General features: G+C 48.0%; 88 protein-coding genes (2 of these 88 cut by a window edge). 48 read left to right on the top strand and 40 right to left on the bottom strand.

From position 1 onward, the window contains the following. Positions 1 to 152, top strand: the final stretch of a protein-coding gene (locus L0660_RS07705; RefSeq protein WP_235158961.1) for an SRPBCC family protein. Its footprint begins 271 nt before the window's first position; the window shows 152 of its 423 coding nt (coding positions 272-423); the start codon falls outside the window, past its left edge; its stop codon occupies positions 150 to 152. Between the two features lie 84 nt (positions 153 to 236). After that, positions 237 to 698, top strand: a complete 462-nt coding sequence (locus L0660_RS07710) for a hypothetical protein (RefSeq protein WP_233798622.1) — start codon at positions 237 to 239, stop codon at positions 696 to 698. A 281-nt stretch (positions 699 to 979) separates the two neighbouring features. Here the strand turns inward: L0660_RS07710 and L0660_RS07715 are convergent, their stop codons facing one another. Further along, a complete protein-coding gene (locus L0660_RS07715) occupies positions 980 to 1,741 on the bottom strand; it encodes an AraC family transcriptional regulator (protein WP_235158962.1) in 762 nt (253 codons plus the stop codon). A gap of 168 nt (positions 1,742 to 1,909) precedes the next feature. Between L0660_RS07715 and L0660_RS07720 the strand changes: the two genes are divergently transcribed. Genes L0660_RS07720 through L0660_RS07735 form a run of 4 tightly spaced genes read left to right on the top strand, consistent with a single transcriptional unit; the run spans position 1,910 to position 6,939 of the window. Next, positions 1,910 to 4,249 carry a TonB-dependent receptor gene (locus L0660_RS07720; protein ID WP_235158963.1) on the top strand — a complete coding sequence of 780 codons (2,340 nt, stop codon included), beginning with the start codon at positions 1,910 to 1,912 and terminating at the stop codon, positions 4,247 to 4,249. Positions 4,250 to 4,277: 28 nt separating this feature from the next. Then, positions 4,278 to 5,516, top strand: coding sequence for a hypothetical protein (locus L0660_RS07725; RefSeq protein ID WP_235158964.1), 1,239 nt, complete (start codon positions 4,278 to 4,280; stop codon positions 5,514 to 5,516). 28 nt (positions 5,517 to 5,544) lie between these two features. After that, positions 5,545 to 6,720, top strand: a complete 1,176-nt coding sequence (locus L0660_RS07730; RefSeq protein ID WP_233798625.1) for a PepSY domain-containing protein — start codon at positions 5,545 to 5,547, stop codon at positions 6,718 to 6,720. A gap of 18 nt (positions 6,721 to 6,738) precedes the next feature. Beyond that, entirely contained in the window at positions 6,739 to 6,939 is a 201-nt protein-coding gene (locus L0660_RS07735) for a hypothetical protein (protein WP_233798626.1), read from the top strand. 72 nt (positions 6,940 to 7,011) lie between these two features. On the opposite strand, the gene L0660_RS07740 is transcribed toward L0660_RS07735, so the two are convergent. Next, positions 7,012 to 7,881: a DUF1080 domain-containing protein gene (locus L0660_RS07740; protein WP_233798627.1), complete on the bottom strand. Its 870-nt coding sequence runs from the start codon at positions 7,879 to 7,881 to the stop codon at positions 7,012 to 7,014. A 119-nt stretch (positions 7,882 to 8,000) separates the two neighbouring features. Here L0660_RS07740 and L0660_RS07745 point away from each other — a divergent pair, with 119 nt between their 5' ends. Further along, positions 8,001 to 8,837, top strand: a complete 837-nt coding sequence (locus L0660_RS07745) for an AraC family transcriptional regulator (RefSeq protein WP_233798628.1) — start codon at positions 8,001 to 8,003, stop codon at positions 8,835 to 8,837. A 14-nt stretch (positions 8,838 to 8,851) separates the two neighbouring features. Here the strand turns inward: L0660_RS07745 and L0660_RS07750 are convergent, their stop codons facing one another. Beyond that, a complete protein-coding gene (locus tag L0660_RS07750) occupies positions 8,852 to 10,234 on the bottom strand; it encodes a bifunctional class I SAM-dependent methyltransferase/glycosyltransferase family 2 protein (protein WP_235158965.1) in 1,383 nt (460 codons plus the stop codon). Further along, positions 10,231 to 11,739, bottom strand: coding sequence for a hypothetical protein (locus tag L0660_RS07755; RefSeq protein WP_235158966.1), 1,509 nt, complete (start codon positions 11,737 to 11,739; stop codon positions 10,231 to 10,233). Before L0660_RS07755 ends, L0660_RS07750 begins: the two co-directional genes overlap by 4 nt. A gap of 150 nt (positions 11,740 to 11,889) precedes the next feature. Here L0660_RS07755 and L0660_RS07760 point away from each other — a divergent pair, with 150 nt between their 5' ends. After that, positions 11,890 to 12,678, top strand: a complete 789-nt coding sequence (locus L0660_RS07760) for a hypothetical protein (protein WP_235158967.1) — start codon at positions 11,890 to 11,892, stop codon at positions 12,676 to 12,678. A 73-nt stretch (positions 12,679 to 12,751) separates the two neighbouring features. Here L0660_RS07760 and L0660_RS07765 read toward each other — a convergent pair whose 3' ends face one another. Beyond that, positions 12,752 to 13,276 carry a DUF4142 domain-containing protein gene (locus L0660_RS07765; protein ID WP_235158968.1) on the bottom strand — a complete coding sequence of 175 codons (525 nt, stop codon included), beginning with the start codon at positions 13,274 to 13,276 and terminating at the stop codon, positions 12,752 to 12,754. Positions 13,277 to 13,404: 128 nt separating this feature from the next. Here L0660_RS07765 and L0660_RS07770 point away from each other — a divergent pair, with 128 nt between their 5' ends. Then, the gene (locus L0660_RS07770; RefSeq protein ID WP_233798633.1) at positions 13,405 to 13,716 is read left to right on the top strand and encodes a hypothetical protein; all 312 of its coding nucleotides are present in this window, start codon (positions 13,405 to 13,407) and stop codon (positions 13,714 to 13,716) included. Positions 13,717 to 13,891: 175 nt separating this feature from the next. Here the strand turns inward: L0660_RS07770 and L0660_RS07775 are convergent, their stop codons facing one another. From L0660_RS07775 to L0660_RS07805, 7 genes are all read right to left on the bottom strand, one after another. After that, positions 13,892 to 14,446 carry a YceI family protein gene (locus L0660_RS07775; RefSeq protein ID WP_235158969.1) on the bottom strand — a complete coding sequence of 185 codons (555 nt, stop codon included), beginning with the start codon at positions 14,444 to 14,446 and terminating at the stop codon, positions 13,892 to 13,894. A 143-nt stretch (positions 14,447 to 14,589) separates the two neighbouring features. Beyond that, positions 14,590 to 15,267: a TrkA family potassium uptake protein gene (locus L0660_RS07780; protein WP_233798635.1), complete on the bottom strand. Its 678-nt coding sequence runs from the start codon at positions 15,265 to 15,267 to the stop codon at positions 14,590 to 14,592. A gap of 11 nt (positions 15,268 to 15,278) precedes the next feature. Next, positions 15,279 to 17,048 carry a TrkH family potassium uptake protein gene (locus L0660_RS07785; RefSeq protein ID WP_235158970.1) on the bottom strand — a complete coding sequence of 590 codons (1,770 nt, stop codon included), beginning with the start codon at positions 17,046 to 17,048 and terminating at the stop codon, positions 15,279 to 15,281. Positions 17,049 to 17,103: 55 nt separating this feature from the next. Next, the gene (locus L0660_RS07790; protein ID WP_235158971.1) at positions 17,104 to 18,759 is read right to left on the bottom strand and encodes a hypothetical protein; all 1,656 of its coding nucleotides are present in this window, start codon (positions 18,757 to 18,759) and stop codon (positions 17,104 to 17,106) included. Positions 18,760 to 18,769: 10 nt separating this feature from the next. Next, positions 18,770 to 20,233, bottom strand: a complete 1,464-nt coding sequence (locus L0660_RS07795) for an MBOAT family protein (RefSeq protein WP_233798638.1) — start codon at positions 20,231 to 20,233, stop codon at positions 18,770 to 18,772. Between the two features lie 27 nt (positions 20,234 to 20,260). After that, positions 20,261 to 21,211: a hypothetical protein gene (locus L0660_RS07800; RefSeq protein ID WP_235158972.1), complete on the bottom strand. Its 951-nt coding sequence runs from the start codon at positions 21,209 to 21,211 to the stop codon at positions 20,261 to 20,263. Continuing rightward, positions 21,211 to 22,233 carry a hypothetical protein gene (locus L0660_RS07805; RefSeq protein WP_235158973.1) on the bottom strand — a complete coding sequence of 341 codons (1,023 nt, stop codon included), beginning with the start codon at positions 22,231 to 22,233 and terminating at the stop codon, positions 21,211 to 21,213. Before L0660_RS07805 ends, L0660_RS07800 begins: the two co-directional genes overlap by 1 nt. Before the next feature lie 285 nt (positions 22,234 to 22,518). On the opposite strand from L0660_RS07805, the gene L0660_RS07810 reads away from it, so the two are divergent. The 6 genes from L0660_RS07810 (at position 22,519) to L0660_RS07835 (ending at position 32,316) form a co-directional block, all read left to right on the top strand. Further along, on the top strand, positions 22,519 to 23,088 hold the full coding sequence (locus tag L0660_RS07810; protein ID WP_235158974.1) for an RNA polymerase sigma factor: 570 nt from the start codon (positions 22,519 to 22,521) through the stop codon (positions 23,086 to 23,088). Positions 23,089 to 23,166: 78 nt separating this feature from the next. After that, a complete protein-coding gene (locus L0660_RS07815; protein WP_235158975.1) occupies positions 23,167 to 24,351 on the top strand; it encodes a FecR family protein in 1,185 nt (394 codons plus the stop codon). A 198-nt stretch (positions 24,352 to 24,549) separates the two neighbouring features. Beyond that, the gene (locus L0660_RS07820; RefSeq protein WP_235158976.1) at positions 24,550 to 28,086 is read left to right on the top strand and encodes a TonB-dependent receptor; all 3,537 of its coding nucleotides are present in this window, start codon (positions 24,550 to 24,552) and stop codon (positions 28,084 to 28,086) included. A 26-nt stretch (positions 28,087 to 28,112) separates the two neighbouring features. Next, positions 28,113 to 29,555 carry a RagB/SusD family nutrient uptake outer membrane protein gene (locus L0660_RS07825; protein WP_235158977.1) on the top strand — a complete coding sequence of 481 codons (1,443 nt, stop codon included), beginning with the start codon at positions 28,113 to 28,115 and terminating at the stop codon, positions 29,553 to 29,555. Positions 29,556 to 29,567: 12 nt separating this feature from the next. Further along, entirely contained in the window at positions 29,568 to 30,803 is a 1,236-nt protein-coding gene (locus L0660_RS07830; RefSeq protein WP_235158978.1) for a M14-type cytosolic carboxypeptidase, read from the top strand. 4 nt (positions 30,804 to 30,807) lie between these two features. Beyond that, positions 30,808 to 32,316 carry a PQQ-dependent sugar dehydrogenase gene (locus tag L0660_RS07835; RefSeq protein WP_235158979.1) on the top strand — a complete coding sequence of 503 codons (1,509 nt, stop codon included), beginning with the start codon at positions 30,808 to 30,810 and terminating at the stop codon, positions 32,314 to 32,316. A gap of 81 nt (positions 32,317 to 32,397) precedes the next feature. Here the strand turns inward: L0660_RS07835 and L0660_RS07840 are convergent, their stop codons facing one another. The 3 genes from L0660_RS07840 to L0660_RS07850 all read right to left on the bottom strand — a co-directional run bounded on the left by L0660_RS07840 (position 32,398) and on the right by L0660_RS07850 (position 35,333). Beyond that, complete coding sequence (locus L0660_RS07840; protein ID WP_235158980.1) at positions 32,398 to 33,615, bottom strand: ATP-binding protein; 1,218 nt, start codon at positions 33,613 to 33,615, stop codon at positions 32,398 to 32,400. A gap of 10 nt (positions 33,616 to 33,625) precedes the next feature. Then, a complete protein-coding gene (locus L0660_RS07845) occupies positions 33,626 to 34,420 on the bottom strand; it encodes an alpha/beta fold hydrolase (protein WP_235158981.1) in 795 nt (264 codons plus the stop codon). Positions 34,421 to 34,520: 100 nt separating this feature from the next. After that, complete coding sequence (locus L0660_RS07850; RefSeq protein ID WP_235158982.1) at positions 34,521 to 35,333, bottom strand: class I SAM-dependent methyltransferase; 813 nt, start codon at positions 35,331 to 35,333, stop codon at positions 34,521 to 34,523. A 217-nt stretch (positions 35,334 to 35,550) separates the two neighbouring features. On the opposite strand from L0660_RS07850, the gene L0660_RS07855 reads away from it, so the two are divergent. After that, the gene (locus L0660_RS07855) at positions 35,551 to 36,240 is read left to right on the top strand and encodes a hypothetical protein (RefSeq protein WP_235158983.1); all 690 of its coding nucleotides are present in this window, start codon (positions 35,551 to 35,553) and stop codon (positions 36,238 to 36,240) included. A gap of 82 nt (positions 36,241 to 36,322) precedes the next feature. Here L0660_RS07855 and L0660_RS07860 read toward each other — a convergent pair whose 3' ends face one another. The 3 genes from L0660_RS07860 to L0660_RS07870 form a co-directional block, all read right to left on the bottom strand. Further along, complete coding sequence (locus L0660_RS07860) at positions 36,323 to 38,191, bottom strand: serine hydrolase (protein WP_235158984.1); 1,869 nt, start codon at positions 38,189 to 38,191, stop codon at positions 36,323 to 36,325. A 120-nt stretch (positions 38,192 to 38,311) separates the two neighbouring features. Further along, on the bottom strand, positions 38,312 to 39,430 hold the full coding sequence (locus tag L0660_RS07865; RefSeq protein WP_235158985.1) for a helix-turn-helix domain-containing protein: 1,119 nt from the start codon (positions 39,428 to 39,430) through the stop codon (positions 38,312 to 38,314). Next, the gene (locus tag L0660_RS07870; RefSeq protein WP_235158986.1) at positions 39,427 to 40,434 is read right to left on the bottom strand and encodes a GlxA family transcriptional regulator; all 1,008 of its coding nucleotides are present in this window, start codon (positions 40,432 to 40,434) and stop codon (positions 39,427 to 39,429) included. Before L0660_RS07870 ends, L0660_RS07865 begins: the two co-directional genes overlap by 4 nt. Before the next feature lie 150 nt (positions 40,435 to 40,584). On the opposite strand from L0660_RS07870, the gene L0660_RS07875 reads away from it, so the two are divergent. Then, on the top strand, positions 40,585 to 41,031 hold the full coding sequence (locus L0660_RS07875) for an SRPBCC domain-containing protein (protein ID WP_235158987.1): 447 nt from the start codon (positions 40,585 to 40,587) through the stop codon (positions 41,029 to 41,031). Between the two features lie 81 nt (positions 41,032 to 41,112). On the opposite strand, the gene gdhA is transcribed toward L0660_RS07875, so the two are convergent. Continuing rightward, on the bottom strand, positions 41,113 to 42,450 hold the full coding sequence (gene gdhA, locus L0660_RS07880) for an NADP-specific glutamate dehydrogenase (protein WP_409013387.1): 1,338 nt from the start codon (positions 42,448 to 42,450) through the stop codon (positions 41,113 to 41,115). A gap of 267 nt (positions 42,451 to 42,717) precedes the next feature. Here gdhA and nhaA point away from each other — a divergent pair, with 267 nt between their 5' ends. Then, positions 42,718 to 43,923 carry a Na+/H+ antiporter NhaA gene (nhaA, locus tag L0660_RS07885; RefSeq protein WP_235158988.1) on the top strand — a complete coding sequence of 402 codons (1,206 nt, stop codon included), beginning with the start codon at positions 42,718 to 42,720 and terminating at the stop codon, positions 43,921 to 43,923. A 27-nt stretch (positions 43,924 to 43,950) separates the two neighbouring features. Next, positions 43,951 to 44,391: a response regulator gene (locus tag L0660_RS07890; protein ID WP_235158989.1), complete on the top strand. Its 441-nt coding sequence runs from the start codon at positions 43,951 to 43,953 to the stop codon at positions 44,389 to 44,391. A 56-nt stretch (positions 44,392 to 44,447) separates the two neighbouring features. Here L0660_RS07890 and L0660_RS07895 read toward each other — a convergent pair whose 3' ends face one another. Next, entirely contained in the window at positions 44,448 to 44,843 is a 396-nt protein-coding gene (locus tag L0660_RS07895; RefSeq protein ID WP_235158990.1) for a response regulator, read from the bottom strand. 126 nt (positions 44,844 to 44,969) lie between these two features. On the opposite strand from L0660_RS07895, the gene L0660_RS07900 reads away from it, so the two are divergent. Next, positions 44,970 to 46,439, top strand: a complete 1,470-nt coding sequence (locus L0660_RS07900) for a serine hydrolase (protein ID WP_235158991.1) — start codon at positions 44,970 to 44,972, stop codon at positions 46,437 to 46,439. Between the two features lie 50 nt (positions 46,440 to 46,489). Here the strand turns inward: L0660_RS07900 and soxC are convergent, their stop codons facing one another. Genes soxC through L0660_RS07930 form a run of 6 tightly spaced genes read right to left on the bottom strand, consistent with a single transcriptional unit; the run spans position 46,490 to position 55,751 of the window. Beyond that, complete coding sequence (soxC, locus tag L0660_RS07905) at positions 46,490 to 47,734, bottom strand: sulfite dehydrogenase (RefSeq protein ID WP_235158992.1); 1,245 nt, start codon at positions 47,732 to 47,734, stop codon at positions 46,490 to 46,492. Between the two features lie 2 nt (positions 47,735 to 47,736). Further along, complete coding sequence (locus tag L0660_RS07910; RefSeq protein WP_235158993.1) at positions 47,737 to 48,375, bottom strand: c-type cytochrome; 639 nt, start codon at positions 48,373 to 48,375, stop codon at positions 47,737 to 47,739. Then, complete coding sequence (locus L0660_RS07915) at positions 48,356 to 50,008, bottom strand: hypothetical protein (protein ID WP_235158994.1); 1,653 nt, start codon at positions 50,006 to 50,008, stop codon at positions 48,356 to 48,358. The genes L0660_RS07910 and L0660_RS07915 overlap by 20 nt, the downstream gene beginning before the upstream one ends. Before the next feature lie 24 nt (positions 50,009 to 50,032). Continuing rightward, positions 50,033 to 51,409: a DoxX family protein gene (locus L0660_RS07920; RefSeq protein ID WP_235158995.1), complete on the bottom strand. Its 1,377-nt coding sequence runs from the start codon at positions 51,407 to 51,409 to the stop codon at positions 50,033 to 50,035. 17 nt (positions 51,410 to 51,426) lie between these two features. After that, positions 51,427 to 52,761, bottom strand: coding sequence for a RagB/SusD family nutrient uptake outer membrane protein (locus tag L0660_RS07925; protein ID WP_235158996.1), 1,335 nt, complete (start codon positions 52,759 to 52,761; stop codon positions 51,427 to 51,429). Between the two features lie 11 nt (positions 52,762 to 52,772). Continuing rightward, entirely contained in the window at positions 52,773 to 55,751 is a 2,979-nt protein-coding gene (locus L0660_RS07930) for a SusC/RagA family TonB-linked outer membrane protein (RefSeq protein ID WP_409013388.1), read from the bottom strand. Positions 55,752 to 56,248: 497 nt separating this feature from the next. Here L0660_RS07930 and L0660_RS07935 point away from each other — a divergent pair, with 497 nt between their 5' ends. The 3 genes from L0660_RS07935 to L0660_RS07945 are packed head-to-tail and all read left to right on the top strand — an operon-like array spanning position 56,249 to position 59,487. Then, positions 56,249 to 57,553, top strand: a complete 1,305-nt coding sequence (locus L0660_RS07935) for a hypothetical protein (protein WP_235158998.1) — start codon at positions 56,249 to 56,251, stop codon at positions 57,551 to 57,553. Between the two features lie 60 nt (positions 57,554 to 57,613). Next, positions 57,614 to 58,855 carry a dipeptidase gene (locus L0660_RS07940; protein WP_235158999.1) on the top strand — a complete coding sequence of 414 codons (1,242 nt, stop codon included), beginning with the start codon at positions 57,614 to 57,616 and terminating at the stop codon, positions 58,853 to 58,855. A gap of 41 nt (positions 58,856 to 58,896) precedes the next feature. Beyond that, complete coding sequence (locus L0660_RS07945) at positions 58,897 to 59,487, top strand: HD family hydrolase (protein WP_235159000.1); 591 nt, start codon at positions 58,897 to 58,899, stop codon at positions 59,485 to 59,487. Between the two features lie 28 nt (positions 59,488 to 59,515). Here L0660_RS07945 and L0660_RS07950 read toward each other — a convergent pair whose 3' ends face one another. Beyond that, positions 59,516 to 63,487, bottom strand: coding sequence for a two-component regulator propeller domain-containing protein (locus L0660_RS07950; protein WP_235159001.1), 3,972 nt, complete (start codon positions 63,485 to 63,487; stop codon positions 59,516 to 59,518). Positions 63,488 to 63,738: 251 nt separating this feature from the next. Here L0660_RS07950 and L0660_RS07955 point away from each other — a divergent pair, with 251 nt between their 5' ends. From L0660_RS07955 to L0660_RS07965, 3 genes are read left to right on the top strand one after another with little or no spacing between them, the layout of a single operon-like run. After that, the gene (locus L0660_RS07955; protein ID WP_233798667.1) at positions 63,739 to 66,753 is read left to right on the top strand and encodes a SusC/RagA family TonB-linked outer membrane protein; all 3,015 of its coding nucleotides are present in this window, start codon (positions 63,739 to 63,741) and stop codon (positions 66,751 to 66,753) included. Positions 66,754 to 66,774: 21 nt separating this feature from the next. After that, complete coding sequence (locus L0660_RS07960; RefSeq protein ID WP_235159002.1) at positions 66,775 to 68,502, top strand: RagB/SusD family nutrient uptake outer membrane protein; 1,728 nt, start codon at positions 66,775 to 66,777, stop codon at positions 68,500 to 68,502. A gap of 11 nt (positions 68,503 to 68,513) precedes the next feature. Next, positions 68,514 to 71,546 (top strand): PA14 domain-containing protein, encoded by a 3,033-nt coding sequence (locus tag L0660_RS07965; RefSeq protein ID WP_235159003.1) that lies wholly within the window; start codon positions 68,514 to 68,516, stop codon positions 71,544 to 71,546. A gap of 88 nt (positions 71,547 to 71,634) precedes the next feature. Here L0660_RS07965 and L0660_RS07970 read toward each other — a convergent pair whose 3' ends face one another. After that, positions 71,635 to 75,369, bottom strand: a complete 3,735-nt coding sequence (locus tag L0660_RS07970) for a DUF4347 domain-containing protein (RefSeq protein ID WP_235159004.1) — start codon at positions 75,367 to 75,369, stop codon at positions 71,635 to 71,637. Positions 75,370 to 75,479: 110 nt separating this feature from the next. Further along, complete coding sequence (locus L0660_RS07975; protein WP_235159005.1) at positions 75,480 to 76,412, bottom strand: D-2-hydroxyacid dehydrogenase; 933 nt, start codon at positions 76,410 to 76,412, stop codon at positions 75,480 to 75,482. Between the two features lie 265 nt (positions 76,413 to 76,677). On the opposite strand from L0660_RS07975, the gene L0660_RS07980 reads away from it, so the two are divergent. From L0660_RS07980 to L0660_RS07990, 3 genes are all read left to right on the top strand, one after another. Then, positions 76,678 to 77,922 (top strand): phthiocerol/phthiodiolone dimycocerosyl transferase family protein, encoded by a 1,245-nt coding sequence (locus L0660_RS07980; RefSeq protein WP_235159006.1) that lies wholly within the window; start codon positions 76,678 to 76,680, stop codon positions 77,920 to 77,922. Between the two features lie 194 nt (positions 77,923 to 78,116). Then, complete coding sequence (locus L0660_RS07985) at positions 78,117 to 79,022, top strand: alpha/beta fold hydrolase (RefSeq protein WP_235159007.1); 906 nt, start codon at positions 78,117 to 78,119, stop codon at positions 79,020 to 79,022. 96 nt (positions 79,023 to 79,118) lie between these two features. After that, on the top strand, positions 79,119 to 79,967 hold the full coding sequence (locus L0660_RS07990) for a helix-turn-helix domain-containing protein (protein WP_233798673.1): 849 nt from the start codon (positions 79,119 to 79,121) through the stop codon (positions 79,965 to 79,967). A gap of 47 nt (positions 79,968 to 80,014) precedes the next feature. Here L0660_RS07990 and L0660_RS07995 read toward each other — a convergent pair whose 3' ends face one another. The 3 genes from L0660_RS07995 to L0660_RS08005 all read right to left on the bottom strand — a co-directional run bounded on the left by L0660_RS07995 (position 80,015) and on the right by L0660_RS08005 (position 81,398). Next, positions 80,015 to 80,482 (bottom strand): RES family NAD+ phosphorylase, encoded by a 468-nt coding sequence (locus tag L0660_RS07995; RefSeq protein ID WP_235159008.1) that lies wholly within the window; start codon positions 80,480 to 80,482, stop codon positions 80,015 to 80,017. 2 nt (positions 80,483 to 80,484) lie between these two features. Further along, entirely contained in the window at positions 80,485 to 80,919 is a 435-nt protein-coding gene (locus tag L0660_RS08000; protein WP_035360399.1) for an antitoxin Xre-like helix-turn-helix domain-containing protein, read from the bottom strand. Between the two features lie 119 nt (positions 80,920 to 81,038). Then, on the bottom strand, positions 81,039 to 81,398 hold the full coding sequence (locus L0660_RS08005) for a DUF4174 domain-containing protein (protein WP_235159009.1): 360 nt from the start codon (positions 81,396 to 81,398) through the stop codon (positions 81,039 to 81,041). 184 nt (positions 81,399 to 81,582) lie between these two features. On the opposite strand from L0660_RS08005, the gene L0660_RS08010 reads away from it, so the two are divergent. Continuing rightward, positions 81,583 to 82,812 carry an exo-beta-N-acetylmuramidase NamZ domain-containing protein gene (locus L0660_RS08010; RefSeq protein WP_235159010.1) on the top strand — a complete coding sequence of 410 codons (1,230 nt, stop codon included), beginning with the start codon at positions 81,583 to 81,585 and terminating at the stop codon, positions 82,810 to 82,812. Positions 82,813 to 82,843: 31 nt separating this feature from the next. Here the strand turns inward: L0660_RS08010 and L0660_RS08015 are convergent, their stop codons facing one another. Then, positions 82,844 to 85,348, bottom strand: a complete 2,505-nt coding sequence (locus L0660_RS08015) for a phosphocholine-specific phospholipase C (RefSeq protein ID WP_235159011.1) — start codon at positions 85,346 to 85,348, stop codon at positions 82,844 to 82,846. Between the two features lie 272 nt (positions 85,349 to 85,620). Between L0660_RS08015 and L0660_RS08020 the strand changes: the two genes are divergently transcribed. The 10 genes from L0660_RS08020 to L0660_RS08065 all read left to right on the top strand — a co-directional run bounded on the left by L0660_RS08020 (position 85,621) and on the right by L0660_RS08065 (position 96,549). Further along, complete coding sequence (locus L0660_RS08020; RefSeq protein WP_233798679.1) at positions 85,621 to 86,316, top strand: siderophore-interacting protein; 696 nt, start codon at positions 85,621 to 85,623, stop codon at positions 86,314 to 86,316. Positions 86,317 to 86,327: 11 nt separating this feature from the next. Then, positions 86,328 to 87,230 carry an AraC family transcriptional regulator gene (locus tag L0660_RS08025; RefSeq protein WP_235159012.1) on the top strand — a complete coding sequence of 301 codons (903 nt, stop codon included), beginning with the start codon at positions 86,328 to 86,330 and terminating at the stop codon, positions 87,228 to 87,230. A 123-nt stretch (positions 87,231 to 87,353) separates the two neighbouring features. Further along, entirely contained in the window at positions 87,354 to 88,220 is an 867-nt protein-coding gene (locus tag L0660_RS08030) for a class I SAM-dependent methyltransferase (protein WP_235159013.1), read from the top strand. Positions 88,221 to 88,433: 213 nt separating this feature from the next. Further along, positions 88,434 to 88,949, top strand: coding sequence for a phage tail protein (locus tag L0660_RS08035; RefSeq protein WP_235159014.1), 516 nt, complete (start codon positions 88,434 to 88,436; stop codon positions 88,947 to 88,949). A gap of 42 nt (positions 88,950 to 88,991) precedes the next feature. After that, the gene (locus L0660_RS08040; protein WP_235159015.1) at positions 88,992 to 89,498 is read left to right on the top strand and encodes a phage tail protein; all 507 of its coding nucleotides are present in this window, start codon (positions 88,992 to 88,994) and stop codon (positions 89,496 to 89,498) included. 43 nt (positions 89,499 to 89,541) lie between these two features. After that, positions 89,542 to 90,060 (top strand): phage tail protein, encoded by a 519-nt coding sequence (locus L0660_RS08045; protein WP_233798684.1) that lies wholly within the window; start codon positions 89,542 to 89,544, stop codon positions 90,058 to 90,060. A gap of 48 nt (positions 90,061 to 90,108) precedes the next feature. Next, positions 90,109 to 90,612: a GNAT family N-acetyltransferase gene (locus L0660_RS08050; RefSeq protein WP_235159016.1), complete on the top strand. Its 504-nt coding sequence runs from the start codon at positions 90,109 to 90,111 to the stop codon at positions 90,610 to 90,612. Next, positions 90,594 to 90,902 carry a DUF6916 family protein gene (locus tag L0660_RS08055; protein ID WP_235159017.1) on the top strand — a complete coding sequence of 103 codons (309 nt, stop codon included), beginning with the start codon at positions 90,594 to 90,596 and terminating at the stop codon, positions 90,900 to 90,902. Before L0660_RS08050 ends, L0660_RS08055 begins: the two co-directional genes overlap by 19 nt. Before the next feature lie 58 nt (positions 90,903 to 90,960). Next, entirely contained in the window at positions 90,961 to 95,913 is a 4,953-nt protein-coding gene (locus tag L0660_RS08060) for an Ig-like domain-containing protein (protein WP_235159018.1), read from the top strand. A gap of 279 nt (positions 95,914 to 96,192) precedes the next feature. After that, positions 96,193 to 96,549, top strand: coding sequence for a hypothetical protein (locus tag L0660_RS08065; RefSeq protein ID WP_235159019.1), 357 nt, complete (start codon positions 96,193 to 96,195; stop codon positions 96,547 to 96,549). An 87-nt stretch (positions 96,550 to 96,636) separates the two neighbouring features. Here L0660_RS08065 and L0660_RS08070 read toward each other — a convergent pair whose 3' ends face one another. The 5 genes from L0660_RS08070 to L0660_RS08090 form a co-directional block, all read right to left on the bottom strand. After that, the gene (locus L0660_RS08070; protein ID WP_235159020.1) at positions 96,637 to 97,386 is read right to left on the bottom strand and encodes an OBAP family protein; all 750 of its coding nucleotides are present in this window, start codon (positions 97,384 to 97,386) and stop codon (positions 96,637 to 96,639) included. Between the two features lie 34 nt (positions 97,387 to 97,420). Continuing rightward, positions 97,421 to 97,828 (bottom strand): DUF4345 domain-containing protein, encoded by a 408-nt coding sequence (locus L0660_RS08075; RefSeq protein ID WP_235159021.1) that lies wholly within the window; start codon positions 97,826 to 97,828, stop codon positions 97,421 to 97,423. An 18-nt stretch (positions 97,829 to 97,846) separates the two neighbouring features. Then, complete coding sequence (locus L0660_RS08080) at positions 97,847 to 98,224, bottom strand: SPW repeat protein (RefSeq protein WP_233798691.1); 378 nt, start codon at positions 98,222 to 98,224, stop codon at positions 97,847 to 97,849. A gap of 130 nt (positions 98,225 to 98,354) precedes the next feature. Then, a complete protein-coding gene (locus L0660_RS08085; protein WP_235159022.1) occupies positions 98,355 to 98,939 on the bottom strand; it encodes a DUF4142 domain-containing protein in 585 nt (194 codons plus the stop codon). A 170-nt stretch (positions 98,940 to 99,109) separates the two neighbouring features. After that, complete coding sequence (locus tag L0660_RS08090) at positions 99,110 to 99,688, bottom strand: hypothetical protein (protein ID WP_235159023.1); 579 nt, start codon at positions 99,686 to 99,688, stop codon at positions 99,110 to 99,112. A 207-nt stretch (positions 99,689 to 99,895) separates the two neighbouring features. On the opposite strand from L0660_RS08090, the gene L0660_RS08095 reads away from it, so the two are divergent. The 8 genes from L0660_RS08095 to L0660_RS08130 all read left to right on the top strand — a co-directional run bounded on the left by L0660_RS08095 (position 99,896) and on the right by L0660_RS08130 (position 108,898). After that, positions 99,896 to 101,386: a choice-of-anchor I family protein gene (locus tag L0660_RS08095; RefSeq protein ID WP_235159024.1), complete on the top strand. Its 1,491-nt coding sequence runs from the start codon at positions 99,896 to 99,898 to the stop codon at positions 101,384 to 101,386. Positions 101,387 to 101,543: 157 nt separating this feature from the next. Continuing rightward, positions 101,544 to 102,515, top strand: a complete 972-nt coding sequence (locus tag L0660_RS08100) for an aldo/keto reductase (protein ID WP_235159025.1) — start codon at positions 101,544 to 101,546, stop codon at positions 102,513 to 102,515. Beyond that, the gene (locus L0660_RS08105) at positions 102,516 to 103,403 is read left to right on the top strand and encodes an AraC family transcriptional regulator (protein ID WP_235159026.1); all 888 of its coding nucleotides are present in this window, start codon (positions 102,516 to 102,518) and stop codon (positions 103,401 to 103,403) included. It begins immediately after the preceding gene. Between the two features lie 33 nt (positions 103,404 to 103,436). Then, on the top strand, positions 103,437 to 104,006 hold the full coding sequence (locus tag L0660_RS08110) for a Crp/Fnr family transcriptional regulator (protein WP_235159027.1): 570 nt from the start codon (positions 103,437 to 103,439) through the stop codon (positions 104,004 to 104,006). A gap of 93 nt (positions 104,007 to 104,099) precedes the next feature. Continuing rightward, positions 104,100 to 104,489: a RidA family protein gene (locus L0660_RS08115; protein WP_235159028.1), complete on the top strand. Its 390-nt coding sequence runs from the start codon at positions 104,100 to 104,102 to the stop codon at positions 104,487 to 104,489. A 447-nt stretch (positions 104,490 to 104,936) separates the two neighbouring features. Further along, complete coding sequence (locus L0660_RS08120) at positions 104,937 to 105,368, top strand: hypothetical protein (protein WP_233798702.1); 432 nt, start codon at positions 104,937 to 104,939, stop codon at positions 105,366 to 105,368. 12 nt (positions 105,369 to 105,380) lie between these two features. After that, a complete protein-coding gene (locus tag L0660_RS08125; protein ID WP_235159029.1) occupies positions 105,381 to 106,538 on the top strand; it encodes a hypothetical protein in 1,158 nt (385 codons plus the stop codon). Positions 106,539 to 106,549: 11 nt separating this feature from the next. After that, positions 106,550 to 108,898, top strand: a complete 2,349-nt coding sequence (locus L0660_RS08130; RefSeq protein ID WP_235159030.1) for a protein kinase domain-containing protein — start codon at positions 106,550 to 106,552, stop codon at positions 108,896 to 108,898. A gap of 49 nt (positions 108,899 to 108,947) precedes the next feature. On the opposite strand, the gene L0660_RS08135 is transcribed toward L0660_RS08130, so the two are convergent. Both L0660_RS08135 and L0660_RS08140 read right to left on the bottom strand, forming a co-directional pair. Next, complete coding sequence (locus L0660_RS08135) at positions 108,948 to 112,493, bottom strand: carboxypeptidase-like regulatory domain-containing protein (protein ID WP_235159031.1); 3,546 nt, start codon at positions 112,491 to 112,493, stop codon at positions 108,948 to 108,950. Between the two features lie 77 nt (positions 112,494 to 112,570). Further along, positions 112,571 to 115,343, bottom strand: partial view of an efflux RND transporter permease subunit gene (locus tag L0660_RS08140; RefSeq protein ID WP_235159032.1) — the 3' portion only. It continues 320 nt past the right edge of the window; 2,773 of the gene's 3,093 nt are visible here — the last part of the coding sequence; its start codon lies off the right edge, out of view; the stop codon is at positions 112,571 to 112,573.

Here is a 115,343-nt window from a genome sequence, read left to right on the forward strand (position 1 = left end):
GTAGAACAGTGCAGGTAACATTCACAGAAAATGGCGACAGCACCACAGTAACGGAAATTTTTGATGCTGAACAGACCAACCCGGCAGATATGCAGCGGGATGGCTGGCAGGCGATCCTCAATAATTTCAAGAAACACGTGGAAGCGAATTGAATTTATTCTGCCAGCACAATAATGTATTCAGAATCAAATATTTTGGAACAATTATTGTAGACTTCTGCAAAACATTCATTCATTATGGAAAACGTGAAAGCGATTGTTAAGCAGGTGATCAAAATCTGGCGTCTTTACAAAACGCAGCAGAAAATGTTGACCGTGACCATGGGGCAGGAAATTCCGTTTTCGCTAAGAAAGTTGCTAAGCCAGGATTATATGGTTTGTTCCTTGTTCAAAAAGGAAATGGCCAACTTCTACGATGCGCTCAAATGCCACATGCGGGATGCCTGTATCCTGGATTCAGACAGCAAACCGATCACGATCGACAATCGGCACGGTAACTTTGATCTGGCACTGGCCGAGATCATTGCCGTGCATCATAAAATCATAGCCGAGTACGATGTTCTGCTGGAACTGGCAGAAAATTCAGACCTTAATACGTCACCATTGAAGCAGCACCGGAAGCAGATGGCTTTTATGATCGATGAAATAGAAGCCCAGTCGAATGGTGCGCCGGCAGGAGAAGAGACCATGTTGCTTTAAAGCAGCATGGTCTTTTTCCATTTATACACCTTCCTATTTTGTAACGATCTCAACCTCTCCCCCGTTTTTGAACAGGTCGTGGGGAATCAAATAACCTTTATTTTCCTTTCCGTTAACGTTAATAGCCGTGATCGCCCGACCGCTGCCCGGCTTTTTAATGGTAATGGTCTTCCCATTGCTTGTCCGCCATTTTACTTCGATTACAATATGGATTTAAGCTAATTTCTTTGAATAGCTGGCTTATAAAGGTAAGTCTGAATTCGTTTTCCGCATCCGGCCGGCTATCCTTTTAAGTCTTTTGGCAAAAATCCGAATTTACGCTTGAATGCGGCTGTGAAATGCTGCGGATTTTTATATCCTGCCAATGCGGCTATTTCAGCAATCGAAGCTGCATCGCTTCTGTCCTGGATTCTTTGCCGGGCTTCTTCGAGACGGATATCTGTGATAAACCCAAAAATGGTCGTTCCAAATAATTCTTTAAAACCTTCCTGCAATTTGGTGCGGTTAATGCCAGCGGTTTTGGAAAGCTCTTCAATGGAATGAGGATTGTGAATATTTGCAAGCAAAAGCGCCCTTACCTCGTTCAATTTATCAATGTCCATTTTCTTTAAGACCTTCTTTCCCGCCGGCAACGCGTTGATCTGACTGATCTGCAAGGTGAGCAGCTCAACGACTTTTGCTTCAATAAACAGTCTTCGCAATGTGCCTGCGAGGCTGCATTCCTCGATTTGTGCCAGGATTTGCTTCATAGGACGTGTAATCGGAAAGCTCCGGTTACCCATGATCGCAGGCAGATTTATTTCAATGTTTTTGCCAAAATCGCGTAGGATTTCAAGATCATTATGAAGAACGCGTTTCAGGAAATCGAGCGAAAGCTCAATCTCAATACTGTCCGGACCAGACTGTTTCAGAAGATTCGCCTTGCTGTGTGATCCGGGATAAAATAGCAGAGAATGTGAGCCGCAGCTTTCGAAATGCATTCGCAGATAAGGGAAATCGCTTTCCGATGTGTGTGTAAGATCATTTTCTAAAAAAATTTTCATCCGAAACTCCTGCTTTTAGCGTCATTAAAAGTGCATATGGCGTTAACCGCCCGAGTCAACCCACCCGTAGCTTTGCACTTATTTTTAAACAGTCTTAATTAACAAATTTATACACAGTTGACAAAATCTCTCCCAGTCCTTCCACTTTTATTTATAATGCTGCTTTTTATGCGGTTGCCAGCGGCTGGTCAGGAAACAACTATTATTTCCGGAATTGTGCAGGACGGCCAGGGAAAACCTTTACCCGGCGCCTCTGTAACTGTGATGAACACAGTGAAGGGAACGCTAACCGACAGCCTTGGCGCATTCCGGATTACAGTGCCTGCTATGGAGTCGTACAAAATTGACATACAACACATTGGCTTTAAAAAACTAACGCGCACTATTGCCCGTAAAGACATCAGAAAAGGTGGTATTACTTTCACATTGCTCGACGACCAAACCCAGCTTTCGGAGGTGCAGGTGATGGGGCAATCCGAAACCCAGCAAGCAAAACTGCAACCGATCAAGGCCGAGGTGATCAATACCAAAGCAGTTCAGCAGCAACCTTCATCATTGGTTGAACTCATGAACCGCTCGGCGGGGATCCGCATTCGGCAGACGGGCGGACTAGGTTCCAATTCCGGACTCATGATGAATGGTTTTCAGGACCGCGCCATTAAAAATTTCCGTGACGGCATTCCGCTCGATTATCTGGGCGCTGGATACAACATTTCGCTCGTGCCGGTGAATATGCTCGAACGCGTGGAAGTGTATAAAGGTGTACTACCGACTGCGTTAGGCGCAGACGCGTTGGGCGGGGCGGTGAATATGGTTACCAAAAAGTCGCTTTACCGTTATGCGGAAGCATCTTATGAAATTGCCTCCTTTAACACCCACCGGGCATCATTAAACGCATTATACAGCGACACGACCCGCCACTTTTTCGTGGGCGCAGACGCATTCCTAAACCGCTCCGATAACAATTATAAAGTGGATGTCACTGTTACAGACCAGGAAACAGCTGCACGTACGCCGGCCACAGTGCGTTTGTTCCACAATCAGTTTACCAACTATTATACAGAAGGTTACGCAGGATTGACCAATTTGCGCTGGGTCGATGAGCTTCGTGTGGGAGTGACGTGGTTTCACATCAACAGGCAGAATCAATATGGCGCAAGCATGTCGCAGCCATTTGGCGCGTCGGTTAGCAGGCAGCATTCGGTGATTCCCACGCTTCGCTATCGCAAGAAGTTTGGCCGGCTCGGGATTGATCAGTTCCTCACCGCCAGCAACATTCATACTGCGCAAGTCGACACAGCAAGAGGCACTTACGACTGGTATGGCAGGTTTATCCCCAGTCCTTCCCGCCTGGGCGAAATTTCCATGCAGGGAAGTTTGTCCGACATAAAATTCTCCTATTTCACTTCACGGACCCATTTGAGCTATCAGGCTGCGGAAAATCATCTTGTGGAATTTAATGTGGTTTCAACGAACATTGGTCGCACCGGAACCGACCCGATGGGGTTGACATTGCCTGGGACCGGCCAGGATATTTTATCACTTCCTGCCAAATACTACAAAATTATCGGCGCTGCGGGCGTTCAATCCGTTTTCCTGAACGGGAAACTTACCAACAACCTCATTGCGAAGTTCTTTCATTACAATACGTCAACCATCAATGTTGACATGTACGGAACTGCGCTTGGCGAACACAGGGCCACTTCCGAAAATAGCTTCGGCATTGCGGAAGCAGTGAAGTTTGCATTGACAGGCAATACTTTTTTGCGGTTTTCGGCGGAGGCTGCTACACGCTTGCCTGAGCAGGATGAAATGTTTGGGGACGGGAATTTCCATCGCTCCAATTTCCTGCTCACACCCGAAAAAAGCACCAATATCAATCTGGGCTTCCGGACAGAAAAAAGAAATGCTTACAGCCTGGAAGTCAACACTTTTTACCGCATTACCAAAGATCTGATCCTGAAAGTCCCGATTGATTTTTTGTTTACCCAAAACCAAAATGTTGAAAATGTAAAAGGACTTGGCCTTGAAGCTGACTTAACCGTGTCCCTGAATCGCTGGCTGCGGGCAAATGGTAATTTCACTTACCAGGACTTCCGCCTGTTTGACACGCAAAACCGGCAGACTGAAAAGGCCAGGCTGCGCAATACGCCCTATTTCTTTGCAAACCTGGGTTTGAACAGCACGCTTAACCACATTGGGAACAACGGGAAAATCCACCTGTATTACTTCTTCACATTTGTGCGGGAATATTACCTGAATTACGTGCCCAAAAACCTCGAACCCGACGGTTTCCTGGGGTTATGGGGCAAAGCGAAGTTCGATGCGCCCAACATTATCCCGAACCAGGGCCTGCATTCGGCAGGGTTCACTTATCATCCCGGCGGAGAGCGCTTTTCTATTGGTTTTCAGGCCAAAAATTTCCTGAATGCCCGCATCTATGACAACTTCCGCATTCAGAATGCGGGCCGCAGCTTACACTTGAAACTTAATTATACCCTCAAATAAATTTTCGTTTTTTATTAAATCCAATGTTATGAAAACCCCTTTATTCAAGTATCTGTTCTACTTTTTCGCTGCCTCCACATTCATCGGATGCTCGTCCGATGACGACATTGACGGGCCGGCGCCGGAGGAAAAAGACAAGTTCATATTAATGACCACCACATCGCGTTTCGATGCAGGTTTCATCACGCCGCTTAGCGGATTTCCGTCGGGAAGTATTCAAAACAACAACCCTAAAACATTGCAGGTTGTAAATGCCTTTGGCTTCCGCACTTTCAAAAACTGGCTTTTCAACCGGTCTAATGCCGCCGGCGATGAGGGTTTGCAAAAATATACGGTTAACCCAGACGGCAGCCTGAAAGATGAAGGCTTTATCGCACGTTCCTCCCAATATCTGGTTGTAAACGAGACTTCCGGCTATTATCTGGACGTGACGCGCGGAACGTTGAAATTACAGAAGTTCAATCCCACCACGATGTTGCGGACGGGTGAAGTGGATCTGTCTGTTGTGAAGAAAGATGGCGTTGAATATCAGGCAGTAGGCCAGCATACTATCGCTGCGAAAGAAGGGAAATTATTCGTTGGGATCACGTACGGCACCAAAAAGGATGGCGGTTATGGCGATGACGTTTTCAATGCAGTCGAATTTGCAGTGGTCGATCTGGCGACAGATAAATATGAGAAAACGATCAAATATGATGGTTTGAAGAGCATTGGCTGGGGATCATCAGGAAACAAAATGTGGTCAATCGGAGATGATGGTGCTTTATATCTTTACAGCACAGGACTGGGAAATTCAGCATTTTCGAATCCGTCCATCATCCGTATCAAAAAGGGCGAAACCGATTTCGACAAGACCTGGGTATTTTCTACAAAAGCGCTGAAAGCGGGAAACTCCATTGCAACAGCATTGGTAAAAGGTGGAAAATTATATTTTGAAATGGCTACGGTGCCGCTTAAAACAGACTATTCCAATCTTACCGCAAGTATTTTTGAATACTATACTTACGATATGACTTCAAAACAGATTACCAAAATTGAAGGAATGCCGCTGCATGATTATGCATATGCCAATGAACAGGCCATCACTGAAATTGATGGCAAAGTTTACCTGTGGGTCCGGAACGGCACGGTAACAACCAGCGGCACCACCACCGTAACCACCGTGAATGAGGATGGATATTATGTTGTAGACGGCAACAAAGCAACCTCTGTGTTCAAAGTTGCTCATGACGGATCCATTCAAGGATTTGCAAAACTGAGTGAATAATTAATCAACCAAAACAGCATTCAACAATATGAGCTCTGTCAAAAAAATCCAGACCTGGTTCCAGATCCACAAATGGACGAGCCTGATATGCACGGCATTTTTGCTTATGCTTTGCCTTACCGGTCTTCCGCTGATCTTCCATGAAGAAATCGAAGAGCTGGAAGGCAAGCCGCACATGGCGAAACAAGTGCCCGCAGGAACGCCCAAGGCCAGCCTGGACAAACTGGTAGAAACGGCATTGGCCACTTATCCGAAAAAGGTGATCCGTTACGTCTACTGGGATGAACATGAGCCAAACACCACGGCATTCAGTCTTTCGGATTCCATCAACGCGGCGCCAGATAATTACACAACGGTGATCGTGGATGACCATACGGCTGAGGTTTTGGAAACACCCAATTACCAGGAAGGTTTCATGTATATCATGTTCCAGCTGCACGTGGATATGTTTATGGGAATCGGCGGCAAATTATTCCTCGGCGTAATGGGGTTGTTATTTATAGCAGCCATTGTCTCCGGCATCATGCTATACGGCCCGATCATGAAACGGTTTGATTTCGGTATGATCCGGACGGCGCGCTCTACCCGGCTCAAATGGCTTGACCTGCATAACTTACTCGGCGTTGTGACCATCGTATGGGGAGTTGTTGTAGGCTTTACGGGTGTTATTAACACTGCCTCGGAAATCGTCCTGGGCCTTTGGCAGCAGGGTCAGCTTGCAGAAATGACGGCGCCTTACATCAATGCATCACCCTTGTCAGGAAAATTAAGTTCTGTTGATCAGGCTGTTACATTAACCAAACAGGCAGCCCCCGGCATGGAACCGTCCCTGATCGCTTATCCCGGAACTCCGTTTTCAAGCAAACACCATTATGCAGTTTTTGTGAAAGGAAATACACCATTGACGAAGCGCATTATTAAGCCAGCACTGATCGATGCTAAAAAGGGAGTGCTGACGGACCTGCGCGATATGCCATGGTTTGTAAATGCCCTGTTCATTTCCCAGCCACTGCATTTTGGGGATTATGGCGGACTGCCGCTTAAAATCATCTGGGCGTTGTTTGATATCGCCACCATTGTGATCCTGGGCAGCGGCTTGTACTTATGGTTTGCACGAAATATAGCCACTAAAGCGCACATCAAAAGGCTGGACAAAAATGATACTGAAATCCTGACAGTTCAGGCGCATAGTGAAAATGTTTAACTTCAAACGTACCGGATTATGGTAAAAAGTGTTTTCTGGAAAGTCTGGGGACTTCCCATCATTATCGGAATTTTATCTGCAATAGGACTTTTATCGGCGCTTACCGGAGACGGTTTGTACGATTTGCTTTCCTGGCTTACTCTGGGCATTCCGGTGGTTCTGGCAGTTTGGTATTTGGTAAAACCAAAGAAAAACCCAACCATAGGCCGGGCTAAATAAATGTTGTTCTGGCTGAAATTAGTCGAATAGACTCCGCTATATTCTTGCGGGGTCTATTTGCTTTATATGGTGTTAAAATAAGCTTGCGTAATCTTTGGGCATTGCCGTAAGTTCTTTGATCAGGATGTCGCGATAGAATACTTCTGCGGCCTCACTTTGCAGCTGGATTTTCCCGCTGGTCATCGGCACATTCTTACCGTCCGGTGTAATGTAACGCGAATTATTGAGCACCATAACCACGTGGCCGTTAACGATATGCAAACTTTTTCCTTCAAAGCAAATCAGTTCAAGCGTCGTCCATTCGCCAGCGGGACTTTCGTGGTTTTCAGAGCGCATGCAATAGTAATCGCTTCCTGTTTTGAATGTACCAAAGGGTTGTTTATGATCCGCAACCCGGTTCATTACGCCTTCCGAGGGAAAAGATCGAATATCGATGGCCGAATTGGCCTGGCACCAAAAATCTCCCATATGCCCTTCCATAATCTGGAATTCCTGGGAAAGCATCCATGAGCGCCAGTATTCAGCACCTGCTTCGCCATTGGAATGATATAAAATACCCGAGTCGCGGAGCTTGTCTTTTCGCGGCTCATATTTTTTCTCGCCCCACTTCATTTGCAGTTTGAGATGATAATTTTTGTAGGATTTTTTGGTAAACAAACAGCCGTAAGTCTCGCCGCTTACGTGTAATACCGGGGATCCGGACGTATTATCTACTGAGAAAACCCTCCCGTTATCTTTGTTATAGCCAATGGGCGCAATGGGTTTTCCGCTCGCATCAGTTGGTACTTTTCCATTATAACCGGGCTTGTGATTGTAGCTCAGATAATTTTCCCACTGAGAAAGGTCTTTATCGAGCATCGGGGTCCACTCGTCTGCATTACGCATGGAAAACAGAGTGCATATCGCGATTATCGCTGTTAATGTGAGTAGTAAAGGTCTCATAATTTGATGTCGTCTGAGCGGTTGATTGGTTTTATAGACACAAATTTAAAAACGACCCCGCCGATCCTATTGTAAAAATCCATTGTTAATTGGTATGTTTATGGTATTCTTAAAACCCCATGAAACGCTACGTCCTTCATTCACCATTCAGCATTTATCATTTCGAGGCCGAAACCTGGACGCACTCGGTACATAAGCATACGTATTTTGAAATTATTTTTATATTGAAAGGAAATGGTGTTCACCATATCAATGGCAATGCGTTCCAATATGCCGAAGGAGATGTTTTTCTGCTTGGCCCGGAGGATTTTCATCATTTCGATATTCAGGAACCGACGGAATTCAGCTTTGTCCGTTTCAATGAATCTATTCAGAAGCAGCTGCCTGGCGATAAGGAGCGCCCCTGGCAGCCGGTGATCCGGAATTTGCTGAACACCTCATCGCAAAGCCGCGGATCAATTGTTACGGATAAGCAGGAGAAACAGAAGCTGCACCATTTACTGGCGGTCCTGGAAACAGAATCAGCCAATGACCAGTCGCAGTATTTTGAGATCATCCGCGATAGTCTCATGCGCAGCATGCTCGTTATCCTGGCACGCAACCTGTTCAGTCAGACGCCCGGAAAGCCCGTTACGAAGGATTCGATAGAAGCGATTTTAATGTATATCCGGCAGCACATTTACCGTCCCGAAGAACTCACTATTGAACATCTGGCCGAAACTTTCCATTATGCACCTGCCTATATCAGCCTCTTTTTCAAGAAGCAAACCGGCGAATCTTTAAAACAATACATTATCAAGCACAGGATCAAACTCATAGAAGCGCGCCTGCTGTACAGCCAGCTTACCCTGAGTGAAATTGCTGACGAGTTCAGCTATACGGACGAAAGCCATCTTTGTAAACAGTTCCGAAAATACACCGGCGCTACGCCGACTGCTTTCCGGATGCGGATGTGAAATAATGCTGCCGTTCAGGTGAATTTGATTTTTTTCACGGCAAATGCAGTCATGCGCAGCAAAAGCCAGCCATGCTTGAAGCGGGAGATATTCGTCTCACCATATGTGCGGGCGCGGTAACGGATCGGGATCTCGACAAATTTTAGGTTTAACTTGGCAGCACCGAAAATCAGGTCGAAATCGCCGAACGGATCAAAATCCCCGAAATAAGCCCTGTTAGCGGCTAGTTTCAAATAATTTTCCCTTGAAATCACTTTGGTACCACACAATGTATCCTTCAAGTTCTGGCCCAAAAGCCATGAAAATGCAAGGCTGAAAAACTTGTTACCCAGGAGGTTCAGGAAACGCATTGCCTCCTTTTCCATAGGATACACCAGCCGTGAACCATTGATATATTCCCCTTTCCCCGATGCAATGGCATTGAAAAACTTGGGAAGTTCCTCGGGCGCCACGGTCATATCGGCATCCAGGATCATCAGAATATCCCCGCTCGCCACGCTATAACCCTTCCTGACTGCGTCTCCCTTGCCTTTGCCCGTTTGCTGCGCCCATTTAATGTCCCTGAATCCGCTATAATGAGCGCCCAACCGCTCGATTTCAGGCCAGGTTTGGTCCGTGGAATTGCCTTCTATAAAAATCAGTTCTGTATGACGCCCCATCTCGGGTGTGCGCTGCATGAGGGCTTCAATGTTGCCTTTTTCGTTGCGGGCAGGAATAATAACGCTTACGCTCATCTCCCCGGCAGGCTTTACGGGCACGCGCTTGCTCCTGGCCACCAGGCAAGTAATCAGTCCCAGGGCATTAATGATGGGCAGATTTGCTACATACCGGTTCAGGAAATCGGATAGAAAGGGAATGTATTTGGGAAAGATCATCTTCTTGTCGTGGCTGATCAGATCGAAATCCGAGAGATTGAGGAGCGAGATAATGTCACTGATATCTAGCCAGTTCTGACGTTTCTGGGGCATTTTCAGACCAAGCTTTTCTGCAAGGTTCAGCAATGGCCTCCATATGAAATTGGTGGAGGTGATCACCAGGCGGGTTTGCGGAGTGAATACTTTGTGAACTGCTTCAAACACCATCTGAACGTCCCTGAAACTTCCTATTGTATCACTGATGATCACGTAATCGAAGGTTTCGTCCAACGATAAATGTTCCGCACCCATTTCCAGATAGGTGTTGCCCGGGCGATGGATTCTGGCAAAACGGATCATTTCGCCCGAGATGTCAATGCCGACGCCCCTTGCCGGCCGCAGTTGTTCCAGCAGATAGCCTGTGCCGCAACCAATTTCCAGCACGGAGGATCCTTCCGGCACAATGAATTGTAAATGCTTTACCAAAGTCCGATGGTAATACGCGTTTTTCCTGATCCATTTTTCTCTTGTCTCCCCTGTCATTTGAAGTGCAGTTTATACCAGCCGGGATCGGCCAGAATCAAAAGATGCTCATTGGGAATAATTCGGTAATCACTGCCAGGGAATGTGCGGTAAAAGCCGCTTTTGACCAAATCCCTTTCGTAGACATAAAGAAGGGGTTTGCCAAGCACATGGAGCGGGTATTTTCCGCCGTAATCCCAGAAGCTTGGATAAGCATTTTCGAAATAGCGTATGTGCTGAAACGGAACAATCACCTCCGAGCCGGGCGGCAGCTTTCCGGCCAGATCATGGAGTTCATTGGCAATGCCATCCGGGTAGGGATCCAGTCCGAGGCGTGTTTTCATCATGTAAGATACATTGGCACTTAACCGGGCAGGCCTGGATTCGAATGTGAAATGATGCGCAACCAAAAACGGCGCCATAACAAACTGCAACACGCAGCCCGCCAGCGTCCAGGACATTGCATTTTGACCTCTTAACATGCCTGACAGCGTGAACCGGTGACTCAAAAACAGGAAAGCGCCAAACATGAAGGCCCACAGACCGCTTATCCTTGGCGGGTAAGAGATCCCCGGATAAATGGTTGGAAAGTAATATAGCGACTCCACAGCAAACATCACAAACAAAACCAAATAGCAACCTGCCAACAACCCGATAATGAGACGCTTACGCGAAAATGTACGAAGCCAAGGGACAAAAGGAATCAGCCCCAAACCAAAAGTCATTAACCCGACCATGCCCGAAAACAGAACATAATAAACGAACGTCATGTTAAACTGAACCTTTGCAAACGCCTGGGCAAGACGGCTCGTTTGCGGTCCGTTTAAATGCGAAAGCCACCATAATCCAAGGGCAAACAATGTAAGAGAGATGCCGGTGATAGTCACATTTCTCCTGTTTAATAGATAGCTCAAAACCGGTTTGCCCGGATTGCGAAGGACCAGATCCACCACCGAGCAAAACAATAACAAACAGCAAATGAGCACAATAGCAGACTCTTTGACCAAAAATGCGAGTGACAGCCACACCAGGCTCATCCCCCACTTCCGTTGTCCCAGACTTAATGCAAGCAAAGCGAGCAGCGGAATCAGGTATTGCTCGGGATGCCAGCCGAAATAATCCAGATACATAAAATACGCCATAGGCCCAAAAACGTAGCCCAGGACCGTGAACCAGGAGGCACGGCTTTCCACCGCATTAAAGTCCGGGAGGCTTCGATAATATTTCCAGAAAAAGAAGCCAACCAGACATACATAGGCCATAAAAAGCCCATAAACGCCCATCGGTTTGGTAAAAATGCCTGCCAGGGGAATGAGATAATAGTTATGCTGCAGCGCATGGTTTCCGTAGATCGTATCAAACAGCAATGGCCGGCCCTCCAACCAGCCCCGGCTCAATTGCAGGATTACCATGCCGTCGGGATACTGCTCAGGGCTTGTTTGAAATTGGAACACTTTGAGTAAATACCACAAAATACAGCCCGCAATGGGAAGCATAATGAGGAACGCATTGGTATATCGGCTCATAGGTATGCTTAAAAGGTCGATTATCAAGCACTAATACTCCCAATCCTTTTTATACTTTTTAATAGTTTTTAGCATTTCTTTCAAGTTGAGCGTCCGGGTGCCCGATACCTTTGTCAACAGAAAATTAAAACAAGTTCAACCATTTTAGTTATGAAACCTTATCAATTGAAAACAAAGATCAGAAATGCAGCCATATTTGCCTGCATCGCACTCATGTCCGCATGCAACGACAATGACGAACCGGAAACACCTTCGCCATCGCTCAACTTTACGGAAGTGAAAGGCAGCGGGGACATTACCTCGCAGATTGCGGCTTTCAGGACATTACTCGGAGACCAACTGAACACCACACCAAACCAGAACGCGGGACGCAGGGAGATTAACTGGGATGCTGTGCCTGATAATCAAACGAATACAGACAATTTCCCTGGCGATTTTTTTAATAGCACAGATCCCGCCGTCGCTGCCGGCAGAAAGCGCGGCGCTATTTTCTCTACTCCGGGCAAAGGATTACGGATCAGCGACAAGGATTTTAGCGACCTGGTTTCCAGTTATGGCGAGCAGTTCAGCTCATTCAGTCCTGCCCGCACATTCGCAGCGGTAGGAAGCAATAAAATGGACGTGACTTTCAAAGTTCCGGGCACAGCTACCAACGCGTTTGTGAAGGGTTTCGGCGTCGTATTATCGGATGTAGACCAGGCCAATTCAACTACGCTTGAATTCTTTGAAGGAGACAAAAGTCTGGGCAAATTCAAAGCGCCTATCCGCAAGGATGCCAACGGATTTTCGTTCCTTGGCGTCGTTTTCCCCGACAGCAAGATCACAAGAGTGACCATTACCACCGGCTCAGCGGCGATCAGCAACAAATGGGCCGACAATGCTGAAAATGACCTGGTGATCATGGACGATTTCTTTTACAGCGAGCCGTTGGCGCAGTAACCGAAAACCGATAATTGAAAGCAAAAAGCCGTCAGGTCTGTGGACCGGGCGGCTTTTTGCTTGGATTATCATTTTACTTAACAGATGATTCTTTCTGGTTTTGCGGGAAAAGCGCTTTGGCCATTTCTAAATGGTGCTTCAGGGCCGGGATTTTGGAATCCGCCCACTTTTTAAAATCGGGATCTTTTCCTTCATTGGATTCTGATTGAAACAAGCCGATCGTTTCTTCGTGAGAAGCAATCATCATATTCATGTAAAGCATATCAAACTGCTCGCCGGATTGCGCATTCAGGCTGTCGTACATTTGCTGCTTGGCAGTGCTGAGCTGCGTTGGAATGCTCACTTGCTTTTTGCCTGCGAGCGCTTTCAGCTCATTATTAACCTTCGTATGGTCTTTAATCATCGATTTGCCAAAATCCTTGCACTTTGCAGCAGTGGCCTTCTTTACAGCAAGTTCACCTAGTTTCACTTCAAGCATCCCGCCATCAGCGGCCGCCAGCACGAACTTCGCGTCCGGTGAGTCTGTTTCAAAGCGGTCTGAAAATGCCAGCACGGCGCTTAGCAGTACGCAAGTCACTAATAATAAAATCGCTTTCATCTGAAAATCTGGTTTATGTTTGAAAATCAGCTGCGGTTTTAAAAACCATGCCAGTAACAGCACATACAAACGCTTTTTAGCATTGGTACAATTTTTATCGTTTGAATGGCAAACAACTTATAATTGAAATGGCAAAAACGACAGATTATGAAACCTGGCTGTCCAGTGTGGATTTGAGGGGCGATCAAGATGTATATGATTTGTATAGTTCGGTAAACAACTTTGAAAAATCCGGAAAATTCTACACGTCAAAAGAAGTCACGAACGACGGTTATGAATATCTCGTTCATGCGGAGGGAGTAGAAGATAACCTGCATTTGCAATCAGACGATGCAAAATTCACCTTCCTGGAATACCTGAAAGCCAATCACACTGATGCAGCAGACAATGACATTCAGGCGTGGTATGACATGAGAAAAGAACTGGGCAGAATTGACTAGCAGTTTCCAGCATAACACTGCTCTGATAATGCAGTAGGGAATCGCTGACCATTAATAAAAAAATTCGCGCCGAGTTACTTGCTCCAACATTTAAGCCGTTGAAGCAAGTAACTCACGCGTTTAAAACTTCTGCTGATTTTTATACTTCTGCTGATCGGTACGCTAACGTGATGTATCAGGCTGCAACCGCTTCATTTACAACTTCTTTCGCAAGTTGAATATTCGCAATAATTTTAATATTCTCACCCAAGGCCAGACCACCGGTTTCCGTCAGCGAATTAAAAGTGACATTGAAATCCTTCCGGTCAATAGTTCCTGTTACCTCGAATCCCACCTTGGTGTTGCCCCACGGATCCCTTTCCGTTCCGCCATATTCTGCTTCCAGCTCCACTTCTTTGGTAATCCCTTTAATAGTCAGGTTACCTGTCAGTTTATATAAATCTCCTTTGATTTTTGTAAAGGTTGTCGATTGGAAATGAAACTTCGGATAAGTTCCTGTTTCGAAAAAGTCTGTATTTCGTAAATGTTCGTCACGTCCCGGCTGACCGGTGTCCACGCTGTCTACATCGATCGTAAAATCAATGGCTGCATTTTCAAACTGCTCCCCTTCCGTAACAGCTCTGCCGTTGAATGATTTGAATGATCCGGTTACGGTTGAGATCACAAGGTGTTTTACTTTAAACTGCACTTCCGAGTGCATCGGGTCGACATTCCAGGTTATTTTTGACATTGCATAAAAGTTAAATTGATACTATCCATGATTGATATGACAGTACAAACTTAGCTACTTATGCTATGGAAAGTATAGTACTATACCAAAGGTTAGCAGTAACCTTTGGTATAGTAAAAAGATTTGTGTTGTTCCAGATGACGTCAGTGCATGAGCTTTTCAATGTCTTTCAATTCCCCAAAAAGGACCAGCACTTCGTCCTCATGCATAATGGTGCCGGGCGTAGCAATGCCCGAAGCCCTTTTGAATATCTTCGCCAGCCCGTTTTCAGATCCTTTCGACAAGGTAAGCACTGTTAATACAATTACATTGTAACGGTTTGTGAGATCAGCTTCTGCGAGCGTTTTACCCACATAACGCGGTGGGACACGGGTTTCAATGATGCTGTATTTTTCAGATACCTTAAACGAATCGACAATTCCCGAATTATCCAGCCGCATCGCGAGCCGTTCCGCGGATTCCTCTTCCGGCAGAATGTATTCTTCTATCTGCATCGCTTCCAGAACAGTCTTTTGAAGGTCTGACACGACCCGGCCGATAATCTTTTTCACGCCCAGTTGTTTGAGCAATGCCGTCGCTAGCAGCGACGCGCCTTCGTCCTCACCGATGGCCACAATTACCGCATCCGCATCTTTGAGCGGCAGCGAACTCACTGCATTCTTATCCGTACAATCCATGCACACCGTATGCGTAATGCGCTCTTTCAGCTGTTCCACCTTTTGCATGTTGTTGTCCACGCCGATGGTCTCGTGCCCCAGTTCTGTCAGGCGGGTTGCCAGGGATTTGCCGAAACTTCCCAATCCAAATATGATGTATTTCATTTTTTACGGGTTTAAAAGTTCATCTGCTCGCCCGGGAGCTGATAATTTGTTGGTCTTGCATTCCGGACAATGGCCACAAGCAATGTCAGCGAGCCTACCCTGCCGATGAACATGGTTGCGATGATCACCAGGCGGCCGGCGCTGCTCAGTTCCGGCGTCACTCCCAGGCTGAGCCCGGTGGTGCTGTATGCCGAGAAAGTTTCAAATGCGAGTGAAATGAGATGTTTATCGGGATCGGTGACCGACAATAGAAAGATGGCAATGCCAAGAAAGATCAGCGATAACGAGATAATTCCCAGCGCCTTAGAGATCGACTCCTGCAAAACTTTTCTCCCAAATACTTCAATCGTTCCTTTTCCTCTTGATAACGTCGCAATGTTGAGGATCGCCAATGCAAATGTGGTAACCTTGATCCCCCCGCCGGTAGAACCAGGCGCAGCACCAATCCACATTAACAGAAAAATGAGCATCACGGTCGGAAAAGCCAACTGACTCATTACAACTGTATTAAATCCTGCTGACCGCGGGCTGGTGCCGATAAACAAGGCCGTCACAATCTTGCCGTAGTAAGTGTCATGCGCCAGAAGCGTGTGGTTATACTCTAAAATGAAAACCACTGTAAAGCCGAATAATATGAGAAAAAAGCTGGTATAAGCGATGATTTTGGAGTTGAAAGCAATGACGCGCGCCCTGTAAATGAAATGACGCCCATGCCGTACCCGGTGATAAAGGTTGTAGGTCCAGCGCCGGATAAATTCATATGAATTGAAAATGATTCCGAAGCCCAATCCTCCCATCACATACAGCAGAATGAGCGAAAGATGCAGCTCGTAATTAAACCGGAGCGCCGCATTGTTCATGCCCTCCGGAACAGTAGAAAATCCCGCATTACAAAAGGCGCTTATGGCGTGAAAAACAGTAAAATAAAGCTGCTCTGCGCGGCTTTCAAAATCATCCGGTTCCAGGCTGAGATAGATGAGCACACCGCCGACAATTTCGAAAAAGAAAGTAACCAGGATGATTTTATATAAAGTAGAAATCACGGAACTCACCTTGTTCTCACCGATCAGCTCGGTAAACATCAGTTGGTTTTTATAGGAAAATCCACCTGAAAAAAAGTAGCCGAAAAACCCCGTAAATGTCATGATACCCAGCCCGCCGATCTGTACGAGCACGAGCAGGATGGTCTGGCCAAAGCGCGTGAACTCCGAGGCAATGTCCACAACAGAAAGTCCGGTAATGCAAACCGCACTCGTCGCAATAAAAAGCGCATCTACAAATGTAAGCTGTTGATGGTGTGTGGTTTTGGGCAGCAGCAACAGCGCCGTGCCGATCAGGATCAATGTCAGGAAGCTCAGTACGAAAAGCAGCGTGGGATTGAAATAAAACTTATCAAAGAACAGCGTCTGCTTGGAAACTTCAATGATGAGTATCGCAAAAATGCCTACGTACATCCATTCCGGTTTCACAAGTTCTGTCCCGTCCGTTCCGGAAAAATGGTAACTATCGGCAATGATCACCGCGAGAAAATAAAAGAGCAGCAGCGCCTCTCCTACCCGGGAAATGATTGAAGATTTACTTTTGAACGCTGTGAAAGTCTTGGCAGCCAGCGCCAGTGTGAAAAATAGGAAGCACCATTCCAAAATCCGATTGGTTAGCTGCTCAATTTTCGGGTCTCTGTTGTAGCCCAAATGAAAAACAACCACCATTGCACAAACGACACTCATCGCTATCAATATGTGGTCCAGCGTTTTCCGGAAATATCTTATTTTTTCATTCATCCAATGCGCCCGATTTGCACAAACATAAAGCTATTTAGCGCATGTTTAAAGCAGCTCAAAGCGAAACATTTTTGGAAATCATCTTGAACCGGGGCTGATCATCGTCCAGCCAGCACAATGTAGCAGTATAAGTTCCTGGCTTGATTTTGCCAGGAATTTCTACATTAAATTCCCCTGCCCCTGCTTTTCCACTCTTCCATGACGGCCGGTCGTCTTTTAGCGCCACCAGGTAGAACCGGTTGGGATCTGCATTTTCGGTCAGGCCCAGATATACATCCTTACCAGGAACTTCACTCCCAACATTGGAAACTTTGATCGCTTTCACGCGATAGAGGTAAGTTTTATATCGCGGCAGATCCGGATATTCGGTCACCTGTATGCCCAGATCACTTTTGGCCCCGGAAGTGGTTTTCCATGTATCGATCACCTTTTTGCCGAAATATTCAGGAAAGATATAGTTTTCATAAAATGAGGGCTCCGGGTCGGGCAGGTTATAATACTGGTGCAGGAAGAACTTGTTCCTTGTATAATTGTAACTATCCGCTTTCAGTCCGGCGTCGTTAAAATTAACAGCCTTGTCGTATTTTCTGTAACTGTAAACGCTTAAAACCAATGCAATGCTTATGGCGGCAATCTTGAAAAAAGCGGCTTTACGGAAGGGTGCGCTTTTTACCAGAAACAAATAAAAGAGAATAAGAACACTGACAGCGTAAATCTGGAACCTGGGTGCAATCATCGTTCCCACGCCTTCGGCATAGCGGCCGATCATGATCATCCCCATACTGCCCAGCATTCTCAAAAAGCAGATATCCGTCAGGTCCAGCTTCCATATCTCAGGGAATGAGAAGCGATAGCCCGCTTCCGAGCGGGGGAAAAATTTGAATACAAGAAAGGTTAGCAGAATGCCGGAACCCAGGATCGTAGACAACAATATGCCATATGTATCCGAAATAAATCTGGCGAACGACCCCGTAACAACAATGAAAGCGTGCGCCATAAGTGGCAGGCTGTTCACTGTAAAGCCTATCTGGCTGGCAGAAGAAAGTTTGAAATCGGTAAAATAAATGATGAGATATACGACCGTCAGGCCTGTGAAAATCAAGCTTTCTTTCCAGCGCTTTTGTGTGAGCAGCCAGAATATACAAACCGGCATAACGCTGATGCCGTCGAGATTGGTGAGCGTGGCTGCAACGGCGATTGGAAATGCAAAAAGCCAGGAGGATTTCTTCTCCGGCTGCAAAAAATAAAGGCACAAAATGGAAAACGCAATCGAAAGCGTGTGCTGGAAAGCCGTTAGGCTCCAAAGGTGAACATAATACACCAGGGGCGAAAACAGCAACAGCATTACGGGCAGAAACAGCGTAATCTCCTTATTGGCAGATCTGTAAATCAGGTAAAAAGCATAACCCAAAAGCATCAGGTTGAAGTAACCCAGCAGGATCGTGAGCCTGAAATCCAGCGTGCCGCTCAGCAAGTAACTGAGAATTATACCCAACCGCGGAAACGTAGACCGGTGGTCGTTCTGCTGCCTGACAAGCGTGGTAAAGACATCCGCCGTTCCGTTTTTCAGGACATTAATGGAATCAACAAGTTCCATGTCGTCCATGAAAGGCACATTAATCGCATGTTTGAAGATAAAAACAGCAAACGCAATGACCGGAGCAGCCATTAGCAGATAAATGAGGAATTGCTTCTGTTTTACCCGGATCACGGTCTAAGATCTAGAATTGGAAATATATAAATTGAGGTGTGTTATCAAAAACACCCAGATATAAAATGGCTAGCACGAAGATGGAATAGAAGCTCCACCGCACCCACAGTGGCTGATAGGAAAGCGAAAGCCTGAGGCTGTTCTTCTTCTGAAAATGATGGACCATTTCCATAAAGACAATGAGAGCAATGGCTGTAAAGAACGTTCTGCGCTTTTGCCCCAGACAAATGTTTTCCATAAAATATTGTGTGCTGAAAAACTCCTGAACCGATGGCCAACCCTTTCCTAAACTTTTTACAAGATTCCACATTATATCCGTATTATAATAGTCGGCGCGGAAAAAGATCCAGGCAAATGTAACCAGCACAAAAGTGGTCAGGACCTGGATGCCGTTATGAAGCCAGGGAACCCGGTCCATTCCTACCAGCGACTGGATGTAGGTTCTCGGCTTTTGCGTAACCAGTGCAAACACCAGATAAAAGCCGTGCAGCGCGCCCCAGATGATATAATTCCAATTTGCGCCATGCCAGAGCCCGCTTACGAGGAAAACGATAAACAGATTCAGTAAAGCCCGGTTTCTCCCCACACGATTGCCGCCCAAAGGGATATAGAGATAATCACGGAACCAGGTCGACAGGGATATGTGCCATCTGCGCCAGAATTCCGAGATGCTTTTGGAGGAATAAGGACGGTCAAAATTCTTCATCAGCGTAAAGCCCATCACCTGCGCGGATCCTATGGCAATGTCGGAGTAGCCCGAAAAATCGCAAAAGATCTGGAATGAAAAGAAGACAGCTGCCACCACCAGCGAAGGGCCGGAATACTGCGTCGGATAATCAAAGACCTGGTTGACGAAAATAGCCAGACGATCCGCAATAACGACTTTCTTGAACATCCCCCATGCCATCAGCAGCAATCCGCTTCTTACCTGCTCATAGTCAAACTTGTGCTTGATATAAAACTGGTGCAGAATGTTCTGGGGACGCTCGATAGGCCCTGCTACCAATTGCGGATAAAACATCACATAAAGTGAGTAAATCCCGAAATGTCGTTCCGCTTTCTGGTTCCCGCGGTATACTTCAAACGTATAACTCATAGCCTGAAAAGTGTGAAAAGACAAGCCTACGGGCAGCAGTATGTTCAGTAATGGGGTGTCAGTATTGAATGTTGTGTTAAGTTCGGCGGCGAAGAAATTATAATACTTAAAAACAGCAAGTACACCAACGTTTGCAAAAATGCTTAAAATTAGATACCGCTTCTTCTTTTCCGCCGTCGATTCCTCTATTAATATGCCTGCATAATAGTCTATTACAATGGTAAAGGCCAGGATGAGGATGTAGATGGGCCTGAATGCCATGTAAAAATAGCAGCTTGCCGCGAGCAGCAACATCCAGCGATACCGATGTTCCAACAGGAAATAAAGGATCGTTACGACAGGAAAAAAAATTAAAAATTCAATAGAATTGAATAGCATTATAATCTTTTAATTGACTTGAATTAATTACTTGCCGAGACGGAGCAAAGCACCCGCGACCTTTTCCGTATGCTCATCCCTCGCTTTCCCTTTCAAATGATACACCGTGTCAAAACACAGGCTGTCCGCATATACCGACTGCCCGGGTTCGGATAAGATGGGTGCTTTCAAATGCTTTTTGTAACGATCATTAAGCTTCTCCACCGCCACGGCTGAGTTTTTATAAAAGCTTTCGGCTATCGTGGGATACAGGAAATATGCCTTGGCCCCTTTCTGTCTGAACCGCTCCGTAAAGGCATTCATTGTCTCAGCCTGCCCTTCGTACGGGAAGAGGCTCGTCGTGTTCGGGCCCGCATCCACTGTGCGGGTAATGTTGTTGAGATGGCTGACGATATCGCCCTGCCGGGTAAATGCTTTGCGGAAATAAATAGCGTAAGGATCTGCGACCGTGGGATTCTGGAGAATGATCTCAATACTTAACGGGGCCTGCAAACGATGCAAAAACTGCGCTTTCCATTTCTCTGCCAAGCCATCCTTGTAAGTAACAAAATGCTTGTCCTCCGGCACAAAATCCACGACAGACAGTTGCGACTCCACATCCCCTTTGGGAAAAACATCATATTCAAACGACATAATCACAATGTCTCCCTTGTTGATGTAGCCCAGCGCGTCGGACAAAATAAAGTCGATGCCGAGCGGCGCCAGCAGGGCCATATTGACAACCGGCATTCCGGTCATTTTGCTCAGCATGGCGGAATTGATGCCAAAAGCCAGGTTTGAGCCTCCCACCAGGATTATTTTGGGAGACGAAATTGACTTCGCATAAGCATGTTTGTCTATCAGCGCAGCTGTAAATGCATTTTTGGCATAATAGGCCGTGATCACACGGTAGGTTAATTCAACAACACTGAGAACAATCAGGGCTAGTATGACGGATCTGAACAGCAATTTCAAGCCACGGTTCAAGGTGCTCTGCATTATTTTTTAACTAAGTTTTTGAAATAGCCGTATGTATGGATGATAGACAGCCATGCTTTTCTTTTTACGGAATCCACGAAATTGGCCCGGGATACATAGCTGGAAAACCGGATCGGCCCGTAATTTTTCTCAATATATTCCTTAGCTCCTTCCTCCGACTGATGGTACAGGTTCCGGTTGTTGTTTGCCTGTGTGCCGCTGCTTGTGCTGTCAAACGGAGCATGCTTTGTATAATCTTCCAAAGTGATATGCTTGAAACGGTATCCTTTCTGATAAACATCGTGTGACCACAGCGTTGCCGTATCAGTCCCGCCCCAGTTGCCTCCATAGCAGCCAATGTTACCATTCGGAACCGTTTCCTTCTGGTAACTTTCCACATTGATCATCGCACAGTATTCGTTCAACCGGCATTCCGGCAAAATATGCACCCGGCCGCCTTTGATCACGTTCTTCTGTATCTGCTGGCGTGGCGTGGCATAAGCCTCGGTAAGTTCCATCGCCTCCTCGTAAGATGGCACATATTCCTGGAATATAAACGGATTGCATTTATTCCCCCAATCCCTTCCAGCCGGGCAACTCCAGCATTGGCCGATCGAACCCATACCGATCAGATTCTCAGGCCCGTTCATCATTTGTTCCAGCATCACGCCGATCATGTCGTCGTGGAAGAGCATATCGTTGTGCATGATGCACATAAACTTCTTATCGGTCGTTTCCAGCGCATACTGGTACATAATGCTTTGTCTCCACCGCGCATCGGTTTTTGCACGTTCCAGGTCCATCACACCCAGGCCCAGATGGTGGTGGGGATATTGGATAACGAGGCGCACATTAGGGTCATTCCGGAAGTAATCAATTACCTTGAAAATCCCGACATAATCTTCGTGCGGCTGCTTGCGTTCACGGGAAATATAGATCTTGTCGATGTATTGTCCACTATGCTGAATGAGCGACTTGATTGTCACAATGGTTTGATAGGGTTTGCCGTAGAAAGCAATGCCAACATCAACTTGGGGTCTCATAAATCTGTTTTTGGAAATGTAGTAAGTAAGAGTTGCCACGTTGAAGGACAGCTCAAATTTTGAGCGAAAATAGAAAAAAAAACGCTACCGCCTTCATGCCTGTCCACTGCAAGTGACTTATCGGGATCGGTTGGCAGAGGCAAAAGCGGAAGTTATGGTGCGCATTTGCGATTCCATGCCCTGTTTCAATTAGAATTTATAAATTGGATTCTTTGCTTACCTTGAAGCGCTTTTGCAAGAAGCGGAGACTGTCATTTTGTATTACAAAAACCCAATCTACCTCCTTTGGATCAGGACATTGCGCTTTTACTGGCAGTTGCTCAGGGAGATGAAAGGGCTTTCACAGCATTATACAATCGTTACCATCAAAGACTCGCTGTCCACATTTACCGGATCACCAAATCCACCGAGCTGGCCGAAGAAGTCGTGCATGATGTGTTCCTGAAAATATGGCTCAACCGCGAAACCCTCACCGGGATCGGAAACTTCCCGGTGTATCTCTACGTCATTTCAAAGAACGCCGCATTAAATTGTCTGAAAAGAACGGCGCGCGAAAAAGCGCTGACAACCGACCTTGACCCGGCCCTGGACCAGCTGCCATTAGCTGAGACGAGCGAGGAAGATTACCGTTATATCCTGATAGATGAAGCGATTGACCGGCTGCCGCCCCAGCAGCGTCAGGCCTATCTCCTAGCCCGCCACGAGCGGCTTACGTACACCGAAGTGGCCCTGAGAATGGGACTTTCGAAGGAGACTGTCAAAAAATATCTGCAAATCGCTACGGAATTCATTTCGGGATACATTACTAAAAGGCTCATTATCAGTATTTTATTTTTTATTCAAAATAATCTTTAAATTTTACTAAAAAGCATACCCCCTTTTCAGTCGGGGTGATTGTCTTATAAGCACATACCACAAGTAATGTTGCTGCTGATGGAGAATCCCGAGATGCGTTTGGAGGAATTGTTTAACCGTTACTACAACGGGTTGGCAACAGCTTCGGAAAAAGAGGAATTAATGGCGTTTATACGTTCATCCAAAGACGATGCAGTTCTGGAAAAATTTCTTAAAAAGGGTTGGGAGGAACTGAACCCCAGCGATGGCATTCTTACCAATGAGACAAGCAATGCCATGCTGAGTTCCATCCTCGATGCAACGCCAAAAGATGAAAAACAAACAAAGGTGATCCGCATAGGCTGGCTTCGGTACGCCGCTGCCGCCGCTGTTTTTGTTTTGATTGGTCTGGGAGCCTGGTGGAAATTAGCTCCTGATCCGGCAACGAAAATCGCTCATACGGCTCAACCTAAGATCAGCGATGTCAAACCAGGCGGCGCCAAGGCCTTACTGACACTCTCGGACGGCTCAGCGATAGAACTAGCCAGCGCAAAAAGCGGCTTCCTGACACGGCAGGGCGATGCGGAAGTGAGCAAATCACAGGAGGGAATATTGGTTTATAATGCAAAACCAGGTAATGCAACGGAGAAGGTCAGTATAAACACCCTTTCCACACCCAAGGGCGGACAGTACGAAGTGCTCCTGCCCGACGGAAGTAAGGTCTGGCTCAATGCGTCGTCATCCATTCGCTTCCCATCTACTTTTCCTTCCTCGGAACGAAAAGTGGAGATCACCGGCGAAGCTTACTTTGAGGTTGCCAAAGACAAGAGCCGGCCATTCCGTGTGAAATTTAATAAATCTGAGGTGCAGGTTTTGGGAACGAGTTTCAACATTATGGCTTACCCGGAAGAAGGGCCGTCCAAAACGACGCTGGTGGAAGGTTCGGTATTTATCAGGAATGTGAACCAAAATACAAAACTGAAACCCGGACAGCAGGCAGCGGTGCTTTCAACCGGAAAGATCAAGACCCGGTACATTGCACTCGATGAGGCGGTTGCCTGGAAAAATGGCATGTTTTATTTCAAGGATGCGAGTGTTGAAGAGGTCATGCGGCAGCTTTCTCGGTGGTATGACGTAGAGGTTTTGTATGCCGGAAAGATCCCGGTGCGCCAGTTTACCGGACGCGTTTCCCGCCATGTGAACTTGTCGGAAGTGTCGGGAATGCTTCGGTATGCAGGTGTGAACTGCCGCATCGAAGGTTCCAGAATGATCATTGATCCCTGACGCGTATATAGTTAAACGTTTTACATTTTATAAACCCAAACCTTTTCTCATCATGACACTCATTCCATATTATTCGCCGTGAGCGCGATGCCGTTTAAACAAAAAGGGAAAATGCGCTAACATTTTCCCCGGATGTTCAGGCGCACCACCGAGCTTCTCTTCAAAAGTCAATTTGCTATTCCTAAACTTTACAAATTTATGAAAATAAACTTGTTGTCCGTCCTATGCGGGTACGAGCAGGCGAGCCTTCCTGCAAAAATAGTAACCATTATGACTCGAATTTTCCTTTTGCTCATTGTCACCCTTACCCAGGTCACTGCGGACGGATACAGTCAGAAAATATCGTTTCATGCCCGAAACCTGCCTGTTGAAAATGTCTTGAAAACCATTGAAAAACAGAGCGGTTACCTGTTTTTGTACGACAAACTGGATTTGCCGGAATCACAGAAAGTATCACTCCGGGTAAAAAACGCCAGCATCGACCAGGCGCTTACGACCCTTTTCAGGGACCTGCCGCTGACTTACAAGATTTTCAACCAGAACATTGTCGTGAAAAGAGCGGTAAAAAACGCAGCCAGAGATAGCATGCAGCCGCTGAAAATTCCGGCTATCAGGCAGGATATCAACCTTAATCTAAAAAGCATCGAACCTGTGCCCCAGCCCATCGACCGGCGGATCAGAGGAAGGATCACCGATGAAAACGGCAATGCGTTTCCAGGGGTAAGTGTTTTGGTTAAAAATTCACAAATGGGCACCACTTCGGACGGCAATGGCGAATATCAGCTCATTATCCCCGACGGGGCCACGCAAGCCGGTGACGTGACATTGATCGTCAGTTTTGTGGGTTACAAAAGTCAGGAGGTCATTGCGGGCAGCCGGACGGAGATCAATTTCGGCATGACGGTCGATACCAAATCGCTGAATGATGTGGTGGTGGTGGGTTATGGAACCCAAAACAAAAGCAGCATTACCGGCTCTGTGGCATCTGTTCCGATGAAAAGCATTGAAAATCAACCATTAACAAGTCTGGACCAAGCTATGGCCGGGCAGATTGCGGGCGTGAGCGTTTCTCAATCCAAGGGTGCGCCGGGCGGCGGCGTTTCGGTCCGTGTCCGCGGAACAGGTTCCATTGGCGCGGGCAACGAGCCCTTGTATGTGATCGACGGATTTCCGGTTTCAGGGGATTTCAACAGCAGCTTTAATCCCCTTTCGACGATAAATCCCAATGACATTGAGTCCATTGAAATACTGAAAGATGCCTCGGCAGCAGCCATTTACGGCTCGCGCGGAAGCAATGGTGTGGTGCTCGTCACAACCAAACACGGCAAGATGGGCAAGTCGACGATTCAGCTCGACACGTATTACGGCGTGCAGCAGGTCGCCAACAAAATCGATATGCTTAATGCCAGGGAATATGCCGAATTCAACACCGAGGCCAGGAACAATGCATGGGTGGACCGAGGCGGCAAAGCCACCGACCCCAACGATTTACGACCAGCCACACTCCAAATTCCGGAAATGTTCAAAAACCCGGAATCGCTCGGGAAAGGAACAGACTGGCAGGATGAAGTTTTCAGGACTGCGCCCATCCAGAACCACCAGCTCTCCGTATCCGCGGGAAGCGAAAAAACGCAGCTGTTTCTTTCCGGGGCATATTTCAAACAGGGCGGTGTAGTCATGAACACCGGATTTGACCGATATTCCGCGCGCATTAACCTCGATCATTCGGTTTCAAAAGCCGTAAAAGTGGGTGTTAACATTGCGCCTTCATTTTCGTCCAACAAATTACTACCCGTCGAAGACCAGGTTTTTACAAGCGGCATCCTGGCATCAGCGCTTTCCATGCCGCCAACCGTCCCCGTTTACAACCCCGACGGCACCTTCACCACATTGCTGGGAACATCCCCTTACAACCTGGGCGTGATCGATAACCCGGTTGCGATTGCAAGTAAGATCAAAGATAAAAAGACCGTTTTCAGGACATTAGGAAACATTTATGCAGAAATCAACATTCTCGAAAACCTGAAATTCAGGACATCTTTCGGGATCGATTACTCCGACGCACGCCAGAACACCTTTTATCCCTCTGACCTTGGAAGCAATGGCGTTCCCGCACCGGTGCAAGCCAGAGCATCCGCCAGCAACGGCAGGGACATCAACTGGCTGAACGAAAACGTGCTGAGTTACAAAAAGACATTTAACGGCAAACACGAGCTGGATGTGCTCGCGGGGTTTACTTCCCAAAAAGCGAAATACGAGTATATATCGCTTGCTGCCACGAATTTCCCGACGGACCTGGTGCCGACATTGAATGCAGGACAGGTTACAAGCGGAGGAACAGGCATGTCGGAATGGTCGCTGCTCTCTTATCTGGGAAGGGTTAACTATACTTTTGCGAGCAAATATCTGCTGTCGGCCACCGTCCGTCGGGACGGGTCGTCGCGCTTCGGGTCTAAAAACAAATGGGGAACATTCCCTTCCGCTTCGTTGGGCTGGTATTTGTCAGAAGAGCCTTTTTTGAGCAGTCAGCACGTTGTTACCGACCTGAAACTGCGGGCGAGTTACGGACTCGCCGGCAATAACACGATTGGAAATTACAGCCAGATAGGCCTTTTGTCCAACCGGCGATACAGCTTTGGCGCGGGGACCGGCAGCGTCGTGTACGGTCTTTACCCCTCTTCCATCACAAACGAGCAGCTTGGCTGGGAAGTCATGCATCAAATGGACATTGGAATCGATTTTGGTATACTTCGCAACCGGTTAATGTTCACGATTGATTACTACAATAAAAATACCACCGACCTGCTGCTGAATGTGCCCGTCCCCGCCTCTACGGGCTACGAAACGGCTCTGCAAAATATCGGCAAGCTCAATAACAAGGGCTGGGAATTCAGTGTGAGCACGAAAAACTTTGTGAAAGCATTTAAATGGTCGACCAATTTCAACATTTCGTTCAACCGGAACAAAGTCGTTGCGCTAGGGCCCGAGGGCAACCCGATCATTTCAAAAAGCCCTTCATTTAGTCCCAATACGCACATTACAAAGATCGGCCAGCCGATTGGCAGTTACTGGGGATATGAGGCGATTGGCGTTTACCAGTCCCTGGAAGAAGTGGATAACCTGCCGTCGGTAAAAGGCAGCTCTCGGCCGGGGGATTTGAAATATAAGGACGTGGACGGTGACGGCACCATTACACCCAACGACGTTACCATCATCGGAAACAACCATCCCGACTTCTTTTACGGCATTACCAACAATTTCAGCTTCGGAAGGCTAAACCTGAGCATTCTTGCAGACGGTGTACAGGGACTTGAACTCTTGAACGGTTCGAGGAGAAACCTGGGGCTTGTGAATGGCAGTTACAGCCGCAGGGATGTGTTGGGCAGATGGCAATCTGCCGACAAACCCGGTGACGGACGCACGCCGCGCGCCAACACGGTGGCTACCGGCGGTAATGTGAGCTATGTATCAAGCCTGCTGGTGGAGGACGCCTCGTTTTTCAGGATACGGAACATTAATCTGCGTTATGCGCTGCCGGAAAAGATAGGAAAAGTGGCTTATGCACGTGCTGCTAGCATTAATCTGTCTGTTCAAAACGCATTTACATTTACCAGATATCTGGGGTACAACCCCGAACAAAGCCTGAACGGCAGCAGTTCGCTGACGCCTGGCGTGGATTTCAACGGTTATCCGCTCGCCCGGACATTCACACTTGGATTAAACCTGACCTTTTAGTCACCAGCCCTTAAACTGACACGAACATGAAATTAAATGCATATATCCTTTGCGCGCTGAGCATGCTTGGCACCGGCTGTTCGGATTTCCTTGAACTCGCACCCAGGGATGCCACCAATGTGAGCAATTTTTACAGAAACGCGTCCGACATGCAGGCTGCCGTGAATGCGGCGTATGGAATGCTCTCTTCGGCGGGAGAATATGGCTATGCCTATTATAATGTTTCCGAAGTAAGGTCTGACAACACAATGAACTTCGAAGTGGGCGGCAACCTGCCCGACGCTGAGCTGGACCAGTTCAAAATGGCGTCGACGAATGAAATCATCCGGCTCATGTGGATCGACACTTACCGCGGGATCCTGGCTTGCAACACGGTTCTGGATCACATCAATGGTGCCACAATGGACCAGGCGCTGCGCGAGCGCTTTATCGGGGAAGTGAAATTTTTGCGGGCTTTGAAATATTTCAACCTCGTGCGCACATTCGGGGACGTTCCGTTGGTTTTGTCCGAAACAAAGTCCGTTTCTGAGGGTTACAGTCAGTCGAGAGTAGCCAAGGCGGAGGCTTACAATCAGATTATCGCCGATCTGACGGAAGCGGAACAAAAACTTCCCGTCGCTTACACCGGAGCTGACATTGGTAAAGCAACAAAAGGAGCTGCAAAAGCACTGTTAGGCAAAGTTTACCTGACCATAGGTGAATTTGCCAAAGCCAAAGACAAGCTGAAAGAAGTGATCGACCAGGGAAATTACAAGTTGCTGGACGACTACGCTGCACTCTGGCCCGTCGCCAACGCCAACCACCAGGAATCCATTTTTGAAGTTCAGTTTAAAAAAGGCGGAACGGGGACCGGAAGCAGTTTTTATAACAATTTTATGCCGCGTAACTCGGGAACGAATATCATCAAAGTCGGTTTTGCAGGAGGCAGAAACAACCCTACGGCCGATCTGGTGGCCGCGTATGAACCAGGAGATGCCCGAAAAGCCGCATCGCTGGCCACCGGCTATACCGACGCTGCGACCGGCAAGTTCGTAGCCGATCCCTACACATTGAAATACCAGGATACACCTTTTTCCGAAGGCGACGCGGATAATAACTGGACCGTGCTGCGCTATGCGGATGTGCTGCTCATGTACGCGGAGGCGATCAGCCAGGCAGGCAGCGGCCCTACTGCCGAAGCTTACGAAGCCATCAATGCAGTGAGGAAGCGGGCGAAGCTGGCACCGCTGGCGGCAGGCTTGTCGAAAGCCGCGTTTGCGCTCGCCATTGAGCATGAGCGGCAGGTAGAGCTGGCTTTCGAAGGCCACCGCTGGTTCGACCTGGTACGTACGGGCCGCGAGGTTGCGGTCATGAATGAGCATTTCAAAGCGCCGGTCGTGGCCGAATTCAATGCGGTCTTCCCCATTCCTCAGACGCAGATCGATGTCAACCCGCAGGGGATCAAGCAAAATCCTGGTTATACTTTCTAAAAAAGATCTGATATGTTTTTAAAAAATGCTTTCAAGTCGCTGGCCGTTTTCATTTTTTGTTTATTCAAAATCGTCAGCGCTGCCATCGGGCAAACACCCCAGGATAACAAACCTGCGCCCGACGCTTTCATCCATACGGGTTTCGAAAACGCCTCGCCGCTCAATTGGGAAGCCGATTCCGCAGGCAGGATCATTATCAGTCTTGTTTATGACCATGAGCGGTTTTCACTCAACCGGGCCAACAACCACTGGCATTTCAAGGTGGAGGCCCCGGTTGGAAAAGAGGTGACTCTGATCCTGCAAAACTTTGACAACATCTGGAACAACATCCACGCCAGCCCCATATCCAAACAGTCGCCGGCCGTCATCTCCTTTGATGGTAAAACCTGGGAAAGCCGCCCTACCGAATACATCGAAGGAAACCGGATGCTGATCAGACTTAAAATGACCGCCCCTAGCGCCTACATTGCCAGCATTGAACCATACCGGATCAGCGACCTGGACAAACTCCTGGCCCGAATCAAAAACCACAAACTGGTAACGATCACGCCTATTGGCAAGACAGCCGAAGGCCGTTCGCTGGAAATCATTAAAATTGGCAACGAGAAGGCACCCAAAAGGATATTCCTCCGCGGCCGCGCGCATGCATTTGAAGCCGGTGGCAACTGGACGCTGGAAGGCCTCATCGACCGATTGTTGAAAGATGATGCCGATATGAAGCTTTATCTCAAGCGTTACTGTGTGTACATTTTGCCTATGACGAATAAGGATGGCGTTGCGCGCGGGAAAACGCGTTTCAATGCGAATGGTTACGACCTGAACCGAAAATGGGACAAGGCAGCCGATTCCCTGATTGCGCCGGAAAATTACTATCTGGAAAAATGGCTAACCAAAATGGGTGCCGCAGGCAAAAAACCAGACCTGGGCATTGACGTCCATAACGATGCGGGTGGCAACCTGCACATCAGCCGCCCCGACGGTGATATCACCGCCTACCGGGCCAATATGGCTAGACTGGACAGTCTGTTAAGAAAATACACCTGGTATACCGAAGGCTCCACCAAGCCGGGATTTCGTAATCCGGGAACATTAGGCGAGGGTTTTATGGAAAGATTTGGTATTGAAGCACTCGTTTACGAGCTCAATTACGAATGGGTAGAAGGCCTCAAAAAGGCTCCGCTAGCCGCAGACTGGCTTTCCCTGGGAGGCAAATTGCCGGAAGTTTTTTACCATTATTTTGAGAAGTAACCGGATGAGAAAACCGATATATATGTTAGCCGCGCTTTCGGGCGTGGCTGCATTTGCAATGGCATCGTTTGGTTACAGGCCAAAACCGTTGCCGGACTTTAAGACAGAAAAATTAGAATTGGATTCAACCATTCTGGATGTAACGACGATTGCTGAAAACCTGAATGTGCCGTGGGAGATGATATGGGGACCGGACAACATGATCTGGTTTACCGACCACGACGGGAAGGTCAGCAAGCTCAATCCCAAGACCGGCCAGGTCACGGAGCTTTTGCAGATCAAAGATTATTACAGAAAACGCCTTGGACTAATGAGCATGGTCCTGCATCCGGACTGGAAAACGCATCCGCAGGTTTTTATCAACTATACCCATATCCAGCCCGATTCTGTCATTGTATCAAAACTCGTCAGGTATACTTATAATGGTAAGGCGCTGATTGATCCGGTGTTATTGAAGCAAATTCCAGGCTACCTGGGCCATAATGGTTCCAGGCTAGTGATATCAAAGGACAGGAAATTACTTTGGGCAACCGGTGATTTAAAACAAAAAGAAACGATTCACGATCCGGTATTCGCCAATGGCAAAGTGCTCCGGCTCAATCTGGATGGCACAATTCCCAATGATAACCCACATCCCGGAAGTGCGTCCTGGGCCATGGGTTTTCGCGTTCCGCAGGGATTGACGTTTACCAAAAACGGCAACCTTTTCATCGCAGAGCATGGCGACGCAACGGATGACGAGGTTAACCTGGTGGTTAAAAATGGCGATTATGGCTGGCCCTACATGGCCGGATTCAGTGATCTGCCGGAGGAAAAGGAACATGCAAAAACCCATAAAAGCACATTTCCCGTGAAAGCCTGGACGCCGACCATTGCGCCGGCCGGAATGGAATATTATGATGGTAACATTCCCGAATGGAGAAATGCATTGCTGCTCAGTACATTAAAGGACCAGAGTCTGCGCATCCTGAAACTGGATGCGGACCAGGAAGAAGTGGTTGCGGAAGACATTGCGTTCAGCAAGCAATTCGGCAGGCTCCGCGATGTATGCGTTTCTCCTTCGGGCGACATTTACATCTCCACCAGCAACCGCGACTGGAACCCACCAGCCAATTTCCCGCTCAAAACCGATGACCGGATCATTCGGATCAGCAAAAGCGGCGTTATTCCGAAAAGCAGGCGTACCGTTAAAACCAGGCAGGAAACAAGCCATGCAGGCGCTTTTGAATTGTATCAGAACTTTTGCCAGTCGTGCCATAAAGCCGATGGCCGCGGGGTTGCGGGATCATTTCCTTCTCTTGTAACATCTGCCCGGCTATCCGGCGACAATGAAGCACTTATCGTGCTTTTACTCAAAGGCTCACAATCAGCCTCCGGAGAAGCAATGCCGGCATTCGGATTCCTGAGCGACGACCAGCTGGCGACCTTGTTATCCTATGCCCGGTCAAATTTTTCAACCAACAAAAACACGGTTAAACCCGACGAAATCAGCCGCGTACGTGCAAATAAATAACATTCCGTCACAGCCGGCAAGCTCGTTTCTGTTCTGGCGATTTCAACAGCCTCTGATGCCGCACAATGAGGCGCACGAATGTTAATTGGTGTAGTCAGCGATTTGCCGAAGAGGTAAAGTAATAATAAAAGTCGTCCCTTCTCCTACCCTGGACTTGACTTTCATTGTGCCGTAATGGCTTGAAATAACCTGTTTGCACAATGCAAGACCTACCCCCAGGCCCGGTGAATCCGTATTGAGCTTATTCAGCAAACGAAACACATAATCATTAAACTGACTGTCAAATCCAACTCCGTTGTCAGCAAATTCGATCTTGATATGGTCGGTGTATTTGTATTTCGAGGAATGGTTTCGATAAATATTTTCTTCGGAAATGACCGCAGTAACCTCAATGCTCAACGCACGGTCAAAAGCTTTGTTCTCGACGGCATTTTTCAGTAACTCATAAAAAACGCGTTTAATTTGCGTCTGCCTTCCATCAAATTCAGGCAGTTCCCCAATTTTAATGTTAAAATCAATAGCATCTTTTTCCCTCATCAACTGGTTGCGCGCCTCCGTGATGAGGTCTGCCGGATTGAGTAAAGTCATCGGATCGGAAGCGTTACTGACCTGCACGAAGTCCAGCATCGAGCCCATCATGGACCGCAGTCGTAGGATTGATTTCTTAATGACAGATAAATGTCGGGCGTCGTCGGTATTCGGAGCAATGTGCGCATTGCGCATGAAGGTGTCGAAAAAGAGGCTTATTTTACGCACGGGTTCCTGCATATCATGCATGAATATCTTCCCCATTTGCAAATACTCCTGACTGCGCTCGCTCAAAATCGAAATTTTCCTGTCAAGCGCAAACTGATTTGATTCCAGCTCATCTTTGAGCCTGTTCAACATCGCATTTTCATCCAGTGCTTTCTGTTGCACCCGGTTGGTTTCAAGAAGCTGCTCTTCATACTTCCGCCGCTCCCACACCGGCACAAACACGCACACGTAACAAATCGGATCGCTTTCATTCTGTATTTTAGCATTGACCATCACCGGGATAGGACTGCCAGTCATTGGTTTCAGCGTAAGGAATATTTCACTGACCGTGCCATTTAATTTAAGTAATGGGAAAAAATGAGTTTGGTGAAAGATCCGGCTTGATATGGTTAGGATTTTCTCGATGCTGTGCCCCAGAATCGCATCAGACTGGTAATTGAGCACTGAGCACAGCGTGCGGTTAGCAAATGTGATCGTCCCGGCTCCATCGAAAACGACGCAGCCGCAAGGTAGGTCTTGTAAAATTTGCTCAGCCTCTCCCAACAGAAATAGTTTATAAATCCAGAAATTCCTCCATCAGCTTCACGGTCTCTTCCGGCGCGCTCAGGTGCGGGCAATGTCCTGTTGCCTGCATGAGCCGGTAAGCACTGTTACCCATTTGTGAGTGCACAAACTCTCCTACCCCCACAGGCGCAATAATATCTTCTGAACACTGCATAATCAGCGTCGGGTGTGTCACATTGGGCAAATCCCTTCTGTTGTCGGATAAGAAAGTGACTTGTGCAAATTGTTTTGCTATAACCGGGTCAGTCGAGCAGAAGCTTTCGGTTAGCTCGGCACCTAGTTCAGGACGTCCCTCGTTTTGCATGATGGCAGGCCCCAGGAAATTAGCCCAGCCAATGTAATTTTTTTCCATCGTTTCCAGAAGCTCCTCAATGTCCTGCTGCTGAAAACCACCGGCATATTCCTGATCGTCAATATACCGGGCAGACGGGCCGATCAAAATCAAACGCTCAAAATATTCAGGTTTTTTTATCGAGGCCAGCACCCCGATCATACTGCTCACCGAATGGCCAACAAAAATGCAGTCGATCAAACCAAGCTCCCGGCAAATATCGATGATATCCTGGGCATAGCCGTTCAGGTTACTATAACGTTCGTAGTTATACGCGGTCACATCCGAATTACCGCTTCCAACGTAGTCAAACAGCACAATTTTGTAATCCCTTTCGAATGCGGGCCAGATGTAGCGCCACATGTTCTGACCACATCCGAAGCCATGTGCAAAGACCATCGCTTGGTTACCCTGGCCAAATATCCTGACGTTATTCCTCTTCTTTACATTCATATTCAGCCTAAAACCCAAATATAGGCTTTAAGGCTCAAAATATTAGGTTTGCTTACCAAATTGCCGAAACAAGATGTAAAGCAGACCCAAGAAAAAAATATCAGCGCAGAACTGTGACTTTCAGGAAAGTAGCGGGAATAGAAGTCTGGTTGCGGTCCGGGCTCTGGTTCTGGCTTTCGAACAAGCTTTCCAGCTCCCGCTGCAAATTTTCTTCCTGTCCGTTTTTTTCCGCAGCTTCGAAGGCGTTCATCGTCGGGCCGTAGTATTTTCTGAATGTTTCAAGAAAAACTGCCGGTGAATAAGGCGCTTGAAATGTAAATGTTTCCCTTTCAAATGAAATGTTCTCCGGCAATGCGCCTGCCGCGACGAAACGCTCCGTAACATTGCTTTCGACACCCCAGAGCATCGGGCTGACGAACCCCTCCGGCGGCGCCGGCGTGTAAGCGGAGCTCACTTTCAGGATCTGCGCAACCAGCGTCGGATCGCCGGGTATCCAGTTTCCCATGACTATTTTCCCGCCGGGACGCGTAACCCGGAACATTTCTCTTGCCACTTCAAATGGCTTAGGCGCGAACATCGCCCCGAAAACGCTTACTACCAGATCAAACGATTCATCCGCAATGTCGTTCAGATCAATGGCATCGCCTTCCCGAAACGTAATGTTGGTCAGGCCCTCTGCTCTTGCCCGGGCATTGCCCGCTTCCACGAGGTTTCGCGCAATGTCCACGCCCTGAACATTGGCGCCTAACCGTGCTGCGGGTATGGCAGTAGTGCCGTCGCCACAGCCCAGATCCAGAACATCGGCCCCGGCTTTAATTCCCAACTTCGCTACCAGTGCCGAACCGCTTTCACGCATCGTTGCTGCCAGGCGGGTGAAATCCCCTTTTTCCCAAAGTGCTTTGTTTGCATTCATTTTCTTTTCGTTTTGGTTAATAGATACTTTTAATTTTCTCTGTCCCGATAAACGACTGTTGACCACCGGATCGGATGCCCGACTTAGTTATCGGCAACGCAGCGGAGGCCGTAAAATAAGAATGTCAATGATACCAGCGCGATTCACTTGAATAAATGTAAAGACTTGATTATCATTATCATAACGTATCTCAATAAAAACCAAAACAGATCATGTTATGAAAACCAATTCCACCATTCGCAAGGCGATCTCTATGGGCACCATCTGCCTGTTCGGCTTGGCATTAGCCTGTACCGACCATGAATTACCGGAAATTCCGAACATGCCGGAATCAGAATGCATGCTCGCAACCAACATGACAGTGCCACGCGCCTACCCTTGCGAATTCAAGATTGAAAAACTTACATTTTATGCCAAAGACGGCGCTGTTCTCGGTGAGGTTACGCCTGCTGCCAGTGAAATCATTTTACCCCGGTCGGCTGCCAAGGAAGATTCCAATCCCTCGGCCGTGGCTGTGGATCAGATCGGTTCATTAAAATATGACGTGAAAGCAACCATCAGGCGGATTGCGACGCCATCATTTCCGGTTGTTGCCGGATATCAGTTGCGTTACACACAGCATACTTCAGGCGTGCTGGCCCTGACCACGCCGGGCGAAAGTTATCAGATCGGTATGTCGGTCCCGCTTACAGTCCCGGTCGGCGGAACCATCGAACAGCCATTTGAGCTATCCTATCTTTACAGACTTAACAATTCCGGCTCCGGCATCAAACCTGTCACTTTCAGTGGATTAACCGCATTCCTGATCTACAACGACGCCACAGCCGAAGAACTCGACGGACGTCCAAGCGCCATTGGCAATGTGGCAGAAGCATATGTGAAAATTGTCACGAAATCGGCTGAGTAAGCAATTTAAAATATGAATAACCCACATTATAAATTCTCAATAATTTCACTGATCATTGGGCGCATTCGTGCTGTTTTACAGATCAGAAAAACCAGTGATTACTTGCCAGAAGCCATATGAAGTATACTCCGGCACCGGAAGCGCAGCATAAGTAAATTTTGAGCGGCCAGCTTCGTAAATATTTCCATTTCAGTCCAAGCTGAATGCAGGTGAACATCATGAAAAGAGCAAAACCATAATTTCCGATCGTCCACGCAGTGTGAAGGCCGTCCATCGGCAAGGCTTCTTTCATGTGTTCGAAAAGCTGAGAAAGTGAATACAAAGACAGCAATAGCGAAAGTGAGGCAAGTCCTGGCATCAATCGAACAACCCATTGCTCTCTTCCCGCCTTTTTCAATATCAAAACAATGGCATTCACCACGCCAAAGCCGATGGCAGAAATCATTAGCACGGCGCTGACAATAAACAAGATAATGGGTATCCATGCCTGCCAGAGTGAAATTTTCTCGAAATACATCGTGCCGTCCGAAATCGCGGGATTCCCGGCACTGTCGTTCAGAAAAACAATGTGGGGGTGAATTGCATTGATATGCTTATAAAACCTGCCTTCCCTATCCGTTGCCTGCCACCGCATTTGTCCACGGCCGATAATGCTAACGTCCAAAAATTGCCCCACCTTGCTGACGTGAATGGTGTTGGTCAGACGCTCAAAAAAACCACTATATAACTGGCTGGGATTAGCGTAACGATAATATCCTGCACGCCTATCGACCGCCTTCTGATGCAATGGATAGACTTCCGCGGGCACTGGCTTGGGAGCATTGCCGAGCAAATATCGGCTGATCAGCCTGTCTGCAAACCTGTAAAACTCCTCATTATGCGTGTTAAGCGCAAATGCGTAGCCAACCCTCAGCTGGCGATTGTATAAAAATGCCAAGAGGAACCCGCCGATTGCGCCCCGGTGACCTCTGAATAATGTCCCGTCCAATTCGTGACTTTCATTGCCATACGCATATGTATTCCTGAGACCAGCCTTTGCAGACAGATAAGTATGGGGCGTTTCCGAATCTTCGAGAAACTCCCTGCTCAAAAACTTCCCATAAGGCTGCTCCCACCCATTCAAAAACATTTTCAGGCCGCGGGCTGCGTCCGCAGCATTGATGTTCAGTGAACTGTAACCACTGCTAAAAGCGGGCTGGTGCGGCACAAGAGAAAAGCCACGACCGTCCCATATATATCCTCTGCTATATAACCCTGCGTCGTCATCTGTCAGATTCAGATTTGTGTGGGCCATCCCCAGTTTGGCAAAAACCTCTTCTTTTACATAGTCATTTGTGGTTTTGCCGGAAACGCGTTCGATCACATAATCAAGAACAGCATAATTGACGCCGGAATAGGCATGCCGCTCACCTGGTCTCCATTTTGAGGACATGTATTTTTCAAATACGGCCAAGGCTTCCAAACCGGTGTATTGCCTGGAAGAAAAATTGTATTCTTCAAAGGGCGATTTATCGCTGAAACCCGTGGAATGCTCTAATAATTTGTCGATTGTAACCGGACTGACTTCTTCCCACTTATTGTGAAAACGAATGTCCGGGGCAATGTCTCTGAGCCTGGAATCGAGCCGGAGCTTTCCTTGTTTTACCAGATTCAGGACAGCGGCGGCGACGAATAATTTGGTGATGGAAGAGCCGCGAAAAAGAACATTTTCGGTTACAGCCCGCTTCTTTTCGTAGTCCGCCATTCCGAGGCCGGCAGCTAACAGCACAGTATCGCGCTTGACGAGGGTCAGCATCATGCCTGCAACATGCTGCTTTTCCATCTCAGTATGGAGTATGTTTTTAAGCTCTTCAATGTTAGCCGGAGCAGCTGGTTGCTGTGCGCGGGCAGGGATCCGGGCAAGTGAAAGCGTGGCCAATAGCCAAAGGGACGGCAGAAGAAAACGGGTCATTTTACATTGGGTTTTTTGGTGATCATTTCTGACCCAATGTTGGCGTTTTGTATTTATTCCGCGTTCGGATTTATCCAAAAGAACGTTTTTGGGCTCCTAATCGGTAAAGGCCGCTGGCAACTATGCCTGTGCTGATCTTTGGAATTCCGTCGGTGATAAGCCGGTCAGTTTTTTGAAGGAAGTATTAAATGAAGTTTTCGAATTGAAGCCGGCTTGAAAGGCAATGTCAAGCATCGTAAGCCGGGCGGCATTGTTCAGTAACAAGGACTTCGCTTTTTCAACACGATACCGGTTCACAAACGAGAAGAAATTTTCACCATACTCATCATTGATCAGGAACGATAATTCGTGAATGGATATGCCCATTTTATGAGACAAAAGAGGCAGGCTCAGCTCATTGTTCAGATAGACCTTCTCTTCTTCCATCAAATTTTCAAGCTTCACTTTTAAATAATTTATCTGAGTAATGGAGAGACGTTTTTGCTTCTCTGCCTTATGATCGGGATCCTTATTAAGGATTATATCCAGTTCTTTCAGCGTTTGCTCAGGGTAAGCGTAAACTTCTTTTTGTTTTAATGAATAATAGGACAAAAAATAGACACTCAGAAAATAGAGTACGGAAGCATAGCTGGCCCCGCCCGAAGGATTGAAAAAGGCAAGATGAAGCCAGGTTATGACAATCACAATAACCACATAGAGCAGATTGGTGAGCCAGGACAGGTCGATAGACTCGGTGGAAGAAGCCAGCTGGCGGATGTTTTGTCTGTGCCTGTATAACTTTCGGTAACTGAGTATCCAGTATATAATGATCTGGATCGGGAAAGCAGCTGCAAAAAAAGTAAATATGATGCGTTCAAGCGTTTTATCCGCGATCTCCAAATTGTTGCCCGTAAGCATGCGCGGCAATTGGAAAAAGAATAAAACGAGAAAAAGTAAAAAGTGCGCAAAAGTTCGCCAGGTAAATGTTTTCGTCGGGGCAGTAAAATAACGGACACTCAGGTATAGAGCCGGTGCTGCTACAAAGCGGCTTAACTCCAGGAAGCTTATCGTCAGCGGATATTGATTCTGCAATCCGAGATCATAAATAAAGATTTCCAGCAAGGACATGGCAAATGCCAGCATGAAAACGCCCAGCCAGCGGTTTGCATAAATGTTGTTATGTTTCGGATGGTTAGCGAGTAAAAAAGACAGCAAAAATGATCCCCCGGCAGACAGACCAATGATTAAAGTGTTATTCATTCGAGATTGAGTTGCTTCCGGTTATCCTGATACGCATGGCTGTTGTATTTTGAACGGTATTCGAGCGGAGAGATCCCGGTGATTTTCCTGAACACTTCCCGGAAGGCCTTCATGTCGGAGTATCCGGTTTCATACATAACCTCCTTGATGTTTTTGGAATTGGTTTCAAAGGATTTTTTGGCTGCTTCCATTTTCACGCGCTGTGCATATTCGGTTGGCGTGTTACCGGTTGCCTTGATAAATCTCCGGTCAAAGTTTCTCCTTCCCACGGCAAATTTAGACGCCAGTTCGACGATGGATATCTTGTTCTCCACATTTTCTTCGATATAAGCCTGCGCTTGCCTGATGACCTCGTCTTCATGTGATTTCTGTCCGGCAAAAATGATAAAAGGCGACTGCGTTTCCCGGTCTATATCGATCTGAAAAACCTTGGAGCAGAAAATGGCCGTTTGCCGGTCAAAATATTTTTCAACAAGGTAAATAATCAGATTCAGAAATGAATAGGCGCCCCCATTGGTGTAGATGCCGTTCTCATCCGTAATCAATTTGTCTTTCTGCACATCGATTTCCGGGAACATTGTCTTAAACCGATCCGCGAATGCCCAGTGCGTAGAACAGGTTTTTCCGTTGATCAGGCCCGAAGACGCCAACAAAAAGGCACCGGTGCAGATGCTCGCCACTTCTGCCCCGCCGCGATATTGGGCGCTGATCCATTCAATCAATGGTTGGTTCTTTGCTATGGCCTGTTCATATTGGTGATTTAAGGAAGGTATGACAATCAGGTTCGTTTTTGAAACAGCAGAAATATGGACATGAGGCTTTACAGAAAACAACCCTTCATGAAAGTCCACCTGCCCGGACAGCCCGGCCAGCTGAATATGGTATAATGTTTTTTTATATTTTTCTTCCCAATACGAATTCGCCCGCTTTAAAATCTTGTAAGCGCCCACAATGCTGCTGAGATTGTTCTCTCCGTCGGGAACAAGGATCGTGATATTTTTCATTTGTTTTTAACCGCAAGTTATAAACTGGCTTTGTCCAAATCAACCCGTTATAATGTCCATTTCACACGCCACGAATTTACTGCTAAGCCTATACTTTTGGAAAAAACTTAGCAGGTCAAACATTTTACTTCAAACCAAAAACTTTCACTTATGGCAGATATCTTGCACAGGGTCGGGATCAGATCGCAGTCATTACAGGACATTTATGATGCATTGACAACAGAGGCTGGCCTGGCGGGCTGGTGGACCAGCAATACGCAGGGACAGGGCAATCAGGTGGGCAACATCATTGCATTCCGATTCGGAGCAGGAGGCTTTGATATGAAAGTTACCGCGCTGGAAGAGCCTACGCATGTTTCATGGGAAGTCGTGGACGGCCCTGCCGAATGGGTAGGCACAAGCATCAGCTTCGACATAAGGCAAGAAAATGATTATGCTATCCTGCTTTTCAAACATGCCAACTGGCGTGAACCGGTTGAATTCATGCATCATTGCAGTACAAAATGGGCTGTTTTTCTGTTGAGTTTAAAATCCCTGATAGAAGAAGGTGAAGGCAAGCCGGATCCGAGGGACATCAAAATCGACAACTGGAATTAATATGGCCTCAATAAAATCATGGGCTTTGCCTTGTGCCGGGTAACCGACTGCAATGCAAAGCCCATGACAAATAATGGTTTCCTACACCAGCCCTTGCGCCAACATAGCATCGGCTACACGCACAAAGCCGCCGATATTAGCGCCTTGCATATAGCTTATGCGCCCGTCGGGCTTGTGTCCGTATCGCAGGCAAGTTGAATGGATATTGAACATAATGTCCTGCAACTTTTTATCCACTTCCTCGCGCGACCACGACAAACGCAGCGAATTCTGGGACATTTCCAGACCCGAAACAGCCACTCCACCCGCATTGGCCGCCTTACCGGGTGCGTACAGGATATCATTATCTTCGAATATAGAGATTGCTTCCGGCGTGCACGGCATATTTGCGCCTTCCGCTACGCACATACAGCCGTTGTTGATCAGCATGCGGGCGTCATCGCCATTCAATTCGTTTTGGGTCGCATTGGGCAGTGCAATGTCACATGGCACTTCCCAGGGTGTTTTGCCGGCAATGAATTCACACCCAAACCGGTCTGCATAAGCGCTGATCCTTCCGCGTGTTTCATTTTTCAAATGCATGATATAGGCAAATTTCTCTGCATCGATCCCTTTTTCATCATAGATGTATCCCGACGAATCAGAAAGGGTTAAAACTTTGGCACCCAGCTCGATACACTTTTCCAATGTATACTGCGCCACATTACCCGAGCCAGAAATGACCACACGTTTGCCTTTAATGCTGTCGCGGTGCTGCTTTAGCATTTGTTCAACGAAATAAACCACACCATAACCGGTCGCCTCGGGGCGGATCAGGCTTCCGCCATAGCTGGCGCCTTTGCCCGTTAGGACACCTGTAAACTCATTTTTGAGCCGCTTATATTGGCCAAATAAAAAACCGATTTCCCTGGCGCCTACACCGATATCCCCCGCCGGCACGTCGTTGTCCGAGCTGATGTGACGGAAAAGCTCCGTCATAAAGCTTTGACAAAAGAACATAACTTCTCTGTCGGAACGGCCTTTCGGATCAAAGTCCGATCCGCCCTTGCCTCCGCCCATCGGAAGCTGCGTCAGGCTATTTTTAAATATTTGTTCAAAAGCAAGAAACTTTAGTGTACCCAGGTTGACAGAAGGATGAAAACGCAGACCGCCTTTGTAAGGTCCGATCGCACTGTTCATCTGAACCCGGTAACCCCGGTTGATCTCCACTTCGCCCTGATCATTCATCCATGGGACCCTGAAAATAATGACACGCTCCGGCTCTGCAATCCGTTCAAGAATTTTGGCTTTCTGATAATGTGGCTTGTCCTGAATAAAAGGGATAATATTTTCGGCAACCTCGTGGACGGCCTGATGGAATTCATTTTCGCCGGGATTCCGATCGATGATCCGGGTCATGAAGGATTGTACGGAAGTCAATGTTAAAGTGGTTAGTAAATGGAAATATGTCTTCTTCTTCGATGTATTCCAAGGCAATATAATGCAGGAATGATTTGAATTAAACACTTGCAACATTATTGCACAAACTTTTTGCAGGCTGCTGACTAGCAAGTCTACGATCATTGGATGAACCAGCCCAACCGACACCCGCACCATATTGCCTATTACGGCTTTTAACAAAACAAAATAATTTAACGCTGTTAAATTTGGATGCATTTCTAAGCCATACTCATTAGTTTTACGGCTATGGCACAATTGATAAACATCCATTCGTTTAAGGAATTTTTCCGGTCGAGCTCAATCGGCGGTTTCATACTGATCATTTGCGTGATCATTTCACTGGTTATAGCCAACTCCGGCGCGGGACCGGGATTTGAAGCATTTCTGGCCAAGGAGATCGGAGCTGATCTGGGCGGCATTCACTTACGATACCCTATTCTGCTATGGATCAATGACGGGTTAATGGCCATTTTCTTCCTATTGGTAGGCCTGGAAATCAAGCGCGAGATGGTTGAAGGTGAACTTTCATCATTTAAAAAAGCCTCTCTTCCGATCCTCGCAGCCATGGGCGGCGTGTTGGCACCCGCACTGATTTACTATGCATTCAATGCCGGCACGGAAACGGCTGGCGGCTGGGGCATACCCATGGCTACGGACATTGCCTTTGCTATTGCGATCATTTCCATGCTCGGAAAGCGTGCGCCATCGTCCCTCAAAGTCTTCCTTTCGGCGCTGGCCATTGTCGACGACCTGATGGCGATCCTGGTTATAGCCATTTTTTATTCTTCGGATATACATTACACTTATCTTTTATACGCATTCGGGATCTTCCTTTTCCTTTTGTTGCTAAATAAGTTGAAGGTAAAAAACCTCGCGGCATATCTGATCCCGGGGCTTTTTATCTGGTATTTTATTCACCACTCTGGCGTACACGCCACTATTGCGGGTGTTTTGACCGCATTTGCGATTCCCACAACCCCGGACGCAACCGAGTCTCCACTGGAAAAACTCGAACATTTTCTCGTCAACCCGGTCAACTTTGTGATTATGCCCATTTTTGCCCTGGCCAACACCAATATTCAGTTTGAAGCGGGTATGCTGGAAGGATTGACCACCGTACTTGGCATCGGGATCATTGCCGGGCTTGTCATAGGAAAGCCCGTTGGGATTACCATTTTCTCCTGGATTGCAGTGAAGCTCGGGATTGCCAGAATGCCCAATAACGCTTCCTGGCTTCATATTATAGGCGTTGGGATGCTCGGTGGAATTGGCTTTACCATGTCCATTTTTATTGCGCTGCTTTCCTTTGCCGGCAAGGACCTGATCCTTTCAGAAGCCAAATTTTCTATTTTAACTGCCTCCATCATTTCAGGAATATTCGGTTACATCTGGCTGAGCAGACTTGACAAAAAAACAAAAAAAAACGGCTTATCGCCAGCTGAGGATCAATAGTCACCCGTTTGTTGGCACGCTATTAATGTGCATCCGCAAGCAAGATATCTGCTTTACGGACACACGAACGAGATTATGGGAGATAAAAAACTGTTTGTCATGATTGACGATGATACAGACGATCATGAAATATTCAGCATGGCGCTATCAGAGCTTGTCAAGCCATTGAAATGTCTTTTTTTCAAGGATTGCGAGTCGGCCGTCGCATATTTCAGCCAGCAGTCGGCATCTGCGCCCGGATATGTGTTTATTGACCTCAACCTGCCCAGGATACCTGGGGACGAATGTCTGGTGCATCTGCAAAAGTTGCAGGAATTCGACAGCCCCCGCATCATCATTTATTCCGGCCCTGTTCCGGAAGAGTGGCGAGAGCGTTTTAAGCAAATCGGTGTTGACCAGTTTATTGAGAAGACCGGTTCAATTTCGGAGCTGGTTGGTGAGCTGAAACAATTGACCGCGTTGGATTAAACACCGAAGGGCTGGTTTCAATGCAGATAAGTCAATTTGGATGTAATTGTTGCCAATTAATGTAAGTAACTGGCAATTTTGGCTGCAAATTCTACGTAACCTTCAAATGAAGTTGGTTTTACGAAAAAATCCCTGACGCCCGCCTGATGCGCCTGGTCAATCAGGGATTGGTTACCCGAGGTGGAGAACATGACGACTGGAATGGCAGCAAGTAATGGCTTGGACATGATCTTGCCGAGCGTTTCCAGCCCATCCATCCGCGGCATATTTACATCCAGCAAAATCAATGCAGGAAAATCAGGATTGCTTGTATCGATAATTTCAAAAAAATGCTGGCCGTCTATTGCTTCAATAATTGTAATGTCAGAACTTACTTGTGTGAAGGCTTCACAGACCAGATATCTGTCGTCGGGGTCATCGTCCACTAAGTAAACCCTTTTGGACTTTTCCATCAGCAGTTTTAAAGTATAGTAATTCGCTGCAAATATACGATTAGTTTTGCTCTCCGGCATACTGACTGATCAGGTCACGTGATTGCGCTGGACAACAACATCGAACCGAAATAAATAATGATCATTATGCGGCAAGTGGTTTTCAAATATGTGACAAGCCTGGCTTTGCTGTTCTCGGCTGCATCCTGTTCATCAGACGAGTCGAAACTTACCGGCCTCTGGCATACTGAACTGGAAGCCATACCCCAACTCAAAAGCGCATTTGATTTGGAATTGAATCACGATTTTTTCGGGGATAAATGGAGCGGGCGGTTTGAAATTGCCGAGACCATGACCGAAGGAAACTTATCCAGTGTAGAAGTTGATGGCTCCAAGATAACCCTTGATCTTGGCCAGGGCGCAATGTTCAAAGGCAATCTTGCAAATAATAAGCAGGAAATCACGGGTGTACTCAATGTGCCCGGCATCGAGAAGCAGACACTGCGTTTTACCAAAATAGAAAAATGGTCATCGCAGCGGCCCGCAAGGAGCGACAAGGATAATCAACCTGTAAAAACCTGGGCATATCAGGCCCCTCCTGCAATTCATGACGGATGGAAAGTGGGCACGATCAACACAGCAACCGGGGCTTCAAAGCCTTTGAGGGATCTTTTTGAAAATATCCTGAAAGGTCATTTTAATGGCCTCGATGCAATCCTGGTTGCCCGGAATGGCAACTTGCTATTGGAGGAATACTTCTATATAGGCGACCGGGAAAGGATTCACAGTATACAGTCGTGCACGAAAAGTGTGACCTCTCTTTTAATTGGTATTGCGCATGACGATGGCCTTATCAAGAATCTCGATGCGCCTGTGAACACCTTTTTTCCGGCTTACGGGGATTCCACAAAACGAAAAATGCCTCCATTTACACTGCGTAATGCATTAACCATGTCAGCAGCATTGGATTGGCGTGAGGATATTCCATATTCAGATCCCCGCAACGATGCAGTTCTGATGAACCAGAGTAAGGATATGTTTCAGTATGTTTTATCTAAAAACCCTGACCCGAAGGTTCGACCCGGCGAAGTATTTGAATACAACAGCGGACTCTCTATTTTGCTGGGAGGTGTTATTGCCAATACAACCGGAAAACCAGCCGATCAATACGCAACGCAAACACTCTTCAAAGATCTGGGAATAAATAAATTTACCTGGACCGCTATGAACGGGCAAATCCATACAGGCGGCGGACTGTTCATGAAGCCACGGGATATATTGAAGTTGGGCCAGCTGGTGCTAGACGAGGGAAAATGGAATGAAAAACAGATTGTTTCAGCATCCTGGATCAAAGAATCCACGGCATTTAATTTACCCGTAAATAAGGCAAACAAGGAGTGGGGATATGGATATCAATGGTGGCGTGGCGTGCTTCGGGCTGATAATAAGGTATTTAAAACAATATATGCAGCAGGATATGGAGGCCAGGTGCTGTGTATCATTCCGGATCTGGACCTGGTGATATTGACCTTACACCACAATGCAACCGAAGGAAACGGCAGACGGAGTATTTTATGGAAGGAAATGGAAACCAACATCCTCCCTGCATTCAAATGATTGTAGTTAAGTCCAACCAACACCCGCAAGTAACAAAAGCAGTCCTATAATCAAGTTGCTTTAAACAAGACCTGCCCGTCCTTTTGCACATACCAGGCTGTTACGGGATTGAAATGGTAACCCATGTTGCCGCCTCGTGCTGCTAATAATTGTTTTAGGAAGGGCTGGACGTAGCCCGTTTCGTCTACGGCGCGGCTCATGATCTCGGTGGGTCTGCCGTCCCATTGCCAGAGATGCCGGAATGCCGTTATAGCTTTGTCGAGAACGGGTTCCTGTAATGCAGCCGTTTTCCAGCTTTTTCCTGCATCCGTACTTACTTCCACCCGCACGATTTTGCCGCGACCGCTCCAGGCAATGCCGCGTATCTCGATCCAGCCGGCCTCTACTTTTGCCGGATAGCTCGGGTAAGTGATCACAGACCGGGCATCCATGGTGAAGCTGAATTGCCTTATTTTTCCGCCGCCAACCGTTTCTGTGTATTTGGAAGTTTCTTCACGGGTCATAAATGGCGCGTCCGAAAGCTCTATGCGGCGCAGCCACTTAACGCTTGCATTCCCTTCCCATCCCGGAAGGAAAAGCCTTGCCGGATAACCTTGCTCGGGCCGCACAGCCTCGCCGTTCTGCGCATATGCAATGATGGCGTCATCGAATCCTTTCCTGACGGGAACGCTGCGTGTCATCACTGCGGCATCGCCTCCTTCGGCCAGGAACCAGCTTGCTTTAGGGTTCACACCTACTTCCCGAAACAAGGTCGAGAGCTTCACGCCCGTCCATTCGCTCTGGCTTACGAGCCCGCAAATCTCCTGCGGCCGGAGCTTGCCGTCATTACTGCCGCGATAATTGCCCGAACATTCCAGAAAAGCAGTCCGCGACACGGACGGGAAACGTTTGAGATCAGCCAGGGTGAAAACCATTGGCTTATCGACCATGCCGTGAATGACGAGTTCGTATTTGGACGGATCAATGGCCGGAACGCCGCCGTGATGGCGCTCATAATGCAGGTCAGAAGGTGTTATAGTGCCGTATAAATCTTGTAAAGGTGTGCGCGAAGAAGTGTCCGATGGTGTCTTGAGCGGCTTTTCAAATGCCGACCTCGTCCCTAATGTCCCGGGAGGCACACCGGGGACTTTGGCAGGGTTGTCGGTAATGCTTTCGGCTTGGGTAAGCGCTGCCTGAAACGCCTTCCCCTGTGCAGTTTGCACCAGCACAACAGTGGCCGCAGCCGCCCCGGCAAGGAGATTTCTGCGGCTGATCTTGATTCCTGCGGAACCGTTCTTATCGTCTCTTTTATCCATTATTATCTGATTTCCGGCCCGTCCGTGCGGTCGTCGGGGACGAAGTTATTTCTTGCCGGCATTTTAACTTTTGGCAGGTTCTTAGCATTCAATGTCACTTTTTCATCCCATAACCCATTGGCATTAAGCAAAAAAGCAGTCAGGCTGTACACTTCCTGGTCGGTCAGGGAACCGGGTTGGTTGAAGGGCATAGCACGGCGGATGTAATCAAAAACGGTTGTGGCGTATGGCCAGTAAGTGCCAATCGCTTTTATCCGCCTTGTGTCTGTGCGCCTGGCATCACTTGCGGCGCCTGTGCTTTTGCCGGCAGAATCCGGCGCTGCTACTAGGCGGTCATTAGGACCTTCGGTTCCGGTCGCTCCATGGCAGGCTGCACATTTTAATGCATAGATTTCCCTGCCCTGTAACACATTGCCCTCGCCCGCAGGCAATCCCTTTCCGTCGGGCGAGATGTCAATGTCCCATGCTGCAATTTGTATTGCAGAAGCTTTTCTGCCGAAGCCGAAGCTTTTAGGCCAGTCGAGGGTGTCGCCGGCATTTTTTTCAGTTTTATCAAAATGATTTTCACGCTTCACAGCGGCTACCAGCAATAGCATGGCCAGGATCGACCATATGTCGTATCTAATCGTATTTTCCCGCATTTAATGTACTTTTTGCCAGAACGTAAGGCCTCTTAACCCTGTCCAGAACTACGTAAATCGAATCTTTATTTTCATTAATCCCGCTTAAAATCACGCGAGAGCCGTCTTGTGTGGTGTAATTCAAAATCATTCGGTTACGCTTGCCGCGGCGGGGCTTTGCGGCAAACTCCTTATCGCGCCGGGCTGAGTAAGCAATAGGATCGATCATTTTATTCTCATCTCCGATACGCGCCAGCGCGGCTTTGCTGATCCAGTTTTTATCCGCACGATCGCCTTCGCCCCGCGCCTCTTTGCCCTTTTCAGCACGGCTTGGTTGCGGTTTTTGCTCCTGCCCTACTCCGTCCCTGGCGCCGCCTTTCGCATATTTATCTCTTAAATACAATGTATGCGCAATGGTATCTGCAAGATAATGATAAACCCGCTGCCCTCCGGCCGTACCCGTAAGTTCAAATGTGCGGCCGATGTCGCGCATCGGCGCGCCGCCGCCATTGGAAAGGTCCAGCGGTTGCGGCTTGTTCACCTTGAAAGTCAGCGTAGTCCAGTTCTCAAAAGTAGCCCATTGCCACCGAAGCGTGTCTGTGGGTGAATACGGAATGGTTTGATTATTGATTTTGAATTCTGTGACATTGTAATTTCCACGCAATGTTTTCACCCCGGCAGTGGATGGCTGCTTATAAGGATCGTATTTGAAATTGACGTATTGTAAATAAAATAAATGCACGAGGAATAGGCCGAATACACCAAATTTTAACGCGTATCGTATGTATTTTCCGGTCTTTGAAAAGAACGGGTAAATGTTGTTTGGGGCTGTGAAGCGTTCTAGGACGATGAGGTTCCAGAGTTTTGGGGTGTCTTTGATTAGTAGAAACGCGGCTAGCAGCACGAAGTAGGAACTGTAAACATGCACGCCGCCGTCGTATGCGAAGTTTACATAAACAATATCCCCTAATGCGCCCAGCAGCAGTATAGCGCCCAATGTGGTTGTCCCCCTGAAAAACAGTAAGATCCCGGCGGCAAGTTCTACAACGCCCGCAAACACCTGGTACCAGGGAACAATGCCGACCGAAAGCCAGTAAATCTTCTGCAATGTGAAATCACCGAAATTCGTATTCAGCAACCCCAGCGAAGGGTATGGCATCTGTGTAGGCAGCAATTTGGTGAAACCGAAGCCAATAATGCCGATCCCCGCCCGGTAACGCACCACCACCCGGAGCCAGTAATAAAGCTGATTGTAATTGGCGGGCTGGGGCTTGCGCAACCGGTCTATCCCCGTCCAGATCAGCCCGACGACCGTTGCAGCAAAGAATGTGATGATCCAGGTGGCATAACCGTTAAGCGGACTTCCGAACAGGGTGCGGCCGAAGATATCGAGACCGCTGCCGAACCTGGCAATGTCGTACACATCGCGGTAATGCAGCCGCGTCCATTCAAAATTGAACAGCGCTGTATACCATTCTGCACTGTTCGGAATGCTCATGGCGATGAAGAAAACAAAAGCGATGCGGAACAGCGTTTTCTGCCACTCGGGCCATCTTGCTGATTCGCCACGCTCGTCGGGTTGCACGTCCGCAGGCCTGGACTCTTCAACCACGGGCAATTCTGTTGCTGTATTTAATTTGATCGTTGACAACATATTCGATTCGGTTTTGACCAATGATTAAAGTTTGAATTCTCCCCGGCGTCCCACTTTCTGAACTTCCTGGAACAAGTATTTTTTATTGATTTTTTTCAAAGCCACATACAGCGAGTCGTTTGATTTACCCACCCCCGAAAGCAGGATCGTTGTTGAATCGGGCCGGGAGTAATGCAATGTCAATCGGTCCGAAGCATCTACTTTGTTGGTCAGCTTCAATGTTTTTGATGCCGGATCATGCTCGTAGCTGTAATAATGTCTGCCTCCTGATCCTGACTGTTCGTAGTTCCGCCTGGCGTCATCAAAATCAATGTGCTCCACATTGGCCGAATCGATCACTGCCGGTGGCGATGAACGGATGCTTAATGTGGCCCAGTTTTCAAAAACAACATCTTTCCACCTTACCGGATCGAGCGGCGAGTAAGCAAGCGTGTCGCCGTTGAGGACAAACTGCTCAACATTATAAAGTCCGGCGGCCTGGGCTAACCCTGGCTTGGTTGGGTATTGATAGGAATAATTATGATATCCTGCATAACTTTTATAACCATAAATGACCACGAAAAACAGGACAAATGCCCCCTTAAAAGCAATGCGGGCCTGTTTGATATTATTTTGAGAAAAAACAGGTTTGAAACGGTTCGGAAAGGTCGGCTTTCCGAGGGTAAGCAGATTATTGAGCCGGTTGGCATCAAAAGCAAACAGGAACAATGCCAATACAATCAGGTAAAAACTATAAATGTACTCCCCGCCTTCATATGCGAGATTTGAAATAAACACATTGCCCGTAAACGGAATAATGATCAGCGTGGCCAATGTGGTGGTGCGACGGTGCAGTAAGAGCAAACCGCCGGCCAATTCAACCAAACCCAGAAAAGACTGATAATCAGGCACTACGCCCAGGCTTAATGCAAATAATTTCCATGCGCTAAAATCGCCGTAAGCCGTGTTCAGATTACTCAGGGAAGGCGGCGGCGCCTGTAAAGGGAAAAATTTGATAAAACCGTAAGCTATCAACCCCGCCGCGAGCCGGTAACGGACGATTACGCGCAGCCAGTAATAGAGCTGGTTGTATTCTTTCTTGTCCTTATCCCTGTTGCCCCAGACAATGCCTCCCACAATCGCGATCAGTAAGATCACCGCCCAGTTGGCCCAAGTGTCCGGCCCGGAGAAAAAGCGCGGCTGATATCTCGAAAGCTCGAAAATATCCCCATAAGTAAGGTTGAGCCAGTTTATCTGAAAAACCTGGCGATAGAATTTCCAGTCAAGCGGAACGCATTGAATGACAAAATAGATGAATGCAATGCGGAATAACACTTTTTCAAACGGCTTCCATTCACCGGGAGCAGAAGCCACGGCCCCGCCGGAGCGGACCTGGGCTTCATAAATAGCTGCGCTGGACATAAGGTTTTGATTTTGGATTAATAACCTGGATTTTGTTTCAATGCTTTGTCGATCAGAAGCTGTTCGGCGGGCACCGGAAGCAGTAACTTACTTTCGTCGGTGATGTTCAGGACCTGTGTGGCCCTGCCTGTGCGCACAAGGTCGAACCAGCGGTCGGGTTCCAGGGCAAATTCGATCCGACGCTCATTTTCGATTGCCAGCAGCAATGCAGCCTTGTTTGCGGCGGTGAGTTTTGCGATCCCGGCGCGTTCACGCACTGCATTCAGATCGGCCAAAGCGCCCGTGAGGTTTCCCGTCTGCGCCCTTGCCTCAGCGCGGATCAGGTATAGTTCTGCAATGCGGATCACGAATGTCGGGTCCGTGGCCGGGCTGCGGTAATACAAGTTTCCGTACCATCTTCCCTGGTTGTCTTTGGCCACCAGCGCGCTGCGGTTTCCACCGACTTTCGGATCATTGGCCAATGCTACAAAAGCGTCATTAGGCGCCCACTGCCGCGTTCCTCCTTTTTCCTGAGGCTGCCATTGTCCGCGATGGCTGTTGGTTTCATTGATATTGTAAAAAATCTCAAACACCGATTCGGTTGTCCCCCTGGCATCATTGGCAAAAAATGCATTGTAAGGCTTCACAAGCTGATAGTTACCTGCATCGGCGATAATCTTGTCGGCATATTCAGCTGCCTTTACGTAATCTTTTTGGTATAAATAAAACCGCGATTTCAGCGCCCACACCGTTTTGCGCGTGGCCCGGAAACGGTCCGTTGTTTCCGCAAGAAGCGGTTCAGCGGCATTCAGGTCAGCTAGTGCCTGCGCATAAACTTCTTCCTGCGAACTGCGCGCAATGCCCCGGTTGTCCTGTGGCGTTAAGGTAGGCTTGGTAATGATCGGCGCGCCACCCCATATCCTCGCCAGATCGAAATAGGCAAACGCCCTGAGGAAATAAGCCTCTCCGATGATCTTGTTTCGTTGCGCTTCGCTCAATGAAGGATCTTGCACCGCAGGGACTTTATCCAGCACGTGGTTCGCCCGGTTGAGCATGCTGTAAATGCCTGTCCAAACCGAAGAAACAGTCGGGTTCTCGGCATTAACCCGGTGATTGATAAACTCTTGTACCTGTGATTGCGAGCCAGTCCATTGAATGTTGTCACCTGATAAATAGCCGATGGATTGCAGATTTACGCTATAATAGCTTCTGAATGAGTCATATGCTCCGTTCAGAGCAGTTTCCGAAGACGCTTTGTCGACAATGGTTTGCTGATCGGAAATGGATGCTTTGGGTTGCACATCCAGGAACTGGTCGCAGGATGTCAGGAGCAGCAAAAACGCGAGTACGGTGGTATGTTTAAATGCTTTCATGTGGGTAAATTTTAGAATGTCAGGTTAACGCCAACCAGAACGCTTCTGGGCTGCGGCGGTGTGCCGAGGTCAATGCCTTGTTCATTTTGCGCACTGGAAGAGCTCGATTCAGGATCCAGACCAGTGTATTTTGTGATCGTGAAAAGGTTGGATCCCGTTACGTAAAGGCGCAGTGAAGAAATCCCGCGCACCGGAATCGTGTAGCCAATGGCAAGCGAACGCAGCCTGATAAATGACCCGTCTTCCAGCCAGCGACTTCCGCCATCACGATAGTTATTGACATTCACACCATCCGGGCGGGGCACATCCGTGATGTCGCCGGGCTTTTGCCAGCGGTCGTTATTGCTGGCAAAAATGATCCGCGCCGCATCGCGCGCACCGCCGCCCTCGCCGAAAAATTTGTTATGGTTATAAACCTTATTCCCATATTGAAACGCAAGGAAAGCATTGATATCGAACCCTTTGTAAGTAATGCTATTGGTAAGTCCGCCGAAAAATTTAGGCCATATGCTGCCGTTGATCTGGCGGTCGGCAACGGTGATCTTGCCATCCTTATTAACATCTTCATAAACCGTGTTGCCTGTCTGCGGATCAACATACAGCTGCTTGTAAACCCAGAAGGAATAAAGCGGCTGGCCCTGTTGTAACAGGATCAGGCTGCGGCTGCCATATTCGAGCGGATTTTCCAGCTTTTCGATCTTGTTGATGTTTCGGGCAACATTGAAGCTCGTAGTCCAGGAAAATGTATTGTTCTGGAAATTCACCGAACGGATCGCCAGCTCAAATCCTTTGTTGCTGATCTCGGCCGTGTTGCTGCGATAATTGGCAAAACCGGTTGTGGCAGGCAATGTGAGTGATAGCAGGCCGTTGCTGGTGTATTTGCTGTAAACATTCACTTCGATACCAAGCCTGTCGCCAAAGAAGGCAATGTCTGCACCCGCATTAAACTGGCTGGTCCGCTCCCATTGCAGATCCGGATTAGCAAGTTGCTGCGGCGCAATGCCTGGATTGCCCTGGTAAGGAGAGCCGCTGCCCCAAAGGCCTAATGCTGCAAAACTGCCCAGACCATTCTGATTTCCGGTAACGCCATAGCTTGCGCGGATTTTCAAATCGCTTAGCACGGCCACATTTTTGAGAAAATTCTCCTGCTTAACCCGCCATGCTCCACCCACCGAAGGAAAATAACCCCATCTCCTATCCGCACCAAAACTGGAAGAACCATCCGCACGAATGCTGAAATCGATCAGATATTTGCCGCCGTAATTGTAGTCGACCCGTGAAAAGAAGGATGCAAGGTTCTTTTTAGACCAGCTGTTGGAGCCCGTAGTTGTAGCTGCGGAAGAGATCAGTTTGAAAGAATTGCTCGCAAAACCACGTCCTGTTGAGGTTGTTCCGGTGTTCAGATCGCTTTGAATGGTGTTACCGATCAGGATGCCGAAGCTGTGTTTGGTGCCGATTTTCTGTCGGTAAGTAAGCGTTTGCTCGTTAATCCAGGTCGTAGCCTGCCCATTGTTTGCCGTTGCCAGCCCGTTCGGGCTTCCGGAAATGAGGAATGTGTTCCAGTATTCATTTTCGTCATAATTGTTGTAATCCAATCCCCAGCTTGTGCGGAATTTGAGGTTAGGAAGGATATCAGCCTCCGCATACAGGTTGCCAATGTATCGCAGGCTCACAGACTTGACATCGTAATGCTGCAAAAGCAGGCTAACATTGTCAAATCCGGCCCGGCCCACGAGCTCACCGTTTTCATTGGTTGGCGACAAATAAGTAGGCGTATGCAATGCAGCCTGCAGAAGCCCGCCCGCCGGGCCATCGCCGGCGCGTGCCTGGTTACGGAATGTGCGGGCAAAACTGTTGCTCACCCCAATCTGCACTTTGTCCGAAATCTTCTGATCTAGGTTAACCTTGAAACTGGCGCGGTTGAAATTGATCGGTTTCAAAATCGATTCCTGGCTGTTGTAGCCTCCGCCGATGTAATATTTCGTTGTTGCCGTCCCCCCCGAAACGGACAAATCGTAGTTCTGGACGGGTGCCGTCTGGAATATTTCGCCTAGTCTGTCATACGTTTTCTGTTCTTCGGGCAGGCCACGGCCGCCTTCGGAAGCGGGTCGGAATGGTCTGTTCACCTCTGTCCGGTTTAAGGATGGCGTATCTTTTCCGGTGTTGACCCACCACTCGTTCACGAGTTGTGCGTGCTCCGGGCCGGTGGTCAGGTCCCATAGTTTTTCCGCTTTGGCAAGGCCATAGGAAGCATTCACGCTGACCTTTGCTTTTTGGTTGTATTTGCCTCGTTTGGTGGTGATTAGGATTACACCGTTCGCACCGCGCGAGCCGTAAAGTGCCGTGGCTTCGGCGTCGCGCAGGACTTCCAGGCTTTCAATGTCATTCGGATTAATGTCGGCAATCGGTGAAGTTGCTTTCCCACCGGTTCCTATGGTCTGCATGCTGTTGCTGTTCATAAATACGCCGTCAATCACATACAATGGGTCATTATCACCATTGATGGAAGTGGCCCCGCGCACGCGGACAGTAACCGCTTCGCCGGGAACGCCCGTGTTGGATGTGATTTGTACGCCCGGCACTTTGCCTTGCAGCTGCGCATCAAAGCTCCCCGCCGGAATGTTTTTCACATCCGTAGGATCTACTTTTGTGATGGAACCAATCACATTTTTACGTTCCTGCGTGCCGTATCCCACCACCACAACCTCATTCAGCTGGCGCTGATCGGATGCCAGGGTGATGGACAATTTGCCTTTGTTACCCGGTTTTACTTCCTGCGTCGCATAGCCGATGTACGAGACAACAAGGACTGCATCTGCCTCAGCATCAATGTTAAATCCGCCTTTCGCATCGGTGGTGGTCCCGATATTGGTCCCTTTCAAATGAATATTAACGCCCGGCAGCCCTTCTCCGCCAGCGTCGGTCACATTGCCCTGAACCTTCCCCTGACCCTGCTGCTGGCTGTAACCGGCCAGGGTAAAAAGCAGCATAGCCACAGTTGTCGCAGTTTTGATAAGGCGACCTGCCTGTTTACCGGGCGATGGCTCCTGTTTTGTAAAAAACATACATTCGAGTCGTTTAAGTAATGAAATATTTGCCTTAGTATATAGATTAAATAGTCTATCAGAATCGATAAAAGCGGATATAGCTGTCTTTTGAACAGACCGCATGGGTCTTCAAAGCTTGTTATCAACTTTTATGGGAATTACTTTTCAGCATCCACTTAGGCCGAGGAGGCTTCCATGAATGCAGGTTTAAATATTTACTTTTCTTCAAAAGCGAATATCTAATGCGAGATCTTACTGGTGGTAATAAGATTACTCTACTAACTTAATAGACAAATATTATGTAAATATTTTATCCGTGCAAATGTGGACGAAATAAAGTGTAAAAAAATTTTTACCCACTGGTCGTATCCCTAAGTTTTCGATCATTATTTGCATTTTAAGCCGCTTTGGAGGTATATTATCCTGAAATCACTAAACCCATGAAAATAGACTTATCCATGACCCGGCGTGAAATGCTTGGAATAACCGGCATGGCCGGTTTGACCGCATTAACGGGCTTTCCTGCCGGCGCGGCCACGCACGCTGCACCAAAACGGCCACGCATTGCCTGCCTCGTTACATACTGGGGCGCCACCAGGTCGCACGCCGACTGGATCATCACCAAGCTGCTCGACGGCTATTGGTGGCAAGGTGCTCACACTCCCTCGCGGGTAGAAGTTGTATCCGTTTATATCCACCAGTTTGATACAAGTTTACTCGGCCAAAAAATATGCAAGGCCAAGAACATTCCGATTTTCAAAACAGCCGGCGAAGCGGTTACACTGGGCGGAAAGGAACTGGCAGTGGATGGCGTGGTGATCGTGGGCGAGCAGGGAGAATATCCTACCAATCTCAAAGGACAATGGCTCCTGCCGCGCTGGTGGATCTATGAAAAAGTGATCCGGGTTTTTGAGCAGAGCAAGCGCTCTGTGCCGGTTTTTAATGACAAACACCTTTCTTACAGTTGGGACGAAGCCAAATGGATGTTCGATAAATCCCGTGAACTGAACTTCCCGCTCACCGGCGGCTCTTCCATACCGGTATACTTCCGCAAGCCGGAAATAGAACTTGATATAGACACGCCTTTGAAAGCATCGGTGGTGATCGGCGGTGCTCCCGATGAAGGTGCCCTTTTTCATTGTGTAGATGTATTGCAGGCTTTTGTTGAGCGACGAAAGGGTGGCGAAACTGGCGTAAAGTCAGTACAATGCATTCGCGGCCCGGAAACGTGGAAGTGGACCGAACAGAACCCCTGGGCGGCCGCATTGCTGGAATCGGTGCGTAAAAGCTTTGACCTGAAACAGGGACACTTTCAGGAGATCGGGAAACCGAATGTCTGCATCATTGAATACAATGATGGCACAAAAGCAGCAGTGTATTCTGGCCAGGGTGTGGGCTGGACTTTTGCCGGGGACATTGAAGGTCGTAACGAACCAGCCATTATGTCGATGCTAGACTGGCCCGGCCCGTTTTCTCAATATCATGCGTCCAATGCACAGCCGCATTGGATTACCGAAATGATGGTGACCGGAAAAGAACCATTCAATGCCGAACGGTTGCTTTTGTCAACCGGCATCACTGCTTATAATATGGAATCCAACTGGGAAAACGGCAAATATTCAGCCGTAGGGCGCCGCATTGAGACGCCATTTATGAACATGCGATACCGCTCCACACGCGGAGCGCAGTTCAGCACAGGCCAGCGACCGCCGGATGTTCCTTATATGCGGGGGTTTAGTGAATGACTGAATTAATGAGTGAATGAGTGAATGAGTGAATGAGTGAATGACCGAATCAACACAACAATGAATCGTAGAGACGTTATCAAAAGCCTGACCCTTTTACCCGCGGCAGGTGATATTTTATTAAAGCAGCCGGCTGTTGCTTCACAGCATACTTCATTGCCCGATCTGCACCGGGATGCGTTTGTAATGGATGGGCATACGCATGTAATGAGCCGCGAGCTGATCCTGAAAACCGACATTGGCCAACGTTACAAGGATGGTACGGTGGATCTTCCCCGGGCAAAAGAAGGCGGCGTGGACGCGATGTTTTTTTCGGTTTATACCCCTGAAAACTATTATCCGGGAAGGTTTGAGATCAAAAATACTTTTCGTGTCGTAAACCTTGCGCTGGACCAGATCAAAAAGAACCATGCACTGATCGAGCTCGCGCTTAATGCGTCCGACATCGAGCGTATTAATAAAAAGGGTAAAATAGCCGCATTCCTGGACCTGGAAGGTGGTTACGACCTGCACGGCGACCTGGATCTGCTGCGCGCACTTTACAAACTTGGCTTACGCTCCATGCAGCTGACTGCGCATAGCACTACAAATGCTTTTATTGATGCCTGCAATGACGTGTACACCTGGGGCGGCATTAACGCACATGGAAAAGCGGTGATCAGGGAAATGAACGATCTCGGCATGGTCATTAATGTAGCTCATGCATCTAATGATGCCATTATACAGTCGGCGGCGGCGAGTCGGCATCCGGTCATTTACAGCCACGGCGGTTTTCACAAGATTGTTGATCATCCGCGCTGCATTACAGACGAAGCGGCAAAAGCAATTGCATCAAAAGGCGGCGTTATCGGCGTGCACTTCGGCAGCCTTTTCAATAACCCGAAATACTGGGCCTGGCAAAAACCGAACAATCCGGTCAAAGTGCAGCCGAGTCCGCAGCCAAAAATACCACGCATCCTGAGCGTCCGGAATACGAATCAAACCATTGAAGAAGTCGACAAGGAATTTGCGCGTGAGTTGCCGTTCACTTTCAATGGGACCATTCAAGACGAATACTGGATGCATGTGGACCAGCTCGCTAAGGTCATTGACTATGGAGTTAATTTGGTCGGTGAAGACCACATAGCGTTGGGGTCCGATCTGGACGGCGGCCCCGAGTTGCCCCGTGAAATCAAAGACATCAGCGACTTCCCACAGATCACCATGGCTATGCAAAAACTAGGTTACACCGACCAGCGGATCAAAAAGATCCTCGGCCTGAACTGGCTGCGCGTCATCCGGCAGGTGACGGAGGGGAAATAAGCACACATTCAATCACTTATTCTAATTTTTAATGTTCATAAATGGAAACCAGCAGCCTGTTAAAGCAAATCGAGTTCATTAAGGAAGTGGATAAGCTTAAATACATCCTCCGCAAAACGAAGCTTTTCAATAGCGACCGGAATGAGAATGACGCCGAACACAGCTGGCACCTGTCGCTGATGGCCATTATCCTGGCCGGGCATGCCAACTCCGACATTGATCTGCTCCGGGTTGTTAAGATGCTTCTGATCCACGACATTGTTGAGATAGATGCGGGTGATACTTTTATTTATGATGCGCAGAAAAACCACACCAACACCGACGAAGAAAGACTGGCTGCAAACCGGATCTTCGGTTTATTGCCTGAGGAGCAGGCGACGGAGCTGATCGCAATCTGGGAAGAGTTTGAGGAAGGGCAAACCCATGAAGCAAAATTTGCACGGGCTATGGACCGCCTGGAACCCCTGCTTCAAAATACTTCCAATAACGGCGGCACCTGGGCCGAGTTCGGCGTCAGTTATGAAAAGGTGTATGCCAAAAAGCAGGTCATTCAGCAGGGTTCCGAATCGATCTGGCAGTATGCCGAGCAACTGATCAATGAAAGCGTGGAAAAAGGGATTTTGAAAAAATAGGTCAGTAAGCTGATCCTAGTCGCTAAATTCAAACATGACGACCGCGCAGCTCGTGAACATAAGTGGACGGACTGATACCGAATTGTTTCTGAAAGTCCCTCGAAAAGTTGGTAGGAATGCTGTATCCGACCATATCGGCCACTTCGTTGATCTTGTATTTGTTTTCAGCGAGCAGCTCAGCAGCCCTTTTCAGCCTCGACAGGTTGATCAGCTCATTCGGTGTCATGTCCGAAATGCCTTTGATCTTGCGGTATAATGTAGGCCTGCTCATGTTCATCAGGGATGAAAGCAGGTCCACGTCCAGGTTGGTGTCCGCGATCCGTTGGCCTATAATGGTATTTAATTGTTCCAAAAACTGCTTATCAGCCGTCGAGAACGCAATGCCCCGGATGTGGGTGAGCGGCGAGCGCGCAAAATATTCCTTGATAATGTTCCTGTTGTTGATCAGGTTGGTGATCTGCGCAGCCAGATGATCCAGTGAAAACGGCTTTTCAATGTAGGCATCCGCGCCCACTTCAAGCCCCTCGATCCTGGAATTGATCGAATTTTTGGCGGTTAAGAGAATGATCGGAATGTGGCTGAACTGCACATCGTTTTTGATCTTTTTACACAACTCAATGCCGTCCATAACGGGCATCATAATGTCGCTGATCACCAGGTGGACGTTCTCATGCTGCAAAATTTCGATAGCCTGCTGACCGTCCAGCGCGCGCATGACATGATAGGAACCGCTCAGCTCCCGGCTCAGATAACCGAGGATTTCAACATTGTCCTCCACGATCAGGACCACAGGCCGGGCCGGATCGGCGGCTTCGCTTTGCTCGTTTGTTATTAGAAAATCAGCTGAAACTTCCTCATTCACCCCTTTCAGGTCCATTTCATAATCCTGATGGATCGGCAGCGAAAGCAGGAATGTATTCGAAAGCGTATCCCGGTGTTTCAGTTCGAGACTGCCTTTATGGAGCTCGGCAAGCGAGCGCGACAATGGGAGACCGATGCCGGTCCCCTCCTCTTTCTGGCTGGCCTCAACCCGGTAAAACGGCTCGAAAATCTTCTCTTTCTCGTCATCCCCAATGATCAGGCCATCATTCGTGAACTCAATATGGAAAAGCAGGTCGTCGCTGCTGAATGGCAGAAGCCTTACCTTAACCGAGTTATCGGCATACTTTATCGCATTGTTAATCAGGTTACTGATGATCTTTTTGCAGGCTTCAATGTCGACGAAGGCATTCAGTGTAATGCGGGGAAGCTCCATGTTGTAAGCCAGATTCTTCTGTTCGGCTGCTGGCCGGAACGTCGAAAAAACATCGCTCAGGAGCTCGTTAATGTCAGTTTTGGTAAAGTTCAGGCTAAAATTATTCGCCTCCGCTTTCCTGAAATCAAGCAGCTGATTGGTCAGGTCAATGAGGCGATTGGTATTTTTATTGATCATGTTCAGGTTCTCAAATGTTTCTGCACCGGCATTTTCGTCGGCCAGCAACTTGTCCAGCGGCATTTTAATAAGCGTCAGCGGCGTTCTGATTTCGTGGGCAACGTTGGTAAAAAAGTCAATTTTGGCATTATAAATCTCGCGTTCTTTGCCAATTTCAATGGCTTCAATCTCGCGCTTGTTCTTTTCGCCCATTGCCAGGTGATAATAGCGGAAAACCGTGATGCCGATGGCGGCCACAATGGTGCCGTACAACATGTAAGCCCATCCCGTAGCCCACCACGGCGGCAGAATATCAATGTTAAGCCTGGCTTCCCGGCCATTCCACACCTGATCGTTGTTCGACCCCATTACCCTTAACACATAATGACCCGGCGGGAGTTTTGAAAATGAGATTTTTTTGCTGTTGCTTAATGTAATCCACTGCGGTTCAAGCCCCTCCATTTTGTATTTGTAATGGTTCATTTCCGGGATCACATAACTGAGCGCTGCTACATCAAAACTGAGGCTCGAACGATCATAAGGCAGCTTGATCCCACCCGTATAAATCGGTGATTCGGTGAGCGGCGAATTTTTACCGCCAATGTGCAGCTCCTGATTATTGGCCTGGATGCCCGTAATGTACACCGGCGGCACGTACGTATTTTTATTAAATAAAGCCGGTTTAAGGCTGATCAACCCGGCAACTGTGCCGAAAAACAGCGTTCCGTCGTCATTTTTGAAAGAAGAATTGTAGTTAAACTGTTCGCTGAGCAGCCCGTTCGCCTCATTGTAATTGGTAAACTTTCCAGTCTTGACATTCAGCATCGACAAACCACGTGAAGTCGAGATCCAGAAATTGCCCATATCATCTTCCAAAACCCTGAAAACCTGATTATCGGGTAAGCCATCTTCAATGCGGTAATTTTTGAATTGCCGCGTAACAGCATTATACCGAGATAGTCCATGTTCGGTGCAGAACCAGAAGTCGCCATTTTTGCTTTGATAAAGGCTGTTGATGTAGTTGTCGAGCAGTCCGCCTTTTTTGCCGGCATCATACTGAATCCTGCCTTTTTTTCCTGTTTTCGGATTAAAATAAAAAATCCCGCCGCCGTAGCTGGCCACCCATAATGTTCCCTCTTTATCCTCGTGAATGCTCTGGACCTGCGTATTGACAAAGGTCATCGGTGCAAAATCATCTGTACTGCGATTGTATTTAAATAAGCCCGACCACGTTCCGACAAGGATTTCATTTGCCCTCGTTTTATAAAGTGTCACCACAAAATTGCTCCCGAAAGTGTTGGGCATGCTGGTGGTGTAATGGCGGATTACTTTATTGGTTTTCAGATCCATCACATCCAGGCCGTGCTCGTAAGTGCCGATCCACAGTTCGTCGCCGTCAGCGACCAGCCCGTGCAGGTTACGGTATGCAATGCTTCCCTGCTTGCCGTCAGGCAGAAATGATCTGAATGTTCCCGTTTGCAAATCCAGCTGGTTCAAACCCCCATCCTCAGTGCCTATCCATAGTTTTCCGTATTTGTCCTTCACCATTTCGTGGATCAGGTTTCCGCTGATGCTGTTGCCGGGCTGCGGGAAGTATTTTTGAAAACGGTTGAATTCAGACGAGTAATAATTGACGCCGCCAAACTGCGTGCTTACCCAGATCCCACCTTCGCGGTCTTTGAAAATAGCATTGATAATGTTGTCCGTGATCGAATAAGGGTTGTATTTCTCCTTCACGATCTGCTTCATTTTATTCTTTTTCAAATCAAGAATAAAGAGCCCGGATTCTGAACCCAGCCAGTATTCGTCTTTGCCGTTCTGGAAGAATGTATGAATGTAAATGTCCTGTTTCTGGCCGGTCTCCTGCGAAATGTCGGTAATGTTGCCTATCCTGTAATTAAAGAGCAACAACCGCTTCATATTACCAACCAGTAAGGTGGAGTCCGAAACGGAATGCACGCGCATGTTGGAGAATATCTCATTCACACGGCCGGAAAGATCGTATTTGGCAACCGTGCCCAGTCCAGGGTGATAACGCCGGATAATGCCATTGCTGAATGTTGCCCAGACTTTTCCGTCAGCTGAGACGTGTATAGCCACCGTGTTGGCCGCATCGGGAAGTGCTTTTACTTTTCGTGTTTTGGAATCGAACCGGTAAAGCTGATTATCGGAAATGATCCAGACTCCGCCGTCATGGTCGCTGCGGATCATGCGCACCTCTCCGGTCGGGATTAATTTGAAGACCGAAAATTGATCCGAAACAGGATTATAGATATAAACGCCCTTATGCGTCCCGATCCAAAGTTTCTCGTCCTGATCTTCGGAAATTGAGAAAACTGAGTTGCTGCCCAGGCTGGTGGAATCGCCTTCTTTGCTCCTGAAAATCTTAAAAGAATTCCCGTCAAAACGGTTCAGTCCGTTGCGGCTGGCGATCCAGATGAAGCCTTTTTTATCCTGGATAATGTCTCCGGTGGCATTGCCGGAAAGGCCGTCCGAAACTTTGTAGCTTTTGAAATAATACGGCGCTTCCTGACCCAGACAAGCCAGACACAAAAACACGAAGCAGAACGTAGAGAGCAGCTTTTTCACCCAGGCATCCGTACAAAGTCAGCTTTGCTGCCGACCCTTACTTGTTAAACATTTTTATAAATATATCCCTGCAAAATCATTGGTAATTAATAAAACATCATGTTGAGACGAATTGATCTAAAATTGAGACTCACAGATCATTCGGTTAATCAGCAAAGCAGGAAATTCGCACCACTTTAAATAAGTCCAATATTTTAGTTGGATAGTAACAAGTCGGGGAGTTTCAAATTCCAATTTAACCAACAATTTTAATGAAAAATAATTTGTACAAACTGGCACAGGTTGCTAAAAAGCAGGCGCTCATGCGCTGGTCTGTGAGGACCACGATGGCGATGCTTATGGGCATTATCTGTGCCATGTCCGGTGTAGCACAGGCTCAGACCGGCACCTCAATTTCGGGTAAAATCAGTGATAAACAAGGCGCTCTGCCGGGTGTTTCAGTCATTGAGAAAGGAACTTCCAACGGGACTACGACGGACGCTGAGGGAAAATTCACCTTACAACTTTCGGCAGGAGCAAAAGCAATCACCGTATCAAGCGTTGGCTACCTGGCTCAGGACGTGGATGTTACCAACAAATCGACTGTGAATGTCACATTGCTGGAAGACCAGAAAACGCTGAATGAAGTGGTCGTGATCGGTTACGGATCTTTGAACAAAAAAGAAGTTTCCAGCGCCATTACCCACTTGTCCGACAAGGACCTGTTGCGTGTGGGCGGTAACAACCCGCTGATGTCCATCCAGGGCAAAGTGGCCGGGTTATCGATCACCAACACATCCACTGCCGATCCGAACTCGTCGCCAAGCATCCAGCTTCGCGGTGCTTCGTCCCGCAGCGCTGGTCTTGGACCTTTGTTCGTTATCAACGGCATTCCGGGTGGTAACATCGACAACATCAACCAGAATGAGATCGAATCCATCGACGTACTGAAAGGCGGTGCGGCTTCGGCGATTTACGGAACACGGGGAAGCAACGGGGTGATTGTGATCACCACCAAAAAAGGCTCTTCCGAACCGCGCCTTTTCTATGATGGCTACACGACTTTTGATTACCTGACCAACCAGCTTTCGGTGCTTTCGAAAGACGATTTCCTGGCCAACAAGCGCGGGTTCGATTTTGGCGGAAACACCAACTGGCTGAAAGAAGTAAGCCGTCAGCCCTCATTCTCGCACAAGCATACATTGCAGTTTTCGGGCGGTAACGGGCAAACCAACTACTTTTCATCTGTTGATTACCGCGATGCAAACGGAATTGACCTTCGTTCCGGAAAGAGAGAATACGGCGGCCGGGTGAACATTAACCACACCACTGCCAATAACCTGCTTGCCCTGACGTTCAGCGTGGCGCCGCGTTACGCGAAAATCAGCGAAGCCGATTACAGCGCATTCAATTATGCACTGACACTCAATCCTACGCAGGGCGTGAGAGATTCCACCGGTAAATACAGCTACATTAACTCTGGCTTTTTTGCCAACAATCCTGTGGAATGGGCTAAAAACGTGCTGCAAGACCGTGAGCATAAGTCGCTCGACCTGAACGGTTCTGTGAAACTGAACATTTTGGAAAACCTGAATACGGTCGTGACATTTGGGGAAGTGAGCCTGTCGCAGCGCATCATGAACTTTACGCCTTCCAACATTACGCCTGTTATTAACGGAAACGGCCGCAATACCGCTTCGCAGGGACTGGAAGAAAAAGACCAGAAAAGCTTCGAATGGCTGGGCAATTATTACCTGGACAAAGGAAAGCATTCTGTGAAACTCCTTGCAGGTTATTCGTTCCAGCATTTTATGGAATCCGGATTCAGCGCGGGTAATGAAAAATTCCCATCCAATGTATTGACTTACAATGGCCTGGGCACCGGGTTATGGAACCTGGAAAAGGGCGTTAATGGTGTTGGTTCATACAAAAACAGCTCCAAACTGATCGCTTTCTTCGGACGTGTGAACTATGATTTTGACCAGAAATATTACTTCTCTGCCAGCCTTCGCCGCGAGGGATCTTCAAAGTTCGGATATGATAACAAATGGGGTTATTTCCCGGCCGCATCCTTTGCGTGGCGCGCCACGCAGGAAGGCTTCCTGAAAGACCTTCCGTGGCTGAACGAGCTGAAACTGCGTGCGGACTACGGCGAAACGGGTAACCAGGATTTCGGCAACTATCTGTCGCTGGATACTTACGGCGGCTATGGTTACTATCCTTACAACGGAAACTCTTACCAGGTGTGGGGACCAAGCCAGAACACCAACTATAACCTGCGCTGGGAAAAGGCGATCAACTTCAATGCGGGCGTTGACTTTGAGCTTTTCAGCAGCAAGATCACGGGTAGCGTGAATTACTATGTGCGTCAGAACAAAGATCTTTTGGGTAACTACAATGTGCCTAACCCGCCCAACATTCAGGGACAAACCTTTGCGAACGTGGGCACGATGCGGAACAGCGGTCTGGAATTGCAGTTGAGTGCAGCGGTGGTGAACAAAGCGGATTTCAGCTATAACATCAGTGCAACGGGTGCATTCAATGACAATAAATTTGTGTCTTTCTCCAATGACCTGTACAAAGGACAAACTTACGTGGATGTGGTAGGCATGCCTGCGCCGGGCAGTCCGGGAACGATCCAGCGCTTGCAGGAAGATCAGCGGATCGGTAATTTCTACGCGCTCAAATCGGCGGGTGTAAATGATGCCGGTGCACTGTTGGTGTACAATAAAAACGGTGACATTATCCCTGCTAACGAGGCCAATAACGATGACAAGCAAATTGTAGGAAACGGGCTTCCTAAGTTCACAACCGGGATTACCAACTCATTCCGCTATAAAAACTTCGACCTGACTGTATTTCTGCGCGGGGCTTTCGGTTACAAGCTGTTCAACACGTATGCATTTTACCTGGGCACACCAGCCGCTCAGCAAAACGTGAACCTCCTGACCTCTGCATTCGATGGCGGTAAATACTCCAAGCTGACCAGCACATCGACTTATTCTTCCCTATCCGATTATTTCCTGGAACCGGGTGGATTCCTGAAAGTGGACAACATTACGCTGAGCTATACCCAGCCTTTGAATGCCAAGTTCATGAAGTCGGCGCGCATTTATGCGACGACAAGGAACCTGGCCACATTTACCAAGTTCAAGGGCGGCGATCCTGACCTGATCCAGGTGAACGGACTTTACCCGGGTGTGGCTACCAACCGCGATAATGGCGGTACGCTGAACTACTATCCTGCCACCACGCAGTTGCTGCTGGGATTACAACTTACATTTTAATTAGCCGATTAAATTCCAAAAATGAAAAGGCATAACATATCAAAATACATCCTCCGGTTCGCTGCCTGCGCATTGCTGTCTGTGACGGCGGGCTGCACCAATCTGGACGAAGAATTATACGACCGGATCACTTCCGAAAACTTCCTGCAAACGCGGGACGACGTTACCCGTGACTTTCTGAGAGCTTTCGAGCACAGCTATTGGAGCATCCAGGGCGGCAGTACATTCATGCTGCAGGAAAACAGTTCCGACGAAATGATGACCATCAACCGCCAGGGCGACTGGTTCGACGGCGGTCAGTTCCAGCGTGTACATTACCACACCTGGACTGCGCAGGACGGCTTCACAAGCGATCCCTGGAACGCGCTCTACGGCGGTGTAACCCTGGCGACCAACTCGCTGGAAGATCTGGAAGGCATTACGGACCCCTCGAAATTTGACATGACGCGTGAAGAGCTGGATGGAATGATTGCCGAGCTGAAAGTGCTTCGTGCCTGGCTGAACATTCGCCTGCTGGATTTTTACCGGAACATTGTTATTGTGACCAAAGTTAAAGGCCAGACCGAAGGAGGCTTGCAGGTTCCTCCGCAGGAAGCATTTGCTTTTATAGAGCAGGAATTGAAAGAGGCCCTTCCGAAGCTTTCGACAAACACCACATTGGGTAACAATGTATCGGGACGCTGGACCAAAGGCGGCGCGGCTGCATTGCTGGTTCGTTTGTATCTCAATGCCAAAGTTTACACCGGAACCGATCGTTTCAAAGATTGTGAGACGATGGCGCAGGAAATTATCGATGGCAAATATGGCGATTATGCACTCGAAACGCGCTGGGATGCTCCATTTGATTACACCAACCCGACTTCGAAAGAAACCATGTTCGGTTTCCCGGGCAGCTTTGCACAAACGCACTGGCAGTATGACGGCGGCATGTATTTCTGGATGCTTCCTAACCTGGCACCGAGCTATTTCGGATTCACCGATTTTGGCAATGCTAACCCGAAATATGCCATGCAGCCAGGCCGCGATGTGGACAGCGTGGAGTACAGCTTTACTTTGGGAAAACCATTTATCAAATTCCAGAAATACAAGGATGACCTGCGTTTAAAAAAATACAAAAACCTGGGCAACAGCAAGCGTGAGGGGATGTTCCTGTACGGTTACCTGCCTTACAAAAATGCGAGTGGAAAAGCGGACACAGTGAAAGGTTTCAAAGGCCCCTACCCGCTGTTCCTGCGTGATCAGGTGGGTAAATTTTTGGATGCAAAACCAGGAACGAAGATCGCCGATAAGGTTTCCAACATGAATAATGGAGACAACAACTCGGGCCTTTATCCGGTAAAATATCCTTACTACCCCAGCGACGACCAGAACAAGATTTCCTCGGCCTATGCGGAGATCCGTTTTGCCGAGATCTATTATTCTCTGGCCGAATGTAAATACCGCGCTGGTAACAAGGCTGCTGCTGCAACATTGCTGAATGCAGTCCGCAAACGCAATTATCCAGCGGGCTCACCAAGCCTTTACAAAGCCAACGGCGCCGAGCTTAACGACCAGGAAATGCTGGACGAATGGATGCGCGAGTTCCTGGCAGAAGGCCGCAGAAGAACGGATCTGATTCGCTGGGGCGTGTTTAACACGGGAAGCTGGTGGGACAAAAAACCCGATGCGGACAACCACACGGAAATTTTCCCGATTGGTCAGAATGTGTTGAACTCTTCGCCGCAATTGAAGCAGAATCCAGGTTACTAAAATAAATTTAAATGAAATTTCAAAAACCTTCGGTCGGACCACGCCTGGCTGGGTTGAGCGCTGCAATTCTTCTTGCAGTGCTTGGCTCCGCCTACCGTGGCCCTGCCACTACTTTCACACCAAAGCCAGCAACTATTGCTGGTTTTTCTGATGTAAAACGCCCCCGCGAAGCGTGGGTTCTGCGCTCCGTTCTGGACGCCCGACCACGGATTCTCAGCATTGCATTGCACGACAATCTATGGCTCGCCTACAACACCAAAACAGCCTCCTTATACAAAGCCTGGGCCGGAAAAATCAACTTCGGCGGCCCGGTTTACACCTCATCCCACGGCCCGCAGCCCGTGTCCCAGGGAACCACGTATATGGAAGAGCCCGATGAAAATCCCTGGCGGCTAACCATTGATGGCAAGGAAGTTACACCGGAGATCAGCTACAAAGGCCACGCCATTCTGAACAACCAGGTAACATTGAAATATGACCTGGATTACCAGGGCAAAAAGATTTCAGTTGAAGAAAAACCTGAGTTTTTTGATGCGCAAAATGGCAAAACCGGATTCGAACGCGTGTTTACGGTTGCTAATGCACCTTCGGGTGTTCAGATTGCGTTGGATGTACATTGGAATTCATTGACGGCTGCCACCGACTATAAAACGGACGGCCGGTTTTCAGTGATCAATGAACGCGAGGAAACAGCCGGGAATCAGGCATTTAAAGCGATAGATGGAAAGCTGGTTTTGAACAACAATGGCAAAACCACATTGTCTGTAAACCTGACCAAAAAACCAGCGCAGCCACAAACGGCCCAGCAGGAAAGCAAAGCCGAAATGGTGGCGGGTTTGTTCGCTAAAAGCGACTGCAACACCTGCCATAATCAGGAAGTTAAGACCGTTGGCCCGGCTTACAAAGCCATTGCAGAACGCTACGAAAACAATGATGACAAAAAAAATGCGCTGGTTACCAAAGTGATCAAAGGAGGCGCAGGCAACTGGGGACAGATCGCCATGTCTCCGCACCCGGATCTCAAAAAAGAGGATGCCGAAACAATGGTCTCCTATATTCTTGAACTGGATGCCGAAAAAGAAAGAGCGCAAGCTGCCAGCAAACTAATGCCCAGGCCCGCCTACCCGATCGTCCTCAAATCCATCTTTCCTGCCAAGGTTGCCACTGCGACGGAAAAACCAGGTATCGCTGTCAATGTTTACCAGTTTTCAAGCGGCATAGGAGCTGTTCCTGAAATTAATGATGAAATGCTGCCTGTGAAATCAGGATCTATCAATGCATTGCATCTCGATGAGCAGGATTTTGGAGATCTGAAAGACAACTTTGCCATTTTTGCCAGCGGTTATATCAACATTAAAAAGACGACCAACATTGTTTTCCGCTTGGTTTGTGATGATGGTGGAAAGCTTTTTATTGATGGTAAAATGGTGATCGACAATGGCGTTAACCACCCCCTGCAACCCACCGACGGCGAGATTATTCTCAAACCAGGTAAGCATCCTTTTAAAGTAGAATATTACCAGGGCGCATTTGGCAAGGGGCTTTCGCTTCAATGGCGGCCTTATGGCACCAAGGAATTTGTGGTGGTGCCGCCAAGCGTGTTTACCTATAAAGGAGCTGACATCAAAAGAACCGGACAGACACCGGTAGACGTCAAAAAAGAAGACATTCCGGGTGACAAATCGCCACTTGTTGCTGTGCACCCAAGCTTTACATTGGCGCAGGCCCGCCCTGATAATTTCCAGCCAAGAGTCGGCGGAATGGATTTTCTGGCTGATGGAAGAATGGTGGTCAGCACCTGGGATTCATTAGGATCTGTTTACATTGTTGATGGCCGCAAAGCAACAGCGCCGAACGACATTAAAGTAAAACGCATTGCTTACGGACTCGCCGAGCCGCTGGGTCTGAAAGTGGTGGATGACGAGATTTACATTATGCAAAAACAGGAACTGACCAAGCTGGTCGACCTGAATAATGATGAGCTCATCGATGAATACCAGACCATCTGCAATGGCTGGAAAGTTTCTGCCAACTTCCACGAATTTGCATTCGGGCTGGTTTATAAGGATGGTTATTTTTATGGAACATTGGCGACCGCCATCAATCCCGGCGGTGCCAGCACCAAGCCGCAGATCCCGGATCGGGGGAAAGTCGTGAAAATTTCTAAAAAAGACGGCTCATTCACATTTGCAGCATCTGGTTTAAGGACGCCAAACGGCATCGGCCTGGGCGTTGACAACGAAATTTTCATCGCCGATAACCAGGGCGACTGGCTGCCTGCCAACAAGATCATTCACTTGCAGGAAGGCGCCTGGTACGGCTCGCGCTCGGTGGACTTTGAAGGAACCGCCAACAAAACAGAAACGCCGCCGGTGGTGTGGCTTACGCAGGATGAAATCGGCAACTCGCCCAGCCAGCCTGCCAGACTGAATGTGGGACCTTACCAAAACCAAATGATCCATGGCGACGTTACGCACGGCGGGATCAAGCGCGTATTTGCTGAAAAAGTAAACGGCGCTTACCAGGGCGCTGTGTTCCGGTTTACGCAAGGCTTGGAAGCTGGTGTTAACCGCTTAGTGTGGAGCGCGGACGGCTCCCTTTACATTGGCGGTGTGGGTTCCACAGGTAACTGGGGACACGCTGGAAAACTAGGTTACGGACTCCAAAAGCTGACATTCAATAACAAAGTTGCTTTTGAAATGCTGGCCGTAAGAGCCAAATCGGACGGTGTGGAAATTGAATTCACCGAACCATTGAAAGAAGGCGTGGGCGAAACCGCAGCCGACTACCAGATCCGCCAATGGTGGTTCAAACCTACCGGCGATTACGGCGGCCCGAAGCTGGACGAAGAAGACCTCGCTGTGAAATCGGTAAAGGTTTCCCCGGATCGCAAGAAGGCAACATTACAGCTGACGGGCATGAAGAGCAAACATATGGTTTATATTCATTTGAACAGAAAAACCATCATCAGCCAGAGTGGCAACAATTTATGGAGCACCGAAGCCTGGTACAACATGAATGAAGTCCCTAAAAACCTGAACTAGGAATCAGATGCTGATCAATACATTAAAAACGCCCGGAAATTACTTCCCGGGCGTTTTTAGTTTTATACAAAATGTAAATCAGGTCAGTTCAGTGTTTTGCAAAATGAAAAGTTGAAACCCTGTTGTCGGCCCCGGTCGCTTTCAATATAAAAATACCTGTTGGCAGCGCTTTTACATCGATGCCTGCACTTGTATATTCTCCCGCATAATGCAGCAAGCCGGATGTTGAATAGATCTGCACCGACTGTATGGTCCCGGCAGTAGGAGCATCGAGAAAAACCCTGTCTGTCACTGGATTGGGATAACCCTTCACCTGCCCCTTGGAATCTGCGAAGCGCACGTGTTCTATCTTGCTGAAAGCAAACGTACTGTCGGTGTCGACCATACGAAGCCGGTAGAAGTTGTCGGCATGCAGCGGCAGCGGATCAATAAAGCGGTAACGCTGGATTTCTGAATTTTCGTTACGCGTAGCAACGGAACCGACTTTTTCCCAAACCTTTCCTTCTGCACTACGCTGAATTTCGAAATGGCTGCTATTGACCTCGCTTGAAGTTGTCCAAGCCAGCTCCACGGCGGATTCATTTTTTGAAGCCTTGAAATCCACAAGGGTAACCGGCATAGGATCGATGATGGCCCTGATGGTGAATTTGCCGTCGGTATAGGTGGTTTCCCAGATCAATGGCGCGATATCCGGTAGGTTTACCGTTGCGAATGTCCCGGTAATGATGCCTGCATCCAGAAGAATAAATGCATCACCCAGTGCAGGCGTGAAACCATTGATAAATGATACTGTTATCGTCCCTCCTGCGGTAAATGGCCCTGACTGAAACTGGTCATAACCTGTAATAGCGGTGGTTCCGCCGATTTCTACCAGCAGCGTTCCTGTATTCGCAAACTCGCTCGCAAACGCCAGCGTGCCAGGGGATTCACCCGGGGCCAGCGTACCTGCATTGGTAAACGAATTGTGTAAAAATGTGGCATTGCCGCGGATCTCGCCATTGTTGTCGAAACTGCCGCTAACGGAATGTACCCCAGTGCCCGATTGCAACAGCCCGTTCACAGTAAAGTTATTTACGTTAAAGGAAATGTTATCCGGCATCCGCATGGTATGCCCGCTGGTAATGACTGTACTTGCCGCACTGGCGTTGGGAAAAGAAGATGCCGTGATCCAAAAGCTGTTGTCCTGAGAAGATTGCCAGTCGCCCGGAGTGTTCCAGGTGCCATCTGTGACCGCCGTCCTGTAAGAATCACCTGCGTTTGAAACCTTATAGATCGTGTAGGCATCTGCCGAGGTGAATGCTGCATTCAGGTTGGGTATCGTACCGGTTAGTCCCGTCACCTCCAGCTTAATGCTCCCGTTTCCGCTTCCTGTATTTATAGTAACATCATACGTTGTCCCCGATCCCGAAATGCCTGAAACCAATGCGCCGGAAACACCACTGGTCGACAGTGTAAAAACAGAAGCATCATCGATCGTTACACTTTGCGCAAACACAACCTGATAACTGACAGTGCCCTCATTCGTCGGATTGGAGGAAAGCCGGGTAACCGAAGTTACACTTGTTTGCGTATAAAAATCAATTTCGCTGCCATAGGAAGTTCCTATTGAATTGGTTGCATAAGCACGCAGATAGATGCGCGTTCCTGCGGGCAGCCCTGTCACTGTTGTACTGAAAGCACCATTGCCGGAACCGATCCCAACCTTATTGGACAGCTCAATAGTAGGAGCCGCTGATGTACTCCACACAATGCCATAATCCGTGACGGCAGCACCGCCGTTGGCCGTCACTTCACCGCCGACTTTGGCGGTGGTCAGCGCAATTTCACTCGCGGAAGCCGTGGTAACAGTAGGCGCTACGGCAGGTATACCAGTAGTAAATCTCAGCCAGGTAGCACCGCTAACACCCTCGAAAATGCGGCCTTCGGTGTCGGCAAATGCGGCTTTGTCAACGATAACATAGTAAGTTGTTCCACCCTCCAGGTCTGTTGCGGGATCGATCGTAATCGTATTTGAGCCATTGCCGGTTACCTGTGCACTATTCGCGGCAATGGTGGCAAAAACGGCATCGTCATACAGGCGGCGGATCTGAATGTACTTGCCTGCTGCACCGGTAACTGCCTGGCTAAATGTCAGCGAAATGTTGCTGCTCACAGATATCCCCGTTGCAGCGTTGGTCGGGCTGGTAGCAGTGATCCGGGGTGGAGTGCCGTTCTGCTGGAAGAAATACTTCTGGTTTGCTCCGGTGTAGTTGGTCGTAAACACATCCGCATCGCCATCATTATCCCAGTCGGCTACGAACGATTTCATTGCATTATTATAAAAAGCGCCCGAGTTCGGAAGCGAATTGAAAGGGTTGCCTGCGCCTGTCACCTGCGTAAAAGCGCCGCTGCCATTGTTCTGCCAGAAAACAAGCGTTACCGAGCCATCAGAAGTATGCAGATCGATATCACCGTCCGAGTCGAAGTCCCCGGAAAGAATCTGGTTATCACTGGCTATTGTCATGCCGTTGAAAGGATTTTCACCTCCCGTCTTTAATGAATATACGCCATTGTCATTGCGGTAGTAGTCTCTCACCGAATTTCCTCCGACCCTGCTTACAAAAATGTCCACGTCGCCATCATTATCCCAGTCTTCAACGTGGGCATACTGCGCACTTGAAAAAGCAGCTTTGCCAGGCAGACCATCAAAAGGATTTTGCGAGCCCGTCACATTACTGAACGCGCCGCTGCCATTATTGCGCCAGAACTGATTATCAAGATCATTTCCAGGATAGTTATGCAAATCAACATCTCCATCATTGTCGAAATCTCCAAAGATCAGCTGGTTGTTACCACTCACATTAATGCCGCTGAACGGGCTCGAAGCGCCACTCAGCAACTCGTATTTTCCATTGTCGTTGCGATAATAAAAGTTCTTTTCGTTCTGATTGGAGTTACGCATCGGGACGTAGATATCATCGTCGCCATCATTGTCCCAGTCCGCCACAAACGCACCCGACGCAGAATAGAAAACTGCGTTCTCATTGACTTTTTCAAATGGATCCGCAGAACCGGTCACTTTTGCAAATGATCCGCTGCCGTTGTTTTGCCAAAATTCGTTAACGGTTCCTCCCGGATAGGAATGAATATCAATATCACCATCCGCATCAAAATCCCCGTAGATCAGCTGATCATCACCAGAAATTGTAATGGCACTGAATGGACTTGACCCGCCAGTCAGCTGTGAGAAGGCAGGCACAAGTAAGCCATTGAATTTCAAGATCGTAAAGACGTGTTCTTTAACTATTTTACCAACAACATATTCGAGGTCCCAGTCTCCGCCGCGGCGAGCTGAGCCAGTTTGGTCGTTGGAAGCGGCCACGGGCACACCGAGCATACGGTGGATCCGCTGTACGAAACCCTCTCCGCTGCGGCTTGCAGTAAGCTCGCAGCTGTAAATAAGCAAACTTGATTTGCCCACTTCAAGTACATTACCCAAACTTTGCCAAAAGCTGTTGTGCTCCGCAATATTGGCATCATTAAGCTGGGTCTGACCAAGCACAAAATTGCCGTCCGTACCATGCGTTATAATGTGCACGCGTTCGGCCTTGCCCTGCGCAGTAAGCTGTTTTGTTAATTTGCGAAAACCTTCCCGGCTATTCGAAACATAAATCACTTCTGATCCGGGGCTCAGCCCATCCGCCAGGGAGCGAAAGTCTTTCAGCGACTCGTCAATGATGACCAGGTCGGAAACTGTTTTTCGGCTGAATTTTTGATAGGTTACTATCGAAAAAGCGAGCAAGGAAAGTAAAAAAAGGGAGAGCGTAAAGGTTCGTTTCTTCATATATAGGGAGTAGAAATAGTTGATTATAAGGTAAAACTGAAATCAACACCTTTCATACCCATATATGAAGTAAACTTTATTTAATTGTACGTTCTCCTCTTCCCACTTATTTAATAACCCTTCGAGAGATCGACCTCATCGGCAATCTCCTCGTTTTTCAGGTATTTCTGAACATTATCGACAAACTTGGCAACCTTATCGCGATCCCGCATTTTGTGCGCCGCCCCTGTGTGCTGGGTAAGTATTACATTGGTCATTGACCAAAGTCTGGAATCTTCCGGAAGTGGTTCCTTTTCCGTTACGTCCAGGACAGCACCAGCCAATCTGCCGCTGTCCAAAGCGTCGATCAAAGCCGATTCATCGGTGGTGTTGCCTCGGCCAATGCTTGCGTAAAGCGCACTTTCTTTCATGGCATCAAAGAAGTCTTTGCCCGCATATTTATCCAAATTCCCAGGTAATGTATTGACTACTAAATCAGTATCCGGAAGCTGGGCAAGCAGGTCATCAAAGGAATGAATGTCTGCGTCCGGATCGCTTTTCGCGGTCATCTGCACATTGCATCCGAATGCTTCCAGCATTTTGCCAACATTTTCACCGATGGCCCCGGATCCCAGGATAATTACCTCTTTTTCTCCTAAAATGGAAAGTTCGTTCTCGACCGCCTCCCCCTCCCATTTTCTGTTGATCTGATTTCGAACCATGAGATGCACGCCCCTGTAAAAGCCAAGGATGCCGGCAACGATAGTCTCGGCACATGCTGCGGCGGACATATCACCTACATTAGCGGCCTTACCCTTGAATTTCATGTCCTTATACTGCTCAAAACCCACATTTTCGAGTTGCCAGAATTTAAGGCTTTCCGGAATGTCCTGGAAAGAATCCGCAGGTGGATTACCAATCAGAATTTCAGCAGACGCTATCTCCTGCATCACTTCCTCATCGGAAAGCTCGCCTTTGGTTACGATGTCAGCATTATCGGGAAGCTGTTTTTTTAGTTCTTTCAAATATTTTTCTTGCAGGTCTGCATAAATAACAATCTTCATAAAATTCGGTTAAAGTAAGAATCATTGCCTCCTGAGCCGGGCATCCGCTTGTGGCTGCCCTCTTAAATAACCGCGCCAGCAGGCCTGTTGCCACTCGTATTCGTAACGGACTTTGGAAAACAGAATCAGCGAATGCAACAGGATGGCGAAATGTGCATGACTGCTCGACTTTTGTCCATTCTATCCCGCTTTCCAACCTGCCAATTTTGCATTCAGTAAAGGGTAGCGGAATGTCCCGCGCCCATATCATAACTCATAATACATCATGAAAAGACAACAGAACCGCACCCTGGGTGCATTCGAAAAAGCCTTTTGGCTGCTGGATCAGATCGATTCCAAGGACTTCGCGCTCGCCGCAGACATTTCGGGCACATTACCCATTGAAAAATGGCGCAACGCACTGGATATGGCACAAAAGCGCCACCCGAACCTTTCTGTGAAGGTTACCCTGGATGAGCTGTCGAGGCCTGTATTGCAGCATGTAGAAGGTATTACCATTCCGCTCCGGGTGGTGCATGTGGAGCAGGATTACCGCTGGGAACAAGAAGTCGAGAAGGAGCTTTCTGTGCGGTTTAATACGGAAGAAGCTCCGCTATTAAGGGTTGTTCTGGTGCAGAAACCAGAGCACACTGTCCTGATTCTGGTAGCGAACCACACCGTTGCTGATGGGTCGTCATTGAGCTTTTTGACCCGGGATATATTGCTTGCCGTCACCGGAAAACAGCTAGAACCCATGCAACCGCAAGTGTCCAACGACCAGACGCTTAACCTTCCGGACGACGTTCCTGCCCAGACCGCAGACGAAGTCCTGGAACTGAAAATGAAAACGGACATTGTGCAGCCGCTGGTTTCATCCATCCGTATTTCTGAAAAACTTACCCGGAACCTGCTGGAAAAAGCCAGGCAAGAAAACACAACCGTTCACGGTGCCATTTGTGCAGCAGTGCTATTGGCGTCCAGGCAGATGCGCAAAGAATGGGATGATGCCAGAATGGAACTGGTCTCTCCCGTTTGCACAAGAGGGCCGCTGAATCTGGACGATAACTTTGGCCTGAATATCACGACGCAATCCGTGTTTTTTGAAAAACAGCCGGAATTAACATTCTGGGATCTGGCCAGACTTGCAAAAGCCGGGCTTGATGGGACTAATTCAACGGAATATGTAAACGGCTATCTGTCCTTTTTCCGCGACATTGTATTTGGGCACAATGATATGCAGCAAATGATTGATGTTTTAAAAACCGCATTCAACCACCACATTATGGTGACCAACCTGGTAAAGGTGCGTTATCAAACGGATTTCGGGCCTTTGAAGCTGGAAGCACTTTACGGTCCGATGGTGCGCTCCGGAAAAGGAATGGAACAGACCATCGGCGCATTGACAACCAACGGCGCCCTTTGCCTGACCAACACAAGCGACAATCCAATCCCCGGCTTGCTCGCTGAAATAGAGCGCATGCTTAGGGAAGCTTCTCAGCTGAAATCGCACACTGCATGTCCTTTCGGATAAGTGTTCGCAAGCGACACAACTAGCGGCCTTTTAGAAACGCTGATTTCCTGTTCCGGGAAAAATGTACAAGGCACATTGCCTTTTATCCATTCTTCCAGGGGATTTAATCCGCCACCTTTGTCATGTCGAAACGCAAAGACAATCAGCTAATGGTTAGCTGATTAAATCAAAACAAATTCAAACTTACTACTCAAATGAAAACTGTTGCCTTGACCATCGCATTCTTGTTCACTTTCATCCAAAGTCAATTTCTATTCGCACAAACACGCAAGCCGGCATCAGCAGGAAGGGAAGAATACATTGAAGTGGAGAAAAATGTAAAGCTTCACGTGATCGACCTCGGCGAAGGCCAGCCGGTTGTGCTCATTCACGGATGGCCGCTGAACAATGCGATGTATGAGTATCAATACCAATATCTGGTTGAAAAAGGGTTCAGGGTAATCGGCATTTCCCTCCGCGGTTTTGGTAAATCGGACAGACCTTTTGGAAAATATGACTTCGACACATTCTCCGACGACATTAAGGTGGTGTTGGAAAAATTGAAAATTGAAAATGCAACGCTCGGAGGCTTCTCACTCGGAAGCGCAGTAACACTCCACTTTGTGACGAAATATAACGGAGCGCATATCAGCAAGTTGGCCCTATTCGGAGCAACAGGCCCATCATGGAAACAACGCGAAGGCTATCCTTACGGCATCACCGAACAAGGTGCATCTGACCTGATCAAGCAGACCAAGACGAATCGTCAGCAACTGGTATCGGGTTTTGGCAAAGGCTTCGCCGGACAGGAAGGAAGTTTGTCAGAAGAATCGCTAAGATGGTTGGAAGGCATTAACCTGGACGCCTCTCCTTACGCTACAACGCAGGCTATCAAAGCATTAGGTGACCTGGATTTACGTCCTGAACTAAGTAAAATTAAAATCCCCGTTGCCTTATTCCATGGTGTAAATGACAAATTGTGTGACTTCTCTTTATCAGAACAGCTGCACAAAAGCATCAAAGGTTCTTACCTTGTAAGATTTGAGAAAAGCGGACACGGTTTATTCCTGGAAGAAATGGATAAATTTAACTCCGAACTCGAAAAATTCGCAAGGAAATAATGCCCCTGGCAAAAGCTGTGAACGGAACGACCGCTTCACAGCTTTTCCGGTAACATTTAAACAATACAACATTAACTAATATCTGCGTATATAGCCATGAGTACAACGGTGTTCAATAATAATTCAAAGACATTAGGGCTGCTGCAAGTCTCACAAAGCCAAATGGACGCCATCAACGGCCCTGACTACAAGCAATATATCAAGATCCTGTATCTGCCAGCCGGATATAAGCTGAGAGTGGATTTTGCCTGCTACGACACCCAGCAGCCAACGCTTTTCTTCATAAGTCCTAATCAGTATCTTGAAATGGAAGTAACGGGTGACGAAAGCGGCTATTTCATATTTTACAACCGTGATTTCTACTGCATTCAGATTCACGATCAGGAAGTTGCCTGTGACGGACTTCTGTTCAACAACATCAGGAACATGCCGAAAGTAGAGGCCTCCGCAAACGAAATTGCTTTTTTAGGATCGTTATTCAAGGACATGATCGAGGAATTCCATTTGAATGACAGCTCGCTGGAAGAAATGGTCAGGACGTATCTCAAACAACTCCTCATCCGTGCAACACGCTCCTGGAAAAGGCAGCATCTGGACAACGCCGTGACGGATCAGCAAAGCGACCTGGAATTTTTCCGCAAATTCACCAGGCTGGTCGAAGAACATTATAAATCCAAACACACCGTCGCCGACTATGCGGATTTCCTGTGCATGGCGCCAAAAACCATCACGCACAAATTCAACCGTCTGCGTCTGCCTCAACCCAATGAGGTGATTAAAAACCGCATTATCCTCGAAGCGAAGCGATTACTAGTCCACACATCCCTCACTGCCAAAGAAATCGCCTACGACCTCGGCTACAACGACCCCGCCTATTTCAGCAGGTTATTCATGACCAAAACCGGTGAGTCCCCGTCCAATTTCCGGGCGAATTTTGTGGGGTAAGCTGGCGTCCTGGTGAAACATTAGAAGCACAACATTTTAACCAACCGCTAGCGATATCTTTTTAAAATGTCATCAATCCTGGGATCGGGAACGAGGTTGGTAGTGCCTGCGAGGGTGACGTGCTTATAATCCGGATGCATGGTGTTGATTACGTAATTGAATGCTTCGGGCATTACTGCGGAGGGCACTTTTAAAGCAATGGACTTTGCCTCATGAAACAACTTGTCTCCTATTGGCAGGCATGCCGTATAGTCATTGGGATCTCTCCATGAAGGATCGAGGTCATTTACGCTGATTTCCTCGATTGAAACGGGATCCGGAACGGAGATAAACATGATTTGAAAATCATCATTAAACCCCACTCCCTGCCTTCTTACCATATTTTCAAGAAATGCCAACGGAATGGATTCTGCAGCATATAAGACTTTATTCCCGGCACTGTTCCAGCGCCCCTGCATCCCGGATGCAAACAAAGTGCCGCTATACATTTTATGGACAATCCTGTAAATCAGCATATTTAAACCGGATATCCTTGTGCCAGCTTGTCCAGTTCTTCGGCCAGAAAGTCTACACCTCCTCCTGTGCCCAGCCAATCCGCCGGCTTTTCATTTGAATTCCAAAACGGTTTCTGAAGCCAGTAATTGAACTCGTCCACATTGCCAAAAATCTGTTCGCCCTTTTCAAACAAAGCAATCAACTTCAATAAATGCTCTCCATACAACGGATCAAGCTTTTTTTGAGACTCTTTGTAGTTGCTGATCGTCCTGGAAGAAAGATTAATTAATGCTGCCAGGTTCTTTTCAGGCATTTTGATGGCTTCGGCAAAATCGTAGAATACTTTGGGTTGAAGACCTTTGCGTGCCGAAATAACGATCGCAAAGTTGCTCCCCAGATCAAGATAAGTAAATTTTGCTTTTAAGCTGTGGTAAGGCTGGTTGCCGGATACTTTCATCGATTCTGATCGTTAATATACGAATATACGAAATTTTTCTTTATACAAAACGAAAATTTTCGTCAGGCAAAAACAAGTCCTGGTCACCCTTCATCTGCTTTATCAATCCCCCTTCTTTATCAATCCCCCTTCATCTCCTGCCTACGCATAGGCATGGCGTCGATCTGGCCGAATAACTTTTCAGCTTTTACGATTTCGGATGATCTTAACTTTTCACCGCCGTCCCGGCCGATGAGGAGGAATGTGAATGCGGCTGTGCTGTCGATTTTCCACTTTTTCCATTCCGAGACATTTTCCTTTGCGTAAGCCATGGACTTAACTTCGATGTCACGCTCCTGAATTCCTTTTTTGGAAGCATTGAGCGTTTCTACCTGTGACTTCCATTTTGCTTCTCCACTTTCGTTGTAAAAAAGCAGAACCTTGCGGGGCTGGTCTGTGATCATAGATGCGATGAATATTAGTCCAAATAATGTTTTCATACTGAGGTGTGTAATTAAGTTGCCGGTGAGATTAATAAACAACTTAATAGCAATTTACTGACCAATTAAAAGAACGGTCTGTTTTTTAGCATTGTCCCGGTTTTGAAACAGGTAAAATCATTATCATCTCACATTTAACAGGAAAAGATTCTACATTTAAAGACTTTAAATCAACCCTGCACAAATGATCAGATCGGTTTTTATATCCTTTTTATTGCTCCTGGCCATGCGCGGCATAGAATGTAACGCGCAAACTGCATCTTCAAAACAAAATAAACCGGATAAGCGGGGAATTATCACCGGCGCAGACCAGACGGACAAATACTTGCAATATCTGAAAGGAAAACGAATCGCTCTGGTTGCCAATCAGAGTTCTTTGATCGGCAATAAAAGCAGCGTGGACAGTCTGCTGAGCCTGGGTGTTAACATTGTAAAAGTGTTTGGGCCTGAGCATGGTTTCCGGGGGAATGCGAGTAACGGAGCGGTGGTAAATAATGAAGTGGATACAAAAACGGGCATTCCGATCATCTCTTTATACGGAAAAAATGAAAAACCCAAGAAAGAACAGCTGGCGGATGTTGACCTGATGGTGTTCGACATTCAGGATGTGGGCTGCCGTTACTATACCAACATTAATACGCTTGAATATGTGATTGAAGCCTGTGCGGAAAACAACAAAGAGCTGCTGATCCTCGACAGGCCCAATCCCAACGCATATGTGGTCGACGGGCCGGTGATGACGGATGATAAGTTCAAATCGGCCATAGGAATCCATTATATCCCCATGACACACGGCATGACGATCGGTGAATTTGCCCAATATCTGAATGGTGAGGGATATCTGAACGAAAAATGCAGGCTCAAAATCATAAAAGTTGCGAACTATGATCATGATAAACCCTATACGCTTCCGATCAATCCTTCACCCAATTTGAACACGCAGCAGGCCGTCATGCTGTTTCCCAGTTTGTGTATGTTCGAGGGCACGGCAATCAACGAAGGCCGGGGGACGCTCATGCCATTTACTATTTTGGGTGCGCCAGCATTGAAAGGCCAATATGCGTTTTCATACAAGCCGGTGAGCATTCCGGGTATGAGCGAGCGCCCGAATCACAAGGATTCTGTGTGTTATGGTCTTGACCTTCGCACTTATGATGTCGACAAGCTCCGGGCGAGTCGCCAGATCAACCTGGCCTGGCTCATAGAGTTATACAATGCATATCCGGATAAAGCGCGATTTTTCTCCCTCGGCCGGGCAAATCAGGACATTTCTGCATTCGACCTACGCATCGGCACCGATACATTAAGGAAGCAGATCATAGCAGGCATGTCGGAAGCGGACATCCGGAAAAGCTGGGAGCCCGGATTGCAAAAATTTAAAGCCTTAAGGGCAAAATATCTGCTGTATCCGTAGGCGGCACAGAACTGCTTCCCCTGAAATAAACCTACACCACCCCGCCCATCAACGGATCCGTCTTGGTTACTGAGCCGGTTTCAACGTGTCCCGCGAAGCGTTCTTCGAATGTTTCGTTGCCTGCAACTTTCACGCTGAAATCGTACCAGTTGAAGTTTTTGGATAAATTTAAAACCATTGTGGCCTTTCCGCCGGCTGCAATGGTTTTGTTTTGCGCGCCCGATTTGTAACTGTTGTCGGCTATGATAATGCTGTGGGATTTCGCGTCCAGATTTTGAATGTTCACTACTACATGGCCGGTCAATTTTGCGTTTTTGGATTCATAATCACAAGTCACTTTCAGCAGTGGGTTGCCGGAGTTACCCTTAAACTCCCGATAGAAACCGTTCGGGCCGTAAACGCGGAGATGATAGTTGCCATTTTCAAAATCGCCGATATTCCAGTCGTCATGCAGTTCGTCGCCTGCTGCCGAGCTGTAATTCCAGGCACGCAGCGTTTCGTTTTGATAAGGATTCAATGCGTAAACCCTGAAAGGCGCGCCGCTTGATCTGGTCCCGAACACCGCATTACCAGCCTTGAAGGACACCCGGATGCTGTTTTTCGTTTTGTCAAAATGCAGGTTTGAATAAAGCTCATAAGGCAATGCGCAGGCCGGGCGAACACCTTCTTCCTGCACTGGAAAATCCTGGGATTTGCGCAGATCTTTGCTCATTTCCCGGATCTCGCTCGCGCTTAGGGATTTGAAATTATCGGGCGCCTGGCGGAATTGTGCCTGGTGAATGCCTTCTATGAATTCGGTTTTATTCAAAAACGCAGGCTGCTCGATTTTCTCGCCCAGGTAAGGCCGGAAAACGGATGTGAGGTCGCCGCAGATAGTTCGGCGCCACTGCGTAATGTTCTCTTCTTTTACTTTTTTATTGAATTTTTTCTCAATAAAATTTTCAAGAAACTGCAAAGAAGATGTGTGGTCAAAAACCTCCGAATTCACAAAGCCGCCGCGGGACCAGGGAGAGGCAACGATCATCGGCACGCGGTAACCCAGTCCGATAGGCCCTTCACGGAGCTTGCTATCGTTCATCGACGGATTCGTTTGCTGACTGTTTGTTGCAAAGTCCATTTTCGGATCGATACCCGCGGATACTTTGCCTGAGTTTTCTTTGTAGGGATTAGGAACAGTAAAAGGAGGAACGTGATCGAAATAACCATCATTTTCGTCGTAAGTCAGGACAAAGATCGTCTTCTTCCAGACTTCGGGATTTTTGAGCAAAATCTCCATTACTTCACTCACATACCAAGGGCCGAACCAGGGCTCGCCCGGGTGATCGGAAAAACGTGCGGGCGGCATCAGCCAGGAAACGGCAGGTAGTTTTCCACTTTCCACATCGGCCCGGAACTGATGGAATACGTCGCCTTTCGGGACATTCAGCGTCCGCTCCGTTCCGTTATCGTTGTACTGCAATGGTGTTAGCGTGTGAAAGTCAGGGTCGTTAATGTTGGTGGTAAATGCATTGGTATTCAAATTCTTATGCTTTGCAGAAAGCGCATTGAATGTGTCCTGATTAAACTTCTGCTGAGCCGTTTCAATGTTGGAAAGCAGCTTCCTGGCAGCTGCAAGCTTTTTGCCCGACTGCTCGTCCGCAGGCTGTTTTTCCAGCTCCGCAATTGTTTCCAGTAACGCTTCTTTTTTTGTTTGCAGATTTGCGATCCCGCCTTCGTGGAAGCGCACATTGTATTCTTTGAAATACTCCAATACATTGGTCCCAAAGTTACTCAGCCAGCCGCTTTCTTCACTTTTCAGACCGTAACCCATGGTAATTTCATTCTGATAAATTTTCCAGGGAATGCCATTTTCTTCGAGCCTTTCAGGATATGTTTTCCATTCGAGTTCGGGATAAACATAGTTGCTGATATTCCAGAGATGTGCCTTCGCATCGGGTTCGTTCTGCTCCCGGACCGTCCCTGTCATCCAGTAATAGCGGTTGGGATGCGTTCCCGTAATGCTCGAACAAAAGTTCTGGTCGCAAACGGTGAACGCATCGGCCATAGAATAATAGAATGGAAAATCGATGCGGTTGCAATAACCCATCGTGAGCGGAATGTCGGCGTATTGCTTCTTGCCTGGCTTTTTGGCGTCGAGCCATTTATCGTATTTCCCTTCGTTCATCGCATCCGTCTGATCCGACCAGCCGTGCGGAATGGAGCCCATCCAGGCAACCTTCGTATCCTTGACATTCAAATGGAAAGGCGCATAAGTTTGGCCCGCTTCATTCGACTGGAACCAAACCTTATTTTTATCAGGAAGGTCAATCGCGCGTGGATCATTATAACCCCTTACGCCCTGCAATGTGCCTAACTGATGGTCAAACGAACGGTTTTCGAGCATCAGGAAAACGACGTGCTCGGCGTCATAAAAAGTGCTTCCCGGCGCAGGATCGATCGCCAGTGCTTTTTGAATAACAGGCGGTAACATGTTCGACAACGCGCCTGCGCCTGTCAGTATGGTTGCTTTTTTTAGAAAATCTCTTCTGGAATCCATTGAATTTATCACTCTGCTTTTAAGCTTTAATCAAAATGTGACCATGAACAACAGCTCATGTATTTTTTTGCAAAAAACGATTCAATCAGACTTGAAACAAAGCTCCCTGGATTAACATTATGTTGTGTTTTTGCTCATCAAATGCCGTTTCGTGGATGTTAGTGCTCGATAAAATGCCGACTTACCCGTTTTAGTCCACCTATTCATGCCTTTTGTTGGACAAATGGCTTCTCCTTCACAAATATCTTTGTTGAAAAACAGAAAGGTAAAAAATGGTTGATATCATTAAAAAAGCGGCATCGGGTTTATTGGAAAGAATGTTTGATACAGCCATGGTGGTGGCGATCAGGACCTGGCCCGGAGCAGATATATTTGAAATTGATTTGCATCTTCCAGACATTGACCTGGATAGCTGGGACTCGATCAAACGCTTGAAGTGCAAGGTGGACACGCTCGAATACCGCGATTACACGCCCGCGCTTTGGAACTCGGAAACAAATATTTGTACAATGTTCATTGATAGCGGACATAAAGGTGCAGGGAGTCGCTGGGTCCGGACACTTAAATCGGGCGACAAAATTCTCTTTGGGGCCGCCCACGCCGCATCGCTTCCATCCCAAAACGGGCCGGTATTATGCCTTGCCGATGCCAGTGCGATCGGACATTTCCTGGCATTGAAGCAGCTTACCGACCGCTGTGAACATCCGCTGGACGTTGCTGTACTCGTGCATAGCGCCTATGAAATTCCAGAGATTTTTAAAGAAGAAAACCCTGAATTTCATTTTGTTGAATGTTCAGAAAAAATCGGCTTTGATCGTTTGGAGCAATGGTTTCTCGGTAAAAACCTGGCGGATTATAATTCAATATATATTGCAGGAAATGTTACCCTAATGAAAACGCTGAGAGTCAAACTGAAAGCAAACCCAAATGTACGTGCCCGGATCAAATGCTATGGTTTTTGGTCTTAACAGCCGATATAATGACAAATCAAGAAATAGAAATCCGTCACCTGCAACACCGCATGACTGGCATTGAGATTGGCCAGGTTTCCGAAGAAGCCTATTTTGATGCTATGTCTGATAGAGTCCGGGGCCCTCACCGTCACGATCACTATTTCTGCTTCCTGCTGGAAGGAGGATCTATGGGCGGGTCAATCGATTTCCAGGACGTGGACATCAACCAGCCCGCACTTTTACTTTCGTGTCCCGGGCAGGTCCATGATTTCCGGCATGCAGAAAAAGTCACTGGCTGGGCGGTTGCTTTTGATGCAAAGTATATTGATCGAAGCGCCCGCGTGGTGATCGAACATTCTCTTGCAAACATTGCTATCATCCTGCTGAATGATGCTGACAAAGAATGGTTTGTGCGCATTTTCAACTTGCTATCCGCAGCAGTAAATGAAGAGAAACCAGCGCAGTTCCGGCAACAGTTAATCCAGTCTCTGCTTAACTCCCTGTTTTACAGCGTTGTCAATATTTTTCAATACCAGGAAAATGAGCGTATCCAGGCCGTGTCCTCCCGGAGTGTTGATATCGTCAAAAATTTCAATCTCCTGGTTAAGGCGAATTTTCATACGTTGAAAAAACCGGCAGATTATGCCGCACAGATGAACATTACAGTGAGTTACCTCAACGACACGGTCAAGTCTATAACCGGGTTTTCGTCCACCTGGCTGATCAAACAAGAAGTGCTGCGGGAAGCACAGCGCCTGCTATTTTATACTACAAAGAGTGTGAAAGAAATTGCATTTCAACTTGGGTTTGAAGATCATAAATACTTCATCCGGCTATTCAGCAAAACAATCGGAACATCGCCCGCCAGCTTCCGTAAAACGCTTGGTGCCGGAAAACAAAAGCACGCAAGTGCCGCCTTAAAGGCATAAATGTTCACTTGCCAATATCAGCAGTCATTTCCCGTTCGCTCAATAAGACGACCGTTTCCTCATTGCTTTCTTTCCGCTTTTTGATTTGCACTAGTTTTAGGTTGAACTTTAACTCAACTGAAAATGAAGCATTTATCAATGGGGACACCTAGACCGGCACTTAAGACAAATCCGCAAAGTAAAATCAGACGCGAACTTTCCAAAATAGGCACTATAAATCAAACCTTACCTATCATGCTATCGAATTTAGTAGAACAACTTTTGAGCAAGTCTGTATTTGATAAACAGCTTGGCGCGTCACAGATTAATTTAACAATTGACCCGGACGACGAGATGTTCGTAAAAGGTCATGAGGAAGCGTATTTCCAAACGGGAATTTCTGCGTTGCAAAACATTGCAGCAGCATTGCTCAGTGCAGGAAAAGATCCATTGCTGGTAAAACATGTCTTGGATTTCCCGTGTGGCTATGGACGAGTCATGCGGTTCTCGAAGGCATACTTTCCAAATGCTGAGTTCTACGGCAGTGAAATTACACAGCGACATCTGGATTTTTGTGCTAAAACTTTCGATGCCAAAATATTTTTGTCAAAAGACAAGTTTGCGGAAATTAATGTCTCTCAAAAATTCGATGTGATTTGGGTAGGCTCGCTTTTCACTCATTTATCCAGCAACAGATTCAAAGAGTTGTATGAATTTTTGATATCGTTATTGAAGGAAGATGGCGTTTTAATATTTACAACGCATGGGCGGTTTTGCTACGGTCATGTTCAAAAGGGAAGCCGTCGCAGGCATGTTATAGAAGCGGGATATCTCGCAACCGGATTTGGTTACTGCCACCAGCATGGTACAACTGTTTATGGAGATTCGCTCACGAACCCAAAGTGGCTTTTTAATTTTATACAAAAAAACAAAAAAGGGCGCGTCATATATTGGGCTGAGCAAGGCTGGAATAGCTGGCAGGATGTGATCGCAGTAGTTCCAAGTAAATAACGCGATAAATTCTCCAAACAGGCAAACGCACCTCCCGACTTTTAGATCCTCCGTCAGTCAGTTAATTAGATTGCCGGAGGATTTTGCCATTTACCGCAAAATAAGAATTTCTATACTTTTTGTCAGAATATTTCAATATTACTGACGTAAATATTTTGCTCGGATTGTATCGGGCTTCTTCTTTTCCAATTTCACCTTAACCCCTTTTTACTTATGGCAGAACCATTTTTATCAGAAATCAGAATGGTCAGTTTTTCATTTGCTCCCAAGGGTTGGGCGCTGGCAAACGGGCAGTTAATGCCCATTAACCAGAACCAGGCCCTTTTTGCTCTTCTGGGAACCACATTCGGCGGCGATGGCCGTGTCAGTTTTGCACTGCCTGATTATCGCGGCCGCACGCCGATTCACGTGGGCGCGGGACATAATCTGGGAGAACGGGGCGGTGAACAGGCCCACACCCTGAGCGTCGCTGAGCTTCCCAAACACTCGCATTTGCTGAACGAACTGGATACCGGGAGCGTAGACAACAATGTAAACAATCCCCTCAACAACCTGTTTTCCAACTCCAAACCCAACGACCTCTATCAGAATACGGCAGCCAATCTGGTCCAACTTGCTCCAAATACCATTGGCGGCGGCGGTGGCAGTCAGGCGCATTTAAACATGCAGCCGTTTCTCACAATCAGTTTTTGCATCGCTTTACAGGGCATTTTTCCAAGCCAGAATTAGTCATTAGCGATCTTTTATTCCATCATTTAAATTAAAAAAATAATGGCGCAGCCTTATATTGGAGAAATCAGGATGTTCGCAGGGAATTTTGCCCCTCTCGGATGGTCCTTTTGCGACGGGCAACTTCTGCCTATCTCCGAAAACGAGACCCTTTTTCAGTTGATCGGAACTACTTATGGTGGAGATGGAGAGTCTACATTTTGTCTTCCGGACCTGCGTGGACGCCTGCCGGTGCACCAGGGAAACGGATTTATGCTGGCCGAACCCGGGGGCGCGGAAGAAATTACGCTGATAGTCAACCAAATCCCGGCACATGAGCACCCCATGTTTGCTTCCGCGGATGGCGCAAATTCTGCGCAACCTCTCAATGCTGTTATCGGAAATTCATCTTCGGTGAAGATGTTTATGGGCGATCCACCGTCTGCTGCCTCAATGAGCCCGGTTAGCATTCGTCCTACCGTAGGCTCATTACCGCATACAAACTTCCAGCCTTATCTGTGTGTAAGCTTTATCATTTCACTTTTTGGCATATTCCCCTCTCCTACCTAAGCATACTCCTATCCCTTTTTTATAACCTCAAACATATTTAATAATGGCAGATCCATTTGTAGCAGAAATTAGAATGGTCCCTTTCAATTTTTCACCCAAAGGCTGGGCGTGGTGCGACGGACAATATCTTCCCATTTCACAAAATACAGCATTATTCTCCCTATTGGGTACGACGTATGGCGGTGATGGTAAATCCAATTTTGCATTGCCCGACCTGCAAGGACGCGCGCCCATGCATCCCGGCCAGGGCCCTGGCCTATCGCTTCACGACCTGGGAGAAAGCGGGGGCTCGGAAACGGTCACGCTCCTGGAATCGGAAATTCCTATGCATGGGCACACAGTAAACATTACACCGCAGCCGGGAGAAATTTCGGACCCATCGGGACACACGATCGCAAGGTCTGTTAATGGTGCTGTGTTTCTCGGTGGAAGTCCGAATGGCTATATGTCTGCCAGCTCAATCGGCGAGGCAGGCGGCAGTCAGCCGCACAACAATATGCAGCCTTACCTGACCACCTATTTTTGCATAGCGCTGCAAGGAGTGTTTCCACCGCGGCCGTAGCGCTGCACGCATCACCCAAATTTATCAACTGAAAATTTTTACCGATTAATGGAATTTACGCCAGGCCACCCGGAGATAACGCTACGCCGCATCGACCAGTCAGATATGCCCTCATTGCTTGCCATGTATGCGAGTACGCGGGAGGAAGAAATGAGTAAAGTGCCCGGATGGAGCGAGACGATGAAGCGTGAATTTATCAAAAGCCAGTTTGACGCGCAGCACAGCCATTATCAGAAAAACTATTCAGGAGCCGATTTTTGGGTGATTTGTAAAAATAAATCGAGTGCCGGCAGGCTGTATGTGCATGAAAATTTTCAAGGGCGGGGCATGCGGATCATTGACATTACCCTGCTTCCCGCGTTTCGGAATTACGGGACCGGAAGCAGTATACTTAAAGATCTGATGCAGCTTTCGACCCAATCCGAAAAACCGCTGAGCATACATGTCGAAAGCTTCAACCCCGCAAAAAACCTTTATAACCGGCTCGGGTTCAATAAAATAAGCGAAACAAACGGAGTCTATCATTTAATGGAATGGAAACATACGATTTAAGCAAACTAACTGCCCAGGACTTCAAGGATCATCTGGGTCAGACGCTGAACATTGAATTTGCGAATGGTGAGGCTGTTGCGGCCAGTGTGGAAAAAATAACCGAACTGGAAACCTACTCTCCGCTGGAAAGAGGCGCTTTTTCGGTAGTACTGCAAACCCCGGGCGACCAAAGTCCCCGTCAGCAAGGAATTTACACACTTTTACATCCTCAGTCAGGCCCGCTGGAAGTGTTTCTGGTCCCGATCGCGAGGGACAAGGGCGGCGTAAAATACGAGGCTGTCTTCTCCTGATTTCCAGGGCATTGTCTCTTTTGACAATGCCCTTGTTCTTTACTCAAAAAATCTAATAATGAAAAACTTATACTTCTTTTTAGCTGGGGCCGCTATGCTCGTCTCAGGACTTTTCATCAACGATTCTGGTCAGCCACCGATTTCAGAACTTCAAAAGGCTGCTCTGCTAACTTCGACACCAGCAAGCAAATCACAATCAATTGTTCCGTTCAAAAGAACAAAGGCCAATAAGATAATGCTTTTTGCGCCCACTATTTCTGCCACTAACACCTATGCACTTACCAACGACACGGGCTTGCCGGGCGCTTCTGTGGGGGACGAACTGGAATACACAGTGACAATCACCAATAGCGGCACGGACGCAAGCGGCGTCACTTTTACAGATCAGATCGATGCCAATACAACACTCGTCGCGGGATCCCTTAAAGTGAGTCCTATTGCTCAAAATGATGTTTACAATGCGATAGGAAATGTAGGACTGGACATCCCTGCGGGAAGCGGCGTGCTTGTCAATGACAGCAGCCCCAACGGTGCTTCCATCAGCATCGTGGGATCCGGAGAAATTGCGACAAGCCAGGGAGGCGCAGTTACCCTTGATTATAGCACGGGTGCTTTCACTTATTTACCGGCCGCAGGCGTCACCGGTAACGACACATTTACCTACACATTGCAAAACGGATCGGGATTGACCTCGACAGCAACGGTCACCATTGCAACCACCAGCGCGATATGGTTCGTAAATTCGGCTGCAAGTGCCAGCGGCGAAAACGGAACACTGGCAAAGCCTTTTACTTCTCTGGCAGGTTTTGCGGCTATTAATGATGGTGCGGCGCTGCATCCGCAAGCGGGACATTCCATTTTTCTATACGAGGGAAGTTATACCGGACCTGTCGCGCTGCTCAACCAGCAAAAAGTAATTGGTCAGGGCGCAGGCGCGTCCTTGCTGGCGATCTCCGGATACAGCACGCCAAGTGGAAACAATCTTCTTCCCGCAACCGGCGGCAACCGCCCGGCATTAACAAGTTCGGGCGGTGCCAATGTGATTACTACTGCCGCTGCAAATACAATCCGCGGCCTTAACATCGGCAACTCGGGAGGAGCGAAAATTGCAGGATCAACAGCAGGACTGCTTACCATCAGCGAGATAGCCTTAACCGGCAACGGCAGTGCGCTTAACCTGGCCAATGTTACGCTGGCAGCAGATTTTTCGGAACTATCTTCAAATGTGGGTTCAGGACCGGTTAGCCCGATTGACATTTCATCTGTCGGCGGAAACTTAAAAATCGGCTCCGGAACAATTTCGTCATCCAATGTTGCTGCTATTGACGTAGCAGGAAGCTCGCTGGGTCTTGATGTTACATTGGCGGCGGTATCATGCAGCAATGCCGCCAAGGGCATCGCAGTGTCCGGCACTACGGGGACTTTTCAGATCACAGGGTCAGGCGCTACAGCCGGCTCGGGCGGAACGATCCAGAACATTTCCGCACGGGGTATTGAATTCACCAATGCGGCCGGTGTTACGCTGAACAACATTAACCTCATTAATGCCAATGGTTCAGATTCCGGGGGATGCGGAACATCCGATAATTCAGGATGCAACGCGGCTGTTTATGCCAATGTTGTCAATGGATTTAAATTAGAAAGAATCATTATTACCGGCACCACAAACCAACACGGCATTAACCTGCGGGGCGTTAACAATCTGACTATCAGCAACAGTTCTGTGCAGAATGCAGGAAACGCTGCTACCGAAGGTGCTATTTTCGCCACAAATACTACCGGGACGGCCTCTATTACCAATTCTACTTTTGCCAACAGCACCATTGCCAATGCGCCTTCGGGGAGGGTTGCGTATTTTGGAAATACAGACTCCAACTTATCGCTTCTGACCGTTGATAATTCCGATTTTACGGATTCCCCCAACAACGGCGGAATCCTGATGGAGGGTTACGGGAATTCGCAAATGAACTTGAAGATCACAGGCGGCAGCCAGTTTCTCAGATGCGAGACACAAGGCATAAAAATGATTTCCAATAATAATTCCCAGTTGGTGGGTGACATTCAGGGCGCAGTTGTGAATAACCTGGCGCTCAACGGTGTGACCCGGCTCACTTCAATTGGCATTGATTTGCAAAGTACGGGCACCTCATCATTGAAATACAACATTATCGGAAACAATTTCCGTTGCAAAAATGGCACGGGGATCAACCTCAAGGTGAGCAACAATTCCACGCATGAAGGAACTGTGGACGGCAATACCGTGGTAAGTGATGGTGGCGGTGGATCGGGAATTTACTTTGATACGGAAGGCCCTACTGCAAAAGGGATTGTCAAGATCAGCAACAACACGGTGTCTGGCATCCTGAATGACTTTGGCATTGGGTTTTCGGGCTACGTTACGAATAGCAACACCAAAAGTGACTTGTCGATCATCGGAAATACGATTACAACCGGACCGAACGCTTTTAACGACATTGATGTCAATTTTATCTCAAGCTTTTCGGATAACCAGGGCAAACTTTGCACTTACATTGCTAGTAACAATGTAGCGGCGGCTACGGGCGTTGCGTTGCGCCTGCGTCCGGGTGCGCCAGGGAATCAGATCATTCTTCAGGGTGCGGGCAATACGCTCCAAGCAGTGTGGAGTGGGAACGGGAATACGCCGCAAAATGCATTTCTACTCTCTGGCGGCTCAGGTACAACCAGTTACAATACAGGCCAAACCTGCGCAGTGCCTAATGTTTCGGCACTGAGAATCGCAGCAGAAGAAACGGCATTAAGACAAGGGCCGCCGGATGCTGACAATGTTTCAGATTCAATTCAATCAGCAACAGCAATTTCAGATACAAAGCCTGAGGCGAATACAAATGAACCTGACCAGGCAAATGAGGTTCAGTCCAATACCAGAACAGCGGCTCCTACGGCTGGCGAAACTGTTACTGTGAATGGCACCGGGAGTGGCTTTTCACTGCCTGCCGGTGCGAATGTGATCGTAAAATTCAAGGTGACGGTAAACAATGATATCCCCGTAACAACCTGCGAGGTCACCAATCAGGGATCTGTGAGCGGAAATGATTTTAGCACCGTCCAGACAGACGATCCCGGCGCGCCAGGATCTAGCGATCCTACGATTACAGCCATCGTTTCAGCACCGGTGATCAGTGCCTGCCCTACCAACCAGGTTGTAGACCCGGACGCTGGCGCCTGTACTGCAACCCTATCGCTTCCAGCGACCGTTGCAGGATGTCCTGCGCCAACAGTTGTATACAGCGTTTCGGGAAGTCCGATCACATTCCCCTATATTTTCCCCGCTGGCGTGACCACCGTGGAGGTGAACGCCTCCAACGGAATTGGAACGGATGCGACTTGCTCATTTACAGTGACGGTTACGCCAACCCCAGCGCCGGTAATCTCGCAGGATCCGCAGGATCAGCTGATTTGTGCCGGCCAGGACGCGTCATTTACTGTGGCCGCAACCGGCGTAGTAACAAACTACCGGTGGCAGAAAAAGCCTTTTGGCGGCGCATTCGCAGATATTGATGCAAGCACAAATCCGAGTGCAAACTCAGCAACATTGGCGTTGACAAATGTGCCGGTAACTGATAACAATTTGGAATATCAATGCATTGTTTCCAATCCGTGCAATAGCGTCACCTCAGCAGCAGCTACATTGACCGTCAACGAAATTACTGCTTCTACGATCTCAGGCACTGCGACTGTTGACCAGGGTGCGTCCGCTCCTGTGGTGACCTTTGGTGCAACCGGTGGAACGCTTCCCTATACTTTTACTTATAAAATCAATGATGGGACTGCAACTACGATAGCCACAGCCGGTGCGGCAACGACGGTTGGCGTTACTCAGTCTACTGCAAGCGTTGGTGTGTTCACCTATGAACTTGTCAGCGTTACCGACGCGCAGGGATGCACATTGACACCTGGGTCGGCACAGACAGCCGTCATCACAGTTGCTAATAGCTTAACAGCTTCTATATCAGCAGGAAGTTCTGCTTGCGTTGGTGCTGTTTCTCCACAAGTTACCTTCACGGCTGTTGATGGTGTGGGGCCATTTACATTTACCTATAAAATAAACGCCGGTCCCGACCTGCAAGTGACTACAACCGGAGCGAATACAACAGCCAGCGTTGCAGTTTCCACCGCAGCAGCCGGAAGTTTTACCTATGAGCTGATCAATGTCAGTGGTGCAGGTGACGCAACGACAGCTGTTTCCGGACAAAGTGCTACTGTTGTTGTAAATGAAACCCCAACCATTACATTGGGTCCGGATGCATACAGCTGTTCCTTTAATCTAAATACGTATTCGGTGGTTTTCACGGCTACGGCAGGCGCCACAGTCACAACTGATAAGGGCACGATTTCCGGAAATAGCGTGATCGTTATACCGAGCAACGAGACGGCCGTTCTTACTGTTACAAAAGACGGATGTTCCAGTACATTGTCCGTATTCCGTGACTGTACGCTCCCTGTCACACTCATCGATTTTTCGGCATCGCGCCAGGAAAACGCTGTGGTGTTAAAGTGGCGGACAAGTGAGGAAACAAACAGCGAAAAGTTTGAAATTGAGCGAAGTATCACGGGGAAAAGCTGGGAAACGATTGCAACCAAAAAATCCGGGGGCGAAAGCTCGGTGACCTTGAATTATACATTTAAAGATGATAGGCCTAATACAGGGGATAATTTTTACCGATTAAAAATGATCGATACGGATCACACTTTTGCATACAGCCATATTGTCTTTGTAGGTATTGAAGGAACGCATCTTCTTGAAATTTACCCTAACCCGGTGTCAGATCTGTTATCTATCAAAACCAATTCGACGATTCAGATCAGCTCAGTTGAACTGCATAATGTCAAAGGCGTACAGGTTCACAAGTCACAAATCGGAACTGCGAAAACCGTTTCGGTCGGTAATTTGCCTGCTGGCATTTATGTTTTGTCAATTTATTATCAAAATGGAAAAATAGATCGTCAGAAAGTGCTGATCAACAGATAAGCATTGGATGGAACGGACCACTGGGCCGTACAGATCAATCCAAAATTTTATGTAAAAAACAAAAACCGTTGCAGGACATTCTTGCAGCGGTTTTCGTTTTTAGCAGTCTTCCCTCCATGTCTGCTTTTGTGCATTTGCATAGTAAAAATTGTCCCGCGTCGGTGCTGTTTGGCACGAAAATTATCTAAGATCGCCTCTGATTAATTATGCCAACATAGCCATGCTTTTTTAAAATTTAATATAAAAACAATGATTAATCTTCACTAAAACCATAAGACTATGAACACGAAAACAATGTATCTGGCATTATCACTTTTGATTTCGGCTGGATCGCTCATGGCACAATCCACTGCCACGCAGAAACAGGCAACGGAATCGAAACAAAAAGCCGCAACGGGCAGCCAGACCAGTAAGCAGGCACAGCAGAATAAGGGAGGAAGCGTAACCAGTGAGGCAACCACCGGCACCCCGCCCACGCATATCGACAAAACGAACAGCGTCCCGGCTGCCAGCAATCCGCAAAATACTGGTGTAAATTCGGCCAACAGGAAAAAATCGGGATCAACTGTTCAGGGTGGCAAGGACACAACGGGCAAAGGTTCCAGCAAATCTGGTCAACGGCCGGGAAATAGATAAGGTAAAAATATGGCGGGCCGCAAGGGATTTCTTGCGGCCCGCCATATTTTAAATACACTAATATTGCATTGAGTATAGTCGGGGCGGTCAATGTTTATGGGCCGAGGAATCACTTTTATTTGTGATAACCAATTGCCTGATCTCACCTTTCTCCCAGGCATTTGCGCCTGGATCAACCGCAGGAACGGGGATGTCCTTTCTGTTCTGTTTTTTCTTCTGTGACGAGATATTGAATCGCTTATCGCGATCAGCCAAAATGCCCGCGTTGAGTTGCCCTTCTTTCGTAAACCCCATCATGATCATTGGGGAACCAACAGGCAGTTCTTTTTCGAGATCGGTATGCCAGGTGTGGATGGTTTTGCCATAGGTAGATACCAGTTTTTCCATGAGCTCGTGTTCTGCAACTTCCGGTATGCCCGGTGCAATGAGTGATCCGGAACTGACTTCAAAGTGATGACTGTGCCATAATTTCTTCTCTTCCGGACTCAGGCGAGCAAACATTTTCGCGGTAATGATGTATTCGACCCCCATGATTTTGGCGTCCTTCCCGTTGCCATCAAAAATAATGGCCTGGTAAACATCCTCATTAATCTGGTTCACGTAATGGTGAGCCTCCATTTGTGAATTCATATTTCCATTGTAAAAATGGAACCCATCCAGGTAAGCATTGAACCCTTTCAGCGGGGTTTTATCCTGTATCAAATCCGCCCCTACATTTAGAGTCTTGTCTTTCGCAGACTTTTCATCGCCGGGCGCTTCCACATTCGATGATGAGTTTTTACCACCACAGCTTAGCAGGGCCAGTGTTAACGCACATAACGGAATGAGTTTATTCATGGTTTATCCAATTTGAATCAAAGAGTTTTATACATTATATAACGTCTCGTTTTACCGGCAAGGCAATCTGTTTCTGCCAGTAAATAATCAGGATTGGCGACAGGAGCTCCAAAGCCAGAAAGCCGGTTATAAAAAGAGGCGGAACACCCAGATCGTAGATCGATATTAATCTTCCGATCCCGCCCAGCCATACTGCACCGCAAACTACCCTGAAAGCGAATGTTTCTTTTTCTATAACCGGTATAACGCAATAGAAAGAAACGGCCACGGCAACGGACATGGCATTCAGGAAGCGAAGGTTACTATCCAAAACCAGGTCAGCAGGCAGCGCCTCAGTAAAAAGCGGATTGCGGATCCCGGACAACCCTATGAGCCCGGATACCAGCGGGGCAACAGCCAGAATTCCAATGATGGCCTGAAGCGCTTTCTTGCTTTTGAACATAGGGAAAATTGTAGATTGTTAACTGCGTTCCAGCGGGCTCTCCTGGGTTTCATGCGACGAGCGGGATGTTAGCAACCCAGCCGTTGTTTCAAACAGGCCCAATATAACGTGTGGCAGGTAAACCTGGTCGGCAAACCCGAGAATCCAGGGCGATGCAGCCAGCAGCAGACCTGTAACCACGTCCACATTCAAGTGTACATGCATGGGTAAGCTGCGGACCATTCCCCCTTCGTAGTCAGTAAAGAGTGACATCGTAATGGACATTGCTCCTACTGCAATCAGTACCCAGGTGGCAGCCGGAACTTCGTTGAAACCAACTATCCAGGGCATTGCTATGAACAAAATGCTGGTCGAATAATCGATGATGCTGTGTAATTTGGTGCTGATCATTTTCATGGGATGAAGTGTTTAGTTTGTGAAAGATCGAATAGATCGGTGCTTTACTAAAAATTATGCCAGCAGAATTGCAAAAAAAAAGCTGGCGGCCACATCCGTGACCGCCAGCCTCAAAAACGCTTACCAAAAATTATTTTGTCTTATCAAGCGTTTTAACATGCTCGGCATGTGCTTTGATCACCGGCAAAGTTTTGTCGATGAAAGCTTTCAGCTCTGCGTCTTTCACTTCTTTCTGCGCATCTTCGAAAAGTTTCACTGTTGCATCGTGATCCTTCTTCATTTGCGATATATAAGCTTTGTCAAAATCGCTTCCGGTTTTGCCGCCAAGGTCAGCAGCTGCTTTTTGTTTCTCTGCATTTGGCGCAGCAGGCAGCGTGATATTCTTGTTACCGGCCAACGTTTTAAGCTCATCATTTGCTTTTGAATGGTCTGTGATCATTTGTTTTGCAAATTCTTTCACTTTTGGGTCGGTTGCTTTGTCGGCTGCAATTTTGCTCAATGCAACTTCCGCCATTCCTCCATTCGCTGCCTCTACGGCAAATTCAGCGTCATCTTCGGCAACGGCCGATGCGGAGTCGCTTGCAGCAGTGTCGGCAACAGCCTCATTGGTGCTGTCTGCTAATTCGGTAGTGTCCGTGGTGTCGGTAGATTTGGATCCGCAGCCCCATAGCATTGCTACGGTTGCCAGCGCCATAAATGTTGATGCAATTTTCATTAGTAATGATTGTTTAAGTGGTGATAAAACTGCGTGCCGGACTTACCAGCACAGGTCACAACCCAATGTAAAAAAGTATGCCTACCGTATCAATTACAATAACGGAAGAGCAAAGGACTAAAAGTTTTGTTCACATATGGCCAACTTTGGCGTAACAGAAACGATACAGTTTATTTGATACGGAAACCAATGCCGACATTTACATTATAGCGGTCAGTGGCAACCTTGCTCGAATTTGATCTGATATTTCCTTCTCCCAAAGCGTAGATATACCACCTGCGATTAATGGTATAATCGGCTCCCAAGCCTACGTTAACCATTCCATAATTCAAGCGGGTGGTGTATCTCTCAATGCTTGTTAAATCGGAGGGATACGATTGCCAGGCATTTCTGTACATTCCTTTTGCGGCCTGACCATAAAAATAACCGAGCTGGCCGTATGCGGAAAACTTACCTTTTCTCGCAAAATAGTATTTAGAAGACAAACCTACGCCTGCATATTGATCCTGGTTGGGGCCCAAGCCATTGGTTTGATACCTTCCTTCCAAACGTAACGCCCAGTTGTTTGTCAAAAAATACTGCGTGTAAGGAGTGGCGCGAATATAGCCTCCGAAAGAATTCCCAACCCCTGCACCTAGCATCAACCCAGCCTGTATTTCACCTTTTTCGGGCTCGGAGAATGCGGCCTCCTTTTGTGCAAAGGCAGCAGTTGATAAAAGAAGTGCGAACATTAAGATACCGTGTTTCATAACTAAGGATTGGTTTTAAATGAGGATTAGTTTGAAGGAAGACGAAAAGCGCGTCGGGTAATGTTTCAACTGTAAATACTTTGTCGCAGGAAATGGACAAACTGTGGCAGCAGACTTGATCAATTATCAAATTGTTAAGCTTTGCAAATCCATCTGCTCCTCGATTGCCGGTATCTATTTTTGTTTTTCAACACTCAAAACATTAAAATGAAAAACAAACCTTTACTCGCACTGACAATGCTGTCGGTAGCCCTGAATAGTTGTACGGATCATTTTCCGCAGGAGCCGCAAACGCCGGTGGCATTTAAAGAAGTGGCTTCTATTGACCTTGGAGGAGCCGCTGCGTCCGAAATCTCAGCATATGATCCTGCATCGCGCCGGCTTTTCACGGTGAACAATGAGTCTGCTGCAAAAGTAGATGTAATGGATCTTTCCGCATTTCCGGTCGTATCCAAGTTGCAATCCATCGATATTTCCTCACTGGGTGGCGTTGCCAACAGCGTTGCCGTGTCCGACGGAAAACTGGCGATTGCGTTGGAAGCAACCAATAAGCAGGCAAACGGAAGCGTAATTGTGATGAATACGGCTACGCTGGCGACGATCAAGCAAGTTACTGTTGGCGCGTTGCCTGATATGGTTACTTTTAGTCCGGACGGAAAATACATTGTAACGGCCAACGAAGGTGAGCCAAATGCAGATTACACGGTTGATCCTGAAGGCTCTGTTTCTATTATTAATGTTAATGAGAATTATAGCGTAAAAACTTTGTCGTTTGGCTCATTTGCTTCGTCTTACGACCAGCTGGCTGCTGACGGCTTCCGTGTTTTCGGTCCGGGTGCCAGCTTTGCACAAGACATTGAGCCCGAATACGTGGCGATTTCGGGTGATTCTAAAAAAGCTTTTGTAACACTACAAGAAAACAATGGTATCGCCGAACTGGATCTGACTTCCGGAACAATTTTGAAGCTGCACCCGCTCGGCACAAAGGACATCAGCAAACTCGTGAACGCAATGGATGCGAGCGATAAGGACAGCAAAGTTGCATTGACAACATGGCCCGTAAGATCATTCTACCTGCCAGACGCGATCGCGCCATTCAGCGTGAACGGCTCGGACTATCTGATTACAGCCAACGAGGGCGATGCCCGCGAGTACACTGCCTTTGACGAGCAGAAGCGCGTTAGCGCACTTAAACTTGACGCAACTGCGTTTCCGGACGCTGTTAACTTGCAAAAACCTGAAAATCTTGGCCGTCTGCGCGTAACCAGCACGCGCGGTGATATCGACAATGATGGTGATTACGATGTGCTATATGGCTTTGGCGGTCGTGGATTCAGTATTTTTAATGCTGCCAGCGGTCAATTGGTTTTTGACTCTGGAAGCATGCTGGAACAGGAGGCAATTCAGGCAGGTATTTATGATGATGACCGCTCGGATGACAAAGGTGTTGAGCCGGAAGGTGTCACAATAGGCATGATCGATAATAAGCCCGTTGCTTTCATTGCACTTGAACGTGTGGATGCTGTTGCGGCCTATGACCTGAGCAATCCCATGGCTCCCAAATTCCTTCAGATGATCAAAACCGGGGATGCTCCCGAAGGCGTTCTCTACATTGCACCGACAAAGAGCCCGAATGGCAAAGGCGTGCTGGTAACAAGCAATGAAGGCGATGGAACAGTGAAGTTCTATCAGATCTGATTGGCGCAAAGGTTCTATTCTGCGCAATGCTCCTGTTTTTTGGATAAATTCCCTTTAAGATTTTGTCTGTGCGGCTCTGTTAGAATGAGCCGTACAGACAAAACATTTGAGCCGTGCAGGCAACTCGTCATATGGTGTGAAAGCTGAACTTTACATCATGAAAAACATCAAAAAAATTCAGTTGGGCCAGAACGGCCCGTTTGTGTCCAAACTTGGTTTGGGCTGTATGCGTATGTCTTCCGTCTGGGGCGGACCTACACCTGACGAAACAGAAAGTATCGCAACGATCCATGAAGCTTTGGATAGCGGCATTAACTTTCTGAACACCGGAGACTTCTATGGCGCGGGGCATAATGAAATGCTGATAGGCAAAGCCGTCAAAGGAAGGCGGGACGACGCTTTTATCAGCGTAAAATTCGGTGCCATTTTTCACAATGGCCAGTGGCTGGGAATGGATCTGCGTCCCATCGCGATCAAGAATTTCATCAATTACTCTTTGACCCGCCTGGGCATTGAAACCATTGACCTCTACCAGCCAAGCCGGATGGACGACAGCGTGCCTGTGGAAGACATTATCGGCACAGTCGCCGATCTGGTTAAGGAAGGCAAGGTTCGTCACATTGGCGTGTCGGAGATCTCTGCTGATCAACTCCGCAAAGCCAATAACACCCACCCGATAAGCGCGCTGGAAATTGGCTATTCACTGGCCGAGCGTCAGATCGAGACTGAGCTGCTCCCTACTGCAAAAGAGCTGGGTATTGGCGTTGTGGCATTTGCCAGCACTGCGGAAGGGTTACTGACTGGCGACCTGAAAGCACCGCTTGCCGCTGACGATTACCGCAACCATTTCTCCCGTTTTCAAGGCGAGAATCTCGTCCATAACCTGCAAAAAGTCGAAGTATTAAAGCAACTGGCGTCTGATAAAGGCTGTACACCCACACAGCTTGCCATTGCCTGGGTGAATGGTCAGGGTGATCATATGATGCCATTGGTAAGCATGAGCCGCAGGTCGCGTTTGCCGGAGAATATGGCTGCGATGGATATTGTGTTTTCGTCGGAAGAAATGAACACCTTAAACACTACTTTTGCAATCGGTGCTATCCTTGGCGGCACTTATTTACAACGCTAAATGACCAGTCCAGCAGAAATTCTCCCCGGTGTTATCTTTTACTCCTACCTTTCTACGGAACGGAGAGAGAAGGTCTGTTTCTGGAACCACCATACATTGGTATTGCAGGTTTCAGGACAATTCGTGTTGGAAACTTCCTCTCAGAAGATCTCAATGAACGGAGGAGAACTGCTACTGATTGGCAGAAACCAGTTGGGCACGCTCACCAAAACTCCCCGACTGGCAAGTCCCGCGCCGGCAGGTCCCGGGCAAGCATATCCCGAACCCGAAGGTTCAGTGCCTGGCGCTCATTATGAGACCATTGTAATATCCCTGCAGGAAGAACTGCTCCGGCGGATTGTGCTGGAAGAAAAAATTGAGGCGGATCAGAAATATGTGGGTCCGCCCAATATGCTGATCCCGTTAAATGAATTCCTGCAGGGATATTTTCAATCCATCGTTCCCTATGCCCGAAACTCGGGAGCGGCTATGACGGACGAAATGGGCATCCTGAAAATAAAGGAAGGAATCAAATTGCTACTGCTTGCGGTTCCTACGCTCCGCAACTTTTTATTTGACTTTTCAAGCCCTGGTAAGATCGACCTGGAACGGTTCATGCTCAATAACTTTCATTTCAATGTCCCCGTTGAAAAGTTCGCACAGCTGACCGGCCGTAGCCTGGCAGCATTCAAGCGCGATTTCCTGAAAACATTCGGAGCTCCGCCTCGTCAGTGGCTGCAAGACAAAAGGCTGAACGAAGCCAAACATTTGATCGAAACCAAACACGAAAAGCCCTCAGCCATTTACCTGGATCTGGGATTCGAAAGCCTTTCCCATTTCTCCCATTCCTTCAAGAAAAAGTTCGGCATAGCACCAACCGCACTGAATTATCGCTTTTCTCCAAAGTAAATTCAATCTTTGGCATTCCAAATATGCAGTGAGATGACGTATCCTAAATTACGGCAACATATTGAAAAGCTGGTGCCCTTAACGGACGAAGAATTTGCATTCGTTGAGCAGCATTTTGTTTGCCGGAAGTTCAAAAAACACCAGTTCATGGTGCAACCCGGAGAGCTCGTGCCCTATAACTATTTCCTGTTGTCGGGGCTAACCAAACTCGTCTATACCGACGAAGAAACGGAAAAACAGCACATCCTGGCCTTCGCCATGGAAGACTGGTGGGACAATGACTTCGAAGCCTACTACACCCGCACAAAGGCCACACTCTCCATGGAATGCCTGGAAGATACTGAGGCCTTATGTTTGTCGCTCGACAATTTCAATGCATTACGCACCGGGCTGCCTAAGATCGATCGTTTCTTTTTGGAAAAAGTAATGGCGGGCTTTCTTGCAGGTCAACGCCGGATCCTATCTCTGATGACATCCAGCGCCCAGGAGCGCTATAAACAGTTCGTTGCCCAGCACCCGACGCTGCTGCAACGGCTTCCCAAGACACAACTCGCTGCTTATCTGGGTGTTTCCCGCGAAACGCTCAGCCGGCTCGACTTGTAGTGTGACCTACCGCACACCAAAGTCGTGACGCAGGTCACAGGCTGATTTCAGATGCGGGTATTAGGTTTGCACTGGAAATCAAATCAGCTTAAAATGGGAAAGAAAATCATTAACCCCTGGAAATGGCAGGATGATCGCTCTTACAATCAGGGCGTTGAAGTGAAGCATATCGAAAGCACCTTATACTGCGCCGGCCAGGCAGCTGTACATCCCGACGGAACATCAAGTGACGCCGATATGCGCACCCAGCTGCTGCTGGCCATTCATAATCTCGAACAAGTTGTAAGTCAGGCAGGATACGAACTAAAAAATATCGCGCGCCTGAACATATACACAACCAACCACCCCGAATTCTTCGCGGCTTTCGACACATTCACCGAATGGATCACCAAAAACGAAATAAAACAAGTTTCAACAGTCGTCGAGGTAAAAACCCTTTATGAAACACTATGCGTGGAACTTGAAGCTACGCTCGTGAAGTAGGGGTATTTATGGTTACCAAGTAGAAAGGCGGCTTTTAGGTCGCCTTTTTGTCGTTAATCTCTGCTGTCTCACTCCTCCCTTCTTGACCTCCCCCTCGCAGCTTTCCCCCCACACAACTGCAAAATACCCGTTCCATAAAACGTGTTTTTACCTGCTTGCGCCAGATTACCTGATTTGTAAATAGGGTAATCTGACGCTTAAAAACGGATGCGCTTGAATATAATTTTGGTTAGATAAAAAATAACAAAATAAACATTACCAGCGGATCAGAATCGCACGGCTTTGCCTCTTCCTGGACTGCTTAATGTTGAAAATACGTCAATTTTTTTGATGAAAGGAGGTGCGCTATGGGCTAGTTTAATGATTTACTGATAACGTTTTCACCCGATATTTTCCGGATAAAAAGTCGGGACCATGACTATTTAGCCATACATAAAAATAAGAGACATGAAAACTTTCAAATTCAAAGACCTTGCCGTTACAGTAAATTTTGATCCCAATAAGATAACCCTTTGCAGGATCACAAGTCCTTCCCTCCTCTGCCCGAATCCGACGGTCTTCAACTGCCCCGGCCACTCATTTTGTCACTGGCCTACAATCTGTCCTGCATTTACCTGCGGCGGTTGCAGCGTTATTGCGTGCAGCCATTTGCCTTCATTCATACCTACCGACTTCACAATCTGGAAAACCGGAACACCTTATCAGCAAGTGGTTGATGAATTGGAGGAAACGGAACTCAATGAATTCAAGACCAATCTGGCCGAGCTTCAAAGGTATGTCGATGTAAAAATTCAGGATGCGCCGAACCAGCTGGATATGCTTGAAAAGAAGTTGCAGGAAGCCATTGAGGAAGTGCGTGCGCAGCGGGGAAACCGATAAAACAACAGCCTGATGATCAAAGTCAAATTTCTTTTGCACGCAACATTCCGGTCAAATCCGGAATTTGAATTGGTTGAGCAGGGAAATTTAAATCCGCAGGAGCTTCGTGCTCTTGCGGATTTAAACACAGATCCTGAGTTCTTCGGCCTGTTCCGTCGGAAGCATATGGAGGCCGCCGGCAGTGCCAAGCTGGCCTATAAAGAAGTGGCATTGCTGTTTTACTTTTTGCAGCATGCGGGTGAATTGCCACATTATTTTAAATCCGGGTATGATGATGATGTGAATCTGACAATGGCCAAACTCGTGCTGGAAGGCATCTTCGAAATCCAGGCTGGTCAGCATTTTTATTCGGGTTTTGCAGCGCACGACTTCCTATATGAAGCTCAGGACGCAAGATTTTATCGTCGGCATCCATTGCTGGAAATATCAACTGCGGCGATCCAGTACGGGGTGTTGCTGAAAGAAGCGGATCAGGCTTCGCTGGCAAGCAAACTCTACGCATACAACACAATGCCCCTCTTCTTTATGCCAGCCAATGCGCTGGGAACATTGGAAGAAGTAGAGGAATTTTTAAGAATTGGAAAAAATAACCGGAGGAACAGGGAGCTGCTGGCAAACTGGAACAAGCACGAACCGAATCCGGATTACCGCTGGATCTCATGGAGCCGCAAGCATTCCAGGCGTCGCGATACCAAGCCGCATTCCATCTATAAAATTTACATTAGTCCCGTTTTAGAAGAGCTGCCGGAGGTTTTTGAGAAAACGATCTCTGTCCTGACCAAATCCCAGGCATTCAGTTTCAAAATTGGCATGAACCGCGAGGGGCTGCTCCGGCCCGACAAATTTGTGGCCTACTTCACGGAAATGGGCCACCTGTTAGCAGCCGCCGAAATGCTCGCGCCTGTTTTGAAAAAGCACAAAGCTCAGGGCGTTCCATTTACCGCTTCGCTGGATGAAACGGGAATGTTGTCCTGGGGAATGGACAGCACTACGGACGAAACTACCAAGAATCGTGAGGGAGGAAGCTGGCGGGCCATTGTGACAGAAAAATTGGCCGCATCCATCACCTTGTCCAAAACCGAAAGGTTGCCCCCCGCTGAAAGTGTTGATTTTGTTCTAAAAAAAATGATGCTGGAAGGAGTCGATACGATGACCTGGACGGCAGCTTAAAATCCAAAACTATGGCTTCCATTCAACTATACATATTACCGGAAGATGTCCAGGTGCTGCCCGTAGAAGCATTGCCGGAGCAGGCGCTGGCCAAATTCGAATACGAAGCGGACGACTTTATCGTCACCTATAAACAGGCCAGAAATACAAGCAAAATCATCGATGCGTCTTCTGCCTCTCTTTTGCAGGAATTTCGCAAGCCAAAATCTCTGCCGGAAGGTGTCCTCACGTATGCGCTGATGAATAACCTGGACGCGCAAAAGATCCTGGAAGGCTCCTATACTTTCCTGGCGAAACTCCGCAATGAAGGCTTTCTGGTTTCTTACGACGATACATTCGGAGCAGGCAACCAATTTTTAAATGCAGGCGACCGGTTTAAAGACTATGAAATCGTATCAAAACTCGACGGCGTTGCGGATACGGAAATTTATAAGATCAAAAGAAATGGTCAGTATTATGCGCTTAAACTGCTCAAAACGAGTAAGAAAACACCCCAGTTACTGGCCAATTTTTACAATGAAATTGACATACTGAACGCACTTGACGGTGCTATCAATCCGGCTCTGGCGGAACACGGAGAACATGAGACTGACCATTATCTGATCATGGAATGGGTTGATGGCGAAACATGTTTGCAAGCTGCCGAGAAATATCTTAATCTTCATGACCAATCTAATGTGATTGCATTGCTCGACATTTGCTGCCGCATTCTCCATGCTTACACACATCTTCACAGTCAGGGCATTATCCATTCGGATGTGCATCCGGCCAACATTATCGTTGCCGCATCGGGTGAATTGAAAATTATTGATTTTGGGCTTTCCAGGAAGGTTGCAAACGACCAAATTCCCGCTCGGGGCGGCCTGGGTTTCTTTTTTGAACCCGAATATGCACAGGCTGTTCTTGACGCCAAACCTGCCCCGCCTTCGACATTTGCCGGTGAGCAATATGCTTTGGGGGCCTTGCTATACCAGATATTTACGGGCAAGCAGTATCTCAATTTTTCCTATGACAAAAAAACATTGTTCACGCAAATTGCGAGCGAAACCCCCGTTCCGTTCAGCAGCCTGGACATTATTATAAACGATAACACTGAGAAAACGATCTTCAAAGCACTTTCCAAGCGTAAAGAGGACCGTTATGAACGCATTGAAGATTTCTATTTAGCCATGATGAAAGTGCAGGAAAGTTTCCCGGATCGATTTGCCGAAGACAAGAAAATGTCGGTGCAGGTCTTCCGGGATTCAATTCTGAAAGATTATGGACTTACTGGAAATCTCGTAAAAACCGGACTGCAACTGGCGCCGAAGAGCTCGGTCAATTTTGGCGCGGCAGGCATTGCGTACATGCTTTTGCGAAAAGCGTTGGTCAATTCCAGCGCCGAAACACTGGCACTTGCGGACCTGTGGAGCGATCGGGCAGCCGGTTACAAGCACGATCCCGAGAATGGATTTTACTCAAAAGATATGGATCTCACTCCATCCATTGTCGGGCTTTCCTCTATTTACCATACGCCCAGCGGAGTAGATCTCGTTCAGGCGCTGATTAGTCAGGCCGCGGGGGATTACGGGAGTTACTATAATGCTGTCCGCAATTTTTTAGTGCACGCCTCACAGCCTTGTGAGAATCTGGATCTTACGCTGGGTAAGTCAGCGGCGTTGATTGGCAGTTCGCTTATTTTGGAAAATATGCCTTCCTATGACAGGTTTACAAAAAGTGATCTGCTGGCTTTTGGCAAAAATACGATGGAAGAAATATGGTCCGCTATCGATGCCTATGCCGCCATTGGCGAGAAAAACCCGATTAATTATAGGGGAATTGCGCACGGCTGGGCGGGAATTTTATATGCTACTTTGAAATGGTGTAAAACTTCCGGGCAACATTTACCGGTTCGCTTTTTCGAAAGAGTTGAGCAACTGGTCAGTCTGGGCATTGCAGAAGACGGGCATTTACGCTGGGAAATCTCCAATACCGAACCCGTCTCATGGACCGGCTGGTGTCACGGATCGGCAGGATACACCTTTTTATGGACAGCTTTATTCCACTTCACCTCCCACGAACATTACCTGAATCTGGCGACGAAAACAGCCAACCACTTTTTGAATGCAGCCCAGCCCGGCATGAACGGCAGCTTATGCTGCGGCAGATCAGGCGAATGTTATGCACTTTTAAGTGTGTATAATGCCACAAAAAACGATTTTTACCTGACTGAGGCCAAGCGCATCGCTAAACAAATGCTTCCCCACATTTATTCAGGGCAAATGAGAAACCATAGTCTGTATAAAGGCAACATCGGCGCAGCAGTTCTTTTCGAGGAGCTTGAACGCCCTGAGTTCGCCCGCATGCCATTATTTGAATAACGGGGTTTGCATGCTCCACTCAGGATTGATTAATATTATGGTGACGTCTTTACTGAACCCGCACCAGCTGAACGCCGTATACCGGGCGACCATTTGCCGTAATTCCTTGTATAACAATCCTTAATGTCCGCACGGTGTCTGACAGGGGAAAGCGCAGCTGGCTGTTGCCCTGGCTATCGGTCTGAATCATGGGTTTCCAATATAGCACGTCCCGGTCGTCTACGCGGCCGGAAATGGTTGTGTCGGTTGTTTCTATATCGTAGCGCGGCACATAAAATTCCCGTTGCACCGATGGGTAGCCGATGAATTGGACCGGGGTCATTCCCTCTTTCGGTTTTGTGCCTGCCTGCATGGAACGCGCACTTTTGGAGTAAAATGCAATAACCCCGTTACCACCCCTAACGCCGTATATACCCGTCGAGCCAGCATTTTTCAGCAGTTCAACACGTTCAATATCTCTTGGATTGAAGTTCATTAGCGCATTTCCGTCAGGGTCGTCGATGGGTAAACCGTCTATTAAAAACAAGGGCTGTCCACCGCTGCGGACAGACACAAGGTATCCAGGGGGCGCTGTTATGCCCTCCGCTGCGACAGTGCGGAATACAGTCACGCCCGCAAAGCGCCCTTGGATCATTTCATACAAATTCGGATAATTTGGTGATTTGTCACTAAAAAGGACGGTGGCGTCCGCATTATTATGCAGACTACGCATTTGAATGTCGTCAGGCCTCTCATTGTATTTTTGCGCACGAACTGTTACTTCATTTAGCTGTTTAGCTGCTTTATCACGGTATAATTCAGTATTTGCTTCCTGACGGCCGCGGGCAGCTTTCAGTTCTGCTTCTAGGTCGGACCAGTTTGGCGGACCAATTATTTTACCAAATTCCCAACTTTTACCAGGCCATTCCTGAACCAGAACGGCTTCTTTGGAAGACATTTTCCGGAAATTACGCCCGGCAATCTGCACCATCAATGTTACCGTATCTGCAACGGACAATCCGGGTAGGCGAAAGCGTCCCTGATCGTCGGTGCCTGCGGATCTTACGAACGATTGCCCGGGCTTTGTGGACGCCACGGTAACCTGTGCGCCTGGAATAGGTTGCTGTTTCGGATTCAGAATGCGGCCGCTGAACGACACCCCACCGAGTGAATCAGCTTCCGGCGTGTCGCTTACCCGCCGCCAGCCCTGTGTTAACAGCATGTCGTCCAGCTCTTTACGCATCTCCGCTGATGGATTAGCGAAGTATTTATTGGGATTTTCAACACGCCCGCGCAGTTCTCCGGTCAGTAGTAAGTGTGCTTGCACATGCGCATCGGAGGTGTCGCCCGGCACTTTGCTGGCATCGGTGATCGATGCCGACAAGGCTGCTGACGTGGGCGCTCCGTTATCTTTCAGGTTAAGGCTCACCGCGACTTGTTCCCGCGGCTGATAGTTCGTCTTGTTTAGTTTCAATGTTACCAGAACGGGCGGCACGGATTCGGGCACAAAAAACAAGCGCTCGCATTGCGGCGCGGCTTTGGCATCGTAAAGCGTAACCTGGGCAAGGCCCGGCAACCATTCCAGCATAGGCAGGCTTATTTTTGCTGACCCGTTTTGCAAAATGATTTTTCGCTGATCCACTATTACACCGCGTTGCTGGATCAGCACATACACCGAGTCCGCTGCGTCCCGATTGGAACTCATGATGGTCAACGCCAGCCGGGTTGAATCACTCAGTGCGTCGGCGGAAAGCAATAATCCTTGATTTTCGGGTTTGGGTAAAGCAATGCGCAGCAACTCCTTATTATAGGTTATTTCTGCGAAGTAAGTTAGCTGCGGCTTGGGTTCCATCAGCACGCTCGTCATCCCCTCGCGATTGGTTTTAAACCGAACCACTTCAATGCCTGCATCGTCCACAATGCGTCCTTCTGCCTGGAATCCATAACCGTTGGGCTGTATGATTTTCATACCCAAGCGCGCCGGTAAACCGGAAACCCAGCGCCCGCCTTCCGGCAAAATCTGAACATCCAATGGCTGAGTAACGGAATCACTTTTAACGAGCTGACCGTTTTTCACCAAATTATAAACCGACACAGACCGCTCGAATGCAGGGCGCCGCTGGCCATCATCCTCATCGGTATAGGCCCGCAGGCGATACGTTCCTGTCGTGAGCGTATCGGACAGTCGGAGATTTCCCTGGCCGCGCCCATCTGCAATGCGTACCCACTGATGCTCAACCAGTTTACCTGTCGAGGTAAGCAGGTCGACGTGCATGGCGGTTTCACCACCGGCCCGACGGTAATTCGTTGCGTCGAGTAAGTATGCGCTCATCCAGAGGCGGTCGCCGGTGACATAAAACGGCTTATCTATGTGCACAAACAAGCTGGGTGCCAGCAGCTTATATCGATTGTCAAAATTTGCACGAATACTTCCCAGGGCGGTGTCAGACGGCGCGAGTTTTCCCTTGGTGGCCAGTGCGCCGGTAGAAACGGATTCCATTTCACTTGCATTGGGCTTCCAGTCCGCGGGCAACATGGTGGATAGCCTGTCGTCACCCATGGAGCCCTCCACTTCCAGGCCCTCGGGCATTGTAATGAGCCCATCCACGGTCATTTGCAGCTGTCCGGTCGGTAATTGCAGTTCTGTGTAGGCGTAACGGGCATCGGGATACGGTGAGAAATTGGAGACCGCTTTGGTATAAAACACGATCAGTTTCATGGGCGAAACCAACCGGCGCTCGGTCGGTAAACGGCCGGGCCGGATCACTTTGGAGCGCTGGATCGGCACCAGACGCTTGTACTCGCCAATGGCAGCGGTAAGCGTAATGGTTTTGCGTTCGACGGAGATTGGCTTGGTGGCGTCCTCCTGATAAACAAGAAAGCCCGCTTGCTCAAAAGTACTATCGACCAGGGTGGCCATCAAATGCCGGATAGATCCCCCGTATGCGGTCAGCCGGTTGCGCCGGAACCGGTCAGCCTGACGTTCGTTCTCAGGTTTCAGCTCTTCGAACCGCGCCGTTCCAGCCGAGTATAGCTTCCCGGAAGGCGTAGCATCGAAATGCTGCAAATCATAGATCAACCTATAACCTAATGCTTGATTATCAACGATTAGCGGCGCATCGGCTGTGGCATACAAGTGATTATTTTCCTCTTTAAAATTAAGAACGTCACTGTTTACAAGCACGCATTGCCCACCAAACGGCTCACCAAAAAGTTGCTTTTTAAACTGACGCAAATTTCGTTCCGACCGCTTCGTATTGCCTTTTACTGTAATCGCATCCAGCATTTGTTCGCTTATTTTGAGCTGGAAATCGGCTTTTTGCGGAGATGTATTTTCAAACCGGATTTTTTGCGCAGCAGATTGATATCCCACGAAAGAAGCCACAATCTCAACCGTGCCAAGTGGGCTTACCGCAAGCGCATATGCTCCTTTTTCGTCGGTAACGGCCCCCTGGGTGCTGCCATTGACATATACATTGGCAAACTGCATTGGTTTTCCGGTCGTGGCATCTGTCACATAGCCGGTTAGTCGGGCTGTGGCTTGTCCGTTAGCCAGCAGGCAGGAGCCTGTGAGTAAAATGAATGTTATCCAGACAGAGAGGAATGAGCAGCGCATAGTTATAAATTTACTCTCTCAAAAGAACAAGCTGATACATTCATACCTATGACCCGAGCATTCCGCTAACGATTCTTCTAACCCTCCTCACTTTTTCGATAAGCCCAGTAGAAGACTTGCGGTAAAACGGTGAAAGACAAGAACATGCAGATCAGCAGTCCGCCTACAATCATAATCGCCAGGGGTTTCTGAATTTCGGAGCCCATTCCGTTGGATAATGCTGCTGGCAAAAGTCCGAGTGAGCCCATTAAGGCGATCATGATCACGGGGCGAATCCTTCCATAAATGCCTTCGGAAATGGCCTGTTTCAATGGCAGCCGGTGGAGCAGGTTTTCCTTCATAACGTGCACCAGGATAATGCCGTCAATGGTGCAGACGCCGAAGAGAATGATGAAACCAATGCCCGCCGAAATCCCGAAAATGGTCCCGGTCATCCAGAGTGACAGAAAACCTCCTACGAATGCAAACGGAATGGTAATGAGCGAGATCATGGTGTCCTTCACATTGCCAAAATCCATGTATAACAAGAAGATAATCAGCACCAAAGCGGCCGGGATGATGACCGTGAGCTGCTGCGTGGCACGTTCCTTACTTTCAAATTCACCCGCCCAGACGACCTTTGTGTTCTTGGCAAAATTCACATTTTCCTTCACCACCTGCTGCGCCTCTGCAATGGTGCTGCCCAGGTCGCGGCCGTCGATGCTGAAACCGATGCCAATGTAACGGCTGCTGCCTTCGCGGTAAATGAATGCGGGGCCGGTTTTGGTTGTAATGCTAGCGATTTCTTTGAGCGGAACCTGATGATCATCGAGCGATGGGATGAGAATGTTGCCGATTTCTTCCTCGGTATTCCGGTATTTTTCCTGGTAACGAATGGTGATGTCGAACATGCGGTCACTTTCGTAAAAAACGGACGCGGCTTTTCCTCCGATCGTCATTTCGATCACGGCCTGGGCGTCGGCCATAGACACGCCATGACGCGCCATGCGGGCTTCGTCGAGTTTGATGGCCAGCTCGGGAATGCCAATGTTGCGGTAAACGAGCACGTCGGTTACACCCTGCACCTTGTTCAGGTTTTCAGCCACCTGATCGGCCAGATTTTCCATGTTACCCAGATCCTCGCCGAAGATTTTGACAACCAGCGAGCTTTTAACACCCGCCACATATTCCTCCACATTATCCTGGATCGGCTGACTGAAACCGAGCGATACGCCCGGGAATGATGCCAGCACCTCCTTCATTTCACGCAGCAGATCTTCCTTATTCACAGCACGTTTCCATTCACTTTCCGGCTTCAACTGAATGTGAAATTCATTGTTAAAAAATCCAGTCGGATCGGTGCCGTCGTTGGGCCGGCCGGTTTGGCTCATGACAAACTTTATTTCATCAAATGAGCGCAATGTGTCGCGCAACGTCTGACCGGTTTTGACGGATTCTTTGAGGTTAATGCTGTTGGGCAATGTGGCTCGTACGTAGATCGCGCCTTCATTTAATTTTGGAATAAACTCTGTACCATAAGTCATGAAACGGCCTACGCAAACCATAAATAAAATCACAAATGCGCCCATAACCAGCCGCTTGTTGCGCTCGCTCCATTGGTAAAGGCGGAAAATGTTGTTTCTGAAAAAATTGACAACCGGGTTGCTCACTTCCTTCACATTCCGCTTCAACAACACTTTACACATGGCCGGAACGAATGTAAGACTCAGAATCAGCGAGCCGATCAAGGCATAACCGAGCGTAAATGCGAGCGGTGTGAACATTTTACCTTCCACTTTCTGGAATGAAAAAATCGGCAGCAATGCGACGATGAGGATGATCTGGGCAAAGAAAATGTGCGAGGCAACATTCTTGACGCTGCGCTTGATAAGCCCGAGTTTGGACATTTTATTAAACCGCTCCACCCCCAGCCTGAGCGAAGATTTTTCGAGATCCACATAGATTTTCTCTACAATCACCATGGTCCCTTCCAGCAGCAATCCAAAGTCAATGGCACCGAGTGAGATCAGGTTAGCAGGCAAGCCCTGAATGCGCAGCATCGTGATCGCAAAAAGGAAAGAAAGCGGGATAACAAGCGCCACGGTTACGGTGGTGCGCCAGTTGAACAAGAACACAAATACTATCAGCGAAACCAGTACAATGCCTTCCGCGAGATTATGAGTCACCGTATTCACCGTCGCATCCACCAATTCGGTCCGGTCGATAACGGGCACGATCTGCACGTCCGATGGCAGGATGCGGTTGTTCAGCTCGTCGATGGTTTTCTGCAATTTGCCGATCACCTCGCTTGGATTTTCGCCCCGCAGCATCACCACAATGCCTTCCACCAGATCTTTATCCTCTCCCATCGCCACCTGCCCGAGCCGCGGCTTAGCCGTGATTTCCACTTCCGCAACTTGCTTCACGAGCACCGGCGTGGAGCCCTTCACATTGATTAGAATGTTCTCAATGTCCTGTGTACTTTCCAGCAATCCCATCCCACGCACCACATAAGCCTGGTTTCCCTTCTGGATCACGTCGCCGCCGACATTAATGTTACTTTTTTCAACGGCCTCGTACACGTCCAGTGGCGTGAGGTTGTATTGCGCCAGCAATGCCGGATTCACGCGCACTTCATAGATTTTTTCTTCCCCGCCAAAACTCGCCACCGTCGCCACGCCCGGCACGGCCACCATTTCACGCTCGATCACCCATTCCTGCAAGGCCGTAAGCTCCTTAATCGGACGGTCGCTTTTTAAAACATAGCGGAAAATTTCGCCCGTGGCACCATAGGGCGGCTCAATTTCAGCTTCCGCGCCTGTGGGCAAGTTAATGTTCCTCAGCCGCGTAGAGGCATATTGCTGCGCGTAA

It is taken from the genome of Dyadobacter sp. CY351 (genome assembly GCF_021502625.1).
Classification (GTDB): domain Bacteria; phylum Bacteroidota; class Bacteroidia; order Cytophagales; family Spirosomataceae; genus Dyadobacter; species Dyadobacter chenhuakuii.

Excerpts from the sequence above, each read along its gene's own strand:
- L0660_RS07710 (WP_233798622.1), top strand. The coding sequence starts at position 237 with ATGGAAAACGTGAAAGCGATTGTTAAGCAGGTGATCAAAATCTGGCGT.
- L0660_RS07715 (WP_235158962.1), bottom strand. The coding sequence starts at position 1,741 with ATGAAAATTTTTTTAGAAAATGATCTTACACACACATCGGAAAGCGAT.
- L0660_RS07720 (WP_235158963.1), top strand. The coding sequence starts at position 1,910 with ATGCGGTTGCCAGCGGCTGGTCAGGAAACAACTATTATTTCCGGAATT.
- L0660_RS07725 (WP_235158964.1), top strand. The coding sequence starts at position 4,278 with ATGAAAACCCCTTTATTCAAGTATCTGTTCTACTTTTTCGCTGCCTCC.
- L0660_RS07730 (WP_233798625.1), top strand. The coding sequence starts at position 5,545 with ATGAGCTCTGTCAAAAAAATCCAGACCTGGTTCCAGATCCACAAATGG.
- L0660_RS07735 (WP_233798626.1), top strand. The coding sequence starts at position 6,739 with ATGGTAAAAAGTGTTTTCTGGAAAGTCTGGGGACTTCCCATCATTATC.
- L0660_RS07740 (WP_233798627.1), bottom strand. The coding sequence starts at position 7,881 with ATGAGACCTTTACTACTCACATTAACAGCGATAATCGCGATATGCACT.
- L0660_RS07745 (WP_233798628.1), top strand. The coding sequence starts at position 8,001 with ATGAAACGCTACGTCCTTCATTCACCATTCAGCATTTATCATTTCGAG.
- L0660_RS07750 (WP_235158965.1), bottom strand. The coding sequence starts at position 10,234 with ATGACAGGGGAGACAAGAGAAAAATGGATCAGGAAAAACGCGTATTAC.
- L0660_RS07755 (WP_235158966.1), bottom strand. The coding sequence starts at position 11,739 with ATGAGCCGATATACCAATGCGTTCCTCATTATGCTTCCCATTGCGGGC.
- L0660_RS07760 (WP_235158967.1), top strand. The coding sequence starts at position 11,890 with ATGAAACCTTATCAATTGAAAACAAAGATCAGAAATGCAGCCATATTT.
- L0660_RS07765 (WP_235158968.1), bottom strand. The coding sequence starts at position 13,276 with ATGAAAGCGATTTTATTATTAGTGACTTGCGTACTGCTAAGCGCCGTG.
- L0660_RS07770 (WP_233798633.1), top strand. The coding sequence starts at position 13,405 with ATGGCAAAAACGACAGATTATGAAACCTGGCTGTCCAGTGTGGATTTG.
- L0660_RS07775 (WP_235158969.1), bottom strand. The coding sequence starts at position 14,446 with ATGTCAAAAATAACCTGGAATGTCGACCCGATGCACTCGGAAGTGCAG.
- L0660_RS07780 (WP_233798635.1), bottom strand. The coding sequence starts at position 15,267 with ATGAAATACATCATATTTGGATTGGGAAGTTTCGGCAAATCCCTGGCA.
- L0660_RS07785 (WP_235158970.1), bottom strand. The coding sequence starts at position 17,048 with ATGAATGAAAAAATAAGATATTTCCGGAAAACGCTGGACCACATATTG.
- L0660_RS07795 (WP_233798638.1), bottom strand. The coding sequence starts at position 20,233 with ATGCTATTCAATTCTATTGAATTTTTAATTTTTTTTCCTGTCGTAACG.
- L0660_RS07800 (WP_235158972.1), bottom strand. The coding sequence starts at position 21,211 with ATGCAGAGCACCTTGAACCGTGGCTTGAAATTGCTGTTCAGATCCGTC.
- L0660_RS07805 (WP_235158973.1), bottom strand. The coding sequence starts at position 22,233 with ATGAGACCCCAAGTTGATGTTGGCATTGCTTTCTACGGCAAACCCTAT.
- L0660_RS07815 (WP_235158975.1), top strand. The coding sequence starts at position 23,167 with ATGGAGAATCCCGAGATGCGTTTGGAGGAATTGTTTAACCGTTACTAC.
- L0660_RS07820 (WP_235158976.1), top strand. The coding sequence starts at position 24,550 with ATGAAAATAAACTTGTTGTCCGTCCTATGCGGGTACGAGCAGGCGAGC.
- L0660_RS07825 (WP_235158977.1), top strand. The coding sequence starts at position 28,113 with ATGAAATTAAATGCATATATCCTTTGCGCGCTGAGCATGCTTGGCACC.
- L0660_RS07830 (WP_235158978.1), top strand. The coding sequence starts at position 29,568 with ATGTTTTTAAAAAATGCTTTCAAGTCGCTGGCCGTTTTCATTTTTTGT.
- L0660_RS07835 (WP_235158979.1), top strand. The coding sequence starts at position 30,808 with ATGAGAAAACCGATATATATGTTAGCCGCGCTTTCGGGCGTGGCTGCA.
- L0660_RS07845 (WP_235158981.1), bottom strand. The coding sequence starts at position 34,420 with ATGAATGTAAAGAAGAGGAATAACGTCAGGATATTTGGCCAGGGTAAC.
- L0660_RS07850 (WP_235158982.1), bottom strand. The coding sequence starts at position 35,333 with ATGAATGCAAACAAAGCACTTTGGGAAAAAGGGGATTTCACCCGCCTG.
- L0660_RS07855 (WP_235158983.1), top strand. The coding sequence starts at position 35,551 with ATGAAAACCAATTCCACCATTCGCAAGGCGATCTCTATGGGCACCATC.
- L0660_RS07860 (WP_235158984.1), bottom strand. The coding sequence starts at position 38,191 with ATGACCCGTTTTCTTCTGCCGTCCCTTTGGCTATTGGCCACGCTTTCA.
- L0660_RS07865 (WP_235158985.1), bottom strand. The coding sequence starts at position 39,430 with ATGAATAACACTTTAATCATTGGTCTGTCTGCCGGGGGATCATTTTTG.
- L0660_RS07870 (WP_235158986.1), bottom strand. The coding sequence starts at position 40,434 with ATGAAAAATATCACGATCCTTGTTCCCGACGGAGAGAACAATCTCAGC.
- L0660_RS07875 (WP_235158987.1), top strand. The coding sequence starts at position 40,585 with ATGGCAGATATCTTGCACAGGGTCGGGATCAGATCGCAGTCATTACAG.
- nhaA (WP_235158988.1), top strand. The coding sequence starts at position 42,718 with ATGGCACAATTGATAAACATCCATTCGTTTAAGGAATTTTTCCGGTCG.
- L0660_RS07895 (WP_235158990.1), bottom strand. The coding sequence starts at position 44,843 with ATGGAAAAGTCCAAAAGGGTTTACTTAGTGGACGATGACCCCGACGAC.
- L0660_RS07900 (WP_235158991.1), top strand. The coding sequence starts at position 44,970 with ATGCGGCAAGTGGTTTTCAAATATGTGACAAGCCTGGCTTTGCTGTTC.
- soxC (WP_235158992.1), bottom strand. The coding sequence starts at position 47,734 with ATGGATAAAAGAGACGATAAGAACGGTTCCGCAGGAATCAAGATCAGC.
- L0660_RS07910 (WP_235158993.1), bottom strand. The coding sequence starts at position 48,375 with ATGCGGGAAAATACGATTAGATACGACATATGGTCGATCCTGGCCATG.
- L0660_RS07915 (WP_235158994.1), bottom strand. The coding sequence starts at position 50,008 with ATGTTGTCAACGATCAAATTAAATACAGCAACAGAATTGCCCGTGGTT.
- L0660_RS07920 (WP_235158995.1), bottom strand. The coding sequence starts at position 51,409 with ATGTCCAGCGCAGCTATTTATGAAGCCCAGGTCCGCTCCGGCGGGGCC.
- L0660_RS07925 (WP_235158996.1), bottom strand. The coding sequence starts at position 52,761 with ATGAAAGCATTTAAACATACCACCGTACTCGCGTTTTTGCTGCTCCTG.
- L0660_RS07930 (WP_409013388.1), bottom strand. The coding sequence starts at position 55,751 with ATGCTGCTTTTTACCCTGGCCGGTTACAGCCAGCAGCAGGGTCAGGGG.
- L0660_RS07935 (WP_235158998.1), top strand. The coding sequence starts at position 56,249 with ATGAAAATAGACTTATCCATGACCCGGCGTGAAATGCTTGGAATAACC.
- L0660_RS07940 (WP_235158999.1), top strand. The coding sequence starts at position 57,614 with ATGAATCGTAGAGACGTTATCAAAAGCCTGACCCTTTTACCCGCGGCA.
- L0660_RS07945 (WP_235159000.1), top strand. The coding sequence starts at position 58,897 with ATGGAAACCAGCAGCCTGTTAAAGCAAATCGAGTTCATTAAGGAAGTG.
- L0660_RS07955 (WP_233798667.1), top strand. The coding sequence starts at position 63,739 with ATGAAAAATAATTTGTACAAACTGGCACAGGTTGCTAAAAAGCAGGCG.
- L0660_RS07960 (WP_235159002.1), top strand. The coding sequence starts at position 66,775 with ATGAAAAGGCATAACATATCAAAATACATCCTCCGGTTCGCTGCCTGC.
- L0660_RS07965 (WP_235159003.1), top strand. The coding sequence starts at position 68,514 with ATGAAATTTCAAAAACCTTCGGTCGGACCACGCCTGGCTGGGTTGAGC.
- L0660_RS07970 (WP_235159004.1), bottom strand. The coding sequence starts at position 75,369 with ATGAAGAAACGAACCTTTACGCTCTCCCTTTTTTTACTTTCCTTGCTC.
- L0660_RS07975 (WP_235159005.1), bottom strand. The coding sequence starts at position 76,412 with ATGAAGATTGTTATTTATGCAGACCTGCAAGAAAAATATTTGAAAGAA.
- L0660_RS07980 (WP_235159006.1), top strand. The coding sequence starts at position 76,678 with ATGAAAAGACAACAGAACCGCACCCTGGGTGCATTCGAAAAAGCCTTT.
- L0660_RS07985 (WP_235159007.1), top strand. The coding sequence starts at position 78,117 with ATGAAAACTGTTGCCTTGACCATCGCATTCTTGTTCACTTTCATCCAA.
- L0660_RS07990 (WP_233798673.1), top strand. The coding sequence starts at position 79,119 with ATGAGTACAACGGTGTTCAATAATAATTCAAAGACATTAGGGCTGCTG.
- L0660_RS07995 (WP_235159008.1), bottom strand. The coding sequence starts at position 80,482 with ATGCTGATTTACAGGATTGTCCATAAAATGTATAGCGGCACTTTGTTT.
- L0660_RS08000 (WP_035360399.1), bottom strand. The coding sequence starts at position 80,919 with ATGAAAGTATCCGGCAACCAGCCTTACCACAGCTTAAAAGCAAAATTT.
- L0660_RS08005 (WP_235159009.1), bottom strand. The coding sequence starts at position 81,398 with ATGAAAACATTATTTGGACTAATATTCATCGCATCTATGATCACAGAC.
- L0660_RS08010 (WP_235159010.1), top strand. The coding sequence starts at position 81,583 with ATGATCAGATCGGTTTTTATATCCTTTTTATTGCTCCTGGCCATGCGC.
- L0660_RS08015 (WP_235159011.1), bottom strand. The coding sequence starts at position 85,348 with ATGGATTCCAGAAGAGATTTTCTAAAAAAAGCAACCATACTGACAGGC.
- L0660_RS08020 (WP_233798679.1), top strand. The coding sequence starts at position 85,621 with ATGGTTGATATCATTAAAAAAGCGGCATCGGGTTTATTGGAAAGAATG.
- L0660_RS08025 (WP_235159012.1), top strand. The coding sequence starts at position 86,328 with ATGACAAATCAAGAAATAGAAATCCGTCACCTGCAACACCGCATGACT.
- L0660_RS08030 (WP_235159013.1), top strand. The coding sequence starts at position 87,354 with ATGAAGCATTTATCAATGGGGACACCTAGACCGGCACTTAAGACAAAT.
- L0660_RS08035 (WP_235159014.1), top strand. The coding sequence starts at position 88,434 with ATGGCAGAACCATTTTTATCAGAAATCAGAATGGTCAGTTTTTCATTT.
- L0660_RS08040 (WP_235159015.1), top strand. The coding sequence starts at position 88,992 with ATGGCGCAGCCTTATATTGGAGAAATCAGGATGTTCGCAGGGAATTTT.
- L0660_RS08045 (WP_233798684.1), top strand. The coding sequence starts at position 89,542 with ATGGCAGATCCATTTGTAGCAGAAATTAGAATGGTCCCTTTCAATTTT.
- L0660_RS08050 (WP_235159016.1), top strand. The coding sequence starts at position 90,109 with ATGGAATTTACGCCAGGCCACCCGGAGATAACGCTACGCCGCATCGAC.
- L0660_RS08055 (WP_235159017.1), top strand. The coding sequence starts at position 90,594 with ATGGAAACATACGATTTAAGCAAACTAACTGCCCAGGACTTCAAGGAT.
- L0660_RS08060 (WP_235159018.1), top strand. The coding sequence starts at position 90,961 with ATGAAAAACTTATACTTCTTTTTAGCTGGGGCCGCTATGCTCGTCTCA.
- L0660_RS08065 (WP_235159019.1), top strand. The coding sequence starts at position 96,193 with ATGAACACGAAAACAATGTATCTGGCATTATCACTTTTGATTTCGGCT.
- L0660_RS08070 (WP_235159020.1), bottom strand. The coding sequence starts at position 97,386 with ATGAATAAACTCATTCCGTTATGTGCGTTAACACTGGCCCTGCTAAGC.
- L0660_RS08075 (WP_235159021.1), bottom strand. The coding sequence starts at position 97,828 with ATGTTCAAAAGCAAGAAAGCGCTTCAGGCCATCATTGGAATTCTGGCT.
- L0660_RS08080 (WP_233798691.1), bottom strand. The coding sequence starts at position 98,224 with ATGAAAATGATCAGCACCAAATTACACAGCATCATCGATTATTCGACC.
- L0660_RS08085 (WP_235159022.1), bottom strand. The coding sequence starts at position 98,939 with ATGAAAATTGCATCAACATTTATGGCGCTGGCAACCGTAGCAATGCTA.
- L0660_RS08090 (WP_235159023.1), bottom strand. The coding sequence starts at position 99,688 with ATGAAACACGGTATCTTAATGTTCGCACTTCTTTTATCAACTGCTGCC.
- L0660_RS08095 (WP_235159024.1), top strand. The coding sequence starts at position 99,896 with ATGAAAAACAAACCTTTACTCGCACTGACAATGCTGTCGGTAGCCCTG.
- L0660_RS08100 (WP_235159025.1), top strand. The coding sequence starts at position 101,544 with ATGAAAAACATCAAAAAAATTCAGTTGGGCCAGAACGGCCCGTTTGTG.
- L0660_RS08105 (WP_235159026.1), top strand. The coding sequence starts at position 102,516 with ATGACCAGTCCAGCAGAAATTCTCCCCGGTGTTATCTTTTACTCCTAC.
- L0660_RS08110 (WP_235159027.1), top strand. The coding sequence starts at position 103,437 with ATGACGTATCCTAAATTACGGCAACATATTGAAAAGCTGGTGCCCTTA.
- L0660_RS08115 (WP_235159028.1), top strand. The coding sequence starts at position 104,100 with ATGGGAAAGAAAATCATTAACCCCTGGAAATGGCAGGATGATCGCTCT.
- L0660_RS08120 (WP_233798702.1), top strand. The coding sequence starts at position 104,937 with ATGAAAACTTTCAAATTCAAAGACCTTGCCGTTACAGTAAATTTTGAT.
- L0660_RS08125 (WP_235159029.1), top strand. The coding sequence starts at position 105,381 with ATGATCAAAGTCAAATTTCTTTTGCACGCAACATTCCGGTCAAATCCG.
- L0660_RS08130 (WP_235159030.1), top strand. The coding sequence starts at position 106,550 with ATGGCTTCCATTCAACTATACATATTACCGGAAGATGTCCAGGTGCTG.
- L0660_RS08135 (WP_235159031.1), bottom strand. The coding sequence starts at position 112,493 with ATGCGCTGCTCATTCCTCTCTGTCTGGATAACATTCATTTTACTCACA.